This is a genomic window from Pseudomonas sp. PARCl1 (assembly GCF_947311875.1).
Taxonomy (GTDB): domain Bacteria; phylum Pseudomonadota; class Gammaproteobacteria; order Pseudomonadales; family Pseudomonadaceae; genus Aquipseudomonas; species Aquipseudomonas juntendi.
The window spans coordinates 1-113,344 of record NZ_CAMZMX010000001.1 but is presented as its reverse complement, the minus strand read 5'-3'; the positions used below and the strand labels follow the sequence as shown (position 1 = coordinate 113,344).

Annotated in this window: 109 protein-coding genes and 1 pseudogene (1 of these 110 cut by a window edge); 56 read left to right on the top strand and 54 right to left on the bottom strand. The window is 62.5% G+C overall.

Features of this window, described 5'->3' with window-relative positions; translation table 11 throughout:
• On the top strand, positions 1-1,021 hold the 3' portion of the coding sequence (locus QME24_RS00550; protein ID WP_192441283.1) for a NorM family multidrug efflux MATE transporter. 368 nt of this gene lie to the left of the window's left edge; the window shows 1,021 of its 1,389 coding nt (coding positions 369-1,389); its start codon lies off the left edge, out of view; its stop codon occupies positions 1,019-1,021.
• A gap of 84 nt (positions 1,022-1,105) precedes the next feature.
• Here QME24_RS00550 and QME24_RS00545 read toward each other — a convergent pair whose 3' ends face one another.
• Positions 1,106-2,773, bottom strand: a complete 1,668-nt coding sequence (locus QME24_RS00545) for a bifunctional diguanylate cyclase/phosphodiesterase (RefSeq protein ID WP_192441285.1) — start codon at positions 2,771-2,773, stop codon at positions 1,106-1,108.
• 297 nt (positions 2,774-3,070) lie between these two features.
• On the opposite strand from QME24_RS00545, the gene rep reads away from it, so the two are divergent.
• Together rep and QME24_RS00535 are read left to right on the top strand one after the other, a co-directional pair.
• Positions 3,071-5,080: a DNA helicase Rep gene (rep, locus tag QME24_RS00540; protein ID WP_029887601.1), complete on the top strand. Its 2,010-nt coding sequence runs from the start codon at positions 3,071-3,073 to the stop codon at positions 5,078-5,080.
• A gap of 64 nt (positions 5,081-5,144) precedes the next feature.
• Positions 5,145-5,717, top strand: a complete 573-nt coding sequence (locus tag QME24_RS00535) for a xanthine phosphoribosyltransferase (RefSeq protein ID WP_009683322.1) — start codon at positions 5,145-5,147, stop codon at positions 5,715-5,717.
• 112 nt (positions 5,718-5,829) lie between these two features.
• On the opposite strand, the gene QME24_RS00530 is transcribed toward QME24_RS00535, so the two are convergent.
• The 5 genes from QME24_RS00530 to dadA form a co-directional block, all read right to left on the bottom strand.
• Positions 5,830-7,689 carry an acetyl-CoA hydrolase/transferase C-terminal domain-containing protein gene (locus tag QME24_RS00530; protein WP_280091077.1) on the bottom strand — a complete coding sequence of 620 codons (1,860 nt, stop codon included), beginning with the start codon at positions 7,687-7,689 and terminating at the stop codon, positions 5,830-5,832.
• A gap of 164 nt (positions 7,690-7,853) precedes the next feature.
• Positions 7,854-8,258 (bottom strand): c-type cytochrome, encoded by a 405-nt coding sequence (locus QME24_RS00525; protein ID WP_033690433.1) that lies wholly within the window; start codon positions 8,256-8,258, stop codon positions 7,854-7,856.
• A 154-nt stretch (positions 8,259-8,412) separates the two neighbouring features.
• The gene (locus QME24_RS00520) at positions 8,413-8,961 is read right to left on the bottom strand and encodes a cupin domain-containing protein (protein ID WP_009682929.1); all 549 of its coding nucleotides are present in this window, start codon (positions 8,959-8,961) and stop codon (positions 8,413-8,415) included.
• 108 nt (positions 8,962-9,069) lie between these two features.
• Complete coding sequence (gene alr, locus QME24_RS00515; protein WP_047150105.1) at positions 9,070-10,143, bottom strand: alanine racemase; 1,074 nt, start codon at positions 10,141-10,143, stop codon at positions 9,070-9,072.
• A 144-nt stretch (positions 10,144-10,287) separates the two neighbouring features.
• A complete protein-coding gene (gene dadA / locus QME24_RS00510; protein WP_232892083.1) occupies positions 10,288-11,592 on the bottom strand; it encodes a D-amino acid dehydrogenase in 1,305 nt (434 codons plus the stop codon).
• Positions 11,593-11,748: 156 nt separating this feature from the next.
• Here dadA and dadR point away from each other — a divergent pair, with 156 nt between their 5' ends.
• Complete coding sequence (gene dadR / locus QME24_RS00505) at positions 11,749-12,237, top strand: transcriptional regulator DadR (protein WP_003258963.1); 489 nt, start codon at positions 11,749-11,751, stop codon at positions 12,235-12,237.
• Between the two features lie 2 nt (positions 12,238-12,239).
• Here the strand turns inward: dadR and QME24_RS00500 are convergent, their stop codons facing one another.
• Complete coding sequence (locus tag QME24_RS00500) at positions 12,240-12,593, bottom strand: YkgJ family cysteine cluster protein (RefSeq protein WP_054905192.1); 354 nt, start codon at positions 12,591-12,593, stop codon at positions 12,240-12,242.
• 196 nt (positions 12,594-12,789) lie between these two features.
• On the opposite strand from QME24_RS00500, the gene QME24_RS00495 reads away from it, so the two are divergent.
• Positions 12,790-14,082 carry an FAD-binding oxidoreductase gene (locus tag QME24_RS00495; protein ID WP_054905193.1) on the top strand — a complete coding sequence of 431 codons (1,293 nt, stop codon included), beginning with the start codon at positions 12,790-12,792 and terminating at the stop codon, positions 14,080-14,082.
• Between the two features lie 247 nt (positions 14,083-14,329).
• Here QME24_RS00495 and QME24_RS00490 read toward each other — a convergent pair whose 3' ends face one another.
• Positions 14,330-14,560 carry a DUF1127 domain-containing protein gene (locus QME24_RS00490; RefSeq protein ID WP_029885735.1) on the bottom strand — a complete coding sequence of 77 codons (231 nt, stop codon included), beginning with the start codon at positions 14,558-14,560 and terminating at the stop codon, positions 14,330-14,332.
• A gap of 179 nt (positions 14,561-14,739) precedes the next feature.
• Between QME24_RS00490 and QME24_RS00485 the strand changes: the two genes are divergently transcribed.
• A complete protein-coding gene (locus QME24_RS00485; RefSeq protein WP_161893043.1) occupies positions 14,740-16,170 on the top strand; it encodes a PLP-dependent aminotransferase family protein in 1,431 nt (476 codons plus the stop codon).
• Between the two features lie 60 nt (positions 16,171-16,230).
• Complete coding sequence (locus tag QME24_RS00480) at positions 16,231-17,784, top strand: phospholipase D family protein (protein ID WP_054905195.1); 1,554 nt, start codon at positions 16,231-16,233, stop codon at positions 17,782-17,784.
• A 37-nt stretch (positions 17,785-17,821) separates the two neighbouring features.
• On the opposite strand, the gene QME24_RS00475 is transcribed toward QME24_RS00480, so the two are convergent.
• The gene (locus QME24_RS00475) at positions 17,822-18,961 is read right to left on the bottom strand and encodes an MFS transporter (protein WP_280091078.1); all 1,140 of its coding nucleotides are present in this window, start codon (positions 18,959-18,961) and stop codon (positions 17,822-17,824) included.
• 144 nt (positions 18,962-19,105) lie between these two features.
• On the bottom strand, positions 19,106-20,599 hold the full coding sequence (locus QME24_RS00470; protein ID WP_144189520.1) for an aldehyde dehydrogenase: 1,494 nt from the start codon (positions 20,597-20,599) through the stop codon (positions 19,106-19,108).
• Positions 20,600-20,795: 196 nt separating this feature from the next.
• Here QME24_RS00470 and QME24_RS00465 point away from each other — a divergent pair, with 196 nt between their 5' ends.
• Together QME24_RS00465 and QME24_RS00460 are read left to right on the top strand one after the other, a co-directional pair.
• Positions 20,796-21,155 carry a cupin domain-containing protein gene (locus tag QME24_RS00465; RefSeq protein WP_009682916.1) on the top strand — a complete coding sequence of 120 codons (360 nt, stop codon included), beginning with the start codon at positions 20,796-20,798 and terminating at the stop codon, positions 21,153-21,155.
• Positions 21,156-21,237: 82 nt separating this feature from the next.
• Entirely contained in the window at positions 21,238-21,504 is a 267-nt protein-coding gene (locus tag QME24_RS00460) for a hypothetical protein (protein ID WP_280091079.1), read from the top strand.
• Here the strand turns inward: QME24_RS00460 and rpmG are convergent.
• Positions 21,497-21,652 carry a 50S ribosomal protein L33 gene (gene rpmG, locus QME24_RS00455; RefSeq protein ID WP_003253507.1) on the bottom strand — a complete coding sequence of 52 codons (156 nt, stop codon included), beginning with the start codon at positions 21,650-21,652 and terminating at the stop codon, positions 21,497-21,499. The genes QME24_RS00460 and rpmG overlap by 8 nt on opposite strands.
• An 11-nt stretch (positions 21,653-21,663) precedes the next feature.
• A complete protein-coding gene (gene rpmB, locus QME24_RS00450; protein WP_003253504.1) occupies positions 21,664-21,900 on the bottom strand; it encodes a 50S ribosomal protein L28 in 237 nt (78 codons plus the stop codon).
• A gap of 361 nt (positions 21,901-22,261) precedes the next feature.
• On the opposite strand from rpmB, the gene QME24_RS00445 reads away from it, so the two are divergent.
• Complete coding sequence (locus QME24_RS00445; RefSeq protein WP_054905198.1) at positions 22,262-23,866, top strand: ABC transporter substrate-binding protein; 1,605 nt, start codon at positions 22,262-22,264, stop codon at positions 23,864-23,866.
• A 121-nt stretch (positions 23,867-23,987) separates the two neighbouring features.
• Here QME24_RS00445 and radC read toward each other — a convergent pair whose 3' ends face one another.
• Positions 23,988-24,668, bottom strand: a complete 681-nt coding sequence (gene radC / locus QME24_RS00440) for a DNA repair protein RadC (RefSeq protein WP_029885730.1) — start codon at positions 24,666-24,668, stop codon at positions 23,988-23,990.
• A gap of 129 nt (positions 24,669-24,797) precedes the next feature.
• Between radC and coaBC the strand changes: the two genes are divergently transcribed.
• The 4 genes from coaBC (at position 24,798) to argB (ending at position 28,918) form a co-directional block, all read left to right on the top strand.
• Complete coding sequence (gene coaBC, locus QME24_RS00435) at positions 24,798-26,009, top strand: bifunctional phosphopantothenoylcysteine decarboxylase/phosphopantothenate--cysteine ligase CoaBC (protein WP_235768250.1); 1,212 nt, start codon at positions 24,798-24,800, stop codon at positions 26,007-26,009.
• Between the two features lie 5 nt (positions 26,010-26,014).
• Positions 26,015-26,470 carry a dUTP diphosphatase gene (dut, locus tag QME24_RS00430; RefSeq protein ID WP_029885729.1) on the top strand — a complete coding sequence of 152 codons (456 nt, stop codon included), beginning with the start codon at positions 26,015-26,017 and terminating at the stop codon, positions 26,468-26,470.
• A gap of 111 nt (positions 26,471-26,581) precedes the next feature.
• Positions 26,582-27,982, top strand: a complete 1,401-nt coding sequence (locus QME24_RS00425; protein WP_280091080.1) for a phosphomannomutase/phosphoglucomutase — start codon at positions 26,582-26,584, stop codon at positions 27,980-27,982.
• A gap of 30 nt (positions 27,983-28,012) precedes the next feature.
• The gene (gene argB / locus QME24_RS00420; RefSeq protein ID WP_009681993.1) at positions 28,013-28,918 is read left to right on the top strand and encodes an acetylglutamate kinase; all 906 of its coding nucleotides are present in this window, start codon (positions 28,013-28,015) and stop codon (positions 28,916-28,918) included.
• A 118-nt stretch (positions 28,919-29,036) separates the two neighbouring features.
• Here the strand turns inward: argB and pyrE are convergent, their stop codons facing one another.
• A complete protein-coding gene (gene pyrE, locus QME24_RS00415; protein WP_054905201.1) occupies positions 29,037-29,678 on the bottom strand; it encodes an orotate phosphoribosyltransferase in 642 nt (213 codons plus the stop codon).
• A gap of 80 nt (positions 29,679-29,758) precedes the next feature.
• Between pyrE and QME24_RS00410 the strand changes: the two genes are divergently transcribed.
• Positions 29,759-30,538, top strand: a complete 780-nt coding sequence (locus QME24_RS00410; protein ID WP_003253401.1) for an exodeoxyribonuclease III — start codon at positions 29,759-29,761, stop codon at positions 30,536-30,538.
• A gap of 202 nt (positions 30,539-30,740) precedes the next feature.
• Here the strand turns inward: QME24_RS00410 and rph are convergent, their stop codons facing one another.
• The gene (rph, locus tag QME24_RS00405; RefSeq protein WP_009681991.1) at positions 30,741-31,463 is read right to left on the bottom strand and encodes a ribonuclease PH; all 723 of its coding nucleotides are present in this window, start codon (positions 31,461-31,463) and stop codon (positions 30,741-30,743) included.
• 205 nt (positions 31,464-31,668) lie between these two features.
• Here rph and QME24_RS00400 point away from each other — a divergent pair, with 205 nt between their 5' ends.
• Together QME24_RS00400 and gmk are read left to right on the top strand one after the other, a co-directional pair.
• The gene (locus tag QME24_RS00400; protein WP_009681990.1) at positions 31,669-32,532 is read left to right on the top strand and encodes a YicC/YloC family endoribonuclease; all 864 of its coding nucleotides are present in this window, start codon (positions 31,669-31,671) and stop codon (positions 32,530-32,532) included.
• 13 nt (positions 32,533-32,545) lie between these two features.
• Positions 32,546-33,166, top strand: a complete 621-nt coding sequence (gene gmk, locus QME24_RS00395) for a guanylate kinase (protein ID WP_054905204.1) — start codon at positions 32,546-32,548, stop codon at positions 33,164-33,166.
• 123 nt (positions 33,167-33,289) lie between these two features.
• Here gmk and QME24_RS00390 read toward each other — a convergent pair whose 3' ends face one another.
• From QME24_RS00390 to QME24_RS00380, 3 genes are all read right to left on the bottom strand, one after another.
• Entirely contained in the window at positions 33,290-34,831 is a 1,542-nt protein-coding gene (locus tag QME24_RS00390; RefSeq protein WP_047149774.1) for an APC family permease, read from the bottom strand.
• Between the two features lie 79 nt (positions 34,832-34,910).
• The gene (locus tag QME24_RS00385) at positions 34,911-35,684 is read right to left on the bottom strand and encodes a gamma-glutamyl-gamma-aminobutyrate hydrolase family protein (RefSeq protein WP_054905205.1); all 774 of its coding nucleotides are present in this window, start codon (positions 35,682-35,684) and stop codon (positions 34,911-34,913) included.
• A gap of 4 nt (positions 35,685-35,688) precedes the next feature.
• Entirely contained in the window at positions 35,689-37,071 is a 1,383-nt protein-coding gene (locus QME24_RS00380) for a glutamine synthetase family protein (protein ID WP_009684534.1), read from the bottom strand.
• A 207-nt stretch (positions 37,072-37,278) separates the two neighbouring features.
• Here QME24_RS00380 and QME24_RS00375 point away from each other — a divergent pair, with 207 nt between their 5' ends.
• The 5 genes from QME24_RS00375 (at position 37,279) to QME24_RS00355 (ending at position 41,982) form a co-directional block, all read left to right on the top strand.
• Entirely contained in the window at positions 37,279-38,151 is an 873-nt protein-coding gene (locus QME24_RS00375; protein WP_009684533.1) for a LysR family transcriptional regulator, read from the top strand.
• A 205-nt stretch (positions 38,152-38,356) separates the two neighbouring features.
• Entirely contained in the window at positions 38,357-38,620 is a 264-nt protein-coding gene (gene rpoZ, locus QME24_RS00370; RefSeq protein ID WP_003253383.1) for a DNA-directed RNA polymerase subunit omega, read from the top strand.
• Positions 38,621-38,679: 59 nt separating this feature from the next.
• Positions 38,680-40,788 (top strand): bifunctional GTP diphosphokinase/guanosine-3',5'-bis pyrophosphate 3'-pyrophosphohydrolase, encoded by a 2,109-nt coding sequence (spoT, locus tag QME24_RS00365; protein ID WP_009684532.1) that lies wholly within the window; start codon positions 38,680-38,682, stop codon positions 40,786-40,788.
• A 23-nt stretch (positions 40,789-40,811) separates the two neighbouring features.
• Positions 40,812-41,192 (top strand): RidA family protein, encoded by a 381-nt coding sequence (locus QME24_RS00360; protein WP_009684531.1) that lies wholly within the window; start codon positions 40,812-40,814, stop codon positions 41,190-41,192.
• A gap of 58 nt (positions 41,193-41,250) precedes the next feature.
• Positions 41,251-41,982 (top strand): hypothetical protein, encoded by a 732-nt coding sequence (locus QME24_RS00355; protein WP_009684530.1) that lies wholly within the window; start codon positions 41,251-41,253, stop codon positions 41,980-41,982.
• 142 nt (positions 41,983-42,124) lie between these two features.
• Here QME24_RS00355 and QME24_RS00350 read toward each other — a convergent pair whose 3' ends face one another.
• A complete protein-coding gene (locus QME24_RS00350; RefSeq protein ID WP_054881210.1) occupies positions 42,125-42,982 on the bottom strand; it encodes an SDR family oxidoreductase in 858 nt (285 codons plus the stop codon).
• 191 nt (positions 42,983-43,173) lie between these two features.
• On the opposite strand from QME24_RS00350, the gene exbB reads away from it, so the two are divergent.
• The 6 genes from exbB to QME24_RS00320 all read left to right on the top strand — a co-directional run bounded on the left by exbB (position 43,174) and on the right by QME24_RS00320 (position 49,884).
• Positions 43,174-44,139, top strand: coding sequence for a tonB-system energizer ExbB (exbB, locus tag QME24_RS00345; protein ID WP_009684526.1), 966 nt, complete (start codon positions 43,174-43,176; stop codon positions 44,137-44,139).
• A 3-nt stretch (positions 44,140-44,142) separates the two neighbouring features.
• Complete coding sequence (exbD, locus tag QME24_RS00340) at positions 44,143-44,571, top strand: TonB system transport protein ExbD (protein WP_009684525.1); 429 nt, start codon at positions 44,143-44,145, stop codon at positions 44,569-44,571.
• Positions 44,568-45,299 carry an energy transducer TonB gene (locus QME24_RS00335; RefSeq protein ID WP_033690730.1) on the top strand — a complete coding sequence of 244 codons (732 nt, stop codon included), beginning with the start codon at positions 44,568-44,570 and terminating at the stop codon, positions 45,297-45,299. Before exbD ends, QME24_RS00335 begins: the two co-directional genes overlap by 4 nt.
• Positions 45,300-45,393: 94 nt before the next feature.
• Complete coding sequence (locus QME24_RS00330; protein WP_009684523.1) at positions 45,394-46,320, top strand: hydrogen peroxide-inducible genes activator; 927 nt, start codon at positions 45,394-45,396, stop codon at positions 46,318-46,320.
• A gap of 3 nt (positions 46,321-46,323) precedes the next feature.
• Complete coding sequence (gene recG, locus QME24_RS00325) at positions 46,324-48,402, top strand: ATP-dependent DNA helicase RecG (protein WP_009684522.1); 2,079 nt, start codon at positions 46,324-46,326, stop codon at positions 48,400-48,402.
• Between the two features lie 78 nt (positions 48,403-48,480).
• On the top strand, positions 48,481-49,884 hold the full coding sequence (locus tag QME24_RS00320; RefSeq protein ID WP_054912418.1) for an aminoacyl-tRNA deacylase and HDOD domain-containing protein: 1,404 nt from the start codon (positions 48,481-48,483) through the stop codon (positions 49,882-49,884).
• Positions 49,885-49,915: 31 nt separating this feature from the next.
• Here QME24_RS00320 and QME24_RS00315 read toward each other — a convergent pair whose 3' ends face one another.
• From QME24_RS00315 to QME24_RS00300, 4 genes are all read right to left on the bottom strand, one after another.
• Positions 49,916-50,293 (bottom strand): SCP2 sterol-binding domain-containing protein, encoded by a 378-nt coding sequence (locus tag QME24_RS00315; RefSeq protein ID WP_009684520.1) that lies wholly within the window; start codon positions 50,291-50,293, stop codon positions 49,916-49,918.
• A 146-nt stretch (positions 50,294-50,439) separates the two neighbouring features.
• Positions 50,440-50,745 (bottom strand): HU family DNA-binding protein, encoded by a 306-nt coding sequence (locus tag QME24_RS00310; RefSeq protein ID WP_009684519.1) that lies wholly within the window; start codon positions 50,743-50,745, stop codon positions 50,440-50,442.
• Between the two features lie 187 nt (positions 50,746-50,932).
• Positions 50,933-52,081 (bottom strand): FAD-dependent oxidoreductase, encoded by a 1,149-nt coding sequence (locus QME24_RS00305; protein ID WP_054905394.1) that lies wholly within the window; start codon positions 52,079-52,081, stop codon positions 50,933-50,935.
• A 16-nt stretch (positions 52,082-52,097) separates the two neighbouring features.
• Positions 52,098-52,265: a rubredoxin gene (locus QME24_RS00300; RefSeq protein WP_003253349.1), complete on the bottom strand. Its 168-nt coding sequence runs from the start codon at positions 52,263-52,265 to the stop codon at positions 52,098-52,100.
• 190 nt (positions 52,266-52,455) lie between these two features.
• Here QME24_RS00300 and QME24_RS00295 point away from each other — a divergent pair, with 190 nt between their 5' ends.
• Both QME24_RS00295 and ubiA read left to right on the top strand, forming a co-directional pair.
• Entirely contained in the window at positions 52,456-53,013 is a 558-nt protein-coding gene (locus tag QME24_RS00295) for a chorismate lyase (RefSeq protein WP_054905393.1), read from the top strand.
• On the top strand, positions 53,013-53,903 hold the full coding sequence (ubiA, locus tag QME24_RS00290) for a 4-hydroxybenzoate octaprenyltransferase (protein WP_054912421.1): 891 nt from the start codon (positions 53,013-53,015) through the stop codon (positions 53,901-53,903). The genes QME24_RS00295 and ubiA overlap by 1 nt, the downstream gene beginning before the upstream one ends.
• A gap of 64 nt (positions 53,904-53,967) precedes the next feature.
• Here the strand turns inward: ubiA and QME24_RS00285 are convergent, their stop codons facing one another.
• The gene (locus QME24_RS00285) at positions 53,968-54,336 is read right to left on the bottom strand and encodes a hypothetical protein (RefSeq protein ID WP_232892077.1); all 369 of its coding nucleotides are present in this window, start codon (positions 54,334-54,336) and stop codon (positions 53,968-53,970) included.
• 173 nt (positions 54,337-54,509) lie between these two features.
• Between QME24_RS00285 and phoB the strand changes: the two genes are divergently transcribed.
• The 3 genes from phoB to QME24_RS00270 all read left to right on the top strand — a co-directional run bounded on the left by phoB (position 54,510) and on the right by QME24_RS00270 (position 58,100).
• Complete coding sequence (phoB, locus tag QME24_RS00280; protein ID WP_003253341.1) at positions 54,510-55,199, top strand: phosphate regulon transcriptional regulator PhoB; 690 nt, start codon at positions 54,510-54,512, stop codon at positions 55,197-55,199.
• Positions 55,200-55,334: 135 nt separating this feature from the next.
• On the top strand, positions 55,335-56,642 hold the full coding sequence (gene phoR / locus QME24_RS00275) for a phosphate regulon sensor histidine kinase PhoR (protein ID WP_054905391.1): 1,308 nt from the start codon (positions 55,335-55,337) through the stop codon (positions 56,640-56,642).
• A 117-nt stretch (positions 56,643-56,759) separates the two neighbouring features.
• Positions 56,760-58,100, top strand: coding sequence for a hemolysin family protein (locus QME24_RS00270; RefSeq protein WP_009684513.1), 1,341 nt, complete (start codon positions 56,760-56,762; stop codon positions 58,098-58,100).
• 94 nt (positions 58,101-58,194) lie between these two features.
• Here the strand turns inward: QME24_RS00270 and QME24_RS00265 are convergent, their stop codons facing one another.
• The 8 genes from QME24_RS00265 to QME24_RS00230 all read right to left on the bottom strand — a co-directional run bounded on the left by QME24_RS00265 (position 58,195) and on the right by QME24_RS00230 (position 68,610).
• A complete protein-coding gene (locus QME24_RS00265) occupies positions 58,195-59,091 on the bottom strand; it encodes a M23 family metallopeptidase (protein ID WP_054905390.1) in 897 nt (298 codons plus the stop codon).
• A gap of 80 nt (positions 59,092-59,171) precedes the next feature.
• Positions 59,172-60,068, bottom strand: coding sequence for a response regulator (locus tag QME24_RS00260; protein ID WP_232892075.1), 897 nt, complete (start codon positions 60,066-60,068; stop codon positions 59,172-59,174).
• Positions 60,069-60,229: 161 nt separating this feature from the next.
• Positions 60,230-61,000: a phosphate signaling complex protein PhoU gene (phoU, locus tag QME24_RS00255; protein WP_009684510.1), complete on the bottom strand. Its 771-nt coding sequence runs from the start codon at positions 60,998-61,000 to the stop codon at positions 60,230-60,232.
• 130 nt (positions 61,001-61,130) lie between these two features.
• Positions 61,131-61,964, bottom strand: a complete 834-nt coding sequence (gene pstB, locus QME24_RS00250) for a phosphate ABC transporter ATP-binding protein PstB (protein ID WP_009684509.1) — start codon at positions 61,962-61,964, stop codon at positions 61,131-61,133.
• A gap of 101 nt (positions 61,965-62,065) precedes the next feature.
• Positions 62,066-63,682, bottom strand: coding sequence for a phosphate ABC transporter permease PstA (gene pstA, locus QME24_RS00245; RefSeq protein WP_154211365.1), 1,617 nt, complete (start codon positions 63,680-63,682; stop codon positions 62,066-62,068).
• 71 nt (positions 63,683-63,753) lie between these two features.
• Positions 63,754-66,042, bottom strand: a complete 2,289-nt coding sequence (locus QME24_RS00240) for an ABC transporter permease subunit (protein WP_235768262.1) — start codon at positions 66,040-66,042, stop codon at positions 63,754-63,756.
• 139 nt (positions 66,043-66,181) lie between these two features.
• Entirely contained in the window at positions 66,182-67,180 is a 999-nt protein-coding gene (locus QME24_RS00235; RefSeq protein ID WP_009684506.1) for a phosphate ABC transporter substrate-binding protein PstS, read from the bottom strand.
• A gap of 140 nt (positions 67,181-67,320) precedes the next feature.
• Positions 67,321-68,610 carry an MFS transporter gene (locus QME24_RS00230; RefSeq protein WP_009684505.1) on the bottom strand — a complete coding sequence of 430 codons (1,290 nt, stop codon included), beginning with the start codon at positions 68,608-68,610 and terminating at the stop codon, positions 67,321-67,323.
• A gap of 361 nt (positions 68,611-68,971) precedes the next feature.
• Between QME24_RS00230 and QME24_RS00225 the strand changes: the two genes are divergently transcribed.
• Together QME24_RS00225 and QME24_RS00220 are read left to right on the top strand one after the other, a co-directional pair.
• Positions 68,972-69,370, top strand: a complete 399-nt coding sequence (locus tag QME24_RS00225; protein WP_003253317.1) for an acyl-CoA thioesterase — start codon at positions 68,972-68,974, stop codon at positions 69,368-69,370.
• Positions 69,371-69,441: 71 nt separating this feature from the next.
• Complete coding sequence (locus tag QME24_RS00220) at positions 69,442-70,338, top strand: D-hexose-6-phosphate mutarotase (RefSeq protein ID WP_235768264.1); 897 nt, start codon at positions 69,442-69,444, stop codon at positions 70,336-70,338.
• 333 nt (positions 70,339-70,671) lie between these two features.
• Here the strand turns inward: QME24_RS00220 and QME24_RS00215 are convergent, their stop codons facing one another.
• From QME24_RS00215 to purE, 4 genes are all read right to left on the bottom strand, one after another.
• Complete coding sequence (locus QME24_RS00215; RefSeq protein WP_033690729.1) at positions 70,672-71,205, bottom strand: DUF3299 domain-containing protein; 534 nt, start codon at positions 71,203-71,205, stop codon at positions 70,672-70,674.
• Positions 71,206-71,253: 48 nt separating this feature from the next.
• Entirely contained in the window at positions 71,254-71,499 is a 246-nt protein-coding gene (locus QME24_RS00210; protein WP_009684502.1) for a GlsB/YeaQ/YmgE family stress response membrane protein, read from the bottom strand.
• Between the two features lie 96 nt (positions 71,500-71,595).
• Entirely contained in the window at positions 71,596-72,678 is a 1,083-nt protein-coding gene (locus tag QME24_RS00205; RefSeq protein WP_280091081.1) for a 5-(carboxyamino)imidazole ribonucleotide synthase, read from the bottom strand.
• A 10-nt stretch (positions 72,679-72,688) separates the two neighbouring features.
• Positions 72,689-73,180 (bottom strand): 5-(carboxyamino)imidazole ribonucleotide mutase, encoded by a 492-nt coding sequence (gene purE, locus QME24_RS00200; RefSeq protein WP_280091082.1) that lies wholly within the window; start codon positions 73,178-73,180, stop codon positions 72,689-72,691.
• Between the two features lie 269 nt (positions 73,181-73,449).
• Between purE and QME24_RS00195 the strand changes: the two genes are divergently transcribed.
• The gene (locus QME24_RS00195) at positions 73,450-74,067 is read left to right on the top strand and encodes a hypothetical protein (protein ID WP_009684499.1); all 618 of its coding nucleotides are present in this window, start codon (positions 73,450-73,452) and stop codon (positions 74,065-74,067) included.
• A gap of 6 nt (positions 74,068-74,073) precedes the next feature.
• Here the strand turns inward: QME24_RS00195 and QME24_RS00190 are convergent, their stop codons facing one another.
• A complete protein-coding gene (locus QME24_RS00190) occupies positions 74,074-74,979 on the bottom strand; it encodes a LysR substrate-binding domain-containing protein (protein WP_161891645.1) in 906 nt (301 codons plus the stop codon).
• A gap of 182 nt (positions 74,980-75,161) precedes the next feature.
• Here QME24_RS00190 and aspA point away from each other — a divergent pair, with 182 nt between their 5' ends.
• From aspA to QME24_RS00170, 4 genes are all read left to right on the top strand, one after another.
• Positions 75,162-76,586 (top strand): aspartate ammonia-lyase, encoded by a 1,425-nt coding sequence (gene aspA, locus QME24_RS00185; RefSeq protein WP_029886441.1) that lies wholly within the window; start codon positions 75,162-75,164, stop codon positions 76,584-76,586.
• A gap of 234 nt (positions 76,587-76,820) precedes the next feature.
• A complete protein-coding gene (locus QME24_RS00180) occupies positions 76,821-77,813 on the top strand; it encodes an AraC family transcriptional regulator (RefSeq protein ID WP_047149778.1) in 993 nt (330 codons plus the stop codon).
• 225 nt (positions 77,814-78,038) lie between these two features.
• Positions 78,039-79,082 carry a histone deacetylase family protein gene (locus tag QME24_RS00175; protein ID WP_029886443.1) on the top strand — a complete coding sequence of 348 codons (1,044 nt, stop codon included), beginning with the start codon at positions 78,039-78,041 and terminating at the stop codon, positions 79,080-79,082.
• On the top strand, positions 79,082-80,185 hold the full coding sequence (locus QME24_RS00170) for a polyamine ABC transporter substrate-binding protein (protein WP_125854439.1): 1,104 nt from the start codon (positions 79,082-79,084) through the stop codon (positions 80,183-80,185). The genes QME24_RS00175 and QME24_RS00170 overlap by 1 nt, the downstream gene beginning before the upstream one ends.
• A 122-nt stretch (positions 80,186-80,307) precedes the next feature.
• Here the strand turns inward: QME24_RS00170 and QME24_RS00165 are convergent, their stop codons facing one another.
• The gene (locus tag QME24_RS00165; RefSeq protein ID WP_280091083.1) at positions 80,308-81,840 is read right to left on the bottom strand and encodes a PLP-dependent aminotransferase family protein; all 1,533 of its coding nucleotides are present in this window, start codon (positions 81,838-81,840) and stop codon (positions 80,308-80,310) included.
• Between the two features lie 90 nt (positions 81,841-81,930).
• Between QME24_RS00165 and QME24_RS00160 the strand changes: the two genes are divergently transcribed.
• From QME24_RS00160 to QME24_RS00150, 3 genes are read left to right on the top strand one after another with little or no spacing between them, the layout of a single operon-like run.
• Positions 81,931-82,560, top strand: coding sequence for an FMN-binding negative transcriptional regulator (locus QME24_RS00160; RefSeq protein WP_280091084.1), 630 nt, complete (start codon positions 81,931-81,933; stop codon positions 82,558-82,560).
• Between the two features lie 12 nt (positions 82,561-82,572).
• Positions 82,573-83,019, top strand: a complete 447-nt coding sequence (locus QME24_RS00155) for a GNAT family N-acetyltransferase (protein ID WP_009684489.1) — start codon at positions 82,573-82,575, stop codon at positions 83,017-83,019.
• Between the two features lie 5 nt (positions 83,020-83,024).
• Positions 83,025-83,696: a GNAT family protein gene (locus QME24_RS00150; protein WP_280091085.1), complete on the top strand. Its 672-nt coding sequence runs from the start codon at positions 83,025-83,027 to the stop codon at positions 83,694-83,696.
• A 48-nt stretch (positions 83,697-83,744) separates the two neighbouring features.
• Here the strand turns inward: QME24_RS00150 and QME24_RS00145 are convergent, their stop codons facing one another.
• The 4 genes and pseudogenes from QME24_RS00145 to QME24_RS00130 form a co-directional block, all read right to left on the bottom strand.
• Entirely contained in the window at positions 83,745-84,023 is a 279-nt protein-coding gene (locus QME24_RS00145) for a helix-turn-helix transcriptional regulator (RefSeq protein ID WP_280091086.1), read from the bottom strand.
• Positions 84,020-85,345 (bottom strand): annotated as a pseudogene (locus tag QME24_RS00140) (HipA domain-containing protein). The gene QME24_RS00145 and the pseudogene QME24_RS00140 overlap by 4 nt, the downstream one beginning before the upstream one ends.
• Before the next feature lie 215 nt (positions 85,346-85,560).
• Positions 85,561-87,369 (bottom strand): sodium-extruding oxaloacetate decarboxylase subunit alpha, encoded by a 1,809-nt coding sequence (gene oadA / locus QME24_RS00135; protein ID WP_280091087.1) that lies wholly within the window; start codon positions 87,367-87,369, stop codon positions 85,561-85,563.
• Positions 87,370-87,467: 98 nt separating this feature from the next.
• Complete coding sequence (locus QME24_RS00130; protein ID WP_009684483.1) at positions 87,468-88,883, bottom strand: acetyl-CoA carboxylase biotin carboxylase subunit; 1,416 nt, start codon at positions 88,881-88,883, stop codon at positions 87,468-87,470.
• Between the two features lie 204 nt (positions 88,884-89,087).
• On the opposite strand from QME24_RS00130, the gene QME24_RS00125 reads away from it, so the two are divergent.
• The gene (locus tag QME24_RS00125) at positions 89,088-90,035 is read left to right on the top strand and encodes a LysR family transcriptional regulator (protein ID WP_161891643.1); all 948 of its coding nucleotides are present in this window, start codon (positions 89,088-89,090) and stop codon (positions 90,033-90,035) included.
• On the opposite strand, the gene QME24_RS00120 is transcribed toward QME24_RS00125, so the two are convergent.
• Together QME24_RS00120 and hexR are read right to left on the bottom strand one after the other, a co-directional pair.
• Positions 89,977-90,195, bottom strand: coding sequence for a hypothetical protein (locus tag QME24_RS00120; protein WP_080709225.1), 219 nt, complete (start codon positions 90,193-90,195; stop codon positions 89,977-89,979). The two genes, QME24_RS00125 and QME24_RS00120, sit on opposite strands and share 59 nt — an antisense overlap.
• Before the next feature lie 151 nt (positions 90,196-90,346).
• On the bottom strand, positions 90,347-91,213 hold the full coding sequence (hexR, locus tag QME24_RS00115; RefSeq protein ID WP_009683527.1) for a transcriptional regulator HexR: 867 nt from the start codon (positions 91,211-91,213) through the stop codon (positions 90,347-90,349).
• A gap of 103 nt (positions 91,214-91,316) precedes the next feature.
• Here hexR and zwf point away from each other — a divergent pair, with 103 nt between their 5' ends.
• From zwf to QME24_RS00090, 5 genes are all read left to right on the top strand, one after another.
• Complete coding sequence (gene zwf, locus QME24_RS00110) at positions 91,317-92,759, top strand: glucose-6-phosphate dehydrogenase (protein WP_192441309.1); 1,443 nt, start codon at positions 91,317-91,319, stop codon at positions 92,757-92,759.
• Positions 92,760-92,847: 88 nt separating this feature from the next.
• Complete coding sequence (locus QME24_RS00105) at positions 92,848-93,156, top strand: hypothetical protein (RefSeq protein ID WP_054904316.1); 309 nt, start codon at positions 92,848-92,850, stop codon at positions 93,154-93,156.
• Between the two features lie 133 nt (positions 93,157-93,289).
• The gene (uvrD, locus tag QME24_RS00100) at positions 93,290-95,476 is read left to right on the top strand and encodes a DNA helicase II (protein ID WP_054904315.1); all 2,187 of its coding nucleotides are present in this window, start codon (positions 93,290-93,292) and stop codon (positions 95,474-95,476) included.
• Positions 95,477-95,652: 176 nt separating this feature from the next.
• Positions 95,653-96,501 (top strand): TIM44-like domain-containing protein, encoded by an 849-nt coding sequence (locus QME24_RS00095; RefSeq protein ID WP_054904314.1) that lies wholly within the window; start codon positions 95,653-95,655, stop codon positions 96,499-96,501.
• 114 nt (positions 96,502-96,615) lie between these two features.
• Positions 96,616-97,023, top strand: coding sequence for an SMI1/KNR4 family protein (locus tag QME24_RS00090; RefSeq protein WP_009683533.1), 408 nt, complete (start codon positions 96,616-96,618; stop codon positions 97,021-97,023).
• Between the two features lie 101 nt (positions 97,024-97,124).
• Here the strand turns inward: QME24_RS00090 and QME24_RS00085 are convergent, their stop codons facing one another.
• A complete protein-coding gene (locus QME24_RS00085) occupies positions 97,125-98,885 on the bottom strand; it encodes a cation:proton antiporter (RefSeq protein WP_009683534.1) in 1,761 nt (586 codons plus the stop codon).
• On the opposite strand from QME24_RS00085, the gene QME24_RS00080 reads away from it, so the two are divergent.
• A complete protein-coding gene (locus QME24_RS00080) occupies positions 98,880-99,089 on the top strand; it encodes a hypothetical protein (protein ID WP_192441314.1) in 210 nt (69 codons plus the stop codon). The two genes, QME24_RS00085 and QME24_RS00080, sit on opposite strands and share 6 nt — an antisense overlap.
• 136 nt (positions 99,090-99,225) lie before the next feature.
• On the top strand, positions 99,226-99,711 hold the full coding sequence (locus QME24_RS00075; RefSeq protein ID WP_110638882.1) for an acyl-CoA thioesterase: 486 nt from the start codon (positions 99,226-99,228) through the stop codon (positions 99,709-99,711).
• Here QME24_RS00075 and pdxY read toward each other — a convergent pair.
• Complete coding sequence (gene pdxY / locus QME24_RS00070) at positions 99,708-100,580, bottom strand: pyridoxal kinase PdxY (RefSeq protein ID WP_280091088.1); 873 nt, start codon at positions 100,578-100,580, stop codon at positions 99,708-99,710. The genes QME24_RS00075 and pdxY overlap by 4 nt on opposite strands.
• A gap of 121 nt (positions 100,581-100,701) precedes the next feature.
• Between pdxY and QME24_RS00065 the strand changes: the two genes are divergently transcribed.
• On the top strand, positions 100,702-101,094 hold the full coding sequence (locus QME24_RS00065; protein ID WP_054904311.1) for a DUF3301 domain-containing protein: 393 nt from the start codon (positions 100,702-100,704) through the stop codon (positions 101,092-101,094).
• On the opposite strand, the gene QME24_RS00060 is transcribed toward QME24_RS00065, so the two are convergent.
• From QME24_RS00060 to zigA, 3 genes are read right to left on the bottom strand one after another with little or no spacing between them, the layout of a single operon-like run.
• Positions 101,095-102,066, bottom strand: a complete 972-nt coding sequence (locus tag QME24_RS00060) for a CobW family GTP-binding protein (protein WP_280091089.1) — start codon at positions 102,064-102,066, stop codon at positions 101,095-101,097. It abuts the gene before it with no gap.
• 39 nt (positions 102,067-102,105) lie between these two features.
• Positions 102,106-102,732, bottom strand: coding sequence for a DUF1826 domain-containing protein (locus tag QME24_RS00055; protein ID WP_192441319.1), 627 nt, complete (start codon positions 102,730-102,732; stop codon positions 102,106-102,108).
• Positions 102,729-103,937, bottom strand: coding sequence for a zinc metallochaperone GTPase ZigA (zigA, locus tag QME24_RS00050; protein ID WP_280091090.1), 1,209 nt, complete (start codon positions 103,935-103,937; stop codon positions 102,729-102,731). Before zigA ends, QME24_RS00055 begins: the two co-directional genes overlap by 4 nt.
• Before the next feature lie 115 nt (positions 103,938-104,052).
• On the opposite strand from zigA, the gene QME24_RS00045 reads away from it, so the two are divergent.
• Together QME24_RS00045 and folE2 are read left to right on the top strand one after the other, a co-directional pair.
• Complete coding sequence (locus QME24_RS00045) at positions 104,053-104,433, top strand: hypothetical protein (protein WP_009683542.1); 381 nt, start codon at positions 104,053-104,055, stop codon at positions 104,431-104,433.
• 23 nt (positions 104,434-104,456) lie between these two features.
• Positions 104,457-105,362, top strand: coding sequence for a GTP cyclohydrolase FolE2 (gene folE2 / locus QME24_RS00040; RefSeq protein ID WP_280091091.1), 906 nt, complete (start codon positions 104,457-104,459; stop codon positions 105,360-105,362).
• On the opposite strand, the gene QME24_RS00035 is transcribed toward folE2, so the two are convergent.
• Entirely contained in the window at positions 105,346-105,873 is a 528-nt protein-coding gene (locus tag QME24_RS00035) for a DUF3617 domain-containing protein (RefSeq protein WP_009683544.1), read from the bottom strand. The two genes, folE2 and QME24_RS00035, sit on opposite strands and share 17 nt — an antisense overlap.
• 131 nt (positions 105,874-106,004) lie before the next feature.
• Here QME24_RS00035 and cls point away from each other — a divergent pair, with 131 nt between their 5' ends.
• A complete protein-coding gene (gene cls, locus QME24_RS00030) occupies positions 106,005-107,444 on the top strand; it encodes a cardiolipin synthase (RefSeq protein ID WP_009683545.1) in 1,440 nt (479 codons plus the stop codon).
• Positions 107,445-107,470: 26 nt separating this feature from the next.
• Here the strand turns inward: cls and cfaB are convergent, their stop codons facing one another.
• Positions 107,471-108,655: a C17 cyclopropane fatty acid synthase CfaB gene (gene cfaB / locus QME24_RS00025; RefSeq protein WP_029886462.1), complete on the bottom strand. Its 1,185-nt coding sequence runs from the start codon at positions 108,653-108,655 to the stop codon at positions 107,471-107,473.
• A gap of 207 nt (positions 108,656-108,862) precedes the next feature.
• Between cfaB and lpdA the strand changes: the two genes are divergently transcribed.
• The gene (lpdA, locus tag QME24_RS00020) at positions 108,863-110,263 is read left to right on the top strand and encodes a dihydrolipoyl dehydrogenase (RefSeq protein ID WP_281690729.1); all 1,401 of its coding nucleotides are present in this window, start codon (positions 108,863-108,865) and stop codon (positions 110,261-110,263) included.
• Positions 110,264-110,439: 176 nt separating this feature from the next.
• Here the strand turns inward: lpdA and QME24_RS00015 are convergent, their stop codons facing one another.
• The 3 genes from QME24_RS00015 to QME24_RS00005 form a co-directional block, all read right to left on the bottom strand.
• A complete protein-coding gene (locus QME24_RS00015; RefSeq protein ID WP_280091093.1) occupies positions 110,440-111,630 on the bottom strand; it encodes a multidrug effflux MFS transporter in 1,191 nt (396 codons plus the stop codon).
• 520 nt (positions 111,631-112,150) lie between these two features.
• Positions 112,151-113,089, bottom strand: coding sequence for a LysR family transcriptional regulator (locus QME24_RS00010; RefSeq protein WP_280091094.1), 939 nt, complete (start codon positions 113,087-113,089; stop codon positions 112,151-112,153).
• A gap of 72 nt (positions 113,090-113,161) precedes the next feature.
• The coding region (locus QME24_RS00005; RefSeq protein ID WP_281690728.1) for a hypothetical protein at positions 113,162-113,344 on the bottom strand (183 nt) is incomplete at its 5' end.

The following is a 113,344-nucleotide window of genomic DNA, read 5'->3' as shown; positions in this document are numbered from 1 at the left end:
CGTGGCCTCGGCTGCCCAGTTTCTGACCCTGCTGCCGCTGGCGTTGCCCGGTTACCTGACCTTCATGGCCTTGCGCGGGTTCACCAGTGCCCTTGGCCGTTCGACCCCGGTGATGGTCATCAGCCTGGTTGGCACGGTGCTGAACTACCTGCTCAACGTGGCGCTGATCGAGGGCATGTTCGGCCTGCCCAGGCTCGGGCTGATGGGTATCGGCCTGGTCACTGCGGTGGTGTCGATGGGCATGGCCATTGCCCTGTCGTTGTACATCCGCTGGCACCCGGCCTATGCCGCCTACCCGCTGCGCAAGGGCCTGTCGCGCCCATCGCTGCACGCCCTGCGTGAGCTGTGGCGGCTGGGCCTGCCGATTGGCGGCACCTACATGGTGGAAGTGGGCCTGTTCGCCTTTGCCGCGTTGTGCATGGGGGTGCTGGGCAGCACCGAATTGGCGGCCCACCAGATCGCCCTGCAGATCGTGTCCACGGCATTCATGGTGCCGACAGGGCTCTCCTATGCGGTAACCATGCGCGTGGGCTTGTACTACGGCGCCGGCAACCTGCTGGCGGCGCGCAGTGCGGGGCGCGTGGGCATCGGCTTCGGGGCAACCGTGATGTTTGCCTTTGCGGCGCTGTTTTTGCTGTTGCCCGAGGCGCTGGTGAGCCTGTTCATAGACCGTAATGACCCGGGCTTTGCCGCCATCTACCAACTGGCGGTGCACTTGTTGATGGTGGCCGCCTGGTTCGAGTTGTTCGATGGCATGCAGACCATCGCCATGGGCTCCATACGCGGCCTGAAAGATGCCAAGACCACCTTCCTGATCGGGCTGTGCTGCTATTGGCTGGTAGGCGCGCCGAGCGCCTGGCTGTTCGCGTTCAACCTGGGCGGCGGGGCGGTCGGGATCTGGTGGGGATTGGCGCTGGGGCTGGCGTGTGCGGCGGTGGCGCTGACCTTTGGTTTTGAGTGGCGGATGAAGCGGTTGTTGCGCAAAGCTGGGATGGGTGGAGAGGCTACCGCCTCGGCCTGACTTCAGGGCCTATTCGCGGGCACGCCCGCTCCCACAGGTACAGGGCGCGGCCCCTGTGGGAGTGGGCGTGCCCGCGAAAGGGCCCTAAAGGACAACCCCCAACTGACGGTCAGGCGCCTGCAGCAAAAACTCCATCAACTCCCCCACCGGCAGTGGCTTGCTGACCAGAAAACCTTGCACCTGGTCACAACCAAACCCGCGCAGCAGCTCCAGTTGCTCCTCACTCTCCACCCCTTCAGCCACCACTTCAAGGTTGAGGTTGTGCGCCAGGTTGATCATGGCGTGCACCAGCTTGCGGTTTTCCTCGCGCATTTCCATTTCGGCCACGAAACTGCGGTCCACCTTGAGCAACGTGATCGGCAGGCTGTTCAGGTGTACGAACGACGAAAAACCGGTGCCGAAGTCATCCAGCGAGAAGCGCACGCCCAGCCGGCCCAGCGCATCCATGGTCTGGCGTACCAGCTCGTTGCGGCGCATGACCGCCGTTTCGGTCAGCTCGAATTCCAGCCAGCGAGCATCCACCCCGTGCTCGAGGATCAGCCGGCTCAAGGTGGCCAGCAGCTGGCTATCCTGGAACTGGCGGAAGCTCAGGTTGACCGCCATGTGCAGCGGCTCCAGGCCGCGTTCGCACAACGCCTGCATGTCGCGCAGCGCACGGGAAATCACCCAGTAGCCCAATGGCACGATCAGGCCGCTTTGCTCCGCCAGCGGCACGAACTCGCAGGGCGGTAGCAGCCCCCGGTCCGAGTGCCGCCAGCGCACCAGCGCCTCGAGCCCCACGATGCGCCCATCGGCCAGGTTCAGTCGGGGTTGATAGTGCAGTTCCAGTTCATTCCGGCGCAGGGCGCGGCGCAGTTCGCTTTCCAGGTCGGCCAGGCTGCGGGCATTACGGTTGATGCGCTCGTTGAACACATGGAAGGTGCAGCCCTGGCTACCCTTGGCCTGGCGCATGGCGATGTGCGCGTGCCACATCAGCGGGTCGGCGCCGCCCTGGGCACGGGCATGCGCCAGGCCCAGGCTGCAGCCCAACAGCAAGCTTTCGCCATCGATCCAATAGGGCTCGGCCAGGGCCTCGACGATGCGTTCGGCAATCCATTCGGCGCGGTTCGGGTCGCGGCGCGTGTCGATCAGCAGCGCGAATTCGTCGCTGCCCAGGCGCGCCAACTGGTCCCCCGCTTCCAGTTGGTGTTTCAACCGGGCCACAACCTGCAGGATCAGGCGGTCACCGCTCTGGTGGCCAAGGGCGTCGTTGACGTGGCGGAAGTTGTCCAGGTCGAGGTGGCCGAGGGCAACGCCCCGGCCTTCGTTTTCAGCCAGCCGTGCCGTGAGCAAGGCCTGGAAGCCCTGGCGGTTGGCAATACCGGTCAGTGGGTCTTGCTCGGCAAGGCGCTGCAAGGTGGCCACCAGCACACCGCGTTCGCGCACATGCCGCAGCGAGCGGCGCAGGCTATCGGTGCTGAGCTGTTGGCGCACCAGCCAGTCGCTGACGCCGCTGGGGGCCACCGCGGGCTCGTCGTCCAGCAGCAGGATGGTCGGCAGCTCACAGCGCCCCGGCGCTGGTTGCAGTGCCGCAGTCGCCAGGACCACGGCTTGCCGGTCATGGCTGAAAAGGCTGTCGACGGCCTCCCAGTCAGGCGCCGTCAACAGCACTGCAGTGCCGCCCAACCCCTGCACGCACTCGCGCAGCAGCACGGCCCATTCCGGCTCATCAGCCAACAGCAGCAAACGCAGAGGTTCGACAGGCGTGGACAAGCGGGCTCCTTAGGGCTTCACGGCACAACGAGAGAAGATGAATATGCTACTGCATTGATGAAAATGATTTTCAATTTTATACATACACCGGACTCTGCGGCGACCCGACGTATTTTGTCGTGCATCCTGCGCGAAATCAGGCCCGTTCGGCAAATACGATTTTTCCAGTGCCTGGCATTAGCCTGACTAATACAGGGCGCCAATAAAAGTCTGACTCAGACGTCAGACGGTCACGCCACAACGGCCCCATGCCTGTTAGAATGCGCGGCTATTTTCTGGCGACCCCCGGTTTCTAGCATGTCCCGACTCAATCCCCGGCAGCAGGAAGCCCGTGACTATGTCGGCGGCCCTCTTTTGGTGCTCGCCGGTGCAGGCTCGGGCAAGACCAGCGTGATCACGCGCAAGATTGCCCACCTGATCCAGAACTGCGGCATTCGTGCCCAGTACATCGTGGCGATGACCTTTACCAACAAGGCCGCGCGCGAGATGAAGGAGCGGGTTGGCACCTTGCTGCGCCCGGGGGAAGGTCGCGGCCTGACGGTGTGTACCTTCCACAACCTGGGCCTGAACATCATCCGCAAGGAACACGAGCGGCTGGGCTACAAGCCGGGCTTCTCGATCTTCGACGAGTCCGACATCAAGGCGTTGCTGTCGGACATCATGCAGAAGGAATACTCAGGCGACGACGGCATCGACGAGATCAAGAACATGATCGGTGCCTGGAAGAACGACCTGATCCTGCCGCCAGAAGCCCTGGAAAAGGCGCGCAATCCGCGCGAGCAGACCGCCGCCATCGTCTACACCCACTACCAACGCACGCTCAAGGCGTTCAACGCAGTGGACTTCGACGACCTGATCCTGCAGCCGGTGAAGCTGTTCCAGGAACACCCCGAGGTGCTGGAGCGCTGGCAGAACCGCGTGCGCTACCTGCTGGTGGACGAGTACCAAGACACCAATGCCAGCCAGTACCTGCTGGTGAAGATGCTGATCGGCATGCGCAACCAGTTCACCGTGGTGGGCGACGACGACCAGTCCATCTATGCCTGGCGCGGTGCCCGCCCCGAGAACCTGATGCTGCTCAAGGAGGACTACCCCTCCCTGAAGATCGTCATGCTCGAACAGAACTACCGCTCCACCAGCCGGATCCTGCGCTGTGCCAACGTGCTGATCGCCAACAACCCGCACGCGTTCGAAAAACAGCTGTGGAGCGAGATGGGTGTAGGCGACGAGATCCGCGTGATCCGCTGCAAGAACGAGGAAGCCGAGGCCGAACGGGTGGCCATGGAGATCCTCACCTTGCACCTGCGCACCAACCGCCCGTACAGCGACTTTGCCATCCTCTACCGCGGCAACTACCAGGCCAAGCTGATCGAGCTGAAACTGCAGCACCACCAGGTGCCGTATCGCCTGTCGGGCGGCAACAGCTTCTTCGGCCGCCAGGAGGTCAAGGACCTGATGGCCTACCTGCGCCTGCTGGTGAACCCGGACGACGACAACGCCTACCTGCGGGTGATCAACGTGCCGCGCCGCGAGATCGGCTCCACCACCCTGGAAAAGCTCGGCAACTATTCCACCGAGCGCGGCATTTCCATGTACGCCGCCAGCGACGAGCTGGGCCTGGGTGAACACCTGGACGCCCGCTATACCGAGCGTTTGCAGCGCTTCAAACACTGGCTGGACGGGGTACGCCAGAAGGTCGCCCTGGAAGACCCGATTGCCGCGCTGCACGAGATGATCCGCGACATCGACTACGAAAACTGGATCCGCCAGCAGACCGCCAGCGACAAGGCCGCCGATTTCCGCATCAGCAACGTCTGGTTCCTGGTGGACGCACTGAAAAACACCCTCGAAAAGGATGAAGAGGGTGACATGACCATCGAGGACGCCATCGGCAAGCTGGTGCTGCGCGACATGCTTGAGCGCCAGCAGGAAGAAGAAGAGAACGCCGAAGGGGTGCAGATGATGACCCTGCATGCCTCCAAAGGCCTGGAGTTCCCCTACGTGTTCATCATGGGCATGGAAGAGGAAATCCTCCCGCACCGCTCCAGCATCGAGGCCGACACCATCGAAGAAGAGCGCCGCCTGGCCTATGTGGGTATCACCCGCGCCCGCCAGACCCTGGCCTTTACCTTCGCCGCCAAGCGCAAACAATACGGTGAAATCATCGACTGTACGCCCAGCCGGTTCCTCGACGAATTGCCACCCGACGACCTGGCCTGGGAAGGCCTGGACGACGCCCCGGTCGAGGTGAAGGCGGCACGCGGCAACAACGCCCTGGCCGACATCCGGGCAATGCTCAAACGCTGATCAACCATTACTCTTTAATATTGCCGCCTCCAGCGGCCACCTTTGTTACATCGAGGAAATCACAGTGGAAGCACTGCATCAGAAGATTCGCGAAGAAGGCATCGTGCTTTCCGATCAGGTCCTCAAAGTGGACGCGTTTCTCAACCACCAGATCGACCCGGCGCTGATGCAGCTGATCGGTGACGAGTTCGCCCGCCTGTTCGCCGATGCTGGCGTGACCAAGATCGTCACCATCGAAGCCTCGGGTATTGCCCCGGCAGTGATGACTGGCCTGAAGCTGGGCGTACCGGTGATCTTCGCCCGCAAGCACCAGTCGCTGACCCTGACCGAAAACCTGCTGACCGCCTCGGTGTACTCCTTCACCAAGCAGACCGAGAACACCGTGGCCATCTCGCCGCGCCACCTCAACAGCAGCGACCGCGTGCTGGTGATCGACGACTTCCTGGCCAACGGCAAGGCGTCGCAGGCACTGATCTCGATCATCAAGCAGGCCGGCGCCACCGTGGCCGGCCTGGGTATCGTCATCGAGAAGTCGTTCCAGGGCGGCCGCGCCGAGCTGGACAGCCAGGGCTACCGCGTTGAATCGCTGGCCCGGGTGAAGTCGCTGGAAGGTGGTGTGGTCACTTTCATCGAGTGATGCCGCGCTGCGGTCCCTTGTAGGAGCGGGTTCACCCGCGAATGCGATAGTGAATGTACCACCGCATTCGCGGGTAAACCCGCTCCTACATCGGGCCAATGCGCCTTGGGGTTTATTGGGTCGCCGCCAACCCCGCCAGCAGCAACCTCTGGTAAAGCTCCTCCTTCAGCCCCTGCGGCTGGCCCAGTTGCATCCGCCCCAGATGCTGCTCATACCCCTCCGGCCCCGGCGCATCCAGCGCGGCCTTGCCCAGCTCCAGCACCTCGCTCAACTTGAACTTGCTCTTCAACCAGTTCAGCGCCCGCAACAGGTCCTGCTCTTCGGCAGTGAAGTCCGTACCCAGCGGATACTCGGGGAACAACCGTGCGTGCTGCGCCCTGACCGCCTCAAGGCGTTGCGGGGTGTTGTCGGCAAAGCGCGCGTCCAGCTCAAAGCCCTTGTGCAGCTTGCCGGCACTCTTGGCCTGCTCGATCAGCCCCTGCTGGAACCGTGAATCGCTTACCGCCAGCAACCGTGCAATCACTTCGCTGTCGGTCTGCCCACGCAGGTCGGCGATGCCGTATTCGGTCACCACGATATCGCGCAGGTGCCGGGGGATGGTGCAGTGGCCGTACGCCCAGAAAATGTTCGACGTCACCTCACCGCCCGACTCGCGCCAACTGCGCAACAGCAGGATCGAGCGCCCACCCTCCAGCGCATGGCCTTGGGCAACGAAGTTGTATTGCCCGCCCACGCCACTGAGCACTCGACCATCTTCCAGCTGGTCGGCCACCCCGGCACCCAGCAGGGTCATGCCGAATGCGGTGTTGATGAAGCGCGCATCGCGGCGCTGGCGGCGCTTGAGTTCCTCTTGCCCGTAGAGTTCGTTGATGAAGCTGATACGGGTCATGACGAACTGTGCACGCTGCTCCAGCGGCATCTCGCGCAAGCGCTGATAGAACGCCTGCGGGCCAAGGAAGAAGCCACCGTGCAACAACGCGCCCTGCTCATCCGCCGGGCGTCGCAATAAGCCTGCCTCGGCCAGCACCAGCAGGCCGTTGACGAACATCTCGCTGCAGCCGTAGAGGCCTTGAGCGAAGGTATCCAGCCCCCCTTCCCGTTCGATCAGCGCCTGCCAGGGGCCGACATCGAGTGCATCGAGCACCGCACGGTAGCCAGCGTTGTCGCCCTGGCGCGCCAGCAATGCCGCGGCGACCGCATCGCCCATGGCACCAATACCGATCTGCAGCGTGCCGCCGTCGCGCACCAGGCTGCTGGCATGCAGGCCAATGCAGTGGTCCTGAATGCCGACCGGCATGTTCGGTGTGGAAAACAGCCGGCGTTGTTCGGCCTCGTCGAGCAACAGGTCGAACGCGTCGATCGGCAGCTCGGCATCGCCAGGCATGTAAGGCAGCTCGGCGTGCACCTGCCCCAGCATGAGGATGGTTTCACCGGCAGCGCGGCGTTTGGCGACCATGGGCAGCAGGTCGAGGGTGATGTCGGGGTTGCAGGCCAGGCTCAGGTGCACGGGCTTTTCGGGCGTGGCAGCCACCAGTTGGGCGATCAGGTTCAGGCCCTTGGCGTTGATATCCCGCGCGGCGTGGCTGTAATTGCTGCTGACGTAGTCCTGCTGCGCCGATTCGCTGTGCAGCAAGCTGCCGGGCTGCATGAAGAACTGCTCGACGCGGATGTTGGCTGGCAATGTGTCGTTGCGCAGGTCGCTGAGGTAGGTGAGCTCTTCATAGTCGGCGAATACGCGCTCGACAAAAGGCTCCAGAAAGCGCCGCTGCAGCCCGTCGCCCAGTGCCGGCCGGCCCAGGGACAGGGCGGTGTAGATGGTCAGCCGCCGTTCGGGCAGTTCGCGCACGCGGGCGTAGAGGGCGTTGACGAAGGCGTTGGGCTTGCCCAGGCCCAGCGGCAGGCCCATGTGGATATGAGCTGGCAGGCGTGCCAGGACCTGCTCGACAGCCTGGTCGATGGAGCAGAGGTGCATGGGGCCTCCTGAGACATCCGTGGGTTCAGGGGTTGGACATGAACTCAAGCGAGTTGGTTGCCGGTGCGGGCCCTTTCGCGGCCAAAGCCGCAAAGAGGCCGGCACAGCCGCCACAAAAACAAAGCCCGCCATCAATGGCGGGCCTGGTGAAATTCAGCTGCAGCTCACAGCCCGGACATCTTCTTGATCGCCCCTTTCAGGTCGTCGTCCGAGCAGTCCGCGCAGGTACCTTTCGGTGGCATGGCGTTGATGCCGGTAATGGCCTTGGCCAGGATGCCATCCAGGCCGCCCTGGTGGTCGGCTCGCTCCTTCCAGGCCGCGGTATCACCCACCTTGGGCGCGCCGAGCAGGCCGCTGCCATGGCAGGCATTGCAGTGCTTGGCAATGATCTCGTCCGGGGTCTTGGCACCACCGCCACCCGCGGTCGCCGCCACTTCCATGCCTTTGCACTCCTGGCCCTGCACACAGACCTGGCCAACGGGCTCCAGGCGCTTGGCAATGTCGTCATTGGTCGCAGCGGTTGCGCTCATTGCCCAGAGGGCGAATACGGCTGCTGGTACGGCCAGCATCTTCTTGATTTGGTTCACGCGAACACCCTCATGGTGGCTAATCACGCCCGCGGCCACGAAACAGCGAGCGCTGGAAAGTATAGCGGCAACCTGAAGGCGGTGAAACGACCCTACACGGGAAAGGGGTATTGCCGAATCAATGCACTGCGCTGGATCAAAAGTTTGAGGGCGTAGCGGCACTGATCAGCCGTGCAGGCTGGTCGAACGGGTTGCGAAAGCGGTGCGGGCGGGTGCTTTCGAAGTAGTAGCTGTCGCCTTCCTCGAGGATGAAGATCTCGTTGCCGACCACCAGCTCAAGGCGGCCTTCGAGCAGGATGCCGGTTTCCTCCCCGTCATGGGTCAGCATTTCGGCACCGGTGTCGGCGCCCGGCGGATAGACCTCGGTCAGGAAGGCAATGGCGCGGTTGGGGTGCGACTTGCCGACCAGTTTCATGGTTACCGCGCCGTCCGAGATATCGATCAGCTCGTGGGCTTTGTAGACAATTTGCGCAGGGCTCTGCGCCTCCAGTTCGACCGAAAAGAATTCGACCATGGACATGGGAATGCCACTGAGCACCTTGCGCAACGAGCTGATGGAGGGGCTTACGCTGTTCTTCTCGATCATCGAGATGGTGCTGTTGGTCACCCCGGCGCGCTTGGCGAGTTCGCGCTGGGACAGGCCCTTGAGCTTGCGGATGGCTTGCAGTCGTTCGCCGACGTCCAAAGCTGGAGCCTCCTGAAACGGTAGAAAGGGGGGTGGATGTGAACGATATCATGGCAATGCCGTTCAGTATTTACAACACACCGCCCTCAACCTGTCCGCATCAGCGTGTCATTCGCCGACGTAGTCCAGGGGGACCCGTTTCAGGTTGCAGAAGATCTGGTAAGGAATAGTGCCAGCCTGTGCCGCCACTTCGCTGGCCAGTACCTGCTTGCCCCACAGTTCGACCGGGCTACCCACCGTGGCGTCGGGCACATCGGTGAGGTCGATGCTGAGCATGTCCATCGACACCCGGCCGATCAACGGGGCGCGCTTGCCCGCAACCAGCACCGGCGTGCCATTGGGCGCCTGGCGCGGGTAGCCATCGGCGTACCCCATGGCCACCACGCCAACACGGGTCGGCCGCGGGCTGACGAACTTGGCACCGTAGCCCACCGGTTGGCCGGCGGGCAGCTCACGCACGCTGATCACCCGCGATTGCAGGGTCATCACCGGCTGCAGGCGCGCAGCTTCGGCCTGGGCCACCTCGAAGGGCGTGGCGCCATACAGCATGAGGCCTGGGCGCACCCAGTCGCTGGGCGCTTGCGGCCAGCCCAGCACGCCGGGGGAGTTGCGCAGGCTGCACTCGGCGGCAAGGCCCTGGCGTGCGGCTTCGAACACGGCGATCTGCTGCGCGGTGGCGTCAGCATCCAGTTCGTCGGCACGGGCGAAGTGGCTCATCAGTACAATCCGCGCGACCTTGCCGCTGGCCAGCAGGCGCTGGTAGGCCTCGTGGTAATCCTTGGGGTGCAAGCCCACCCGGTGCATGCCGCTGTCCAGCTTCAGCCAGACACTTAGCGGCTTGCGCAGTTGCGCTTTCTCGATAGCCTCCAGCTGCCACAGCGAGTGCACCACACACCACAGATCGTGCTCGGCGATCAGTGCCAGCTCGCTGGCTTCGAAAAAGCCTTCCAGCAGCAGCACCGGGGCCTTGATACCGGCACCGCGCAGTTCCAGCGCCTCTTCGATACAGGCCACGGCAAAGCCATCGGCTTCGGCCTCCAGGGCCAGGGCACAGCGCACGGCACCATGGCCGTAGGCATCGGCCTTGATCACGGCCAGGGCTTTGGCACCGGTCAGTTCACGGGCCAGACGGTAGTTGTGGCGCAGGGCCTGGAGGTCGATCAGGGCGCGGGCGGGACGCATGGCGGCTGCCTTATGGTGGTTCAATTAGAAATCGGTGTTGGATTCATCGCCGGCAAGCCAGCTCCCACAGGACTCACAGGGCCTGAGAACTGCGGAGATCCTGTGGGAGCTGGCTTGCCGGCGATGAGGCCGGTACAGGCGACCTTACTGCTGGTGAGCCGGCGCAGCATGCCCGTGCTTGGCCGCTTCCCGGCTGTTGCCATACCGGGAAATGTCCAGGCCCTCGGCGCTGATCTGCGGCTTCTTGCGCGCGATCAGGTCTGCCAGCAGGCGCCCGGAGCCGCACGCCATGGTCCAGCCCAGGGTGCCGTGACCGGTATTGAGGAACAGGTTGCGGAACGCCGTGGCACCGACAATCGGTGTACCGTCCGGGGTGGCCGGACGCAGACCGGTCCAGAAACTGGCCTGGCTCAGATCACCGCCGCGAGGATAAAGGTCGTTGACGATCATCTCCAGTGTTTCACGCCGACGCGGGTTGAGCGACAGGTCAAAACCGGCGATCTCAGCCATGCCGCCAACGCGGATACGGTTGTCGAAACGGGTGATCGCAACCTTGTAGGTCTCGTCAAGAATGGTCGAGGTCGGCGCCATGTCGCCATTGGTGATCGGCACTGTCAGCGAGTAACCCTTCAGCGGATAGACCGGGGCTTTGATGCCCAGCGGCTTGAGCATGTGTGGCGAATAGCTGCCCAGCGCCAGCACATAGCGGTCGGCGGTTTCCAGCTTGCCGTCGATCCACACGCCATTGATGCGGTCGCCGGCGAAGTCCAGGCGCTGGATGTCCTGGCCGAAGCGGAACTCCACGCCCAGCTTCAGCGCCATGTCGGCCAGCTTGGTGGTGAACAGCTGGCAGTCGCCGGTCTGGTCGTTGGGCAGGCGCAGGGCGCCAGCGAGAATATCCTTCACCCCGGCCAGGGCCGGCTCGACGCGGGCAATGCCATCGCGGTCCAGCAATTCGTACGGTACGCCAGACTGCTCGAGCACGGCGATATCCTTGGCCGCAGCATCGACTTGGGCCTGGGTACGGAACAGCTGCGTGGTGCCCAGGCTGCGGTTTTCGTAATTGATGCCGGTTTCGGCGCGCAGCTCGTCGAGGCAGTCACGGCTGTACTCGGACAGGCGCACCATGCGTTCCTTGTTCACCGCATAACGGCTGGCGGTGCAGTTGCGCAGCATCTGGGCCATCCACAGGTACTGGTCAACGTCACCGGTGAGCTTGATTGCCAAGGGTGCATGGCGCTCCATAAGCCATTTGATGGCCTTCAGCGGCACACCCGGGGCGGCCCAGGGCGAGGCATAGCCGGGCGAGATCTGGCCGGCGTTGGCGAAGCTGGTTTCCATGGCCACCGCCGGCTGGCGGTCGACCACCGTCACTTCGAAACCTTGCCGGGCCAGGTAGTAGGCACTGGCGGTTCCAATCACACCGCTACCAAGTACCAGAACTCGCATCGTTGTATCCCTCACACGCGGCACGCCGCAGACTTTTATGGAAATGGCATTGATGGGCGCAGTATAGAAATTCGAGGGCAGTGCAATTCACTATATAAAAGCCTATTATTGGCGAGAATTCTCGGCATAATCGCCTTTTACGGAGGGGCATCCCCTATGAGAACCCAGCACCAGAGCAAGCGTGAACTGGACAAGATCGACCGCAACATTCTGCGTATTCTGCAGAATGACGGGCGTATTTCCTTCACCGAACTGGGCGAGAAAGTCGGGCTGTCCACCACCCCATGCACCGAGCGGGTTCGCCGCCTTGAGCGCGAGGGCATCATCATGGGCTACAACGCCCGCCTGAACCCGCAGCACCTCAAGGGTAGCCTGCTGGTGTTCGTGGAAATCAGCCTGGACTACAAGTCGGGTGACACCTTCGAAGAGTTCCGCCGCGCGGTGCTGAAGCTGCCGCACGTGCTGGAATGCCACCTGGTTTCCGGTGACTTCGACTACCTGGTGAAAGCGCGCATTTCCGAAATGGCCTCGTACCGCAAGCTGCTCGGCGACATCCTGCTGAAGCTGCCGCACGTGCGCGAGTCGAAGAGCTACATCGTGATGGAAGAGGTGAAGGAGAGCCTCTGCCTGCCGATTCCGGACTGACGCTAGACCAACACCTGGCGGGTGCTGGCGATGAACTGGTGAACGAGCTGCTCCGCGGCAGGGTCGATCATCGGCTCAGGGCCCCGACCACGGGGGCAGGCCATGCGCGGGGTGGTGCCGAACAAGCGGCAGATCATCGGCCGTTCTTCATACACCGTGCAGCCGTTGGGGCCCAGGTGCACACAGTCCAGGCGCGCCAGGGCGGCATCCTGCTCGGCCTGGGACTTGCGCGGCAGGCGGGCCATTTCTTCGGCCGAAGTGGTGACCGGGCCGCAGCAGTCGTGGCAGCCGGGTTCGCACTCGAAGGCAGGGATGAGTTCGCGCAGGAAGTGGATCTTGTGGCGGTTGCAGGACATGGCTAAGTACAAAATTGAAAAACAGGGGTTGGATTATAGGGCCAATCGCCGGCAAGCCAGCTTCCACAGGCACACCACTGGTCTCAGCCCTTGCGCAGACCCTGTGGGCGCTGGCTTGCCGGCGGTGGGGCCGGTTGCCCACCCCAGAGCCCCGGCTTATCCTCCCCCCTCGCCCACCAGCCCCAGGACCGACGCCATGATCCACAGCGCGCAGCACGCCGCCTCCTACTACGCCGCCAGCAGCGCGCCACACCCTGACCACGCTTTCCTGCAGGGCGAGCACAGTGCCGACGTGTGCATCGTCGGGGGTGGCTATTCAGGCCTGAACACGGCCATCGAGTTGGCCGAGCGCGGCTTCTCGGTCATCCTGCTGGAAGCGCGCAAACTCGGCTGGGGCGCCAGTGGGCGCAACGGCGGCCAGCTGATTCGCGGGGTCGGCCATGGTCTGGAGCAGTTTCTGCCGGTGATTGGCGAGGACGGCGTGCGCAGCATGAAACTGATGGGCCTGGAGGCCGTGCAGATCGTGCGCGAGCGGGTCGAGCGGCATGCCATTGCCTGCGACCTGACCTGGGGCTACTGCGACCTGGCCAACAAACCCGCCGAGCTGCTGGGCTTTGCCGAAGACGCCGAAGAGCTGCGTAGCCTCGGCTACCCACACGAGCTGCGCCTGGTCGGCAAGGACGATATCCACAGCGTGGTCGGCGCCGACTGCTATGTGGGTGGGCTGATCGACATGGGCTCCGGGCACCTGCACCCGCTCAACCTGGCCCTGGGCGAAGCGGCCGTGGCCGCGCGCCTGGGGGTGAAGCTGTTCGAGCAGTCCGAAGTTACCCGCATCGACTACGGCACATCAGTGCAAGTGCATACCGCCCAAGGCCGGGTGCGCGCCAAGACCCTGGTGCTGTGCTGCAACGCCTACCACAACAACCTCAACCGCGAACTGGGCGGCAAGGTGCTGCCAGCGGGCAGCTACATCATCGCCACCGAGCCGCTGGGCGAGGAACGCGCCCGCAGGCTGCTGCCGCAGAACATGGCAGTGTGCGACCAACGGGTAGCCCTGGATTACTATCGCCTCTCAGCCGACAACCGGCTGCTGTTCGGCGGTGCCTGCCACTACTCGGGCCGAGACCCGAAGGACATCGCCGCCTACATGCGGCCGAAGATGCTCAAGGTGTTCCCCGAATTGGCCAACGTACGCATCGATTACCAGTGGGGCGGCATGATCGGCATCGGCGCCAACCGCCTGCCGCAGGTCGGCCGGCTGGGCAGCCAGCCGAACGTGTATTACGCCCAGGCCTACTCGGGCCATGGGCTCAACGCCACCCACCTGGCCGCGCGCCTGCTGGGCGAAGCCATCAGCGGCCAGGAAAGCGGGCGCTTCGACCTTTTCAACAAGGTGCCGCACATCACCTTCCCTGGCGGCAAGCACCTGCGCTCGCCACTGCTGGCGCTGGGGATGCTGTGGCATCGCCTCAAAGAGCTGGCCTGAAAGGCCCCATCCTGGTGGCAGCAACTGTCTTGCTTAAAATCTAAAGCTGACTAGCCCCCCTGTGGGAGCGGGCGTGCCCGCGAAGCCAACCCCGTGGTGGATGGCACGGGCTTCGCCCGTGTTCGCGGGCAAGCCCGCTCCCACAGGGATCGCGCCAGCTTTTTGAAATTGAGCAGGACAGTTGCTCCCACAGGTTCGGTGCAAGTTTCAAGTCTGGGGCACAACAGGCCCTCCAGCGACCATCCTGTCAGTCCTTCCAGAAGGGCTTCCGCCCTTCGAGCCGCGCCTGCTCCCAGCTCAGCCCAACATCGCGCAGCTCGGCATCGGTCAACTGCAACAGCGCCCTGCGGGTACGCCAGCGGTGCAGCATCAGGCCCCAGCGCCCCAACCCCTGCGGCGCGTTGAACACCTTGGCCTGCTGCTCAGTTTCCAGTTCCTTGGCCAACAGCTGCAAGCGCACATCGCTCATGCCCCCCATCACCGCACCCTCCCCGTTCAGTCGATACCGTAGGCAAAGCATGCGCGAGGGCGATACCGGCAATACAGATCCAAAACAGCCTTATTATTCCCATACAGCATTGGCCGGCGGCCGACTGAATGCTGTATTTTCCAGGCAACTGTACCGGTCGCTGCCTGCAGGTAGCCCAGGAGTATGCCTTGACCCTTTACCTCAACCTCGCCGAACTGCTCGGTGCCCGCATCGAGCAGGGCCTGTATCGCCCAGGCCAGCGCCTGCCGTCGGTACGCGCCCTGAGCGTGGAGCACGGGGTCAGCCTGAGCACCGTGCAGCAGGCCTACCGCATGCTCGAAGACAGCGGCATGGTCTCGCCCAGGCCCAAGTCCGGCTATTTCGTCAGCGACCACCGCCAGCTGCCAGCGCTGCCTGCAGTCAGCCGCCCGGCCCAGCGCCCTGTGGACATCTCGCAATGGGAACAGGTACTCGAGCTGGTGCGCAGCACCCCGCACAAAGACGTGGTGCAACTCGGCCGCGGCATGCCCGATATCGACAGCCCCACCCTCAAGCCTTTGCTGCGCAGCCTCGCCCAGTTGAGCCGGCGCCAGGACATGCCGGGGCTGTATTACGACAATATCCATGGCAACCTGGCGCTGCGCGAGCAGGTAGCGCGGCTGATGCTCGATTCCGGCTGCCGCCTCGGCCCGGCCGACCTGGTGATCACCACCGGCTGCCATGAAGCGCTGTCATGCAGCATTCGCGCGGTTTGCGAGCCAGGCGACATCGTTGCGGTCGACTCGCCCAGCTTCCACGGCGCCATGCAAACCCTCAAGGGCCTGGGCATGAAAGCGCTGGAGATCCCCACCGACCCGGTCACCGGCATCAGCCTGGAAGCGCTGGAGCTGGCCCTGGAGCAGTGGCCGATCAAGCTCATTCAGATCACCCCCAGCTGTAACAACCCACTCGGCTACATCATGCCCGAGGCGCGCAAGAAGGCTTTGCTCAGCCTGGCCCAGCGCTACGATGTGGCGATCCTGGAAGACGATGTGTACGGCGACCTGGCCTACACCTACCCGCGCCCGCGCACCCTCAAGTCATTCGACGACGATGGCCGCGTGTTGCTCTGCAGTTCGTTCTCCAAAACCCTGGCCCCCGGCCTGCGGGTGGGCTGGGTGGCACCTGGGCGCTATCTGGAACGGGTGCTGCACATGAAATACATCAGTACCGGCAGCAGCGCCAGCCAGCCGCAACTGGCAATTGCCGATTTCATCGCCGGCGGGCACTACCAGCCCCACATGCGGCGCATGCGCAGCCAGTACCAGCGTGGCCGTGACCTGATGAGCGATTGGGTAACGCGCTACTTCCCGGCGGGTACCCGGGTCAGCCGGCCGCAGGGCGGCTTCATGCTGTGGGTGGAATTCCCCGAACATTTCGACACGCTGCGGCTGAACCGCGCTTTACTGGAGCAAGGTGTTCAGGTGGCGGTGGGCAGTATCTTCTCGGCCTCGGGCAAGTTCCGCCACTGCCTGCGCATGAACTTCGCCGCGCGGCCGACGCCACAGATCGAGGCTGCCGTACGCAAGGTAGGTGAAACCGCCCTTCGTCTACTGGATGAAGAAAGCGCCGACGCGTAACTTTGCGCCGCCCGCCACTGTCCAACCTCCACAGCCCTTGCCGCACAGGACGATCCACCCTTGAGACCTCAGCGCGCCTTGTCTTTGTTGCTGATGCTGTTGCTCGGCCTTGCCGGCTGTGCCAGCGTCAGTACCCCACGCGAAACCAGCCAGGCCCTGCCCGCCAACGACTCCGCGTTCGGCCGCTCGGTGCTGCGCCAGGCGGCACCGTATGGCGGGCAGTCCGGCTTTCGCCTGCTGCCCAACAGCAACGAAGCATTTCGCGCCCGCGCCGAATTGATCCGCAACGCCCAGGCCAGCATCGACCTGCAGTACTACATCGTGCACGACGGCCTCAGCACCCGCGCCCTGGTGCACGAACTGCTGCGTGCCGCCGACCGCGGCGTGCGCGTACGCATTCTGCTCGACGACACCACCAGCGACGGCCTGGACACCATCATGGGCACCCTCGCTGCTCACCCGAATATTCAGATCCGCGTGTTCAACCCACTGCACCTGGGCCGCAGCACCGGGGTGACGCGCGCCTTCGGCCGGCTGTTCAACCTGTCGCGCCAGCACCGCCGCATGCACAACAAGCTGTTCCTGGTGGACAACAGCATGGCTATCGTCGGCGGCCGCAACCTCGGCGACGAGTATTTCGATGCCGAGCCCAACCTCAACTTCACCGACATCGACCTGCTGAGCGTCGGCCCTATCGCCGAGCAACTGGGGCACAGTTTCGACCAGTACTGGAACAGCGCGCTCAGCCGACCTATCAGCGATTTTCTGTGGCATGCGCCGGATGCCGACGACCTGCGTGCCAGTCGTCATCGCCTGGAAGTCTCGCTGGCTGAAGCCAGGACCCAGCGCAAGGCCTTGTACGATCGGTTGATGGCCTACCAGTCGCAGCCGCGCCTGGATGTGTGGCGCAACGAGCTGATCTGGGCCCATGCCCAGGCGCTGTGGGATGCCCCAAGCAAGGTACTGGCCGATGACGAGCCGGACCCGCAGTTGCTGCTGAGCCACCAGTTGGCGCCTGACCTGGCCAACGTGCACAGCGAACTGATGCTGACATCGGCTTATTTCGTGCCGGGCGAGCCAGGGCTGCTGTACTTGACCGGCCGCGCCGACGCAGGTGTCTCGGTAAAGCTGCTGACCAACTCATTGGAAGCCACCGATGTGCCGGCCGTGCACGGTGGCTACGCCCCCTATCGCCGGGCCTTGCTCGAACATGGGGTACAGCTTTATGAGCTGCGCCGCCAGCCGGGCGACCCCAGCGCGGGGCGCTTGAGTTTCCGCGGTAGCTCGGACTCCAGCCTGCACACCAAGGCGATCGTGTTCGACCGGCGCAAGACTTTCATCGGTTCATTCAACTTCGACCCGCGTTCGGTCCTGTGGAATACCGAAGTGGGGGTGCTGGTGGACAGCCCGGAACTGGCCGAATACACCCGCGAGCTGAGCCAGCAGGGTATGGCGCCGGCGCTGAGCTATCAGGTGAAACTGCAGGGGGGCAAACTGGTGTGGGCGACTGAGGACAATGGACAGCAGCATGTGCTGACCTCCGAGCCGGGCGGGATGTGGCGCAGGTTCAATGCCTGGGTCAGCAAGGCGGTTGGCCTGGAGAAAATGTTGTAGCGACGATTTTGGGGCTGCTTTGCAGCCCCAAAAACGCTCAGGCAGACACAGCCTCAAACGCCCCGCGCCTCTGGGTCAACACCACCAGCCCCGCAGCCCCTGCAGCCATCAGCAACAGCAACGCATGCCCGCTGACCCACTGGCTGCCTGCCCCGGCCAACAATGGCCCCAGCAGGCAGCCAATGCCCCACAACTGCGCCACGTGAGCATTGGCCCGCACCAGTTCATCGTCGCGGTAGCGCTCACCGATCAGCACCAGCGACAAGGTGAAAAGGCCGCCGGCACTGGCCCCGAACAGTACCCACAGCGGCCATATCACCGGCGTGTGCAGCAACAGCGGGATAGCCAGGCTGGAGACCAGTAGCGTTACCGCACAGCCGGTGAACAACGCACGGCGCGACATATGATCGGCCAGCGCGCCGATGGGCAACTGCAGCACAGCATCGCCGACCACCACGGTACTGACCATGAACAAGGCGATTTCAGTGGTGAAACCTTGCTGCAGGCAGTACACCGGCAGCAACGTCAGGATCATTGCCTCGAACGAGGCAAACAGGGCGATGGCCCAGGCAATCACGGGCAAGCGACGGCAGAACCTGAACAGGTCGCCGAAGCCGACACTGCAGGCTTCGGTGGTCGGTGCACCGCCGCGCCCCAACAGCACCAGCGGCGCGAGCAGCAGCAGGCCGGTGGCGGCCCAGAAACCAAAATCGTCAGCCGAACCGAGTACGCCCAGCACCAGCGGCCCGGCCAGCTGGCTCAAGGCGTAGCTGCTACCGTACAGCGCCACCAGGCGGCCGCGCCATTGCTCGACCACCAGCTGGTTGATCCAGCTCTCACCCAGGATAAACACCACGGTCAGGGACATGCCGATCATCAGCCGCAACAGCAACCACAGCGGGTAGCTGGGCAATAGCGCGACCAGGCCGATGGACAACGCACCACCCCACAGGCAGATGCGCATGGCCGCAGGTAAGCCGACCCAGCCGGCCAGGCGGCTGGCCAGGCTGGCACCCGCCAGTACCCCCAGCGCAGGCATCGCGGCCATCACGCCGATGGCGAAACTGCCATAGCCCCAGGCTTCCAGACGCAGAGATACCAGGGGCATGCTCACGCCCAGCGCCAGGCCGACACTGAGCACTGATGCCAGTACGGCGAAGTAGGTCCCCCAACGCATTGCTGCCTCCCAGGCCAAGAATTTTCCATGGCCCATTCGCGGGTAAACCCGCTCCCACAGGTACACCACCACCCTTGAAAGCGGTGCAGTACCTGTAGGAGCGGGTTTACCCGCGAATGGGCCGCAAAGCGGCCCCTCCTGGAATTACAGCTTGATCCAGGTCGCCTTCAGCTCGGTGTATTTCTCCAGCGCATGCAGCGACTTGTCACGGCCGTTGCCCGATTGCTTGAAGCCACCGAACGGTGCGGTCATGTCGCCGCCGTCGTACTGGTTGACCCACACGCTGCCGGCGCGCACGGCCCGCGCAGTCTTGTGCGCCTTGGAAATGTCCGCCGTCCAGATACCGGCCGCCAGGCCATACGGGGTGTCGTTGGCGATAGCGATGGCTTCTTCGGCGGTGTCGAAGGCAATCACCGACAGCACCGGCCCGAAGATTTCTTCCTGGGCGATGCGCATGGCATTGGTCACGCCATCGAAGATGGTCGGCTCCACATAGGTGCCACCGGTTTCCTCCAGGGTGCGCTTGCCGCCGGTCAGCAGCTTGGCGCCATCCTTGTGGCCGGCCTCGATGTACGACAGCACGGTATTCATTTGCTGGGTATCGACCAACGCACCCACGGTGGTCTCTGGATCCAGCGGGTTACCGGGCTTCCAGCCTTTCAGGGCCTCGACCACCATGGGCAGGAACTTGTCCTTGATCGAGCGCTCGACCAGCAGGCGCGAACCGGCAGTGCACACTTCGCCCTGGTTGAAGGCGATGGCACTGGCGGCAGCCGCAGCGGCCGCTTGCAGGTCCGGTGCATCGGCGAAGACGATGTTCGGGCTTTTGCCGCCAGCCTCCAGCCAGATTCGTTTCATGTTCGATTCGCCCGCATAGACCATCAGTTGCTTGGCGATCTTGGTCGAGCCGGTGAACACCAGCGTGTCGACATCCATGTGCAGGGCCAACGCCTTGCCCACGGTGTGGCCGTAGCCTGGCAGCACGTTCAGTACACCCGCCGGGATGCCGGCCTCGATCGCCAGTTGCGCGATGCGAATGGCGGTCAGCGGCGATTTTTCCGAAGGCTTGAGCACTACCGAGTTACCGGTGGCCAGTGCCGGGCCGAGTTTCCAGCAGGCCATCAGCAGCGGGAAGTTCCACGGTACGATGGCACCGACCACGCCGACTGGCTCACGGGTAACCAGGCCAAGCTGGTCGTGTGGGGTGGGCGCGACCTCGTCGTAAACCTTGTCGATGGCTTCGGCGGTCCAGTGAATGGCCTGGGCTGCACCGGGGATGTCGATGCTGGAGGAGTCACCAATCGGCTTGCCCATGTCCAGGGTTTCCAGCAGCGCCAGCTCTTCGACGTTCTGGCGCAGCAGGTCAGCGAAACGGATCAGCGTGGCTTTGCGCTTGGCCGGGGCCAACTGCGACCAGACGCCAGCGTTGAAGGTGGCACGCGCGTTTTCCACGGCACGGTTGGCATCGGCCAGGTCGCAGCTGGCAACCTTGGCCAGGAAGCGTCCGTCGACCGGGCTCAGGCACTCGAAGGTTTCACCGGATACGGCATCGGTGTATTCGCCGTTGATGAAGGCACGGCCTTCGATCTTCAGTTGCTGGGCGCGTTGTTCCCAATCCGCACGGGTCAGGGTGGTCATACGAAACTCCTCCTCTTGTTTAGGTGCAACGCCGCACTGAGGACTCACAGGCGTTGTCAGAATTCTGGCCGGGCGACGAGCGCACACTGGCAAGCGATACCCTAAACCAGCCACTGTAAACTATCAATATATTTGACACGGGAGGCCCAAAAGCCTACTGATGTTAATTTTATTTAACAAGAACAGGAGCCGCACCATGAACATCGCCAGCATCATCGACTTCGCCCAAGTGCTCACTGAAGCCGAACGGTACCGCCCTGCGGCTGAAAAAATCCTAAAGGGTGAGCCAGACCAAGCGGTCTACAACCATTACTCCAGCCCATGCGGGCAGTTTGCCGCAGGCGTTTGGGAGGGTGAGGTCGGCCAGTGGAAAGTGAACTACACCGAGCATGAATACTGCGAGATCGTTCAGGGCGTTTCGGTACTGCGCGACGACAACGGCGGTGCCAAGACCCTGCGCGCCGGCGACCGGTTCGTAATCCCGGCCGGGTTCACAGGCACCTGGGAAGTGCTTGAGCCGTGCCGCAAGATCTACGTCATGTTCGAGCAGAAGTAATTATGTAGCGCAGCTGGCCAGGCGGCATGCGTGAGGATGGCCCTGCCCACAACGGGCCATTCACCTCAACAGGAAGATCACCATGACCAACGATGACGTCAAACAAGCCCTCGCCCACCTGGTCGGCGCCCCTTACGTGCCAGAGCTCAAAGACACCATCTGCGCCATTACCGGTCGCTCCCGCGTGGTCGGCCCCACCGACATGTGCACCCGCGAGTTCGACCCTACCCGCATCCAGATCAGGACCGACGCCAACCAGGTGATTCAGGGCTTCGAATTCAGCAGGCATAAAAAAACCCGCGTCCTTACGGATGCGGGTTTTTTTTCAGGTCGCCGATCAATTACTTGATCTTGGCTTCCTTGTACACCACGTGCTTGCGAACAACCGGATCATATTTCTTGATCTCGATTTTGTCCGGGGTGGTGCGCTTGTTCTTGTCGGTGGTGTAGAAGTGGCCGGTACCGGCACTCGAAACCAGACGGATCAATTCACGCATGATGCTCTCCCTTAAACCTTGGCGCCAGCTTTACGGATGTCAACCAGAACGGCGTCGATGCCGCGCTTGTCGATGATACGCATGCCTTTGGCGGAAACGCGCAGACGCACGAAGCGCTTCTCGGATTCAACCCAGAAACGGTGGTGCTGCAGGTTCGGCAGGAAACGACGACGGGTTTTGTTGTTTGCGTGGGAAATGTTGTTCCCGGTTACTGGACCCTTACCAGTAACTTGACAGACTCTCGACATGACTCAGCCCTCTAAAACCACATGCCCAACCCGGCATGGGTTGGCCGCTTAATCTCTCAGTCTTTGGCGCCTGGGCGCCGTGATTCTGGAGGCCTTATCGACCGGATCCGCTTATGCGACAGGCCGAGCCCCTAGAAAAGAGCGCTGCTTTATACCAGAAAGACCTGGCTGCAACAATAGTTGATGCACATTGGCGCAAGCCCGATTCAGCCGGGGCAGCATACCTTCAGGCCCCGCCAGCCGTCGACCGCTCGTCGCCACATTTGTAAAAAAGGATGTGGTCATTTCCCGACAGGCACACTAGGGTAGGCTTTTTCCAGACTGCACTGGCAGATGGGCCACTGACAGCCAAGGAGCCACCATGCGTGCCGCCGCCCTTTCCTTATTGTTCAACTCCCTGTTCACCGCCACCCTGTTCGCGGGTGGCATCGCCCAGGCCGCGCCCCTGAGCGTTTGCAGCGAGGCCAGCCCCGAAGGCTTCGACGTGGTGCAGTACAACTCGCTGACCACCACCAATGCCACCGCCGACGTGCTGATGAACCGCCTGGTGGAGTTCGATGCAGCACAGGGCAAAGTGGTGCCGAGCCTGGCGGCCAGCTGGACGGTTTCGGCCGACGGGCTGGTGTACGACTTCACCCTGCGCGACGGTGTGAAGTTCCATACCACCCCGTACTTCAAGCCCACCCGCGAATTGAATGCCGATGACGTGCTGTTCAGCTTCCAGCGCATGCTCTACCCGGCCCATGCCTGGCACAAGACTGCACCCGGCGGCTACCCGCACGCCCAGTCGCTGCAACTGGGTAGCCTGATCAAGGCGATCGACGCCCCGGCCCCGAACACCGTGCGCTTCACCCTCAGCCACCCAGACGCCACGTTCCTGGCCACCCTGAGCATGGGCTTCGCGTCCATCTACTCTGCCGAATATGCCGACAAGCTGCTCAAGGCCGGCACGCCAGAGAAGCTCAACAGCCAGCCGATCGGCACCGGGCCGTTCACTTTCCAGCGCTTCCAGAAGGACGCAGTGGTGCGCTACCGCGCCAACCCGGACTACTTCGGCGGCAAGCCGGCAGTCGACCCGTTGATCTTCGCCATCACCACCGATGCCAACGTGCGCCTGCAGAAGCTCAAGCGCGGCGAATGCCAGGTCGCCTTGTCGCCCAAACCGCTGGATATTGCCGAAGCGGCCAAGGACGACAAGCTCAAGGTGGCCAGTACGCCCGCGTTCATGACCGCCTTTGTCGCCATCAACAGCCAGCACCCGCCACTGGACAAGCCGGAAGTCCGCCAGGCGATCAACCTGGCCTTCGACAAGCAGGCTTACCTCAAGGCCGTGTTTGAAGACTCTGCGGTGGCGGCCAACGGCCCCTACCCGCCCAATACCTGGAGCTACGCCAAGGACTTGCCCGGCTACCCTCTGGACGTGAAAAAGGCCAAGGCCCTGCTGGCCAAGGCCGGCCTGGCGGAGGGCTTCAGCACCACTATCTGGACGCGGCCATCGGGCAGCCTGCTCAACCCCAACCCAAGCCTTGGCGCGCAAATGCTGCAGGCCGACCTGGCCAAGGTCGGCATCAAGGCCGAGATCCGCGTGATCGAATGGGGTGAGCTGATCCGCCGCGCCAAGGCCGGCGAGCATGACCTGCTGTTCATGGGCTGGGCCGGTGACAACGGCGACCCGGATAACTTCCTCAGCCCGCAGTTCTCCTGTGCGGCAGTGGAGTCGGGCACCAACTTCGCGCGGTTCTGCGACAGCCGCCTGGACCAGCTGATCAGTGCCGGGCGCACCACCAACGACCAGAGCGTGCGTAGCCGGCTTTACCAGCAGGCGCAAACCCTGATTCAGCAGCAGGCACTGTGGGTGCCGTTGGCGCACCCGACGGCGGCAACCTTGCTGCGCCAGGAAGTCGAGGGGTACCAGGTCAGCCCGTTCGGGCGGCTGGATTTCAGCAAGGTGTCGGTGGCCAGGTAGATCTGCACCGGGCTCTTCGCGGGCACGCCCGCTCCCACAGGGACATCACCGCCTTCAAGGCCGGCGAATATCCTGTGGGAGCGGGCTTGCCCGCGAAGAGGCCAGCACACAACTAAACGGCCTAAGCCACGATCCACCCCTGCTCAACCATCGACAACGGCTCCCCGTCGCCAATGATGATGTGATCCAGCACCCGCACGTCGATCAATGCCAGCCCGCGTTTGAGCGACAAGGTCAGGTGCACATCGTCCTGGCTAGGCTCACTGTTGCCTGAAGGGTGGTTATGGCACAGGATCAACGCGGCCGCGTTGTGCAGCAGTGCCCGCCGCACCACCTCCCGCGGGTAGACGCTGGCCCGGTCGATGGTGCCCCTGAACAGAATCTCGAACGCCAGCGGCCTGTGCTTGGTGTCCAGAAAGAGGCAACCGAACACCTCGCTGGGCTCATGGCGCAGCATGGCCTTCAGGTAACGCCGCACCGCCTCGGGCCCTTCCAGCACCGCTGCGCGCGCGATGTGCTCATCCAGGTAACGCCGGCCGATTTCCAGCAGCGCTTGCAACTGTGCGTATTTCACAGCGCCTATGCCCGGCTCGCGCAGCACCGCCGCGCGCTCGGCCTCAAGAAACTGCCGCAGCCCTCCAAAACGCACCAGCAGCCCGCGTGCAAGGTCCAGCACATTGCGCCCGGCCACGCCCGAACCGAGCAACACGGCCAGCAACTCGGCGTCCGACAGCACCGCCGCCCCCCGTTGCAACAGCTTCTCCCTTGGCCGATCTTCAGCCGGCCACTCTCTGATATTCATCCCTGCCCCTCTGCCCTTGCTGCGGCCCATTTCGGCCCTGTGTTAATCTATTTCGCCTCGTACATGCGACGTTCTGCCGCAGGCATTTGCAAACGTCGCCGCCCGCTCTCACTGGAAAAAGGCAAGCCTATGCAGCGGCTGTATCGCAAGCGCATCGTTCTCGGCGTGGGGGGCGGCATTGCCGCCTACAAAAGCGCCGAGCTGATTCGCCGTCTCCTGGAGCACGGCGCGCAGGTGCGCGTCGTCATGACCCGTGGGGGTGCCGAATTCATCACCCCGCTGACCCTGCAGGCGCTGTCGGGCCACCCGGTGCACATGGACCTGCTGGACCCGGCTGCCGAAGCGGCCATGGGCCACATCGAACTGGCCAAGTGGGCCGACCTGGTCTTGATCGCCCCGGCCACCGCCGACCTGATGGCGCGCATGGCCCAGGGCATGGCCGATGACCTGCTGACCACCCTGGTACTGGCCACCGACGCCACCGTGGCGGTGGCCCCGGCGATGAACCAGGCCATGTGGCGCGACCCGGCGACCCAGGCCAACCTCGACCTGCTCAAAAGCCGTGGCATCCAGGTATTCGGCCCGGCCTCCGGCAGCCAGGCCTGTGGTGACGTGGGCCTGGGGCGCATGCTCGAGGCCACCGAGCTGGCCTGGTGCGCGGCAGAAAGCTTCAAGCGCCAGGCCCTGACCGGCAAGCATGTGCTGATCACCGCCGGGCCGACCCAGGAAAACATCGACCCGGTGCGCTACATCACCAATCATAGCTCCGGCAAGATGGGTTTCGCCCTCGCCGAGGCGGCAGCTGAAGCAGGGGCTCGGGTGACCCTCGTGACCGGCCCGGTGCACCTGCCAACCCCGGACCGGGTAAGCCGTATCGACGTGGTCAGCGCGCGGGACATGCTCGCGGCCTGCGAGGCGGCCATGCCGTGCGACCTGTTCATTGCCTCGGCAGCCGTTGCGGACTACCGCCCGGAAGTCGTTGCCACACAAAAACTGAAGAAAGATCCTACGACCGGCGACGGCATGCTGCTGCAGATGGTGCGCAATCCCGATATCCTTGCCACCATCGCCGGCCGCGCCGACCGCCCGTTCAGCGTCGGCTTTGCCGCCGAGACCGAACACCTGCTCGATTACGCCACGCGCAAGCTCAAGGACAAGAACCTCGACCTGATCGTCGCCAATGATGTGGCCAACCCCAGCATTGGCTTCAACAGCGAAGAAAATGCCTTGACCGTGATCGACCGCCAACAGCACCAAACCCTCTTCGCGCAGACCAGCAAGGGCAAGATCGCCCGGCAACTGGTCGCCTTCATCGCCGAACGGCTCAACCAGGTTCGATAAGTTACATGCACGCTCTTCAAGCCAAGATCCTCGACCCACGCCTGGGCAGCGAATTTCCGCTGCCAACCTACGCCACCCCCGGCTCCGCTGGCCTCGACCTGCGCGCCCTGCTCCAGCAAGACACCGTCCTCGAACCAGGCCAGACCCTGCTGATTCCTACCGGCTTGTCGATCTACATCGGCGACCCGGGCCTTGCCGCCGTCATCCTGCCTCGCTCGGGCCTGGGCCATAAGCACGGCATCGTGCTGGGCAACCTGGTCGGGCTGATCGATTCGGACTACCAGGGCGAGCTGATGGTGTCGTGCTGGAACCGCGGCACCACCCCTTTCACCATCGCCGTGGGCGAGCGTATCGCCCAGCTGGTGCTGGTGCCGGTCGTGCAGGCGCATTTCGATATCGTCGAGGCCTTCGATGAAAGCCAGCGCGGCGCTGGCGGCTTCGGTCACTCCGGCAGCCACTGAGCCGAAACACGACCGTTCAGGCCAAGGATGGCGAACTCTCTGGTGAAACCACCGTCCAAGCGTTCAATTTGCGCCTGCCCAGAAAGCCTTTGATTAATGGAGCTTCCAGAGATGAACGACATGGCCCACCTGGTCCCCGCCACATTGCCAGACAGCATTTTCCGCGCGTATGACATTCGCGGCGTGGTCGGCAAGACCTTGCACGCCGAAACCGCCTACTGGATTGGCCGCGCCATTGGTGCGCAAAGCCTGGCCCAGGGCGAACCGCAAGTCTCGGTAGGCCGCGATGGCCGCCTGTCCGGGCCAATGCTGGTGGAGCAACTGATCAAGGGCCTGGTCGATGCCGGTTGCCAGGTCAGCGACGTCGGCCTGGTGCCAACCCCGGCCCTGTACTACGCGGCCAACGTATTGGCCGGCAAGTCGGGCGTGATGCTGACCGGTAGCCACAACCCGTCCGACTACAACGGCTTCAAGATCGTCATCGCCGGCGACACCCTGGCCAATGAACAGATCCAGGCCCTGCTGACCCGCCTGAAAACCAACGACTTTACCCTGGCTGCAGGGCGTGTGGAAAAAGTCGAGATCCTCGACCGCTACTTCCAGCAGATCGTCGGCGACGTGAAGCTGGCCAGGAAGCTCAAGGTCGTGGTGGACTGCGGCAATGGCGCCGCCGGTGTGATCGCCCCCCAGTTGATCGAAGCCCTGGGCTGTGAGGTGATCCCGCTGTTCTGCGAGGTGGACGGCAACTTCCCTAACCACCACCCGGACCCAGGCAAGCCGGAAAACCTCGAAGACCTGATCGCCAAGGTCAAGCAGACCGGCGCCGACATCGGCCTGGCCTTCGATGGTGACGGCGACCGCGTCGGCGTCGTGACCAACACCGGCAGCATCGTCTACCCCGACCGCCTGCTGATGCTGTTCGCCCAGGACGTACTGGGACGCAACCCGGGCGCCGAGATCATCTTCGACGTCAAGTGCACCCGGCGCCTGACCCCGCTGATCGAACAACACGGTGGCCGGGCGCTGATGTGGAAAACCGGCCATTCGTTGATCAAGAAGAAGATGAAACAGACCGGTTCGCTGCTGGCGGGCGAGATGAGTGGTCACATCTTCATCAAGGAACGCTGGTACGGTTTCGACGACGGTATCTACAGTGCCGCGCGCCTGCTGGAGATCCTCAGCAAGGCCGAACAGAGCGCCGAAAACCTGTTTGCCGCCTTCCCGAACGATATTTCCACGCCGGAAATCAATATTGATGTGACCGACGAGGATAAATTCAGCATCATTGATGCACTGCAACGCGACGCCGACTGGGGCGAAGCCAACCTGACCACCATCGACGGTGTGCGGGTCGACTATGCCCATGGCTGGGGCCTGGTTCGCGCCTCCAACACCACACCGGTGCTGGTACTGCGCTTCGAGGCCGACAGTGACGCCGAATTGCAACGTATCAAGGATGTTTTCCGTACCCAGTTGCTGCGGGTTGATCCTGAGCTGCAACTGCCGTTCTGACCGATTATCTGTTCCTCACAGGAGCCCTGCATGACCCTCGATCGCGATGCCGCTTCCCATGTAGCCGAGGTTTTGTCCGAAGCGCTGCCCTACATCCGCCGCTTTGTCGGCAAGACCCTGGTGATCAAGTACGGCGGCAACGCGATGGAGAGCGAGGAGCTCAAGACCGGCTTCGCCCGTGACATCGTGCTGATGAAAGCGGTCGGTATCAACCCGGTGGTCGTGCACGGGGGTGGCCCGCAAATCGGCGACCTGCTCAAGCGCCTGTCGATCGAAAGCCACTTCATCGACGGCATGCGCGTGACCGATTCGGCGACCATGGACGTGGTGGAAATGGTGCTGGGCGGCCAGGTCAACAAGGACATCGTCAACCTGATCAACCGCCATGGCGGCAGCGCCATCGGCCTGACCGGCAAGGACGCGGAGCTGATCCGCGCACGCAAGCTGACCGTCAGCCGCCAGACCCCCGAAATGACCACCCCGGAAATCATCGACATCGGTCACGTGGGCGAAGTGGTGAGCGTGAACACCGACCTGTTGAACATGCTGGTCAAGGGTGACTTCATCCCGGTCATCGCGCCAATCGGCGTGGGTGTCAACGGTGAGTCCTACAACATCAACGCCGACCTCGTGGCCGGCAAGGTGGCCGAAGCGCTGAAGGCCGAGAAGCTGATGCTGCTGACCAACATTGCGGGCCTGATGGACAAACAGGGCCAGGTCCTGACCGGCCTGACCACGGAGCAAGTCAACGAGCTGATCGCCGATGGCACTATCTACGGCGGCATGCTGCCGAAGATCAAGTGTGCGCTGGATGCAGTGCAGGGCGGCGTTAACAGCTCGCACATCATCGACGGCCGCGTGCCGAATGCGGTGCTGCTGGAGATCTTCACCGACAGCGGCGTGGGCACCCTGATCACCAACCGCAAGCCGCGCTGAGTGATCGGTTAGCCTGTACCGGCCCCTTCGCGGGCGTGCCCGCGAATAGGCCAAAACAGGCGGCACAAAAAAAGGCGACCTTCACAAGAAGGTCGCCTTTTTCATTTCCGGGCCAGGATCAGATCCCGTACTGCGCCCGGTAAGCTTCGACAGCGGGCAGGTGCTGCTTGAGCTGTGGGTCGTCAGCCAGGAACTCCAGCACCTGGGTCAGCGAAACGATGCTGACCACTGGAATGCCGAAGTCACGCTCCACTTCCTGGATAGCCGACAGCTCGCCATTGCCACGTTCTTCGCGGTTCAGCGCGATCAGCACGCCGGCGGCCTTGGCCTGCTGGGCGTTGATGATCTGCATGACCTCACGGATGGCAGTGCCGGCGGTGATCACATCGTCGATGATCAGCACATCACCGGCCAGCGGTGCGCCAACCAGGCTGCCGCCTTCGCCGTGGTCCTTGGCTTCCTTGCGGTTGAAGCACCATGGCACATCGCGCTGGTGCTGGTCAGCCAGCGCCACGGCAGTGGTCGCCGCCAGCGGAATGCCTTTGTAGGCGGGGCCGAACAGCACATCAAACGGGATCTTGCTGTCGACGATGGCGGCGGCATAGCAGCGGCCCAGTTCAGCCAGGGCAGAACCGGTGTTGAACAGGCCGGCATTGAAGAAATACGGGCTGGTACGCCCCGATTTCAGGGTGAATTCACCGAAACGCAGTACCCCGCGATCGATGGCAAAACGGATAAAGTCGCGCTGATACGGCTGCATGAATAGTCCCGGACACCACGGATTTAGCTAAATGGGTTGAGCTCGGGTATCATACACGCACGAGATTTATGGGGCCATTTATGCGGATCATCAGTGTGAACGTTAATGGCATTCAGGCTGCGGCCGAGCGTGGTTTGCTCAGCTGGCTTCAAGCCCAGAATGCCGACGTCATCTGCCTTCAGGATACCCGCGCCTCGGCCTTTGAACTCGATGACCCAGCTTTCCAGCTCGATGGCTATTTCCTTTATGCCTGCGACGCGGAGGTGCCAGCCCAAGGTGGTGTGGCCCTTTATTCGCGCATGCAGCCCAAGGCAGTCATCACCGGCCTGGGCTTCGAGACAGCCGACCGCTACGGGCGTTACCTGCAAGCAGATTTCGACAAAGTCAGTATTGCCAGCCTGCTACTGCCTTCGGGCATGAACGGCGACGAAGACTTGAACCAGAAGTTCAAGTTGATGGACGACTTCGCCAAGTACCTGGACAAGCAGCGCCGCAAGCGCCGCGAGTACATCTATTGCGGCTCGTTCTACGTGGCGCAGCAGAAGCTCGACATCAAGAACTGGCGCGACAGCCAGCAGTCGCCTGGCTTCCTGGCGCCGGAGCGTGCGTGGATGGATGCGATCACGGGCGAGATGGGTTACGTCGACGCCCTGCGCGAAGTCAGCCGTGAAGGCGACCAGTACAGCTGGTGGCCAGACAACGAGCAGGCCGAGATGCTCAACCTGGGCTACCGGTTCGACTACCAGATCCTCACCCCGGGCCTGCGCCGCTTCGTGCGCAACGCCCGCCTGCCGCGCCAGCCGCGCTTCTCGCAGCATGCGCCGCTGATTGTCGACTATGACTGGACGCTGACCATCTGAAGCCATTGGGGCTGCTTTGCAGCCCCGTTCGCGGGCACGCCCGCTCCCACAGGTACGGCGCTACCAGTGAAAGCGCCGCGATCCCTGTGGGAGCGGGCGTGCCCGCGAACGGGGCCACAGAAAATCTATGTGATCGGCCGCCAGATCAGCGGGCCCAGCAGCGCGGAGAGGTGGCAGAACATCTGCACCTCTCCGGCTGGTCTCAATCGGCCAGCGCCGCCTGCTGCAGCTCGAAGATTTCGGTCATGCCTTTCTGCGCCAGGGCGAGCATGGCGTTGAAATCTTCCGGCTGGAACGGCGCGCCTTCGGCAGTGCCCTGCACTTCGATGAAGCCGCCCGCGCTGGTCATGACCACGTTCAGGTCGGTTTCGGCAGCGGAATCTTCCAGGTAGTCCAGGTCGAGCACCGCTTCGCCCTGGTACATGCCGACCGAAACGGCAGCGATCATGTGCTTGAGCGGGTTACCGCCCTTGAGGCCACCGCGCTTCTTGATTACTGCCAGCGCGTCGCACAGGGCAACCATGGCACCGGTGATGGACGCGGTACGGGTACCGCCATCGGCCTGGATCACGTCGCAGTCGACGTACAGGGTGATGTCGCCCAGCTTGCTCATGTCCAGTGCGGCACGCAGAGAGCGCCCGATAAGGCGCTGGATTTCCAGGGTGCGGCCACCCTGTTTGCCGCGGCTGGCTTCACGCTGGTTACGCTCACCGGTGGAACGCGGCAACATGCCGTACTCGGCGGTCAGCCAACCCTGGCCCTGGCCTTTCAGGAAGCGCGGCACACCGTTTTCCACGCTGACCGTGCAGATGACCTTGGTGTCACCGAACTCGACCAGTACCGACCCTTCGGCGTGCTTGGTGTAGTTGCGGGTGATGCGGATCGAGCGGAGCTGATCGGCGGCGCGACCACTTGGACGTTTCATCTGGGATACCTGTACTGGGACTTTGAATCTGGCGAGCATTATAGAGCCGCAAGCCCGGTGAGGACATGCCTATTGTCGCGCGCAGACGGCCCGTCGCCTTTTCCTACCCCGACCACCACCTACCGGTAACATAGGCCGATTGGGCGCCACGCCCCCACTGCGCTACAATCCTGCGCCTTTCACTTATCCAAGCGAGGTACTCCCCATGGTGCATAGCATGACCGCTTTTGCGCGTGTCGAGCGCGCCGGCAGCCAAGGCACCCTGGTCTGGGAGCTGCGTTCTGTCAACCACCGTTACCTGGAGCCGCACCTGCGCCTGCCCGAGGCCCTGCGCGACCTCGAAGGCGGCGTGCGTGAAGGCCTGCGCCAAGGGCTGTCACGGGGCAAGGTGGAATGCACCTTGCGCCTGAATGAAGACAGCACCGGCAAGCCGCTGAAGGTCGACCGCGAGCGCGCCGCACAACTGGTCGCCGCCGCCGAAGAAGTGGCCGGGCTGATCAGGCAGCCAGCCCCGCTCAACCCGCTGGAAGTGCTGTCGTGGCCCGGCGTGCTGGTAGCCGATACCAGTGACCCGCAGGCACTCAACGCTGAAGCCATGGCGCTGTTCGACGAAGCCCTGGCCGAACTCAAGGCCGGGCGCCAGCGCGAAGGCCAGGAACTGGCGCGCCTGATCAACGAGCGCCTGGACAGCATGGCCGGTGAAGTCACGACGCTGCGCGCACTGGTGCCGCAGATGCTCGCGGCACAGCGGCAGAAAATCCTCGACCGCTTCGGCGACATGCAGGCAGAGCTCGACCCACAGCGCCTCGAGCAGGAAATGGTGCTGCTGGCCCAGAAAAGCGACGTGGCCGAGGAACTCGACCGCCTCAGCACCCACGTTACCGAAGTACGCCGCGTGCTCAAGGGGGGCGGCGCCGCCGGCCGGCGCCTGGACTTCCTGATGCAGGAGCTCAACCGCGAGGCCAACACCCTTGGCTCCAAGGCCTTCGACCCACGCAGCACGCAGGCGGCGGTCAACCTGAAGGTATTGATCGAACAGATGCGTGAACAAGTACAGAACATCGAGTAAGGCCACCCCAACCATGAACCACAACAGCGGCACCCTCTACATCGTCTCGGCCCCTTCCGGCGCCGGCAAGACCAGCCTGGTCAACGCCCTGATCAAGGAAGACCGGCAGATCCGCGTCTCGGTCTCGCACACCACCCGCGCCATGCGCCCGGGCGAGCAGCACGGGGTGAACTACCACTTCGTCGTGCACGAGGAATTCAAGGCGCTGATCGCACAGGGTGACTTCCTGGAGCATGCCGAAGTGTTCGGCAATTTCTACGGCACGTCGCGCAGCGCACTGCAGCAAACCCTGGACGAGGGCTATGACCTGATTCTGGAAATCGACTGGCAAGGCGCCCAGCAGGTTCGCCGGGTGATGCCCGATGCGTTGTCGGTATTCATCCTGCCACCGAGCCAGCAGGCGCTGCGCCAGCGCCTGGACGGGCGCGGGCAGGACAGCGAAGAGATCATCAATGGGCGCATGAAAGAAGCGGTCAGCGAGATGGTGCACTACGACGAGTACGACTACGTGATCATCAATGATGATTTCGACGAGGCGCTGGAGGATTTGAAGGCGGTGTTCCGCTCGAATCGGCTGGCGCTGAAGAAGCAGCAGCAGCGTCATGCAGTGTTGCTGAAGCAAATGATCGGCTGAAGATCGATGGGGCCTCTTCGAGGCCCTATCGCGACACAAGGCCGCTCCCACATTAGATGGCGTACGCCGTGCTTTTGTGGGAGCGGCCTTGTGTCGCGATAGGGGCGCAAAGCGCCCCCAGCTTCATTCCTGCAAAGGCAGGGTAGCCTGCTGGCGCAGGGTAGCCCCCAGGAAATACGCCGGCGCACGCAGGCGTGACAGCATCATCAGCCCGATGCCCAGCACCGAGATGATCGCGGCAATCACGAACACCAGCCCCACCCCGCCGACATGCGAGCCGCTGCCGAAGTCCGGCGACGCGCTGTCGATGGCGGTCCGCGCGAAGATCACCGACAGAATCACCCCACCCACCAGCGGGCACATGCCACGCATGAAGAAGTGGCGCACGCTGCTGAACAGGCTGCCGCGGAAATACCAGACGCAGGCAAACGCCGTCAGCGAATAGTAGAAACAGATCATCATGCCCAGCGCAGTGATGGTATCGGCCAACACGTTCTCGCTCAGCGTGCGCATGGTCACGTAGAACAGGCCCGCTGCCACACCTGCGCAAATGGTCGCGTAGCGTGGGGTCTGCGAGCGGGGGCAAACACTGGCGAACTTCGGCGGTACTGCGCCGTAATAACCCATGGCCAGCAGCGTGCGCGCCGGCGCCACGAAGGTCGATTGCAACGAGGCTGCGGTACTGGCCAGCACGGCAATGGACATCAGGATCGCCAGCGGCCCCATCACCGGGCCGGCCAGGTGGGCAAACACGTTCTCCTGGATGCGCGGGTTGTTGAGCCCCAGGCCGGTTTCGCTAATGCCGGCAAACTGCAGGGTGGCAATGGCAGTGAACAGGTACAGGCCGAGGATCAGCATGACGGTCAAGGTGGCAGCCTTGCCCGGCACCTCTTCACTGCCAACCGACTCTTCGCTGACGGTCAGGCAGGTATCCCAACCCCAGAAGATAAAGATCGACAGCGACAAGCCCGCGGCAAAGGCCGAGAACGACTCCACGCCGAATGGATTGAACCAGGCCAGGTCGAACGCCATCGGCGGTGGCGCAGTGGTGCCGCCGAACGCGGCGAAGGCGAAGCCGACCAATACCAGCAGTTGCAGGGCCACCAGGCCATACTGCACGGTCATGGTGGTGGCCATGCCCCGGCAGCAGATCCAAACCGCCAGGGCGATGAACACACAACAGGTGACGATGTTGATCAACAGGTTGTCGGCCAGTCCCGCCAGCGCGTGCCTGCCGGTGATCTGGCCGAGGAACAGGTAGAAGAAGTCGACCGCCACCCCCGCCAGGTTGGACAGCACGATGGTGGTGGCAACCACCAGCCCCCACCCCCCGATCCAGCCGATCATCGGCCCGAAGGCGCGCGCCGACCAGGTAAAGGAGGTGCCGCTGTCCGGCTCTGCCGAGTTCAGTTCACGGTAGCCCAAGGCTACCAGCAGCATTGGCAGGAAGCCGACGATGAACACGGCTGGCAGGTGTGCCCCTACCTCACGCACGGTAGGGCCCAGTGCGCCGGTGAGGGTATAGACCGGGGCGATGGTGGAGATGCCCAGTACCACGCTGGCCAGCAAGCCCAGGCGACCCTTGGCCAGGCCTTTGCTGCGCTGATTGTTGCCCGCTTCGGCCGCCACGTCGGGTGGGCGGGCGGCTTCGGTGTAATTGCTCATGAGTATTTGCCGTAAGTTTTGGAATTGTTCTTACAGGCCTTGCGCACAAGGCCCGCTTTCACTCATTGAAAGCTTGCTGTCAGGGGCGCGTCAGCCGTGCGCCCTTCCGTGCTGCATAGGCAGTGCAGGCCTCGCGAAACGCCTGAAACAGGCGCAGCGAGACCGGGTTTTCGCTGAACCGCCACTCTGGGTGCCACTGCACGCCAAGGACGAAGCCCGGCGCACCGGGCATGGACACCGCTTCGATGAGGCCGTCCGGGGCCCGCGCTTCGACCCGCAGGCACGAAGCCAGGCGCTCGATGCCCTGGCTGTGCAGCGAGTTGACCTCGAACTGCGCTGCCAGCCCCAGGCGCTCGAACAAGCCGCCAGGCTCGACGAACACCGGGTGCCGAAGGCCGTACTGCACCTCCAGGGGCGCGTCTTCGGGCTCGCGATGGTCCAGGTAGCCAGGCAGCGCCTGCACACGCTGGTGCAGGCTGCCCCCCAGGGCCACGTTCAGTTCCTGATAGCCACGGCAAATGCACAACACCGGCACACCGGCGGCGATCGCCGCCTGCAGCAGCGGCAGGGTCAGCCGGTCACGCGCCAGGTCATGAAGGGTGCCCGCGGCACTGGGGGCGCCATTGTAATGATGCGGTTCGATATTTGAAGGCGAGCCCGTAAAAACAATGCCGTGCAGGCAGGCCAGCAACGCTTGCGTGTCGCTACCACCGTCACGGGCCGGCAGAATCAGCGGCAGGCCGGCAAACGCGGCCGCCTCGACATACTTGTCGCCAACCGTGTGCGACGAGTTCTTCCCCACCTGCTGGCGGCAGGCGCTGACACCGATCAAGGGGACCGCAGTTGCGCTCATGGGCTTACACCGTGTGCAGGTACCAGTTGTACTCGAGGTCGGAAATCGACACTTCGAACTCGGCCAGTTCGCTTTCCTTGCAGGCCACGAAGATATCGATGTAGTCCGGGCTGATGTATTGGTTGAGCACCTCACTGTCGTCCAACGCACGCAAGGCATCGCGCAGGTTGTTCGGCAGGCTCTGTTCGAGTTGCTCGTAGGAGTTGCCTTCGATCGGCGCCTGGGGTTCGACCTGGTTGGTGAGGCCGTGATGCACGCCGGCCAGGATGGCCGCCAGCATCAGGTACGGGTTGGCGTCGGCGCCGGCCACGCGGTGCTCAAGGCGCACGTTGTCGCTGCTGTCGGTGGGCACGCGGACGGCTACCGTACGGTTGTCCAGGCCCCAGCTCGGCGCATTGGGCACGTAGAACTGGGCGCCGAAGCGGCGGTAGGAGTTGATGTTCGGGCACAGGAAAGCCATCGATGCCGGCATCGTCTCCAGCACCCCACCAATGGCGTGACGCAGGGTGTCGCTCTGCAGCGGGTCGTCACTGGCGAAGATGTTCTTGCCGGTTTTCTTGTCCAGCAGCGAGATGTGCACGTGCAGGCCGTTGCCTGCCTGGCCTGGGTAGGGCTTGGCCATGAAGGTGGTGTCCATTTCATGGTCGTAGGCCACGTTCTTGATCAGCCGTTTCAGCAGGATCGCGTAGTCGCAGGCTTTCAGCGGATCGGCAACGTGGTGCAGGTTGACCTCGAACTGCGCCGGGGCACTTTCCTTGACGATGGCGTCCGCCGGCAGCCCCTGCTCCTTGGCGGCTTCGAGCATGTCCTGCAGGCAATCTGCATATTCGTCGAGGTCGTCGATCAGGTACACCTGGGTCGATTGCGGGCGCTTGCCGGAAATCGGCGAGCGCGGCGGTTGCGGGCGGCCGTTGAGGTTGTCCTGGTCGATCAGGTAGAACTCAAGCTCGAAGGCGGCGCAGATAGCCAGGCCCAGGTCGTCGAACTTGCTGACCACCTGGCGCAGCACTTCCCGCGGGTCGGCGAAAAACGGCTGGCCATCCAGCTCGTGCATGGTCATCAGCAACTGGGCTGTGGGGCGCTTCTGCCACGGCTCATCCGATAACGTGCCAGGGATCGGGAAGCAGATACGGTCGGCATCGCCGATGTCCAGGCCAAGGCCGGTGCTTTCCACGGTGGAGCCGTTGATGTCCAGGGCGAACAGCGACGCCGGCAGGTTGATGCCCTTTTCGTACACCTTGTGCAGGCTGGCTCGCTCGATGCGCTTGCCGCGTACCACGCCGTTCATGTCGGAGATCAGCAGGTCGACGTACTGCGTATCCGGATGGGCCTGGAGGAAGTCTTTCATCTCGCTGGAAGAACTGGCGCACGGGGTGACCGACGTCATGGCTGTACATCCTTTGATTTGCTGCGGCGATGTGGGGGGGTACGGCTGGCGCCTCATGGGCGACGATGGTTGCAGCTGTTGTTCTTTTCACTTCCCATCGTGGGGATTGTTGACCCGACCGGGCGCATTGATTCCGGGGGGCGGTTTCACTATAAAATGGCCCTGATGCAACAGACATTGGCAATTCGGCAAGCAGAGCGTGCACCAATGCAATATCAGATTACCCACGCCGACCTCACTCTGGTCCTGGCACTGGAGCGTGGCCGCTCGCTGGCGAAGGCCGCCGAGTTGCTCAAAGTTGACGTATCGACGGTCTTTCGCTCGATACGCCGGCTGGAATCGGCCCTCGGTACTGCGCTGTTCGTGAAAAGCCGCAAAGGCTACCTGCCAACCGATACTGCCCAGGCCCTGGCCGAGCAGGCCGAGCGTGCCGAGCAGGCGCTGGAGGCCGCGCGCATTGCCATGACCAGTGGCGAGCAGGTGGTCAGCGGCACGGTGCGCCTGACCTGTACCGAGGCGGTCATGCACAGCCTGCTGCTGCCGGCGCTGGCCGAGTTCATGCCCAACTACCCGGCGCTGTCGCTGGAAATGGGCACCTCCAACACCTTCGCCAACCTCAGCCGGCGCGACGCCGACATTGCCCTGCGCCTGACCAATACACCGCCGGAACACCTGGTGGGCCGCAACCTGGGCTCGACGTCCTATGTCATCTGCGGCCAGCCGCAGTGGCGCGAGCGGCTGGCCGAATCGCCTGCCAGCACCCCGTGGATCGCCCCTGACGACTCCATGCAGGACCACCCCACGGTGGTCTGGCGCAACCAGCAGCACCCCGGGTTGAGCCCGCGCTACCAGTGCAGCAGCATGTCGACCATCGCCCAGTTGGTGACCGCCGGGTTGGGCGTGGCGGCGCTGCCGGACTACATGGTGCATGCGCTGCCCGGCGTCGATGCGCTCAGCGGGCCGCTGGCCGGCTGCGACACCCAGCTGTGGCTGCTGACCCGCCCGGACTGCCGGGCACTGCGCTCGGTGCAGACCTTGTTCGAAGAGCTGACCCCGAGGTTGCGCGGCGCGATGCTCTGAGGTTATCGTCAGGCTCATGCGTCGAGGGTGTCTGTTTCGGCCCTTTCGCGGCTGAAACCGCGCCTGCACGGTGCGGTGGCAGGCTTGGGGATGACGCTGCTCGGCAAAACAGCGCTTCCCTATTGGCTGGTGAATTTTTATACTATCGAGTCCGCCTGCCCACTATTGGGCTGCACGCCCACCGCATTTGCTACTGAGGAAGACCATGGCCCGCGTAACTGTTGAAGACTGCCTGGAACACGTGGATAACCGCTTTGAGCTGGTCATGCTCTCGACCAAGCGCGCTCGCCAGCTGGCGACCGGCGGCAAGGAACCACGCGTAGCGTGGGAAAACGACAAGCCTACCGTCGTTGCCCTGCGTGAAATCGCCGAAGGCATCGTCACCAACGAATTCATCGCCGCTGAAGAGATCGTCACCGAGGATCCGGTGTTCGCCGCGTTCGAGGACGAGAACAACGAGGCTGTCTGATTGATGCCAGGTCGACGTCGCACGGCGCAAGGCCCTCTTCCTCGGCAGGAGGTAAACCCATGCCGGGTATAGAAGCCTTGGCCGAACGGCTGTCGACCTATCTTGGCCCTGAACAGGTCAACCTGGTCCGGCGCGCCTATTTCTACGCCGAACAGGCCCACGACGGGCAGCGCCGCCGCAGCGGCGAGCCCTATGTGACCCACCCGCTGGCCGTGGCCAGCATCCTCGCCGACATGCACATGGACCATCAAAGCCTGATGGCGGCCATGCTGCACGATGTGATCGAAGACACCGGTATCGCCAAGGAAGCCCTCAGCCAGCAATTTGGCGAGACCGTGGCCGAGCTGGTTGACGGGGTCAGCAAGCTGACCCAGATGAACTTCGAAACCAAGGCCGAGGCGCAGGCTGAAAACTTTCAGAAAATGGCCATGGCCATGGCGCGCGATATCCGCGTGATCCTGGTCAAGCTGGCTGACCGCCTGCACAACATGCGCACCCTTGAAGTGCTGTCCGGTGAAAAGCGCCGGCGCATCGCCAAGGAAACCCTCGAAATCTACGCCCCCATCGCCAATCGCCTGGGCATGCATACGGTGCGCGTGGAGTTCGAAGACCTCGGCTTCAAGGCCATGCACCCCATGCGCTCGTCGCTGATTCACCGTGCGGTGAAAAGCGCTCGTGGCAACCGCAAGGAAATCGTCGCCAAGATCGAGCACTCGCTGGCCAACTGCCTGGCTGCCGATGGCATCGAAGGCGAAATCAGCGGCCGGCAGAAGCACCTCTATGGCATCTACAAGAAGATGCGCGGCAAGCGCCGCGCCTTCAACGAGATCATGGACGTGTACGCCTTCCGCGTCATCGTTGACAAAGTCGATACCTGCTACCGTGTGCTCGGCGCCGTGCATAACCTGTACAAGCCGCTGCCCGGCCGCTTCAAGGACTACATCGCGATCCCCAAGGCCAACGGTTACCAGTCGTTGCACACCACGCTGTTCGGTATGCATGGCGTGCCCATCGAAATCCAGATCCGCACCCGCGAGATGGAAGAGATGGCCAACAACGGCATCGCGGCGCATTGGCTGTACAAGTCCAACGACGACGAGCAACCCAAGGGCAGCCACGCCCGTGCCCGCCAGTGGGTCAAAGGCATCCTGGAGCTGCAGCAGCGTGCTGGCAACTCGCTGGAGTTCATCGAAAGCGTGAAGATCGACCTGTTCCCGGACGAGGTCTACGTGTTCACGCCCAAGGGCCGCATCATGGAGCTGCCCAAAGGCTCGACGGCCGTCGACTTCGCTTACGCGGTACACACCGACGTCGGCAACAGTTGCATCGCCTGCCGTATCAATCGCCGCCTGGCGCCGTTGTCCGAACCGCTGCAGAGCGGGTCCACGGTGGAAATCGTCAGCGCCCCGGGCGCCCGGCCAAACCCGGCCTGGCTCAACTTCGTGGTTACCGGCAAGGCGCGCACGCACATCCGCCACGCGCTCAAGCAGCAGCGCCGGTCCGAATCCATCAGCCTGGGCGAACGCCTGCTGAACAAGGTGCTGACCGGCTTCGACAGCAGCCTGGAGAAGATCCCTCAGGAACGTATCCAGGCGATCCTGGCGGAGTACCGCCTGGAACTGATCGAAGACCTGCTCGAAGATATCGGCCTGGGCAACCGCATGGCATATGTGGTTGCGCGCCGCCTGCTGTCAGCCGAAGGCGAACAGTTGCCCGCACCGGAAGGGCCGCTGGCGATCCGCGGTACCGAGGGGCTGGTACTGAGTTATGCCAAGTGCTGTACACCCATCCCGGGCGACCCGATCGTCGGCCACCTGTCGGCAGGCAAGGGCATGGTCGTGCACCTGGAGAACTGCCGCAACATCAGTGAAATCCGCCACAACCCGGAAAAATGCGTGCAGCTTTCCTGGGCCAAGGACATCACCGGCGAGTTCAATGTCGAACTGCGGGTCGAACTGGAGCACCAGCGCGGCCTGATTGCCCTGCTTGCCAGCAGCGTCAACGCGGCCGACGGCAATATCGAGAAAATCAGCATGGACGAGCGCGACGGCCGTATCAGTGTGGTCCAACTGGTGGTCAGCGTACACGATCGCGTGCACCTGGCCCGTGTGATCAAGAAGCTGCGTACCTTGACCGGTGTGGTCCGCATCACCCGCATGCGTACGTAGTCCGCCAACCGCAAGGAGTCATCATGAGCAAGACCGTCATCAACAGCGACAAGGCCCCCGCCGCTATCGGTACCTACTCGCAGGCGATCAAGGCCGGCAATACCGTGTACATGTCCGGCCAGATCCCGCTGGACCCGAAGACCATGGAGCTGGTCGAAGGCTTCGAAGCCCAGACCGTGCAGGTATTCGAGAACCTCAAGGCCGTGGCTGAGGCTGCCGGCGGTTCGTTCAAGGACATCGTCAAGCTGAACATCTTCCTGACTGACCTGAGCCACTTCGCCAAGGTCAACGAGGTGATGGGCCGCTACTTCGAACAGCCTTACCCAGCCCGCGCCGCGATTGGCGTTGCCGCGCTGCCAAAAGGCGCCCAGGTCGAAATGGACGCCATCCTGGTCATCGAATGATGCCTTGGGCGACGGGCACCCTGCCCGTCGCCCCCTCTCCTGCGCAAGGTTTCCCGACATGCGTCACGCACTGCCCCTCGCGCTGGCAGCCCTGCTCCTGAGCGGCTGCGCCAGCCACAAACCCGAAGATTTCAACGGCACCTGGATCAACCAGGCTGCGATCAAGGCCGCGGTAAAGGGCGACAGCCTGCGCCAGGCCCTCAATGAAAATGGTCCGGTATTCGAGTGGAAGCTCGACGTCGCCAACCAGCAGGCCAGCTACAGCAATGGCTTCGAAGCGGCGGACGGCCAGCTGGTCACGCTCGACAAGCAATTGCAGGCCAACTTTGACGGTGGCCAGACCGAGCAGCTTGCGCTGGACGGTGACGAACTGCTGACCACAGACCAGAGCGGCGCAAAGCAGGCTTTTGTCCGCGTACAACCCTCTGCCACCGCCAACGCCTCGCTGGGCAGCAGCTTTGAAAAAGCCCTGTACCAAGCGTATCTGGGCGGTGAATGGACCATTCTCGAAGGCCAGGGCCAAGGCGGAAAAGTACGCTTCAGCGATACCGGCAACGTCACTGGCTTGCCTGGGCCAGACCGTTTCGCCCTGTGCCTGGCCGGCGACTGCGCCACCATGGGCGGCAGCAACGACAGCCTGTGGCTGGAGCGCAACCAACGGGGTGCGCCTTTCATCATCAAGCGTGACGGCGACAAGCTGGAGATCTTCCAGGCGGTGAACCGTGCCCAGGCTGATGACATGCCCCAACTGGCAGCGGGCAAGCGCCAGTGGTTGCTGGAAAAAAACTGAAGCCTGCAGCAGCGGCCTTGTTTCGCGACAGGGCCGCAACACGGCACCAGGGCATCAGCGTCGGCGCGTGGATTGCCAGGGCTGCGTTGCAGCCCAATCGCAACGCCAGGCCGCGCCTACAGAAGTCGCGTCAAGGGTGTGGTCAGGCTTTCGCCGCCAGGATGGCTGCGTAGCCTTCCTTGTAACTCGGATACACCGGTGCCCAGCCCAACGCCTTCACCCGTGCGTTGCTGCAGCGCTTGCTACCGGTACGCCGCACGCGCTGTTCATCTGACCACTCGGTAACCCCCAGGTAGGCCCGCAACCAGGCCACCACATCGGCCAGCGGTGCCGGATCATCGTCAACCCCGATGTAACAGTCGTCCAACGCCTTGCCATCAGCATCTTCCTGCAGCAGAAACGCCAGCAAGCTGGCAGCATCTTCGGCATGAATACGGTTGCCGTACAGCGGCGGCTGCTCAGCCACCCGATAGCCTTGGCGTACCTGGCTCAGCAGCCACTCGCGGCCGGGGCCGTAGATGCCAGTGAGGCGCACCACACTCGCCGGTATGCCGCTGCCAAGGGCCAAGCGCTCCGCTTCCAGCATCACCCGCCCCGAATACCCCTCGGGCTCGGTCGCCGACCCTTCCTCAACCCACTCGCCGTCCTTCTGCGCATACACGCTACTGCTTGACACGAACAGCAAGCGGCGCGGCCGTTGGCCACGCTCGGCCAGCCAGGCCAGCACATGGCGTAAACCGTCGACATAGGCCGCCCGGTAACCCGCCTCGTCATGCTGGCTGGCCGCCACGCAGTACACCAGGTAGTCCAGCGTACCCCGTGGCCATGCGGCTGGCAGCGAAGGCTCGGCCAAGTCCGCAGCCACCGGGTGAACCCCCGCAGGCAATTGCCCCACCGAACGGCGCAGACCGCTGACCTGCCAACCACGTGCCAGCATCTGCCGGGCCAAGCGCCCGCCTACATCACCACAACCCACCACCATCACGGAAAGGTCTGACATCACAAAACTCCCTGGACCAACTGATCAGCCCAACCACGCTACACGATGGATGGCTAGACCATAGGCGAAAAAAGCTACAATATTACTTTTGTTAACAAGAATTACTTGCAATAATGGCGACCAAGTTGTTCTCGGCCCGCCTCGAGGCCTTGGAGAACGTTCGTCTTTTCTCTTCATCAGGTCCGGCCAGCATGACACGTACTAAACCCTCCGCTTCGCCAACCCAGTCGCGCGCCTGGCGCGCCATCGCCGCGCTGACGCTCAGCCTGGTGCTGGCCCCGGCAGCCATGGCCGATGAGCCAACCGCCAATACCACCACGCCGGCCGCCGCCACTGCCGCTGCTGCCCCGAGCACCGCCCCGGCTGGCGAAGCACCCGCCACCAGCGCCACTGCCGGTGCACCAGCTGCAGCAGACCCAAGCGTCGAAGCCCTGGTTGAAGATACCTCGCTGGGCATGGCCCACGACCTGTCCCCATGGGGCATGTACAAGAACGCCGACATCGTGGTGAAGATCGTCATGATCGGCCTGGCTATCGCCTCCATCATCACTTGGACCATCTGGATCGCCAAAGGCTTCGAGCTGATGGGCGCCAAACGCCGCCTGCGTGGCGAAATCGCCCAGCTGAAGAAGGCCACCACGCTGAAAGATGCCAGCGAAGTCTCCAGCAAGGAAGGCACGCTGGCCCATACCCTGGTGCACGACGCCCTTGAAGAGATGCGCCTGTCGGCCAATGCCCGCGAGAAAGAGGGTATCAAGGAACGCGTCAGCTTCCGCCTGGAGCGCCTGGTGCATGCCAGCGGCCGTAACATGAGCAGCGGCACCGGCGTACTCGCCACCATTGGTTCCACCGCCCCGTTCGTCGGCCTGTTCGGCACCGTCTGGGGCATCATGAACAGCTTCATCGGTATCGCCAAGACCCAGACCACCAACCTGGCCGTGGTCGCCCCGGGTATCGCCGAAGCCCTGCTGGCCACCGCCCTGGGCCTGGTCGCGGCAATCCCGGCCGTGGTCATCTACAACGTCTTCGCCCGTTCCATTGCCGGCTACAAGGCTCAGGTGTCCGATGCTTCCGCCCAGGTACTGCTGCTGGTCAGCCGCGATCTGGACCACCAAGGCAGCGAGCGCGCCGCCCCGCACATGGTGAAAGTGGGGTAAGCCATGGGCCTGCATCTCAACGAAGGTGGCGACGACCTCGCCGAAAACCACGAAATCAACGTTACGCCGTTCATCGACGTAATGCTGGTACTGCTGATCATCTTCATGGTTGCCGCCCCCCTGGCCACAGTCGATATCAAGGTCGACCTGCCGGCCTCGACCGCCAAACCGGCGCCGAGGCCCGAGAAGCCGGTGTTCGTCAGCGTCAAGGCAGACCAGAAGCTGTACGTCGGCGACGATCAGGTCCCGGCACCCGACCAGCTTGGCCCGATGCTTGACGCCAAGACCAAGGGTGACAAGGAAACCACCATCTTCTTCCAGGCCGACAAAGGCGTGGATTACGGTGACCTGATGGAAGTGATGAACAACATGCGCTCGGCCGGCTACCTGAAAGTCGGCCTGGTAGGTCTCGAGACGGCAGCCAAGAAATGACAAAACCGCGCTCAAACATGGCGCGCTACGCTGGCAGCCTGGCGATCGTGCTGGGCGTGCACGTGGTCGCCGTGCTGCTGACGCTCAACTGGTCTGTGCCCCAGGCCATCGAGTTGCCGCCAGCAGCCATGATGGTCGAACTGGCACCGCTGCCGGAACCCGCGCCACCGCCGCCCCCGAAAGCGGCGCCGCAGCCACCTGCACCGGTAGAGGAACCACCTTTGCCGAAGCTGGTGGAGGCACCCAAGCCGAAGATCGCCATCCCCAAGCCGCCCAAGCCGAAGGCCAAGCCCCAGCCGCCCAAGCCTGAGAAGAAGCCTGAGCCGCCGAAGGAAGCACCGCCGACCGAGCAGACCGTCGACGCGCCGCCGAGCAATACGCCACCGCAGAAGTCCGCGGCACCGGCCCCGAGCATCGCGTCCAACAGCAACGCCCTGCCGACCTGGCAGAGTGACCTGCTGCGCCACCTGGCCAAGTACAAACGGTACCCGGAAGACGCGCGCCGCCGTGGCCTGCAAGGCATCAACCGCCTGCGCTTCGTGGTCGACGCCGAGGGCAAGGTGGTGTCGTATTCGATGGCCGGTGGGTCGGGCAGTGCCGCGCTGGACCGCGCAACCATGGAAATGATCCGCCGCGCCGGCAAAGTGCCAAAGCCGCCACCCGAGTTGTTGAACAATGGCACCATCGAAGTCGTGGCGCCCTTCGTCTACTCGCTGGACCGCCGCTAAGACTTTTGTTTCTGTCACAAATCGGCAAGTCTGATAACGTGCGTCTATCGATTGCAGCCGCTATGCTGGGGCCGCAACTTCATGGACGCACGTTATGACCCTCACAGAACTACGCTACATCGTCACACTCGCCCAGGAACAGCACTTCGGCCATGCCGCCGAGCGCTGCCACGTGAGCCAGCCGACCCTGTCGGTCGGTGTGAAGAAGCTTGAGGATGAGCTTGGCGTTCTGATCTTCGAACGCAGCAAAAGCGCGGTCCGCCTGACCCCTGTCGGCGAGAGCATCGTTGCCCAGGCACAAAAGGTACTGGAGCAGGCCCAGGGCATTCGCGAACTGGCCCAGGCTGGCAAGAACCAGCTGACTGCGCCGCTCAAGGTCGGTGCCATCTACACCGTGGGCCCCTACCTGTTCCCGCACCTGATCCCGCAACTGCACCGCGTGGCACCGCAGATGCCGCTGTACATCGAAGAAAACTTCACCCATGTGCTGCGCGAGAAGCTGCGCAATGGCGAGCTGGACGCGGTGATCATCGCCCTGCCGTTCAATGAAGCCGATGTGCTCACCCTTCCCCTCTACGACGAACCGTTCTGCGCGCTGATGCCTGCCGACCACCCATGGACGGCCAAAAAGACCATCGACACCGCCATGCTCAACGACAAGAGCCTGTTGCTGCTGGGTGAAGGTCACTGCTTCCGTGACCAGGTGCTGGAAGCCTGCCCTACCCTGAACAAGGGGGGTGAAGGGTCGCGGCACACCACGGTCGAATCCAGCTCGCTGGAAACCATCCGCCACATGGTAGCGTCCGGCCTTGGCGTGTCTATCCTGCCGCTGTCGGCGGTGCACAGCCACCACTACGCGCCTGGGGTCATCGAAGTCCGCCCGCTGACCGCCCCGGCACCGTTCCGCACCGTGGCCATCGCCTGGCGCGCCAGCTTCCCACGGCCAAAGGCCATCGAGATCCTCGCCGACTCGATCCGCCTGTGCTCGGTAGCCAAGGCCCCTGCAGAACAAACGGCCTGAGTCATGACGGAGCTGTCGAACGTCCCGGTCACCGTGCTCAAGGGTGTTGGCGAGGCCATGGCCGAAAAGCTCGCCAAGGTCGGCCTGGAAAACTTGCAGGACGTGCTGTTCCACCTGCCCCTGCGCTATCAGGACCGCACCCGCGTGGTTCCGATCGGCCAGCTGCGCCCAGGCCAGGACGCGGTGATCGAGGGGGTGGTCAGCGGTGCCGACGTGACCATGGGCAAGCGTCGCAGCCTGGTGGTACGCCTGGGTGACGGCAGTGGCGTGTTGAGCTTGCGCTTCTACCATTTCAGCAACGCGCAAAAGGAAGGGCTCAAGCGCGGCACCCACCTGCGCTGCTACGGCGAAGCTCGCCCGGGCGCTTCCGGGCTGGAGATCTACCACCCGGAGTACCGCGCACTGAACGGTGACGAACCGCCACCGCCGGTCGACCAAACCCTCACCCCGATATACCCGTCTACCGAGGGCCTTACCCAGCAACGCCTGCGCCAACTGTGCCAACAGAGCCTGAGCCTGCTCGGCCCGCGCAGCCTGCCCGACTGGCTGCCCGACGAACTGGCCCGCGACTACCAGCTGGCGCCGCTGGATGACGCCATCCGCTACCTGCACAACCCGCCCGCCGACGCCGACGTCGAGGAGTTGGCCCTGGGCCACCACTGGGCTCAGCACCGCCTGGCATTCGAAGAGCTGCTCACCCACCAGCTGTCGCAACAGCGCCTGCGCGAGAGCCTGCGCAGCCTGCGTGCGCCAGTGCTGCCCAAGGCCACCCGGCTGCCGGCGCAATACCTGGCCAATTTGGGCTTCCAGCCGACCGGCGCGCAGCAGCGCGTCGCCAACGAAATTGCCTACGACCTCAGCCAGCACGAGCCGATGATGCGCCTGGTGCAAGGCGACGTGGGTGCCGGCAAGACCGTGGTCGCCGCGCTGGCCGCGTTGCAGGCCCTGGAGGCTGGTTATCAGGTGGCATTGATGGCCCCCACCGAGATCCTTGCCGAACAGCACTACATCACCTTCAAGCGCTGGCTGGAGCCTTTGGGTCTGGAGGTGGCCTGGCTGGCCGGCAAACTCAAGGGCAAGGCGCGGGCGGCGTCGCTCGAGCAGATCGCCAATGGCGCCCCGATGGTGGTCGGCACCCACGCCCTGTTCCAGGACGAGGTGAAGTTCAAGCACCTGGCCTTGGCCATCATCGACGAACAGCACCGTTTCGGCGTGCAGCAACGCCTGGCGCTGCGCAAGAAAGGCGTGGCCGGCGAGCTGTGCCCACACCAGCTGATCATGACCGCGACCCCCATTCCGCGCACCTTGGCCATGAGTGCCTACGCCGACCTGGACACCTCGGTGCTCGACGAGCTGCCGCCTGGGCGCACGCCGGTGAACACCGTGCTGGTGGCCGACAGCCGGCGTTTCGAAGTGGTCGAACGGGTACGCGCCGCCTGCGCTGAAGGGCGCCAGGCGTACTGGGTGTGCACGCTGATCGAAGAGTCCGAGGAACTGACCTGCCAAGCAGCCGAAAGCACTTACGAGGAGCTGGGCAGCGCCTTGGGTGAACTGCGGGTCGGGTTGATCCACGGCCGCATGAAACCGGCGGAAAAGGCCGAGATCATGGCCGAGTTCAAGGCCGGCAACCTGCAGTTGCTGGTCGCCACCACCGTCATCGAGGTGGGCGTGGACGTGCCCAATGCCAGCCTGATGATCATCGAAAACCCCGAGCGCCTCGGCCTGGCCCAGCTGCACCAGTTGCGTGGCCGGGTGGGCCGCGGCAGCGCCGTCAGCCATTGCGTGCTGCTGTACCACCCGCCGCTGTCGCAGATCGGCCGCGAGCGCCTGGGCATCATGCGCGAAACCAACGACGGCTTCATCATCGCCGAAAAAGACCTTGCGCTACGCGGCCCGGGCGAAATGCTGGGTACCCGCCAGACCGGCCTGCTGCAATTCAAGGTCGCCGACCTGATGCGCGACGCCGACCTGTTGCCAGCGGTACGCGATGCCGCCCAGGCCCTGATCGCACGCTGGCCGGAGCACGTCAGCCCGCTGCTGGACCGTTGGCTGCGTCATGGCCAGCAATATGGTCAGGTGTGACGCCTGTCCCATAATGGATCCAGATTTGCGCCCAGGGTGGTTATACTTCGCGTTTAAAAGAATCAGTGGATACGGACCATGACTGAAGTTGCCCTGGACACCGCAACCCCACACACGCCTTCCGTCATCAGGCTGCTGCTCGAGAAACTCGGCGTAGCCTACCGCGAGGTGGTCGAACATCCGCACCTGCCCGCAGCCTCGCGGGTACAGGCCGTGCTGCTGGACGACGAGGTGGGCGCCATGATGGTGCTGTTCCCGCAGAGCCAGCTGCTGGACCTGAACCGCCTGGCCGAACTGACCGGGCGCAAGCTCACCGCCGTGTCGGTGCCACGCCTCAAGCAGATGCTCGACAAACACCAGCTCAAGGCGCTGCCGGGCATCCCGGCGCTCACCAGCTCACCGTGCCAGTACGAAAAAAGCCTGCTGGACGTCGACCTGGTGTACATCAATTCGGGTGAAGCCGGCCTGTTGCTGGAAATAGAGCGCGCGCACTTCAAGCGCATGTTGCTCAAGGCCAGCGCCAGCAGCTTTGGCCAGGAAGTCGGGGCGATCAGCCCCAACCTCGACCGCCCTAACGACGATACCCGCGAAATCACCAATGCCGTGCAAGCCTTCACTGCCCGGCGCATCCAGAAGCGCCTGGAAGAAACCATCGAAATCCCGCCGCTGGCCGATACTGCGCAGAAAATCATCAAACTGCGGGTAGACCCCAACGCCAGCATCGACGATATCACTGGGGTGGTAGAAACCGACCCGGCCCTGGCCGCCCAGGTGGTCAGCTGGGCGGCATCACCCTACTACGCCTCGCCGGGCAAGATCCGCTCGGTGGAAGACGCCATCGTGCGCGTGCTGGGCTTCGACCTGGTGATCAACCTCGCCCTCGGCCTGGCCCTGGGCAAGACCCTGAGCCTGCCCAAGGACAACCCTCAGCAGGCCACCCCGTACTGGCAGCAGTCGATCTACACCGCCGCCATCATCGAAGGCCTTACCCGAGCCATGCCGCGGGCAGAGCGCCCTGAAGCAGGCCTGACCTACCTGGCCGGGCTGTTGCACAACTTCGGTTACCTGCTGCTGGCACACGTTTTCCCGCCGCACTTCTCGCTGATTTGTCGCCACCTGGAGGTCAACCCTCATCTGAACCACACCTATGTGGAACAACACCTGCTGGGCATCAGCCGCGAGCAGATTGGTGCCTGGTTGATGAAACTGTGGGACATGCCGGTAGAGCTCTCGGCCGCGCTGCGTTTCCAGCACGACCCGGCCTACGATGGTGAGTTTTCGGCATTCCCCAACCTGGTATGCCTGGCCACACGCCTGCTGCGCTCGCGAGGGATTGGCTCGGGGCCGCTGGAGGAGATTCCTGACGAACTGCTGGAGCGTTTGGGCATTGCCCGGGAAAAGGCCGAGGATGTGGTGAACAAAGTGCTGGAGGCCGAGAGCTTGCTGCGGGAGCTGGCTTCGCAGTTCAACGCACCGCATTGAAGCCCGGGGCCGCTTGGTGGCCCCAAACATTTCAGCCCTGCTTCTTCTTCGGCTTCAGGTACTTCATCAACCCCTGAAACCACATTACCAACGCCGGATTGCCCTTGATCTGGATGTTCTTGTCCTGAATGCCCTGCATGAACGCCAACTGCTTGTTGCTTGCCTGCAAGGTGGCAAAGCCATAGGCGGCATCCTTGAAGGCAATGGCAAAGGCCGGCTGTGAGTACGACCCGCTTTTGCTGCTGACCCGCTCGTTGCTGACGATAAAGTGCCGGGCGACCTTGCCGTCCAGGGTCTGCATCTGGAACACCAGGTCCTTGCCTTTGAGCTGCTGCTGGAATGCCGGATTATTGCGGCTGGCCCGGGCCATCAGCAGCCCCATGGCCCAGAGAAGAAAGCGGAACTTCATCGACACGCCTCGATGGAAAAGTGACTAAGTTGCGCAGTTTATCCTCCTAATGACCTTTTTATGCAAGTTCGCAGCAATTACCGGGTGTAAAGCACAACGGGCGCCATCTGGCGCCCGTTCGGGATCAACGCATCCTCAGTGCACAGTTACTTTTTCTTGCTGGCCTTGCTCGGCGCGGCCGGCGTATTGACGCTGTCCCTGAGGTTCTTGCCGGGCTTGAAAGCTACGGTATTGCTGGCTTTGATCTTGACCGGCTGGCCGGTTTGCGGGTTTTTGCCGGTACGCGCGCCGCGGTGGCGTTTTTCGAAAGTGCCGAAACCAACCAGGGTCACGGTGTCCTTGTCCAGGGCGCCCGTGATGCTGTCGAGAATCGCGTTCAGCACTTGATTAGCCTTTTCTTTGGTCAGGTCAGCTTTTTCAGCGATGACGGCGGCGAGTTCTGGTTTGCGCATAGTAAAGCCTCTTTGACGGAATTCTTGTTGTTATGCCGTGCTGCCTTCAGGAGCAGCGCTCAAGGCACCGCAGGCTCTAACCTGCGGCAGACGGGAGTGAGAATGGCACGTGGTTCGGGGCCGCGCCAGTATCTGAGCGGCCATTGTGCAGGCAACAACAGGACAAACCAGACAGAACGCCGGGCAATTACGCCATAACTGCAGGTAGCTGGCGGTTCAGCGCCAGCTTTTCCGTGACCGCAGCCCCGGTCAGGGCGTAACCCAGCAGCCCGCCACCCGCATCGATGCACAGCACCTTCAGGTCATTGCCCTGCCCTTCGACCTGCCAAGTGCCTTCTCGCCCCTGTGGCGGTGGCGAAACCACCAGCGGGCAGGCCGGGGTTTTCACCGTGATCGGCATTGGCCCGTAGGCAACTGCCGTGGGCTTGCCGGCCAGGGTTTGGGCCAGTGCCCGTGCACAACTCATCAGTGGCATCACGTACAACAGGTTGATGCCGTCTACCTCGGCACAATCCCCGAGGGCGAAGATATTGGCGTGGGAGGTTCGCAGCACACGGTCCACGCTGACGCCACGGTTGACCTGCAACCCGGCCGCGGCAGCCAGGTCGGTACGCGGGCGCAGGCCAATGGCCGAAACGACCAGGTCACAGCCAACCACGCTGCCATCCGACAGGTGCGCCTCCAGGCCGTGGGGCGCCTGCTGCAAGCGGGTCAGAACAGGCCCAAGGTGAAAGCGTACGCCCAGGTCTTGCAACCCACGTTGTACCGCGCCGGCAGCGGCCGGATGCAACAGGGTCGGCATGACCTGTTCGCATGGCGCTACCACGTCTACCTGAAAGCCCCCCAGGCTCATGTCGTTGGCAAACTCGCAGCCGATCAGGCCAGCGCCGAGAATCAGCACGCGTTGCTTGCCGGCGGCGGCAGCACGAAAGCGTGCGTAGTCCTCCAGGTCGTTGATGGGGAACACCAGGTGGCTGGCATCGCCTTCAACCGGCACCTGCACGGTCTGCGCACCCCACGCCAGCACCAGGTCGCGGTATGCCACGGCCTCTTCGCCGATCCACAGGCGTTTGTGCCCAGGGTCGATGCCGCTGATGCGGGTATGGGTGCGGATTTCGGCGTTCAGCTGCTCGGCCATGGCACCGGCTTCGGCCATGCACAGGTCAGCGGCGCCCTTGTGCTTGGCATAGCCCATGGAAAGCATGGGCTTGGAGTAGGAACGACCGTCATCGGCGGTGATCAGCAGCAACGGCGTATGCGCATCGAGCTTGCGAAATTCGCGGGCCAGGTTGTAGCCCGCCAGGCCGGTGCCGATGATTACCACAGGGGACGTCATGTCGTGCTTGCCTCGCTTAGCCGATGGAGATCATTTCAAAGTCGCTTTTGCCAACACCGCAGTCAGGGCATAGCCAGTCTTCCGGCACGTCCTCCCAACGGGTGCCAGGGGCGATGCCGTCGTCGGGCCAGCCTTCGGCTTCGTCGTAGATCAGGCCACAGACGATACATTGCCACTTTTTCATCAGGTTGTTTTCCTCGGGTCAGACTGGGGCTTTGTGTTGCTGCCGACGGCCCTATGGCGGGTGAACCCGCTGCAACAGGGACCAACGCGCAATGCTTGGGGGCTTTGTAGCGGCCCTGCCCGCAGTATGCAAGCAGTCGGGGCAATCATGCTAAGCTCGCCGCCTCTCAGGTTGTAACAAGCAGACCGACGTGTCGTACGAATCCCCGCAAGCAGCCGCTGTCGCGTGGCTGCCGTATTCACGGCTGGCGACCGACATCGACCAGCCCACCCTTGACTGGCTGTTCGACGAAGGCTCACTGACCCGCCGCCTGACGCGCCTGGCCCACGATGACTTCTGCGTCACCCCTTTGTTCGAGGGCTGGCAGCCACTGCGCGCCGACGAATGCCAGGCACTGGGCATCGCTGTTGGCGCTGAAGGCTGGGTGCGCGAGGTATACCTGCGCGGCCATGGCCAGCCGTGGGTGTTCGCCCGCAGCGTGGCCAGCCGCAGTGCCCTGGCGCGCGGCGGGTTGGACCTGGAACGCCTCGGCAGCCGCTCGTTGGGCGAGTTGCTGTTCTGCGACCAGGCGTTCATCCGCCACCCAATCGAAGTGTGCAGTTACCCACAGGCGTGGTTGCCGGCAGATGCCGCCCGGCCAGCGCTATGGGCCCGCCGCTCGCGGTTTGAACGTGACGGGCTGGACCTGCTGGTAGCCGAGGTGTTTCTGCCGGCGCTGTGGCAAGCGGCCCAGGAGGAAAACAGCTGATGTACCTGCAACTGCTCAAGTCGCTGAACCGCCTGCACCCGCGTGCCTGGGACTTTGTCCAGCTCAGCCGCATGGACCGCCCGATCGGTATCTACTTGCTGCTGTGGCCCACGCTGTCGGCGGTATGGATTGCCGGCAACGGCTCGCCAACCCTGGCCAACGTGCTGATCTTCGGCCTTGGCGTGGTACTGATGCGCGCCGCCGGCTGCTGCATCAACGATTTTGCCGACCGCAAGGTGGATGGCCACGTCAAGCGTACCGCCGACCGGCCCCTGGCCAGTGGGCGCGTGCGCCCGCGCGAGGCGCTGGCCCTGTTCGCCATGCTTGTCGGGGTCAGTTTCCTGCTGGTGCTGTGCACCAATAGCCGCACCGTGTGGCTGTCGTTCGGCGCGGTGGCGTTGGCGTTCTGCTACCCGTTCATGAAGCGCTACACCTACTACCCGCAAGTGGTGCTGGGGGCAGCGTACTCGTGGGGCATTCCGATGGCGTTCACGGCCGCTGGCGGCGAACTGCCGGCCAGTGCCTGGCTGCTGTACATCGCCAACCTGCTGTGGACGGTGGGCTACGACACCTATTACGCCATGGTCGACCGGGACGACGACCTGAAGATCGGCGTGAAATCCACGGCCATCCTGTTCGGTGAGGCCGACCGCAGCATCATCCTGACCTTGCAGTTGTTGTCGCTGGGCTGCCTGTTGCTGGCCGGTAGCCGCTTTGACCTCGGCGGCTGGTTCCACCTGGGGCTGCTGGGGGCGCTGGCGTGCTTTGCCTGGGAGTACTGGTCTACACGCAAGCTGGACCGCGAGTCGTGCTTCAAGGCGTTCCTGCACAATCACTGGGCGGGGTTGCTGGTGTTCGTGGGGGTGGTTCTGGACTACGCGCTGCGCTGACAGTGTGAGCACCCCACCTTGTGGGAACGGGCTTACCCCGCCCCCACAGGCCTACTGAAAGCCCTTACGGCTTGGCGACGTGCCAAACGTCTTTCATGCCGTCACCGGTCATGTCGCCAGCCTTCTTGTCCTTGACGAAGGTATACAGCGGCTTGCCGTCGTAGGCCCACTGCATCTTGCCGTCGTCCCGCTTGATCTGCGTCCACTTGCCTTCGGCTTTTTCGCCGTCACTGGTCATCAAAGGCGGCCAGTTCTTGGCGCATTCGCCATTGCACATCGACTTGCCGCCGGTATCTTTGTCAAAGGTGTACAGGGTCATGCCGGCATGATCGACCCACATGCCATCCTTTTCCATTGCAGGTTGTGCCGAGGCCACCCCCGGAAGTGCCAGCGCAGTGAAAAGGGCCATCCAGCTCAGCGTATGTCGTGTCATTGGATTCACCATCGTTTCGGGGGGTAATGGGTTCGGGTTGCCAGAACCGCGGCCCTCTGTAGCCTAGTTCAGTCACGCAATGTCGCCAGAACGGCCAACGCCCTGTCACACAGCTGCAATAATTCCGTTATCTAATGCGGGCCAAGACACTGAATCCAGGAGAGGTTTTGAGCATGGTAGGCAGGAACATTCTGATCGTCGACGACGAAGCGCCGATTCGCGAGATGATCGCCGTTGCCCTGGAAATGGCCGGCTATGACTGCCTGGAAGCGGAAAACTCCCAACAGGCCCACGCGATCATCGTCGACCGCAAGCCGGACCTGATCCTGCTCGACTGGATGCTGCCGGGTACCTCCGGCATCGAGTTGGCCCGCCGCCTGAAGCGCGATGAACTGACCGGCGACATTCCGATCATCATGCTCACTGCCAAAGGTGAAGAGGACAATAAGATCCAGGGCCTGGAAGTGGGTGCCGACGACTACATCACCAAACCGTTCTCACCGCGCGAGCTGGTTGCGCGGCTCAAAGCCGTGCTGCGCCGCACCGGCCCAAGCGACAGCGAGGCACCGATCGAGGTCGGCGGCCTGCTGCTCGATCCGATCAGCCACCGCGTGACCATCGACGGCAAGCCGGCTGAAATGGGCCCCACCGAGTACCGCCTGCTGCAGTTCTTCATGACCCACCAGGAACGCGCCTACACCCGTGGCCAACTGCTGGACCAGGTGTGGGGCGGCAACGTCTATGTCGAAGAACGCACGGTCGACGTGCACATCCGCCGCCTGCGCAAAGCGCTGGGTGAGGCCTACGAGAATCTGGTACAAACCGTGCGCGGCACCGGCTACCGCTTCTCGACCAAGAGCTAGCTGCAAGCTGCAAGCTGCAAGAAAGAGCATGTAGCATCAGGCTCAAAAAGGACTATCAGCACCACTGATCCGCTTCATCTTGCAGCTTGCAACTTGCAACTTGCAACTTGCAGCCGGATCCGAAGGACCCATCAATTGAACCAGAACTGGCACGCGACACTGATTCGCCACCTGCTGTTGCTGATCAGCATCTGCCTGATCGGCGGGCTGATCAGCGGCTACTATGGCTGGAGCCTGGCCATTGGCCTGGCACTGTACCTGGCTTGGACCCTCAAGCAACTGCTGCGCCTGCATGACTGGCTCCGCAACCATCAGCCCGACGAGGCGCCGCCCGACGGCTATGGCCTGTGGGGCGAGGTGTTCGACAGCATCTACCACCTGCAGCGCCGGGACCAACGTGTGCGGGGCCGCCTGCAAGCGGTGATCGACCGCGTTCAGGAGTCCACCGCTGCGCTGCGGGATGCGGTGATCATGCTCGACAGCGACGGCAACCTGGAGTGGTGGAACCGCGCCGCCGAGACCCTGCTGGGCTTCAAAACTCCACAGGACGGCGGCCAGCAAGTCACCAACCTGGTTCGCCACCCGCGCTTCAAGGAGTACTTCGAGGCAGAAAACTACCTCGAACCGCTGGAAATCCCCTCACCGATCAACGACCGCATGCGGCTGCAGTTGCACATCACCCGCTACGGCAACAACGAGCACTTGATGCTGGTGCGCGACGTCACCCGCATTCACCAGCTGGAACAGATGCGCAAAGACTTCGTCGCCAACGTGTCGCACGAATTGCGCACACCGCTGACCGTCATCACCGGCTACCTGGAAACCCTGCTGGACAACGTCGAGGACGTGAACCCGCGCTGGCGCCGGGCCTTGCAGCAGATGAGCCAGCAAGGCTCGCGCATGCAGACGCTGCTCAACGACCTGTTGCTGCTGGCCAAGCTGGAGGCCACCGATTATCCGTCGGACAACCAGCCAGTGCCGGTCGATGCCCTGCTGGCCGCCATCAAGAACGACGCCCAGGCGTTGTCTGGGCCGCGCAACCAGCGCATTACGCTGGAAGCAACCCCCGGCGTGCAGCTCAAGGGGAGCGAGTCGGAGCTGCGCAGCGCCTTTTCCAACCTGGTGTTCAACGCCGTCAAATACACCCAGGATGAAGGCGATATCCGCATCCGCTGGTGGGCCGATGCCCAGGGCGCGCATTTGTCGGTGCAGGACTCTGGCGTGGGCATCGATGCCAAACACCTGCCACGCCTCACCGAGCGCTTCTACCGTGTGGATTCCAGCCGGGCCTCGAATACAGGCGGCACCGGGCTGGGGCTGGCCATCGTCAAGCATGTGCTGATGCGCCACCGCGGCAAGCTGGAAATCAGCAGCGTCCCGGGGCATGGCAGTACCTTCATCTGTCATTTTGCCCCGGCACAATTGGTCAACAGCAAGGTCTGAGCAACTCAGGGCCCTTTGCTTTTGCAGCCCCAGCCGCTACATTGGATCCCCTGTGCCAGCAAGAGCTGGCACTTTTTTTCTCTCCATTTCTAAGACGGACCCCGTAAAAACTCCATCATGGACCCTTCCCCTGGTATCAGCCTCAGTTCGTTATTCGCCGATTTCGGCATGATCATCTTTGCCTTCCTGCTGGTGCTGCTCAACGGCTTCTTCGTTGCTGCAGAGTTCGCCATGGTCAAGCTGCGCGCCACCCGCGTGGAGGCCATTGCCGAAGAGCATGGCTGGCGCGGCAACATTCTGCGTAAAGTGCACAACCAGCTGGACGCTTACCTGTCAGCCTGCCAACTGGGTATCACCCTGGCCTCGCTGGGCCTGGGCTGGGTCGGTGAGCCGGCGTTTGCCCACCTGCTGGAACCACTGCTGGCGTATTTCGGCGTCGACTCACCGGAACTGATCAAAGGCGTGTCGTTCTTCGTCGCCTTCTTCGTCATTTCGTACCTGCACATCGTTGTCGGTGAGCTGGCACCCAAATCCTGGGCCATCCGCAAACCGGAGCTGCTGTCGCTGTGGACTGCCGTACCGCTGTACCTGTTCTACTGGGCCATGTACCCGGCCATCTACCTGCTCAACGCCAGCGCCAACACCATCCTGCGCATCGCCGGCCAGGGCGAGCCGGGGCCGCACCACGAGCACCACTACAGCCGTGAAGAACTGAAACTGATCCTGCACTCCAGCCGTGGCCAGGACCCAAGCGACCAGGGCATGCGCGTGCTGGCTTCGGCCGTGGAAATGGGCGAGCTGGAAGTGGTCGACTGGGCCAACTCGCGCGAAGACATGGTCACCATCGACGCCCATGCGCCGCTGAAGCAGATCCTGGCCCTGGTGCGCCGCCACAAGTTCAGCCGCTACCCGGTGTACGACGCCGAGCGCGAGGAATTCACCGGCCTGCTGCACATCAAGGACCTGCTGCTGGAGCTGGCGGAGCTGGAGCACTTGCCCGAAGCCATCGACCTGGACGACCTCGCCCGGCCGCTTGAGCGCGTATCGCGCCACATGCCACTGGCCCAGTTGCTGGAGCAGTTCCGCAAGGGTGGTGCGCACTTTGTGCTGGTCGAAGAAGCCGATGGCAAGGTGATCGGCTACCTCACCATGGAAGACGTGCTGGAAGTGCTGGTCGGCGATATCCAGGACGAGCACCGCAAGACCGAACGCGGCATCCTCGCCTACCAGCCGGGCAAGTTGCTGGTCCGTGGCGACACGCCGCTGTTCAAGGTGGAGCGCCTGCTTGGGGTCGACCTTGACCACATCGAGGCGGAAACCCTGGCTGGCCTGGTCTACGAGACGCTAAAGCGCGTGCCTGAAGAAGAAGAGGTGCTGGAAGTCGAAGGGCTGCGGATCATCATCAAGAAGATGAAAGGGCCGAAGATCGTGCTGGCCAAAGTGCTCAAGCTGGATTGATGGCCATGGGGCTGCCGCGCAGCCCCTCTGGATTTGCGTATACCTGTAGGCGCGGCCTTGTGTAGCGATGGCCTGCCAAGCAGGCCCGACGCTCTCAAGGGTTACCCGCAGTAAAGTCCGGCAAGCCGCTGAGCGGCCTGTCGAACCGGTAAGGGATCGACTCCAGCGCCAAGCCTACGTTGCGCTGTACCACGAAATGCAGGTGTGGCCCGGTGCTGTTGCCGGTATTGCCCGACTTGGCCAGCATCTGCCCCTGGCGCACCCGCTGCCCCTCCTTCACCACCACCGAGTCGCGCATCAGGTGCAGGTAGACGCCCATGGTGCCGTCCGAGTGCAGCACCCTGACAAAGTTGCCCGACGGGTTGGGCTCGCGCCCGCTCTGGCTATTCTGCGTTTTCACCACCACCCCTTCGCGCGCCGCGATAATGGTGGTGCCTTCGGGCATGGCGATATCCATGGCATAGCGCCCCTTAGGCCCGAAATGGCTGACACGGCCATTGGGGCCCTGGGTCACGCGGAATGGCCCGCCAAGCCACGCGAACCCGTAGCGGAAGCCCTGCGGCCGCTTGCCCGGGTCACCCATGGCCTGCAGCAGGGTCGAGCGGTAATTCAGCAACAAACCGGGCCGCCCCCTCAGCACGCTGAGCATTTGCGTGGTGCCCGGTGGCAGCAGCCGGCGCACGATACGCGGGGCATCACCGCCCTGGGCGTTCACCAGGTTGTCCAGGCGCAGCTCGACCTCGACCGGAACATGCAGTTGGTTGCGTGCCGAAAAGCTCACACCGCCGTTGAACACTTTCGCGTTCAGGAACACTTGGCCTTCGAGCGTTTCGACCATGGGCTCAAGCAAATTCAACGGCCTGGCGCCAGGGCCGGGGCGGTCGGAATAGGAAATGACACCGGACTCGTCGGTGCTCTTGTAAAGGGTCACACCCAGGCTCGACGCCGAGGCCATGAAAAGTGCACAGAACAGCAGCAGGCGCCCGGGCATGATAGTGGCTTTTTGACAGTTGAGGTCTGTCGAAGACTAGCAGCAGGTTTAACGGCAAGTGTTGCAGTTGGTCGGATGGCTCAGGCCCCTGGGGTGAAATGCTTCTGCGCGGTGCCACGGGCAATCAGCCGCGACAGGTAATCGAGCTTCTGCGCATCCTGGTCGACGAACTTGAAGGTCAGTTGCAGCCAGTCGCTGTCCGGCTTGGGCTCCAGCGCCGCGACGGCGTGCAGATAGCCGTTCAGGCGGGCGACTTCGGCACTTTCGCCTTGCTCCAGGTCCAACACTGCACCTTCCAGCACCTGTGGCAGCACATCGCCGCGGCGTACCACCAGCAGAGCCTCTTTCAGGCTTAACGCCTTGATCACGCACGGCTGCATGCCATCGGCCAGGCGCAGTTGCCCTTGCCCCCGACCGGTCGGGGTGGCCGCGGCCGGCGTGGGCGCCTTGGCCGCTGGCCTGGCAGCAGCCGGTGCCAGTGCCGGCGCTGCAACCTTTACCGCCTCCGGCTTGCCGACGGTCAGCGCACTCAAGGAATCGTTGGCGAACGCCGGGTTGGCGCGCGCCGGGGCGATGGCCGTCAGGCTGTCGAGCTTGCCGATCTTGGTCAGGGCCTTTTTCACCTTGGTCAGCAACTGCTCGTTGGTGAATGGCTTGCCGACAAAATCGGAAACACCGGCCTGGATCGCCTGGATGACGTTTTCCTTGTCGCCACGGCTGGTCACCATGATGAACTGCAGGTGCTTCAACGCAGGCTGCTGGCGGCACCAGGTGAGCAATTCCAGGCCCGACATCTCGGGCATTTCCCAGTCGCACAGCACCAGGTCGAACGCCTCCTTGCCCAGCATGGCCATGGCCTTGCGACCATTGACGGCATCGTCGATCGTCATGCCCGGGAAGGCACTGCGCAGGCACTTGCGGACCAGGTCGCGGATAAACGGGGCGTCATCCACGACCAGCACATTCACTTTACTCATCGAAACTCCTTCTGAACCCGACTAGCCTACTGCCAAATACTGGCTACTTGCTACCACCTGGTAACGCCGGGCGTTCATCCGATCGTTCGCGGGTGCCTGCCGGCTCTCGGCCGTAAACGAAAACGCCCGGCCAAGGCCGGGCGTCGCTGCTCGGGGCAACCTTACTTATCGTCAGATTCACCAGGAACATTAGCCTTTTCGCCATCGGCGGGCGCGGTGCCCTGCACTTCTGCAGTCATTCGCTTGAGGCCCATGTGACGCACATCGGTACCGCGGACCAGGTAGATCACCAACTCGGAGATATTGCGTGCATGGTCGCCAATACGTTCCAGCGAGCGCAGCACCCAGATCACGCTCAGTACCCGCGAAATCGAGCGCGGGTCTTCCATCATGTAGGTCACCAGTTCACGCAGGGCGGTCTTGTACTCCCGGTCGATGGTCTTGTCGTACTGAGCCACGGACAGTGCCAGGTCGGCGTCGAAGCGGGCAAAAGCGTCCAGCGCATCGCGGACCATGTTGCGCACCTGGTCACCGATGTGGCGCACTTCCACATAGCCCCGTGGCGACTCGCCTTCTTCACACAGCTGGATGGCCCGGCGGGCGATCTTGGTCGATTCGTCACCAATGCGCTCCAGGTCGATCACCGACTTGGAGATACTGATGATCAGGCGCAAGTCGGAGGCCGCCGGCTGCCGACGGGCGAGGATACGCAGGCATTCCTCGTCGATATTGCGCTCCATCTGGTTGATCTGCTCGTCAACCTCGCGCACTTGCTGGGCCAAGCCCGAATCGGCTTCGATCAGCGCGGTGACCGCGTCGTTGACCTGTTTTTCAACCAGCCCGCCCATGGCCAGCAGGTGGCTGCGCACCTCTTCCAGCTCGGCATTGAACTGCTGGGAAATGTGGTGGGTAAGGCTTTCTTTGTTGATCATGCTGTCGCTCCGCGAAGTTGCTAGCCGCTAGCTGCAAGCTTCAAGTGGTTCGTGTCGTTCCCTGGCTCCGCGCTAACCGCTTCATCTTGCAGCTTGCAGCTCGAAGCTTGCAGCTGCGCCAAAGGCGCTCTTAGCCGTAGCGACCAGTGATGTAGTCTTCGGTCTGCTTCTTCGCCGGGTTGGTGAACAGGGTATCGGTGTCGCCAAACTCGACCAGCTTGCCCATGTACATGAACGCGGTGTAGTCCGAAACACGGGCAGCCTGCTGCATGTTGTGGGTCACGATGACGATGGTGTACTTGGCTTTGAGTTCGTAGATCAGTTCCTCGACCTTGAGGGTCGAGATCGGGTCCAGCGCCGAGCACGGCTCATCCAGCAGCAGCACCTCAGGCTCCACGGCGATGGTGCGGGCGATGACCAGCCGTTGTTGCTGGCCACCAGACAGGCCCAGGGCCGACTCGTGCAGGCGGTCCTTGACCTCGTCCCACAGCGCCGCGGCCTTCAACGCCCACTCGACGGCCTCGTCGAGCACGCGCTTTTTGTTGATGCCCTGAATGCGCAGGCCATAGACCACGTTTTCGTAAATGGTCTTGGGAAAGGGGTTGGGCTTCTGGAACACCATGCCCACACGGCGGCGCAGCTCGGCGACATCTTCGCCCTTGCGGTAGATGTTGTTGCCATACAAGTTCACGGCACCCTGTACGCGGCAACCGTCAACCAGGTCGTTCATGCGGTTGAACGTGCGCAACAAGGTCGACTTGCCGCAGCCGGAGGGGCCGATGAACGCGGTCACGCGCTGCTTGGGGATGTTCATGCTGACATCGAACAAGGCCTGCTTGTCGCCGTAGAACAGGCTTAGCCCCGGTACCTCGATGGCCACGGTTTCTTCGGCCAGGCGCAGGCCCTGCTTGCTGCGGCCCAGGGCAGACATGTCGATGCCGTGGGTGTGGGATTCGTTCTGCATGGTTGACTCCGTTTGTAGCTGCAAGCTTCGAGCTGCAAGCTGCCAGTTTGGGCAAAGCGGCAATCTGCTTGGAGCTTGCCGCTTGTGGCTTAAAGCTTCAATCAGCTGTCCAGCGCCTTGTACTTTTCGCGCAGGTGGTTGCGGATCCATACCGCCGACAGGTTCAGGGCCGCGATCACCAGCACCAGCAACAGCGCCGTGGCGTAGACCAGCGGCCGCGCGGCTTCTACGTTGGGGCTCTGGAAGCCGACGTCATAGATGTGGAAGCCCAGGTGCATGATCTTCTGGTCCAGGTGCAGGTACGGGTAGTTACCGTCAACCGGCAACGACGGCGCCAGCTTCACCACACCCACCAGCATCAGCGGCGCCACCTCGCCCGCAGCGCGGGCCACGGCGAGGATCATGCCGGTCATCATCGCCGGGCTGGCCATGGGCAACACAATCCGCCACAGCGTTTCGGCCTTGGTCGCACCCAGCGCCAGCGAGCCTTCACGCACCGTACGCGGAATGCGCGCCAGGCCTTCTTCGGTGGCCACGATCACCACAGGCACTGCCAGCAGCGCCAGGGTCAGCGACGCCCACAGCAAGCCTGGTGTACCCAGGGTTGGCGCGGGCAGCGCTTCGGGGAAGAACAGGCGGTCGATCGAGCCACCCAGCACATACACGAAGAAACCCAAACCAAATACGCCGTAGACGATCGCCGGCACCCCCGCCAGGTTGTTCACGGCAATGCGGATCAGCCGGGTTACCGGCCCCTGCCTTGCGTATTCACGCAAGTAGACTGCCGCAAGCACGCCGAACGGGGTGACGATCACGGCCATGATCAGGGTCATCATCACGGTACCGAAGATGGCCGGGAAGATGCCGCCCTCGGTGTTGGCTTCACGCGGGTCGTCGCTCAGGAATTCCCATACCTTGGCAAAGTAGGTGCGCAGCTTGGTAAAAGCAGACATGCCGTTTGGCTGGAGGGCGTGCACCACCTTGTTCAGGCTGATTTCCACTTCACGGCCGTTGCCATCGCGGGCCACCAGGCTGTCACGCGCGAGAGCCTGGTGCAGGCCGCCGAGGCGCGCTTCGATAGCCTGGTAGCGGCTGTTCAGTTCGGCGCGCTCGGCGTCCATGTCCGCCTGGGCGGTAGCGTCCAGCTTGCCGTCCAGCTCCAGCTTGCGGGCATGCAGCCGCAGGCGCTCCAGGCCATGGTTGATGGCCCCGATGTCTTTCTTCTCCAGTTGCTGCAATTCACCGTTGAGCTGGCTGGCACGCTTGAGCCGCGCTTGCAACTCGCTCCAGGCAGCCGGGCCTTCGGCAACCACCCGGCCCTGTTCCTTGACGCTGACCAGGTAGCCATAGAAGTTGCCCCACTCGCGGCGCTCCAGGGCCATCAGGTCGGCCGGGCGCTGCTCGTCGACCAGCCAATCGCCGACCACCCAGGTGAAATCGCTGCCATAGAGGTCGCGGTTACCGACCTTGATCAGTTCACGGCTCATGAACTCCGGGCCCTGGTCCGGTACCGGCAGGCCGGCACCTTTGAGGCGGGCACGCGGTACGTCCTCCTGCTGCACCACTTCGCCAATCACCACTTGGCCAGCCTGGCCCGGCACCTGGTAGGTGGCCTGCACCAGGTCGGCCGGCCAGAAGTGGCCCAGGCCGCGCACGGCGATGACCGCCAGCAGGCCAACGGTCATGATCACCGCCATGGCCACTGCGCCGCCGCTCATCCACACACCGGGGGCGCCGCTCTTGAACCAGCCTTTGAGGGAATCCTTTTTCACGGATCGCTACCTTTCTATCAAAGCGACGAGTATTTCTTGCGCAGACGCTGGCGAATCAGCTCGGCCAAGGTGTTCATGACGAAGGTGAACATCAGCAGTACCAGCGCGGCCAGGAACAGCACGCGGTAGTGGCTGCCGCCGACTTCCGATTCGGGCATTTCCACGGCCACGTTGGCGGCCAGGGTGCGCATGCCCTCGAACAGGTTCATTTCCATCACCGGCGTATTGCCGGTGGCCATCAGCACGATCATGGTTTCGCCCACTGCGCGGCCCATGCCGATCATCAGCGCCGAGAAGATGCCCGGGCTGGCGGTGAGGATGACCACACGGGTCAGGGTCTGCCAGGGGGTGGCGCCCAGCGCCAGCGAGCCCAGGGTGAGGCTACGCGGCACGCTGAACACGGCGTCTTCGGCGATGGAGTAGATATTGGGGATGACCGCGAAGCCCATGGCGATGCCGACCACCAGGGCATTGCGCTGGTCGTAGGTGATGCCCAGATCGTTGGTGATCCACAGGCGCATGTCGCCAGCAAAGAACCAGTTTTCCAGGTACGGGCTCATGGCCAGGGCGAACCAGCCGATCAGCAGGATCACCGGAATCAGAATCGCCGCTTCCCAGCCGTCAGGTACCCGCAGGCGTATCGCCTCTGGCAGGCGGGTCCAGGCGAAGCCCACCAGCAGAATGCCGAACGGCATCAGCAGGAACAGGCTGAAGACCCCCGGCAGGTGACCTTCCAGGTAGGGGGCAAGGAACAGGCCGGCGAAGAAACCGAGGATCACCGTCGGCATCGCCTCCATCAGTTCGATCACCGGCTTGACCTTGCGCCGCATGCCCGGGGCCATGAAGTAAGCGGTATAGATGGCGGCGGCGACCGCCAGCGGGGCTGCCAGGATCATGGCGTAGAACGCGGCCTTGAGGGTACCGAAGGTCAGCGGCGACAGGCTGAGCTTGGGCTCGAAGTCGGCGTTGGAAGCGGTCGACTGCCAGACGTACTTAGGCTCGTCGTAGTTCTCGTACCAGACCTTGCCCCACAACGCGCTGAAGGAAATTTCCGGGTGCGGGTTGCGCAGGCTCAGCGGCAGCAGCTTGCCGCCTTGTTCGATGATGATACGGTTGGCACGCGGCGACAGGGCCAGGATGCCCGGGCCTTCGGCGACGTGTTCGACCAGCAGCGTACGGTGCGCCGTACTGTGGAACACTCCAAGCTGGCCGTTCGCGTCCAGCGCGATGAAGCCCTTGCGGCGCTCTTCGGCGTCGATCTGCACGATCGGTGCCTTGCCCAGCTGGAAGGTACGGATCTGCTTGAGGCGCGATTCGCCATCCGGGTCGCGGGCCATGAACCACTGGGCCAGGCCGCCCCTGGAGTCACCGACGATCAGCGAAATACCACCCACCAGTTGCCCCGTGGCGGTCACTTCGGTGTCGGCACTGTCGGCCAGTTTATAGCGGCCGTTGAGGCTCCTGTCGCGCAGGCTGAACACGTCGGCCGTGGCCCGGCCGTTGATCACGTACAGCCAGTGCTGGCGCGGATCGATGAAAATGTTCTTCACCACCTCGGTCATCTGCGGCAGGACGATGCGGTTCTGCTCCGTGGTGACTTCTTCGGTCAGCATGTTCTCGCTACGGGTCAACTCCAGCACCTGCAGTTGCGCACCGGTGGAGCCGGCCAGCACCAGGGTGTCACCGTTGGCATTGACGCTCACGTGCTCCAACGCACGGCCCTGCTCGTCGAGCACGAATGGCTGCTCGCCGTAGGGGTAGTCGATGCTGGCGGTAATCGCCTTTTTGTTGTCCGGGTAGGTGATCTTGTAGGCGTGGTGGAACACCAGCGCCTGACCGTTGGACAGGCCCAGCACCACCAGCGGGCTGCCCGGCTGGTCGGCCCCGATCGAAGTGACCTGGGTACCGGCGGGTACCGGCAGGTCGATGCGCTTGAGCGCTTGGCCGGTCTTGGCATCGAAGAACAACGCCTGGCCTTTGTCCGAAACCCGCATGCCCACCAGGTTCTGCTCTTCCAGCGCGATCATCAGCGGCTTGCCGGCATCCTGCTGCAGCCAGGTTGGCTGCAGGGCTTGCTTGCGCGTCAGCTCGGCGCCCTGGAACAGCGGCAGCACTACATAAGCCAGGTAGAAGAAGATCAACGTAATGGCGGCCAAAACGGCAAGGCCGCCCACCAGCACATACCAGCGGGTCAGGCGGTCCTTGAGCGCGCGCAAGCGGCGCTTGCGTTGCAACTCGGGCGTATTGAAATCAATGCGCACGGGCTGGGGTTTTTGGGTCATGTTGGAGTTGGCCAGATCATTCATGCGCACACCCTAGCGGTCCCGTGTGACAAAAACATTACAAAATGGTGACGCGCGAAAGCCCGCCGCACAGGTTACCTGGCTTCGGGCCGGGAATTCGGGGGAGAGGCCGGGCGGTGGCACCGGCCTCCCCTGCAATCACTTACTGCTTGGCAACGCTACCGGCATGGGACAGGCCCAAATCTGCCAGGGTCTTGTCGACGACCTTGGCCGGCAGCGGGATGTAGCCGTCCTTGACCACCACCTGCTGCCCAGCCTGCGACAGCACCAGCTTGACGAACTCGGCTTCCAGCGGCGCCAGTGGCTTGTTCGGCGCCTTGTTCACGTACACGTACAGGAAGCGCGACAGTGGGTAGGTGCCGTTCAGGGCGTTGGCTTCGTTGTCTTCAACGAACGCGCTGCCTTCTTTCTTGGCCAGGGCTACGGTCTTGACGCTGGCTGTCTTGTAGCCGATGCCCGAGTAACCGATGCCGTTGAGCGAAGAGCTGATCGACTGCACGACCGAAGCCGAACCGGGTTGTTCGTTGACGTTAGGCTTGAAGTCGCCTTTGCACAGGGCCTCTTCTTTGAAGTAGCCATAGGTGCCGGAAACCGAGTTGCGGCCGAACAGCTGGATCGGCTTGTTGGCCAGGTCGCCGGTCACACCTACATCACCCCAGGTCTTGACCTCGGCCTTGCCCCCACACAAGCGGGTCGAGGAGAAGATGGCATCGACCTGCGCCATGGTCAGGCCCTTGATCGGGTTGTCCTTGTGCACGAACACGGCCAGGGCGTCGACGGCAACGGGAATAGCGGTCGGTTTGTAGCCGTACTTCTGCTCGAAGGCTTGCAGCTCGACGTCCTTCATCTTGCGGCTCATCGGGCCGAGGTTGGCAGTGCCTTCGGTCAACGCAGGTGGCGCGGTGGAGGAACCCGCCGCCTGGATCTGGATGTTTACGTTCGGATATTCCTTCTTGTAGGCCTCGGCCCACAGCGTCATCAGGTTGGCCAAGGTGTCGGAGCCGACGCTGGAGAGGTTGCCCGAAACACCGGTGGTCTTGGTGTACGTCGGGATCGCAGGATCGACAGCGGCCACCGCGTTGGCGGTTGCAACGCCAGCGGCGGCGAACGTGAGGGCCGCCATCAAACGCTTCAGTTTCATGCCTTGCTCCTAGCAGGAATATTGGGGTGCTGGATGGAACGGGCCCCAGTATCGGCAGGCCGCATGAACACGATATGACCTAATTGTGACAAATGGATTAAAGGCCATCATTTGAGGGCCGCGCCAACCGCCAGCGCAGCTCAGCGTTTGTTGGCGAGCAGATAAACCCCTACGCCCAGCCCGACGGCACACAACCCCGCCACATAGTAGGCCGGCGCCATGGGGCTGATCTTGAGCAGCGCCGTCACCACCATCGGCGTCAGCCCGCCAAAGATCGCGTAGGCCACGTTGTACGAGAACGACAACCCACTGAAGCGCACCACCGCCGGGAACGCCTTGACCATCACATAAGGCACCGCGCCGATCACTCCCACGCACAGGCCGGTTACCGCATACAGCGGGAACAGCAACTCGGGCCGGGTTGGCAAGCTATGGTAGAAGCTCCAGGAGGTTATCAGCAGCAACAGGCTGCCAATCACGAACACTCGGCCCGCGCCAAATCGGTCCGCCAGGCTGCCAGCGCTGATGCAGCCGAAGCTGAGCAGTACGATGGCCAGGCTGTTGGCCTTGAGCGAGTCGGTGGGGCTGATGTGGTAGATGCTCTGCAACAGCGCCGGGGTCATCAGGATGAGCACGACGATGGCCGCCGACAGCATCCAGGTCAGCAGCATCGACAAGATGATCGCGCCACGATGGTCGCGCAGCACCGCACGCAGCGGTAGCTCTTCTGCCAGGGCCTTGCGCTGCTGCATCTCGGCGAATACCGGCGTTTCGTGCAGCCAGCGGCGCAGGTAGACCGAGAACAGGCCGAACACGCCACCCAGCAGGAAGGGGATGCGCCAGGCGTAATCCGCGACTTCTGCAGGGCTGTAGACCGTGTTGATCAGCGTGGCGACCAGCGACCCCAGCAGAATGCCCGAGGTCAGGCCGGCCGTGAGGGTGCCGCAGGCGTAACCGGTGTTACGCGCCGGTACGTGCTCGGAAACGAACACCCAGGCGCCCGGCACTTCCCCTCCGATCGCAGCGCCCTGGATAACCCGCATCAGCAGCAGCAGGATCGGTGCCCACATGCCGATCTGGGCATACGTTGGCAGCAGACCCATGATCAGCGTCGGCAGGGCCATCATGAAAATGCTCAGGGTGAACATCTTCTTGCGCCCGAGCAGGTCGCCAAAGTGGGCCATGATGATGCCGCCCAGCGGCCGCGCCAGGTATCCGGCCGCGAAGATGCCGAAGGTTTGCATCAGGCGCAGCCACTCGGGCATGTCGGCCGGGAAGAACAGCTTGCCGACCACCGTGGCGAAGAACACGAAGATGATGAAGTCGTAGAACTCCAGCGCCCCGCCCAGTGCGGACAGTGAGAGGGTCTTGTAGTCACTGCGGGTCAGCGGCCGCGAGGGCTGCTCGATACTGCTCGGCACGGAAGTCATCGCTGGTTGTTCTCTTTATAGGGCATGCAGGCCGCTGGGCGCGCGGCTTCTGGATTGGGAGACCAGCGAAGATAGCAAATTGCCGAGGCGTGCTGATAGCGCTACAAAAACCCTACAGATATTCACGAATGTGCGGTCGTCGCTGGCCGTTATGCTCTATATACTGGCAACTCGTAGGAAAAGGTTGCGCCTAACGTGGGATGTTGTGCGAAAACGCCGGTCTTTATTGTCAGGCGGTTTCGCAGAGTTTCCCTACGGCCGCCCAGTGAAACGAAATCGGCGTAGTATGTTTCAAGCTGAATCGTTTACCCGGCCCTCGCGCCACACCAACGAAAGCGTCACGGGTCAGAGGCCCCATCGCATGATTGAGCTCGAACAAGAAGATCCTATCCCGCAGGGCGACCTGGCCTTGCAGATCACTGCACTCCCGCGCGAGACCAATGGGTTTGGCGACATCTTCGGCGGCTGGCTGGTCGCCCAGATGGACCTGGCCGGCACTGCCATGGCCAGCCGTGTCGCCGGTGGCCGGGTAGCCACCGTGGCCATCGACCGCATGGCGTTCCTCGTGCCGGTCGCCGTGGGCGCGCAGCTGTCGTTCTATACCCAGACCCTGGAAATCGGCCGTAGCTCGATCCAGATGATGGTCGAAGTGTGGAGCGACGACCCGCTGTCCAGCGAATGGCGCAAGGTCACCGAGGCGGTATTCGTCTTCGTCGCCATCGACGGCAGCGGCCGCACGCGCTCGGTGCCTCGTCGCTGAGCCTTGCCGGCGGTAAACTCATTGCAGGTGCCCGGGTCCAAGGCCCACTGGCAATCAATGAGACAAGTGCAATGGCAACCTTCCAGGTCGTAACCGAGCAACATGGCGAACTGAACTGCTGGCGTATCAGCAGCAACCACGCCGAACTCCTGATCGCCCAGCAGGGCGCACAGATCCTCAGCTACCAGCGGGTGGGCGAGCCGCCACTGCTGTGGCTGAGCGACCAGGCCATCTTCGGCAAGGGCAAGTCGGTGCGCGCCGGGGTACCCGTGTGCTGGCCGTGGTTCGGCAACCTGCAGCGTAACCCCCAGGCTGTGCAGGCCATGTACAACGGAGCGCAGGCGCCTGCCCACGGCCTTGCGCGCGCTCGAGACTGGCAATTGCTGGGTATCGAGGAAGTCGGCCAGCAACTGCAGATCGAATTCGCGCTGCCAGAAGCGCAGGGTCAACTGCCCGACTGGCCGCATTCAGTCGAACTGAAACTGATGGTAGCGCTTGGCGCGGACCTGAAACTGAACCTCACCAGTCGCAACGTGGGCACTGCACCCGTCACCATCAGCCAAGCCCTGCACAGCTACTTTGCGGTCAGTGACGTGCGCCAGGCCCAGGTCGAAGGGGTGGAGGGGCTGAGTTACATCGAAACCTTGGCTGACTGGCAACAGCGCCAGCAGCAGGGGCCGCTCACGTTCACCGGGGAGACTGACCGGATCTACCTCGGCGCCCCGCAAACGCTGAGCATTGTCGACCCGCACTGGAACCGGCGGATAACCCTGACCAGCAGTGGCTCGCGTTCGGCGGTTATCTGGAACCCCTGGACCGAACGGGCCAGGGAGCTGCCGGACATGGCCGATGAGGGTTGGCAACGGATGCTATGCATCGAGACGGCGAATGTGTGGGATGACCTGGTGGAGTTGAAGCCTGGGGCCAGTCATTCGCTGGGCGTGGTGCTGGCTAGCGAAGCGCTTTGAGTACCCGGGACCGCTGCGCGGTCCTTTCGCGACACAAGGCCGCTTGTGTCTTGAGAGGGGATTAGAATCTGCAGTGAGAGCGGTGAATGACAAGCTGAATGCCGCAGGTGCCTAGAGCACGAGCAGGAGCAGAAGCTGTCATTCACCGTTCCACTTGTGGGAGCGGGCGTGCCCGCGAACACCGGCGCAGCCGGTGCCAGACACCGCGTCGCCTGCTTCGCGGGCAAGCCCGCTCCCACAATGAATCGCGCAGGCTCTTCAAATTTTGGGCAAGACAGTTGCTGTTACTGGCGATCGCGAGCCGTTGCAGGTGCGGCCTTGTGTGGGGAGGTCTCAGAGGTCGGCGTCTTCCACCACCCTCACCTTTGCGGCATCCAGCGCATAGGCGGCATCGGCCAGATCATTGCTGACCTTCTCCACCTTCAATTTGCCGGTGACCCACAGTGGGGTGTAGATGTCATCGATCTTCAGGCCTTTCGGGTAGCGCACCAGCACCAGCTGATTGGGCGGCGGAGGCGGTACGTGGATGCACGCGCCCGGGTAGGGCACCAGGAAGAACAACGTGCTGTTACCCTTGGCATCGCTTTCCAGCGGTACCGGGTAACCGCCCAGGCGGATGTCCTTGCCATTCATGGCTGGCACGGTCTTGGTGGAATACATCACCGCCGGCAGACCCTTGCTCTGCTTGAGGCCGCCCTTGTCGGTGAAGGTACCCATGGCTTCCGGCGAGTTATGGTCGATTTCGGGCATCTGCTCGAGCGCCTTCTGGTCCGACTTGGGCATCAGTTCAAGCCAGTCGGTTTCAGGCAGTTCGGCATGGGCCAGGGTGCTGGCCAACAGCAGGGGCAGGAGAAAAAAGGCACGCATGACAATGCTCGGCAACTCGATGGAATTGCCGAGCATTCTAACCGGTATTCAGCGTTTCTTGATGAACCCGTAGATCACCAGAAGGACAATGGCACCGACCAGCGCGCCGAAGAAGCCCGCCGCCTGCCCAGCCTGGTAAATGCCCAGCGCCTGGCCGCCATAGGTGGCCAACAGCGAACCGGCAATACCCAGCAGGATGGTCATGATCCAGCCCATGCTGTCGTCGCCTGGTTTGATGAAGCGGGCCAGTAGGCCGACGATGAGGCCGATGAAGATGGTTCCGATGATGCCCATGGCAATCCCTCTGCAGTGAAAATGGAACAAGCCAAAGCCTAGACAGCGCTTCGGCTTGTTGCCATTTCAGAGGGCAAGCCGCTGGTAGAAGTTCGATCAGTTGCTGATCAGGGCCTCTACCTCGGCAATTTTGTGCTCGAGGGTAGCCATGTCGTGGCAGCGCAGGGTGGCGTGGCCTACCTTGCGGCCGGCCTTGAAAGCCTTGCCGTAGTGGTGCAGGTGGCAGCCATCGATGGTGATCACCTTGTCCACGGCAGGCACTTCACCGATGAAGTTGAGCATCGCACTCTCGCCCACCTTGGCGGTGGAGCCCAGCGGCAGGCCGGCCACCGCGCGCAGGTGGTTCTCGAACTGGCTGCATTCGGCACCTTCGATGGTCCAGTGCCCGGAGTTGTGCACGCGCGGGGCGATTTCGTTGGCCTTCAGGCCACCGTCGACTTCGAAGAACTCGAACGCCATCACGCCCACGTACTCCAGCTTTTGCAGTACACGGCCTACATAGTCTTCAGCCAAAGCCTGCAGCGGGTGTGCCTGGCTGGCCACCGACAGGCGCAGGATGCCGCTCTCGTGGGTGTTGTGCACCAGCGGGTAGAAACGGGTTTCGCCATCACGGGCCCGTACGGCCACCAGCGAGACTTCGCCGGTAAAGGGTACAAAGCCTTCCAGCAGGCAGGGCACGCTGCCCAGTTCGGCGAAGGTATCAACCACGTCTTCAGGCGTGCGCAGCACCTTCTGGCCCTTGCCGTCGTAACCCAGGGTACGGGTTTTCAGCACGGCTGGCAGGCCGATGCTGGCGACTGCGGCGTCCAGGTCGGCTTGCGAGAGGATGTCGGCGAAAGCCGGGGTAGGAATACCCAGGTCGCGGAACATGCTCTTCTCGAACAAGCGGTCACGGGCGATGCGCAGCGCTTCGGCGCTGGGGTAGACCGGTACGAACTGCGAGAGGAAGGCCACGGTTTCGGCCGGGACACTCTCGAACTCGAAGGTCACCAGGTCAACTTCGTCAGCCAACTGGCGCAGGTGCTCCTGATCGCCGTAATCGGCCCGCAGGTGCTCGCCCAGAGGCGCAGCGCAAGCATCCGGCGCCGGGTCGAGGAAAGCGAAATTCATGCCCAGCGGGGTACCCGCCAGGGCCAGCATGCGGCCCAGCTGGCCGCCACCGATTACACCGATCTTCATGGGTTGAGCCTCAAGCCTGGCGCGGGTCTGGGTTGTCCAGCACGGTGTCGGTCTGTTCCGTGCGGAATCGCTTCAGCGCAGCGTGGAATTGCGGGTATTTGGCACCCAGGATGCTGGCCGACAACAGCGCCGCATTCACTGCACCGGCACGGCCGATGGCCAGGGTGGCAACCGGTACGCCGGCTGGCATCTGCACGATCGACAGCAGCGAGTCGACGCCCGAGAGCATCGACGACTGCACCGGCACGCCCAGCACCGGCAGGTGGGTCTTGGCGGCGCACATGCCCGGCAGGTGGGCAGCGCCACCAGCACCCGCGATGATCACCTCGATGCCACGGCCCTCGGCCTCTTCGGCGTACTGGAACAGCAGATCCGGGGTGCGGTGGGCGGACACCACCTTCACTTCGTAGGGAATGCCGAGTTTTTCCAGCATATCGGCGGTGTGGCTAAGGGTGGACCAATCGGACTTGGAGCCCATGATCACGCCAACCAGTGCACTCATCGTCGAGCCTCTCCTGCAAGCGCCTTCTGGCGCGCTATAAAGCAACAAGCCACGCGGGTAGGCCGGCGTGGCTTGTCATACGGATTCTAATCGGCCCGGTGGCCGAAGGCGCGGGATTGTAGCGTACTTGCAGGCGGGCCGCCCACCCCTGCAAGCACATGACAGATAAAAGGGCAAGCTGTCTCGCGGGACAACTTTTTCCGGCTGCGACGCGTAACGGCAGTTGCAAGAGGATTGAACACCCCTGTTCAAACTTCTTGGAGAAAAAGATGGCCAGACCATTTTTCACCTCACTGCTGTTTTGCATGACGATGGCCCTTCAGGCCTCCCCCACATGGGCTGCGAGAACCTTGGTGGTTACTATCTATCCGCACGATGAACTAGCCGATGTGAGCGACAAACAGATCGATAAAGACTACGTGCAGCCGTGGCTGGAAGAAATGCGCAGAATCAGCAATCACTCAATTGAGGTCATCTTCAAGCGTGATGTTGCAGGCATTACCGATATTCCTTATCGCCAGATGCCTCCAGAAGATACCCACAGGGTCTTCAGCGCTGCAGCGCATCCACAGTTCAGGTGGCAGAAATCGATTTTGCTGACGCGCGATAGTTTCGGCCTCAACAGCGAAGGCGCAGAACACCTTGGCCTGGCCAAATTGGGCTATGCCCACGCGATCGCCTCAATGACCAGCTATGGCACCCTGGGGCATGAACTGGGTCACTTGATGAACGCCACTCACGAGGCAGCAGAGTTACGCTACAACCCATGGCCATGCGAGACCTTTGTCTATCCGGCCCGCTTCTCGCTTCGGGCCAATTGCTATCGCTACAGCGACCAGAACAGAGCGGCCATCGCCAATCACCTTGATCACGCGCTTCGTAACTGAAGAGGCTCACTCTGGCGCAGGCGTATTTTCCAGCTTGCGCCAGAGTAACCGCACGTTGGCCTTACGCACCAAGGCGCAGCGGTACAGGCGGATTTCCAGTGGTACATGCCACTGGCTGCCTCCGCAGATCGCCAACTCACCGCGTTCCAGCTCGCCCCGCATCGAAAGCCGGGGCACCCAGGCGATGCCCATGCCTTCCAGCGCCATGCTTTTGAGGCTGTCCGCCATGGCGGTTTCATAAACGGTGGTATAACGCACATTGCGCTGGCGCAGCAGCAGGTTGACCGACCGCCCGAGGAAGGCCCCGGCAGTATAAGCCAGCAGTGGCACGCTACTTTCACCTTCCAGGTCGAACATGGGCCTGCCATCGGCGCCCACCGCGCATACCGGCACCATTTCGGTATTGCCCATGTGCAGGGACGGGAAAATCTCGGCATCCATCTGCAAGGCGGCGTCAGGGTCGTAGAACGCCAGCATCAGGTCGCAGCCGCCCTCGCGCAGTGCATGCACGGCATCCCCTACGTTAGTCGCAACCAGGCGGGTGGCGATATTCAGGCCGTCATTACGCAGCTGTGCCACCCAACGCGGGAAAAAGCCCGACGCCAACGAGTGCGCTGCAGCCACCTGAATGACCTCCCCCTGGCCACCCTCAAGGTGATGCAAATGGCGGAGAATTTCGCCCAACTGGTCGACAACCGTGCGCGCCGTAACCAGAAACAGCTGCCCGGCCTCGGTCAGCTCTATCGGCGTGCGGGAACGGTTGACCAGTTGCAGGCCCAACGCTGCCTCAAGGCTGCGGATACGCCGGCTGAAGGCCGGTTGGGTGACGAAGCGCCGCTCTGCCGCCTGGGAAAAACTGCGGGTGGCGGCCAGCGCACTGAAATCTTCCAGCCATTTGCTTTCAAGGTTCACGAAGCACATCTCCCGTCGTGCACCAAAATGGAACACGCTCGAATTTCGATTGGCGTCACATGAATCACTATGCCGTTTGTGCATAGGTTAGCGTGCAACAGCATTGGCCGCAAAATCCCCTTAAGGCCTAGGATTGGCGCCATTCCGGCATGTGCCGGGTCAACATCGAGATGATATACATCATGTCCGCTGCTGCATCGTTCCGCGTCGAAAAAGATCTGTTGGGCACCCTGGAAGTACCTGCCGATGCTTACTACGGCATCCAGACCCTGCGCGCTGCCAACAACTTCCACCTCTCCGGTGTTCCGCTGTCGCACTACCCGAAACTGGTAGTGGGCCTGGCGATGGTCAAGCAGGCTGCTGCCGACGCCAACCGTGAGCTGGGGCACCTGAGCGATGCCAAGCATGCTGCCATCAGCGCCGCCTGCGGCCGCCTGATCAAGGGCGACTACCACGAGCAGTTCGTGGTCGACATGATCCAGGGTGGCGCCGGTACGTCCACCAACATGAACGCGAACGAAGTCATCGCCAACATCGCGCTGGAGGCTATGGGCCACCAGAAGGGTGAGTACCAGTACCTGCACCCGAACAACGATGTGAACATGGCGCAGTCGACCAACGACGCCTACCCGACGGCCATTCGCCTGGGCCTGCTGCTGGGTCACGATGCCCTGCTGGCCAGCCTCGAAAGCCTGATCCAGGCATTCGCCGCCAAAGGCAAGGAATTCGACCACGTACTGAAGATGGGCCGCACCCAGCTGCAGGACGCCGTGCCGATGACCCTGGGCCAGGAATTCCGTGCCTTCGCCACCACCATGACCGAAGACCTGCAGCGCCTGCGCTCGCTGGCGCCGGAGCTGCTGACCGAAATCAACCTGGGCGGTACCGCCATCGGCACCGGCATCAACGCCGACCCTGGCTACCAGGCCCTGGCCGTACAACGCCTGGCAATCATCAGCGGCCAGCCGCTGGTACCGGCTGCCGACCTGATCGAAGCCACCTCCGACATGGGTGCCTTCGTGCTGTTCTCCGGCATGCTCAAGCGCACCGCGGTCAAGCTGTCGAAGATCTGCAACGACCTGCGCCTGCTGTCCAGCGGCCCACGCACCGGCATCAACGAAATCAACCTGCCAGCGCGTCAGCCAGGCAGTTCGATCATGCCAGGCAAGGTCAACCCGGTTATCCCGGAAGCCGTCAACCAAGTCGCCTTCGCCATCATGGGCAACGACCTGGCCCTGACCGTTGCTGCCGAAGGTGGCCAGCTGCAGCTGAACGTCATGGAGCCGCTGATCGCCTACAAGATCTTCGACTCGATCCGCCTGCTGCAACGCGCCATGGACATGCTGCGCGAGCACTGCATCGTCGGCATCACCGCCAACGAGCAGCGCTGCCGTGAGCTGGTCGAACACTCGATCGGCCTGGTCACCGCCCTGAACCCATACATCGGCTACGAAAACGCCACCCGTATCGCCCGCGTTGCCCTGGAAACCGGCCGCGGCGTGCTGGAACTGGTGCGTGAAGAGAAGCTGCTGGACGAAGCGATGCTCAACGACATCCTGCGTCCGGAAAACATGATCGCGCCACGCCTGGTTCCGCTGAAGGCGTAACCGGCTGCTGCACACTGTCTCACCAGGTTAAGGGACTAGACACCTCTCAACCTTTCCAAGCCCGGGCTTATGCACCGGGCTTTTTTTTGCCTGCTGGCTTGCGCAGGCGCGTGCCCTGCCTACACCGGTAGACGTGGGAGCGGCCTGGCGCCGCAAAGGGGCTGCACAGCCGCCTTTGAATATCGGCACACAACTTGCTCCGTAATGTGTTCCAGGCCCACGGGATTACCCAGCATGCTGCACAGCCACCTGACCACCCTCAACGCGGTTTCGCTGATACTCAACGTCTTCCAAGCAGACGGTGCTGAGGCTTCGGCGCTGCTCGCCGGTAGCGGCATTGGCCCGGCAGACCTGGGGCACGCGGACGCGCGCATCACCACACAGCAGGAACTGCAAGTGTGTGCCAACGCCGTGGCCCGGCGCGAAGACATCGGCCTGGAGCTGGGCCAGCGCATGCATGTGTCGTGCTATGGCATGCTCGGTTACGCCCTGCTCTCCAGTGCCACTTTGGGTGACGCCCTGCGCCTGGCGCTTCAGTATCCGGCACTGCTGGGAACAGTCTTCTCGCTGCGCTTGCGCGACGATGGCCAACGCGTCTGGTTCAGCGCCAGCGAGTACCACGACAACCCGGCATTGAGCGCTTTCAATGCCGAGTTCTGCCTGGTTTCGCTGAAAGTCATCTGTGACGACCTGCTTGGCCGCCCATTGCCGCTGCTGGAGGCACGCTTCGAGCACCCTCGGCCTGACTACCATGCACGCTATGCCGGTGCGTTCCAGTGCCCAGTGGTGTTTGCGGCGCAAGACAATGCCTTTGCCTTCGAGCGGCGCTGGCTGGATACGCCGCTGCCGTTGGCTGACCCGATCACCCACAAAGCCATGAGTGAACGCTGCCGGCGCCTGAACCTGGAATTCACGGGTCGCCAGGCCTGGCTGGGGCGGATTCGCCAGTTGCTTACGCAACAACTGGACGCCGCGCCAGGGCTGGACGGGCTGGCACGGCAGATGAACTGCTCGTCGCGCACGTTGCGCCGGCATTTGCAGGCGCTGGGTAGCAGTTACCAGCAGTTGCTGGACGAACTGCGGTTCGAGCGGGCCAAGCAGTTGCTGGCCGATGAGCAGATGCCAATCTACCGCATTGCCGAAACCCTGGGGTTCAGCGAAACGGCCAGTTTCCGGCATGCCTTTCAGCGTTGGAGTGGTGTAGCGCCCAGCCATTTCCGCGGTTGACCTGTGCTGGCTGCTTCGCGGGCTCGCCCGCTCCCACAGGAACTGCACAAGTTCCGAGTACTGTGGGATACCTGTGGGAGCGGGCGAGCCCGCGAAGCAGCCAGCACAGGAAAACCCGGCCATAGAGCTTGGCCACATCGATCCCCTTTTGGCCAGTTGCGTCGTTCTCCGCCACTGGCCCACCGCTGAAAATGGCCCCACGCCAGTCCCTACCGGAGAACAACAATGCTGACGATCTATTCCGATGATCACCGCCTGCACCATGGCCGCTGCGAGCTGATCGACGGCAAGCTGATGCCGTGTTTCGAAATGCCCTCGCGCGCTGACCATGTGCTCGACCAGGTCAAAAAACGCAACCTCGGTGACATCCAGGGCCCTACCGACTTCGGCCGCGCGCCCTTGCTGCGCATCCACAGCGCCGACTACCTAGACTTTTTCGAAGGCGCCTGGGCGCGCTGGGCGGCGCTGGGCCAGGAAGGCGACCTGCTGCCGTTCACCTGGCCTGCACGCACCTTGCGCCAGGTAAAACCCACCGGCCTGCACGGCGAGTTGGGCTATTACAGCTTCGATGCCGGTGCGCCGATCACCGCCGGCACCTGGCAGGCGGCCTACAGTGCCGCCCAGGTTGCCCTCACCGCTCAGGCAGCGATCCAGCAAGGCGCGCACAGCGCCTTTGCCCTGTGCCGCCCACCAGGGCACCACGCCGCCGGCGAAGTGATGGGTGGCTACTGCTACCTGAACAACGCCGCCATCGCCGCCCAGGCATTCCTCGACCAGGGTCGGCGCAAGGTTGCCATCCTCGATGTCGACTACCACCACGGCAATGGCACCCAGGACATCTTCTACCGCCGCAACGATGTGTTCTTCGCTTCGATCCACGGCGACCCGCAAGACGAATTCCCGTTCTTTCTCGGCTATGCCGACGAAACCGGCGAAGGCGCCGGCGAGGGCTGCAACATCAACTATCCGCTGCCCGCCGGCAGCGACTGGTCTGCCTGGAGCGCTGCCCTGGAAGAGGCTTGCCAGCGCATCGCCAGCTATGATGCCGACGTACTGGTGGTCTCCCTGGGTGTGGACACCTTCAAGGATGACCCGATCTCGCAATTCAAGCTGGACAGCCCCGACTACCTGGAAATGGGCAAGCGTATCGGCCAGCTTGGCAAGCCGACCCTGTTCGTGATGGAAGGCGGCTACGCTGTGGAAGAAATTGGTATCAACGCAGTCAATGTGCTGGAAGGTTTCCAGCGCGCCCAGCCAGGAGCCCGGTAATGGCCCGACTCAAGCGTCTGCTCGCCCCGTTCATCGCTGCCACCCTGTTCACCGGTGCCCTGCAGGCGCACGCCGAGCAGCGCACCCTGCGTGTGTATAACTGGTTCGACTACATCACCCCGCAGACCTTGACCGATTTCCAGAAGGACAGCGGCGTCAAGCTGATCTACGACATCTTCGACACCAACGAAGCGCTGGAGGCCAAGTTGCTCACCGGCAACTCCGGCTATGACGTGGTGGTGCCATCCAACGTATTCCTCGCCAAGCAGATCGAGGCCGGGGTGTTCCAGCCGCTGGATCGCAGCAAGCTGCCGAACTGGCAACACCTGGACCCTGCGCTGATGAAGCTGATCGAGGCCAACGACCCAGGCAACAAGTTTGCCGTGCCCTATATGTATGGCACCGTGCTGATCGGCTTCAACCCGGCCAAGGTCAAGGCCGCGCTCGGCGATAACGCGCCGGTGGACAGCTGGGACCTGATCTTCAAGGAGGAGAACATCGCCAAGCTCAAGCAGTGCGGGGTAGCGCTGCTCGACTCGCCGTCGGAGATCCTGCCGCTGGCCCTGCAGTACCTCGGCCTGCCACCGAACAGCGACAAGCCGGCCGACTACAAGAAGGCCGAAGCGCTGATGCTGAAGATTCGCCCGTACATCACCTACTTCCATTCCTCGAAGTACATGGCTGACATGGCCAATGGGGATATCTGCGTGGCAGTGGGTTACAGCGGCAGCTTCTCGCAGGCTGCCAACCGCGCCCGCGAAGCGAAAAATGGTGTGACGGTCGACATGCGCCTGCCCAAGGAAGGCGCGCCGATCTGGTTCGACATGCTGGCGATTCCGAAGAATGCCGCCAACCCGGCAGACGCCCATGCATTCATCAACTACCTGCTGCGGCCGGAGGTGATTGCGCCGATCAGCGATTTTGTCGGCTACCCGAACCCCAACAAGGATGCCACCGACAAGGTGAGCCCTGCGATTCGCAACAACCCCAACCTGTACCCGACGGCGGAGGCGATGGCCAAGCTTTACACGCTCAAGCCGTTGCAGCGCGATGCGGAGCGGGCGCGAACCCGGGCCTGGACGCGGATCAAGTCGGGGACCTGACGCAGTTGGGGCTGCCTTGCAGCCCTTCGCGGGTGAACCCGCTCCTACAGGATATGCGCCGCACCTGAGACCACCCGGCCATACCTGTGGGGGCGGGTTTACCCGCGAAGAGGCAGGCAGCCTCAACCCTTGCGCCACGCCTTGCGCAATTTCATCAATGCCGCGGCAATCTCACCCTCTGGGACCGCGGCAAACCCCAGCACCAGACCTGCACGCTTATCCACAGGCACTTCGCTGTCGGCCAGCCAGAAATTGCTCAATGCTGCCACTTCAACGCCGACCGCCTCTGCCTTGGCCACCAGCGCCTGCTCACGCGCAAAGTTATCCACAGACACCTTCACGTGCAGCCCAGCAGCCACTTCGGGCATGCTGCCCAGCCCGGCAATATCCACAGGCCAGCCGGCCTTGAGCACATTGCGCCGGCTCAACGCCGCTTTGCGCATGCGGCGGATATGCCGCTGGAAATGCCCACGGGCCATGAACTCGGCCATCACACACTGGCTGCTGACCTCCGAATGCCGTACTGCCAACGCCTTACCCTGGCTGAAGGCCTGTGCCAACTGCGCCGGCAACACCAGGTAACCCAAGCGCAGCGCCGGGAAGGCGATCTTGCCGAAGGTGCCCACGTACAGCACACGGCCGGCCCGGTCGAGTGCAGCCAGCGGGGCCAGGGGCGCGCCACTGTAACGGTACTCGCCATCGTAGTCGTCCTCGATGATCCAGCCATCGTTGCGTTCTGCCCAGCCCAGCAACGCCAGGCGCCGGGCCAGGCTCATGGTTACCCCGGTCGGGTACTGATGGGCGGGCGTGACATAGGCCAACCGGCAACCCGGCAACCGGCCCAACCGTGCGCACTCCATACCCTCTTCATCCACCGGCACGCCGGCGACCTGAGCACCCGCCACTGAAAAGGCGTGCGCCGCCGCCCGGTAGCCCGGGTTTTCCACAGCCACCCGGTCGCCGGGCTGCAACAGCAACTGTGCACAAAGGCTTATGGCCTGCTGCGCGCCACTGGTGATCACTATTTGCTCAGCGGTACAGGTCAGCCCCCGCGAGCGGCGCAAGTAGGCAGCGATCAACTCGCGCAGTGCCGGTTCACCCGCCGGGTCGCCATAACCCAGCTGTGCAGGCGCAGGGTTACGCCAGAAACCCGCTTGCAGCTTGGCCCAAACGTCGAAGGGGAACAGATCGAAGGCAGGTATCCCCAAACGAAAAGCCCGCGGCGCGCCCTGTTTGGGTGGCGGCAGATGGTGATTTTTCAGGCGCTGCAAAGGCTCGCTCCAGCTGCGCGGGCTGGATAAATCCTCAGTATTTTCCTGGCCAAATGTGGATAAACCTGTTGATAACCCCCGGTATAACCCTGTGGACAGTTGTGTGGATAGTTTCGGCAGCCGGGTTACGTAGGTGCCGTCACCGACTCGGCTTTCGATATAGCCCTCCGCGTACAACTGGTCATACGCGCGCACCACGCTGTTGCGCGACAGCCCCAGCACGGCTGCCAGGTCGCGGGTGGCAGGCAGCCGTGTGCCGCTGCACAGCCGCCCGTCGAGCACCCGCTCGCGTAGCGCCTGGTAAAGCTGCTGGCTCAACCCGCGGCGGCGATCCAGCGAAATCCCGGCCGGGTCGAAAGGCAGGATGAGGGGCTTTTCGTGCATGGCATTGGACCTATGAAAACAGGCAGTAATGGCTCTTACCCAGAACCATTAGCCTGCCTAGGATGGGGCCATTCGACAAGGACTCAGGCCATGTACAACAGTAAGCCTCACCAGGAACACGACCTCGCCCGGCTGCAGCGGCACATGCTCGACACGCGTCTGGCCGTGCTGGTCAGCCATGGCGAGCAGGGCCTGCTGGCAACCCACTTGCCGGTGCTGCTCGACCCCGCAGAAGGCGAGTTCGGCACCGTATACGCCCACTTGGCCAGGGCCAACCGGCAGTGGCAGGACTTGGCGCAGGGGGCCGAAGCGCTGCTGGTGTTTCCCGGGGCCGATGCCTATGTCAGCCCCGGTTACTACCCAAGCAAGGCTGATAACCCCAAGGTGGTGCCAACCTGGAATTACCTGGCCGTGCACGCCTATGGGGTAGCCGACGTGATCCACGACGCCGAGCCATTGCTGGCGATTGTCAGCCGGCTCACCGACCGCCATGAGCACGGCCGCAGTGAGCCATGGCAGGTGAGCGATGCGCCCGCCGACTACATCGACGGCATGCTCCGCGCCATTGTTGGCATTCGCCTGTCGATCCAGCGGTTGCAAGGCGCGCGCAAGCTGAGCCAGAACCGCGCTGAGCAGGACATTGCCGGCGTGCGCGAAAGCCTGAGCGCCAGCCCCGATCACCTGGACAACCAACTTGCCGCGCACATGCGCCTTCTGTGAAGGAGTAGCCCAATGCCCAGCGTTACCCTATGCCCTGTCACCGCTCAAGATCACGCCGCCTGGCATGCCTTGTGGCAGGCCTACCTGCACTTCTACGAAACCGAACTGGCCGATGACGTCAGCCTCAGTACCTGGCAGCGCCTGCTCGACCCCAACGAGCCAACCCATTCGGCCCTGGCCTGGGTAGATGGCATGGCCGTGGGCATGGTCAACTTCATCTACCACCGCTCCAACTGGAGCATCGAAAATGCCTGCTACCTGCAGGACCTTTACGTGCACAGCGCACAGCGGGGCCTGGGCATCGGTCGCCAGCTGATCGAACATGTCTATGCTGCAGCCAAGGCCGACAACTGCAACAAGGTGCACTGGCTGACCCACGAAACCAACGCCACCGCCATCAGCCTGTACGAGCAGGTTGCCGAGCGCCCGGGCTTCATCCAATTCCGCAAAGGGTTGTAGGCCACATGACTGACGCACTGCACTGGAAACCCGCCACATCCCCCAAGGCCGAGCCCATCGACGGGCGCTTCATCCGCCTGGAAAAACTCGACCCGGTGCGCCACGGCGACGACCTTTGGGCTGCCCTGCAAGGCCCGGGCGCCGACCCGGTACTGTGGGACTACCTGCCCTACGGCCCGTTTACCGAACGCGCTGCCTTCGACCGCTGGCTGCAAGGTAACGCCGCCGGCCACGACCCGCTGTATTTCACCGTGATCGACCGCGCCAGCGGCAAGGCTCAGGGCATCCTCAGCCTGATGTCGATCGTGCCTGACCATGGCCGCATCGAGATCGGCCACATCGCCTTCGGCGCGCCCATGCAGCGCACACCCAGGAGTACCGAGGCCGTCTACCTGCTGGCCAAGCTGAGCTTCGATCTCGGGAACCGCCGCCTGGAATGGAAGTGCAATAACGCCAATGCCCGCTCCAAGCGTGCAGCGCAGCGGTTCGGGTTCGTCTTTGAAGGGGTGTTCCGCAAGCACCTGGTGGTGAAGGACCACAACCGTGATACGGCGTGGTACTCGATTACCGATGATGAGTGGCCGCAGGTGGCGGCTGGCTTCGAGCGGTGGTTGAGTACCGAGAACCAGCGCCCGCAAGGGCAGGCACGAACGCTTGAAGCCTGCCGCAGGAACTGACCTGCACCACCGGTCACGGGCTCACGGGCCTATGATCGGTGCAGTGGCTTACCTGATCAGACTCGCGCGCCTGACAACCCCCATCTGCAAGCCAAATAGCTTGAACACGGCGTTCAACGAGTTCAGCGTGGGGTTACCACCGCCCTGCTCGATCTGGATCAGCGTACGCACGGAAATCTTGCACATGCGTGCAAACTGAGTCTGCTGCATCTTCGCCACCTCCACACGCAGCCGCCGCACGGCAGCACCCAGCTCAAGACTGCCGTTGGCGATACCTTCGCGTACTCCGTCGATCAGCAGCCCACGGGCATCGATGGAAACCGTCATGCCAACCCCCATTCAACCATCCGGCGCTCAAGCCTGCCCAGCGCAATTGCCGGGTGATTCATCACCGCATCAGGCAGCCCCAGGGCGGACAAGATATCCGGCAATGCCAACAGGTGCCGGGCATCCAGCCGCAGACGCTCAAAAGCTTCGCCCGGGTCGACAAATTCGGCCAGTGCAGCACAGGCAGCCTGCCAGTCGATATCGCCAGCCCGCTCTATCGAGGCTGGCCACTTCGTCGTTCGCGTTATCCCTTCCTGATCCATCACCATCGGTGCAAGGTCGTAGATCGGTGCGAGGCGCACGGTGTCACGGGTACGGATGATCGCAGTGTTATGCCCGTGGTTATCGGCATTACCCAGGATCTTGTTGATCAGGTCGCGCCGCAGATAATCGGCAACCAGGTCAGGCAGCTGCCTCCCCTGCCCGGCCAGTTTCCACACCGCGGCAAGCGCCTCGATCGCCTCCAGGTGCCCCAATCGGCTGCCAGGCTCGGTCACGCCACACAGGGAGTACATCGACTCCACGGCAAAGCGTTGCACACCCTGCGCGCAAACCTGCCGGTCGAAGCGTTCCAGCCACAGGCTGGGCTTGGAGCCTTCTTCCAGCGCCATGTATTCAGCGGCCACCGTTTCGATGCCAAGCTGCTGCAACGCCTTGTAGTAGAGCTACTCGGCCCGCAGTATCTGCTGATCATCAGCCAGTGCCTGGTTCCTGGCGAACTTGATGAACCAGTGACGCCGGGCACGTTCATCCGCCAGCACCGCGTCGGGATACAACAGGCCATTTTCTGCCTCGGTCATCAACAGCTTTGGCGCCTCCCCACCGGCGCCTGTCGCGCCAACAATGGCCGCACCTCGCTCATAGGCGTATTCGAGAAACCGTTGATCGCGGGTGATCACATCCTGATGGGCAAACCCGATGGGGTCGGCATAATCCAGTAGCTCAGCCGACTCCTTGATGCGCAGGTTGCCGATTGGCGCCGGAGTGGACCGCCCCAGGAGAAACAGGTCATCCCCCATGCCTTCTGGTTTCTCACAGCCGATATGCCGGAGCAGGAAGCGGTTGGCGGCACCAGCGGGTGCGATGTCGTAAAGGAACGCGGGAGCATGCTGCAGACGATGAGAACCAAAATCCACCGGCAGCCTCGCGCTTGCCGCCTGGCAGAACAGGCTGTCGTATGCCTCCAGATGGGTTTTGACGTACTCGGAGGTATAGCCGAACTCGCAGGGGCTGGAGAGGCCCTTTTCAGGCTCGACAAAGGCGATGGCAACAGCATCATGCCACTGCGCCTGATCATGGAGTTGAAGCGTGAGTCTGTACATTGTTCACCTGCAATTTACCGCATGCGGACAACCGACTCGGTTGATGAATCTGCATCATAGTGCAGATTCCCTGATGTTTCAGTGTAAATTCTGCAATTTAATGCAGATATGGACCAAGATTCACGCTATTCCTGCATTAAGATGCATATTCAAGCTCAAAAAAAAGGGGAGCATCCGCTCCCCAGAGGTAAACCGCTTGTAGATGAGGGCCTGTATCAGCCCTCGATCTCGATCAGGATCTCGCCCGGTGTAACGCGATCGCCCTTGGCCACGTGGATGGCCACGACCTTGCCGGCGATGGCCGCCTGCACTTCGGTCTCCATCTTCATGGCTTCGGTGATCAGCACCGCCTGGCCTGCCTTGACCATGTCACCTTCCTTGACCAGCACATCGACGATGTTGCCGGGCATGGTGGTGCTGACGTGGCCTGGGGCGCTGGCCTGCTTGCGCTTGCTGCTGCCGCCGCCGACAAACTCGTTGAGCGGCTCGAACACCACCTCTTCCGGCATGCCATCGATCGACAGGTAGAAGTGGCGTTTGCCTTCGGCCTTCACACCCACACCGGTGATGTCGACGCGGTAGGTTTCACCGTGCACATCGATGACGAACTCGGTCGGTACGCCTTCACCGCCTGGGGCGGCAGCCACACCGGCTTCCGGAATCGGCAGCAGGGCTTCCGGGGTCAGGGTGCCGGCTTCGCGCTCTTCGAGGAATTTGCGCCCGATATCCGGGAACATGGCGAAGGTCAGCACGTCTTCTTCGCACCGGGCCAAGGCACCGATATCGCCACGCAGCTTGGTCATCTCCGGCTTGAGCAGATCGGCCGGGCGCACGTCGATCACCTCTTCGCTGCCGATGGCCTGGCGGCGCAACTGCTCGTTGACTACGCCCGGGGCCTTGCCGTAGCCGCCCTGCAGGTAAAGCTTCACCTCGTTGGTGATGGTCTTGTAACGCTCGCCGGCCAGCACGTTGAAGAACGCCTGGGTACCGACAATCTGCGAGGTCGGGGTGACCAGCGGCGGGAAGCCAAGGTCTTCGCGGACCCGCGGAATCTCGGCCAGCACCTCGTTCATGCGGTTGAGGGCGCCCTGCTCCTTGAGCTGGTTGGCCAGGTTGGAAATCATCCCGCCGGGAACCTGGTTGACCTGCACGCGAGTATCCACCGCGGTGAATTCGCTTTCGAACTGGTGGTATTTCTTGCGCACCGCGTAGAAGTACAGGCCGATTTCCTGCAACAGCTCCAAGTCCAGGCAGGTGTCGAACTCACTGCCCTTGAGCGCAGCGACCATCGATTCGGTACCTGGGTGGCTGGTGCCCCAGGCGAAGCTGGAAATGGCGGTGTCGATGTGATCGGCGCCGTTTTCCACTGCCTTGAGCTGGCACATGGCAGCCAGGCCAGCCGTGTCGTGGGAGTGGATGAACACCGGCAGCGACTGCTCGGCCTTCAGGGCCTTGACCAGTTCACCGGTGGCGAACGGCGTCAGCAAGCCGGCCATGTCCTTGATCGCGATCGAGTCGCAACCCATGGCCTCCATCTGCTTGGCCTGGTTCACGAAGGCTTCGATGGTGTGCACCGGGCTGACGGTGTAGGCAATGGTGCCCTGGGCGTGCTTGCCAGCGGCCTTGACCGCCTCGATGGCCACGCGCAGGTTACGCACATCGTTCATGGCGTCGAAAATACGGAATACATCGATGCCGTTGACTGCCGCCTTGGCCACGAAGGCCCTGACCACGTCGTCGCTGTAGTGGCGGTAGCCCAGCAGGTTCTGGCCGCGCAGGAGCATTTGCAGGCGGGTGTTGGGCAGCGCGGCGCGCAGCTTGCGCAGGCGCTCCCACGGGTCTTCCTTGAGGAAGCGCACGCAGGCGTCGAACGTGGCACCGCCCCACACTTCCAGCGACCAGTAGCCGACCTTGTCGAGCTTTTCGCAGATCGGCAGCATGTCTTCGGTACGCATGCGGGTGGCCAGCAAGGACTGGTGGGCGTCGCGCAGGATCGTGTCGGTTACGTGAATTTTCTTGGACATTGTTATCTCCTCGTAGCGGCAAGCTTGAAGCTACAAGCTGCTAGAAAAAGCTGATCTGCTTCTACTTGCAGCTTGCCGCTTACAGCTTGCTGCTGCATTCATAGGCCTGCGTGGGCGGCGATGGCAGCGGCGATGGCCAGGGCCAGCTCTTCGGGTTTGCGCTTGATCGAGTAGTTGGTCAGTTCAGGGTGGCTTTCGACGAAGCTGGTGTTGAACTGGCCGCTACGGAATTCCGGGTTACGCAAAATTTCCTGGTAGTACGCAGCGGTGGTCTTCACCCCTTGTACACGCATGTCATCCAGGGCCCGCAGGCCGCGGTCCATGGCTTCTTCCCAGGTCAGCGCCCAGACCACCAGTTTCAGGCACATGGAGTCGTAGAACGGTGGAATGGTGTAGCCGGTATAAATCGCCGTGTCGGTGCGCACGCCCGGGCCGCCAGGGGCGTAGTACCGGGTGATCTTGCCGAAGCTGGGCAGGAAGTTGTTCTTCGGGTCTTCGGCGTTGATACGGAACTGCAACGCGTAGCCGCGGTGGTGGATGTCTTCCTGCTTCACCGACAACGGCAAGCCTGAAGCAATACGGATCTGTTCACGGACGATGTCGATGCCGGTGATTTCCTCGGTGATGGTGTGCTCCACCTGCACCCGGGTGTTCATTTCCATGAAGTACACCTCGCCATCGGCGAGCAGGAACTCCACGGTGCCGGCGTTTTCGTAGTCCACTGCCTTGGCAGCGCGCACCGCCAGGTCGCCGATATAGGCGCGCTGCTCAGGGGTGAGCTGTGGGCTTGGGGCGATTTCGATGAGCTTCTGGTTGCGGCGCTGGATCGAGCAGTCGCGCTCGAACAGGTGCACTACATTGCCGAAGCTGTCACCGAGAATCTGCGCCTCGATGTGCTTGGGGTTGACGATGCACTTTTCCAGGAAGACTTCGGCCGAGCCAAATGCCTTGGTTGCTTCGGAAATGACCCGCGGGAAGTTCTGCTCCAGTTCTTCACGGCTGTTGCAACGGCGGATACCACGGCCACCGCCACCCGAAGTGGCCTTGAGCATGACCGGGTAACCGATGCGGTCACCTTCGCTCAGGGCTTCGTGGATATCGGCAACGTTACCTTCGGTGCCCGGGGTTACCGGCACACCGGCGGCGATCATGGTACGGCGTGCTTCGGTCTTGTCGCCCATGCGGCGAATCACGTCGGCGGCCGGGCCAATGAACTTGATCCCGCGTTCGGCGCAAATCTCTGCCAGCTCGGCATTTTCCGACAGGAAGCCATAGCCCGGGTGCAGGGCATCGCAACCGGTTTCCACCGCCAGGTTCACCAGTTTGCGCGGGTTCAGGTACCCGGCCAGCGGCTCGGCACCAATGCTGTGCGCCTCGTCAGCACGCTTGACGTGCAGGGCGTGGCGGTCGGCGTCGGAATAGATCGCAACCGAGCGAATGCCCATCTCGGCGCATGCACGCACGATCCGAACTGCGATTTCACCTCGGTTGGCGATCAGGATTTTTTTTATCACTGGAGTCTTCCCAAAGCCGTAGGAACAGTCGAGCCGGTTCTACCGGTCGGCGCGTGACCAGACGTTGCTGGCCAGTCGCGTATTCACCCTAGCGCCATGGGTTGATAAACAAAAATCAATATTTGTTAGGGGCTGTATTAGCAAAAGCTTATAGTTGGGTAACAAGGTATTGCCGATGAGCCGACAACTATGCGTAAGTCCTTGATGCGTATGACTTTACGACAATTGCAGATCTTCAACGAAGTGTGTGATTTGCGTTCGTACAGCCGCGCTGCGGAAGAAATGGCGCTCACACAACCCGCCGTTAGTCTACAGATCCGGCAGCTCGAAGAGCTGATAGGCCAGCCACTGTTCGAGTACGTTGGCAAGAAACTCTACCTGACCGAAGCAGCCGAGGCCCTGCAGCGTGCCAGCCGAGATATCTTCGGCCGGCTGGAGAGCCTGGACATGCAGCTGTCGGACATGCAGGGCTCATTGCAAGGTCAGTTGAAGCTGGCGGTCGAGTCCAGTGCCAAGTACTTCGTTCCGCACTTGTTCGCGGCCTTCAAGCAACGTCACCCGGAGGTCAACCTGACCTTGACGGTGGTCAACCGTGCCCAGGCCATTCGGCGGCTTTCCGACAACCGCGATGACCTGATCATCATGTCCATGGTGCCCCAGGACATGGGCCTGGAGTTTCTGCCTTTCCTCAACAACCCGATCGTGGCCGTGGCGCCGCCACAGCATCCGCTGTGCAAGCTGGAGCAGCTGCGCCTGCAGGATCTGGAACCGCATACCCTGCTGGTCCGCGAGCAAGGCTCAGGGACGCGCAAGGCGTGCGAGGAGTACTTCAAGGACAAGCGTGTGCATTTCACCCAGACCCTGGAAGTGGCGTCGGCCGATGCCCAACGCGAATGCGTGATCGCAGGTCTCGGGGTGGCGTTGCTGACCCGCCACGCGGTGAACCTGGAACTGGCCACCGGCGTGCTGACCGAACTGCCGGTGGAAGAGCTGCCCCTGTACCGCAGCTGGTGCGTGGTGCAGGCCAAGGCCAAGCGCCAGTCGCCGGTGGCCTTGGCGTTTCTGGCGTTCATCCGCGGCGAACGTGCGCTGATCAGCGGGCTTGTTGAACGTTTTTCGGGGAGGCTGCCGCAGACGCCTGCCACACCGTGAGCGCTTGCAGGTCTGGGTAGTCCGCCAGCTCGCGGAGCAATTGACGCTGGTCGCAATAGCTTTCGATCGCCCGCCGGTATTCCATGCGGCGCTGATCCTTTTCCTGCTGCTTGCGAGCCTTGGCGCTGGGTTGATACGTACCGTCGAAGTCACGAGCCATTGCCTGTCTCCCAGATAGGATGCGGGAGCTTCAGACTGGCCTGGCAGGTTTACGGTTTAGCGGTGAAATGGTGACAAAACAGTGAAATCTGCTTTGCCGGTGCCGGCCCCTTTCGCGGGCAAGCCCGCGAAGGGGCCGGCACAGACTGAATTCAGTCGTCTGTAGCCTTGATCGACTTGGGCGACAAACGCAGGCTGCGCAAACTGCGTTTCACGCTTTTCAGGTGGTTGACCAGGCTCGGCCCACGCGCCATGGCCACACCCATGGCCAGTACGTCGATCACCACCAGGTGGGCAATGCGCGAGGTCAACGGGGTATAGATTTCGGTGTCTTCATGCACGTCGATCGCCAGGTTGACCGTCGACAACTCGGCCAGCGGTGTCTGGCTAGGGCACAGGGTAATCAGGTTGGCCCCGCTCTCGCGTACCAGGTTGGCGGTGATCAACAGGTCCTTGGAGCGGCCGGACTGGGAGATACACACGGCCACATCGCCCGGCTTCAAGGTCACCGCCGACATGGCCTGCATGTGCGGGTCGGAATACGCCGCCGCGCTCAGCAGCAGGCGAAAGAACTTGTGCTGGGCATCTGCCGCTACAGCCCCCGAGGCACCAAAGCCGTAGAACTCCACACGCTGGGCCTGCGCCATGGCGCTCACCGCCTGCTGCAGCGCCAGCGGGTCGAGGTGCTCGCGCACCTCCATCAGGGTGTGCAGGGTGGTGTCGAAGATTTTCAGGCTGTAGTCGGCGACCGAGTCGTCTTCGTGGATGGCGAACTGGCCGAAGCTGGCCCCGGCGGCCAGGCTCTGCGCCAGCTTCAGCTTGAGGTCCTGAAAGCCCGTGCAACCGATGGCCCTGCAGAAACGCACGATGGTGGGTTCGCTGATACCTACGCTGTGCGCCAGGTCGGCCATGGAGCTGTGCATGACGGCAGCCGGGTCGAGCAGCACGTGGTCGGCCACTTTCAGTTCCGATTTGCGCAGCAGGTGGCGCGATTGGGCGATATGTTGCAACAGATTCACGGGCTGGACTCGGTTATGATCGGCTGGCCGGGTTGTAGCTTTCTTGTAGTTATACTACATGGACGCCAACCCGCCCAGTTAAACGAACGTGGAGAGTGGTGGTTTGACTATTCCTTGCGACATTCTGGTATTCGGCGGCACCGGCGATCTGGCCCTGCACAAACTGCTTCCGGCGCTCTACCACCTGTTCCGCGAGGCCCGCCTCAACCCTGCAGTACGCGTCATCGCACTGGCCCGCCGCAACCTGCCACGCAATGACTACCTGAAGCTCGCCGAGCGCCACTGCCGGGCACAGGTTGCCCTTACCGACTTTGACGAAGAAGTGTGGCAGCGTTTTTCCGCACGCCTCGACTACTTCCCCATGGACGCGTCACAGAGCGCCGACTTCGGCCGCCTGGCGCGCTACCTGGGTGAACCCGGCGGGCTCACGCGCATCTTCTACCTGGCCACCGCACCCAAGCTGTTCGTCCCCATTGCCAACCACCTGCACACCGCCGGCCTGGCCGACGGCGAAGCACGCATCGTGCTGGAGAAGCCGATCGGCCACTCGCTGGAGTCGGCCACCGCCATCAACGAAGCGATTGGCGCGGTGTTCGAAGAAACCCAGGTATTCCGTATCGACCACTACCTGGGCAAGGAAACCGTGCAAAACCTGATGGCGCTGCGCTTTGCCAACGCCCTGCTGGAGCCGGTGTGGCGCAACAACCAGGTCGATCACGTGCAGATCAGCGTGTGCGAAACCCTGGGTGTAGAGAACCGGGGCGGCTATTACGACAAGGCTGGCGCGATCCGCGACATGCTGCAAAATCACTTACTGCAGTTGCTGTGCCTGGTGGCGATGGAGCCGCCCGCGCAGTTCGAGGCCGAAGCGGTACGCGATGAAAAAGTGAAAATACTGCGCGCGCTCAAGCCGATCACTGGCCAGGACGTGCAGGACAAGACGGTCCGTGGCCAATACGGCCCGGGCCGCATCGGCGGCCAGGAAGTGCCGGCCTATTACTTCGAAAAAGACGTCGACAATGACAGCGACACCGAAACGTTCATCGCCATCGAGGCACACATCGACAACTGGCGCTGGGCTGGCGTGCCGTTTTACCTGCGCACGGGCAAGCGCATGGCACGGCGCTCGTCGCAAATCGTCATTCAGTTCAAACCGGTGCCCCATGAGCTGTTCAACGGTGGCCAGGTGAACCAGCTGCTGATCCAGTTGCAACCAGAGGAACGCATCAGCCTGCGCATGATGACCAAAAGCCCAGGCAAGGGCATGCGCCTTGAGCCGGTCGACCTCGACCTGAACCTGGCCCAGGTTTTCAGCCAGACCCGCCGCTGGGAGGCTTACGAGCGCCTGTTACTGGATGTGCTGGAGGGCGACTCCACGCTGTTCATGCGCCGTGATGAAGTAGAAGCCGCCTGGGCCTGGATCGACCCCGTGATCAAGGGCTGTGAAGAACACTTCCAGGCCCCACGCCCGTATGCGGCTGGCAGCAACGGGCCAGAGCAGGCTACCAGCCTGCTGGCACGCCATGGCAGGGTCTGGCATAGCTGAAAAGTTTCATGCTGTGGCTGGGCTGGGGCTTGTTGCACGCTCTGGTCGGAAGGCGCATTTCGCCCTTCGTACTAATGGAGCTGCAGACATGATCAACAGCAAGAACTGGAAAGCCCAACATGACAGGATGCCCCCAGGGGCGCGGGTGCGGGTTGCAGGTACCGTCACCGTCGCCAACCCTGGCGTCGACCCCGTGCTGGTCAAGCGCGACGGGCAACCGGGTACCCTGGCCCTGGACCTGGAATTGAAATCGGAAGGCGGCAGCTTCATCCAGGTGTTGTGTGACAAGGAGGTGCATTTCGAGATGCCAACCGGCACTGAAGCCATCGCCAGCGTGGAAATTTTCCACGAAGGCACGCTGCTTGCCGAGATCGACGAAATCCTGATCACTGCTTGATTTCGCTGACAACCGCCACGTCGGCTTGCACGCCCGGCGCGGCGGCCTTGCGCATGCACCGTTCGGCGCTTGGGCAGGTGAGTATTTATACAGTACCATTTACCCCTTCTCTGCCGCGCCCTAGAATGGCCGGATGCACACAGACGACCTCTCCCTCCTGCTGAACTCCCTCAACGATGCCCAACGCCAGGCCGTAGCGGCCGCGCTTGGGCGTCAACTGGTGCTTGCCGGCGCCGGTTCCGGTAAAACCCGCGTGCTGGTGCACCGTATCGCCTGGCTGATCCAGGTAGAGCAGGCCTCGCCGCACTCGATCCTGTCGGTGACGTTCACCAACAAGGCCGCCGCGGAAATGCGCCAGCGGATCGAGCAATTGCTGGGCATCAACCCAGCTGGCATGTGGGTCGGCACCTTCCACGGCCTGGCCCATCGCCTGCTGCGGGCACACTGGCAGGAAGCGCGGCTGGTGCAGAACTTCCAGATCCTCGACAGCGACGACCAACAGCGCCTCATCAAGCGGGTGATGCGCGAGCTGGGCCTGGATGAACAGAAGTGGCCGGCCCGCCAGGCCCAGTGGTTCATCAACGGCCAGAAGGACGAGGGGCTGCGCCCGCAACATATCCAGGCCGGTGGCGATCTGTTCCTGGCCACCATGCGCGAGGTGTATACCGCCTACGAGCAGGCCTGCGAACGCGCCGGGGTGATCGACTTTTCCGAGCTGCTGTTGCGCGCACTGGACCTGTGGCGTGACCACCCCAGCCTGCTGGAGCATTACCAGCGGCGCTTCCAGCACGTGCTGGTCGACGAGTTCCAGGACACCAACGCCGTGCAGTACGCCTGGCTGCGCCTGTTGGCGCGCGGTGGCGCCAGCCTGATGGCGGTGGGCGATGACGACCAGTCGATCTACGGCTGGCGCGGTGCCAAGATCGAGAACATCCACCAGTACACCGCCGACTTCCCCGACGCCGAAATGATCCGCCTGGAGCAGAACTACCGCTCCACCGGCGGCATCCTCAAGGCTGCCAACGCGCTGATTGCCAACAACAGCGGGCGCTTGGGCAAAGAGCTGTGGACCGACCTGGGTGAAGGCGAACCCCTGACCCTGTACGCGGCCTACAACGAGCACGACGAAGCGCGCTACGTGGTGGAAACCATCGAAGGCCTGATCAAGCAGGGTAACGCGCGCAACGACATCGCCATCCTGTACCGCTCCAACGCCCAGTCACGGGTGCTGGAAGAAGCCTTGCTGCGCGAACGCGTGCCGTACCGCATCTATGGCGGCCAACGCTTCTTCGAGCGCGCCGAAATCAAGAACGCCATGGCCTACCTGCGCTTGATCGAAGGGCGTGGCAACGATGCCGCACTGGAGCGGGTAATCAACGTACCCCCACGCGGCATTGGCGAAAAAACCGTCGAAGCCATCCGCGAGCACGCCCGCCACAGCCAGCTTTCCATGTGGGGGGCCATGTGCCAGCTGATCGCCGCCAAGGCGTTGAAAGGCCGCGCCGCCAGTGCTCTGGGGGCCTTCATCGAACTGATCGAAGGGCTGGCTGCCAAGGTTGCGGACATGCCGCTGCATACCATGACCCAGACCACCATCGAGCAGTCCGGGCTGATTAGCTATCACCAGGAAGAAAAGGGTGAAAAGGGCCAGGCACGGGTAGAAAACCTTGAGGAACTGGTCAGCGCAGCGCGCAACTTCGAATCCACCGAAGAAGATGCCGACCTCTCTCCGCTCTCGGCTTTCCTCGGCCATGCTTCGCTGGAAGCCGGCGACAGCCAGGCGGACGAACATGAGGACAGCATCCAGCTGATGACCTTGCACAGCGCCAAGGGCCTGGAGTTCCCCTACGTATTCCTGGTCGGCATGGAAGAAGGGCTGTTCCCGCACAAGATGAGCCTCGAGGAACCTGGCCGCCTGGAAGAGGAACGTCGCCTGGCCTATGTCGGCATCACCCGTGCGATGCGCCAACTGGTCATGACATATGCCGAGACACGCCGCCTGTATGGCAGCGAAACCTACAACAAGGTGTCGCGCTTCGTTCGCGAAATTCCACCGGGGCTGGTTCAGGAAGTACGCCTTTCCAACAGCGTCAGCCGCCCGTTCGGCGCCCCCAAGACAGCCACCAACAGCCACCTGTTCGACAATGCCAACATCCCGCAAACCGCCTTCAACCTCGGCCAGCGGGTGCAGCACGCGGTGTTTGGCGAAGGTGTGATCCTCAACTTCGAGGGCTCCGGCGCCCAGGCACGGGTGCAGGTGAATTTTGCCGAAGGCAGCAAATGGCTGATGCTGGGGTATGCCAAACTCGAGGCGATCTGACGCCTGTGCCAGTACCGTTCCTTGCAGTGGCTGCCTTTTTGGGGGCGCGCTCAAGGGCGGTGGTGCCGGCGTTGTAACATTCAGGCAAAAGCTGGAAACATTATGTCGCTGGTCATGTGCCCGGGAACCTGTGCACCATGACGCGCGTGCAATCCACAACAGGGGATATCCCAATTATGCAACGTTTTCTTAGCATCGCACTGGCGCTTTGCGTCGGCCTGACGCTGAGCCTGGACGCCAACGCCAAGCGTTTCGGCGGCGGCAAGAGCTCGGGCTCCGCGCCTATTCACCAGACCCGCCAGGCCACACCAACCGCGCCAGCCGCCGCGCCGACCGCACCTGGTCGTGCCGCCCCGGCCGCCAGCGGTGCTTCGCGCTGGTTGGGCCCACTCGCTGGCCTGGCCGCCGGCGGCCTGCTGGCGTCCATGTTCATGGGCGACGGTTTCGAGGGCTTCCAGATCATGGACTTCCTGATCGTGGCGCTCATCGCCTTCCTGGTGTTCCGCTTCATTGCCGCGCGTCGTCGCCAGCAACAACCGCAAATGGCCATGCCAGGCCACGCGCCGATGCAGCGTGAAGCCCACGGCCAGCCTGCACAGCCGTCGGTGTTCGGTGGTTCGGCCGCGCCTGCCGCCGCCCCGGTGATCAACGCACCTGCCTGGTTCAACGAACAGAGCTTCCTGGCTGCCGCTCGCAACCACTTCCAGTCGCTGCAGCAGCACTGGGATGCCAACGAGATGGACAAGATCGCCGAGTTCGTCACGCCGCAGATGCTTGAGTTCCTCAAGCGTGAGCGCGCCGAGTTGGGTGATGGCTTCCAGTCCACCTACATCGATAACCTCGAAGTGCAACTGGACGGCGTCGATGACCGCCCAGACCGCACCGACGCCACCCTGACCTTCCGCGGCGTGTCGAAAAACTCGCGCTTCGACCAGGGCGAACTGTTCAGCGAAAGCTGGCACATGGTGCGTGCCCCAGGTGAGAACCAGCCTTGGCTGGTAGCCGGTATCCGTCAAAACAGCTAACCGCTGCGCGCCGTACCAAGAACCCCGGGCTTGCCCCGGGGTTTTTGCTTTTGTCAGAGTGGCCTACTAGGGTATAACGCGCAAAGTTGTCATCTAGGTCAGAGGAAGTGAACCGTGGAAGAAGTGATCGAACAACTCCGTGAAGCCAACGAGCCGGTGCCGGTACCTTTGGAGCTTCCCGATGAGGACCAGCTGGTAGAGATAGAAGAGCAGCTGTTCATCAACATTCCATACGTGTTCAAAGAGTTTTTGCTGACTGTGAGCGATGTGGTGTACGGCTCACTGGAGCCTGTAACTTGTACCGATCCACAGTCGCACACCTACCTGCCCGAGGTGGCAGCCAACGCCTGGGATGCGGGCGTACCGCGTGAGCTGATCCCGTTGTGCCAGGACGGCGCCAACTACTACTGCGTAGAGGAAGATGGCACCGTGGTGCTGTGGGATGCCGAGGAAGAGCTGGTCGGTGAGGACAGCTGGGAATCGGTATGGCACTGGGCACGGGATGTGTGGCTGGAAAGCTGATCTTCCCCACCAATTCCGGTGCAGCGGCGCCTACAGGTACCCACAACGGCCAAGCGTGTGGTGAACCGGTAGGCGCCGCTGTCGCTGCGGCCGGGTGGCACTCAGTGCGAGTTCTCGCGGCTGTTCTCCAGCGTTTCCAGCAAGGCGATCTGCATGCGCGTGTGCACGCGAATGAGCCAGCGCCACAGCAAGGCCACCACCACCGCAGCGACCACGGCAATCACCAACAGCAATTCGTTGGTCGGCAAGATGCTCGCTGACAATGCCGACAGCAGCAGGAAAATCACCAGTAACGACAACAGCGGAATCACTTCGGCAATCACCCGCCGCACCCGCTGGGTATGCCGCCCGGCCATTTCCGGCTTCACGCCCATCTCGGCCAGCAGCATCGACAGCGCCTTGAGCTTGCGGTAGGCCGCGATCAGGAACGGCAGCGACAGCAATAACGCCGCGCCCCAGATCATCGCCTTCTGCTGGCTGATGTCGCTGACCCATTCGCTGAGCCAGTTACCGATGCGCCCGGCAAAATAGCCGCCGCTGAAGAAGATCGCGATCACCAGCGCCAGGTTCACCCCAACCTGCAGGAGGATGCGCCGGATCATTGCCGCGAGCATGGCACCCTCGCCCTGCGGTTGAATGTTGCGCAACCACTCGCCATACAACGACAGCACCCGCGCCAGGCGCCCGGGCACGACATTGCCCAGTTTTTGCGAAAGCGGGTCGGCTGCGCGGATCAGGTAGGGCGTAAGCAGGGTCGTGATAGCCGATACGGCGACCGCCACGGGGTACAGGAAGTCGCTGGTTACCTGCAGGGTCATGCCCAGTGCGGCAATGATGAAGGAGAATTCGCCAATCTGCGAAAGCCCCATGCCCACGCGCAGCGAGGTACGCCCATCGTTACCGGCAATGAACGCGCCCATGCCGCAGGACACCATCTTGCCCAATACCACCGCCAGGGTAATGACCACAATCGGCCAAGCGTATTCGACCAGCACCTGCGGGTCGATCATCAAGCCGATGGCGACGAAGAAAATGGCGCTGAACAGGTCGCGTACGGGTTCGATCAGGCGCTCGATCTTCAGCAACTGGCGTGACTCGGCCATGATCGCGCCAATCAGGAAGGCGCCCAGGACCATGCTGTATTCGAGCTTGACGACCAGCAGGCAGAAGCCGAAGCACAGCCCCAGCACGGTAATCAGCAACATCTCGTTGCTCTCGAACCGGGCCACGTAGGCCAGCAGCCTCGGCACCAACAGGATACCGATGACCAAGGCAACGATCATGAACAACGACAGCTTGCCGACAGTGGAGAATACCTCCCCCGAGCTGACCGTGCCGCTGACGGCGATACCTGAGAGCAGGGCAATGATGCCAATGCCAAGAATGTCCTCGACGATGAGCACGCCAAAGATCAGCTGGGCAAAGCGCTCGTTCTTCATCTTCAGGTCGTTGAGCGCCTTGACGATGATGGTGGTCGAGGAAATGGCCAGGATGGCACCCAGGAACAGCGAGTCCATGGTGTTCCAGCCAAACCAGCGGCCGATCTCGAAGCCGATCCAGATCATCAGCACAATTTCGAGGAACGCCGCGATGAATGCCGTGGCGCCCACCTTGAACAACTTGCGCAGGCTGAACTCAAGCCCCAGGCAGAACATCAGGAAGATAACCCCCAGCTCGGCGAGGGTCTTGATGGTGTCTTCGTCGTGGATAAGGCCGAATGGCGGGGTGTGCGGGCCGATGATGAAGCCGGCGACAATATAACCAAGCACGACCGGCTGTTTGAGGCGGTGAAACAGGATGGTGACCACGCCAGCGACCAGCATGATGACTGCCAGGTCCTGGATGAAGCTGATGGCATGCATGGCGTGATACTCCTTTTCTCGTCTTTTATGAATGCCTGGGCAAACCGCTCCTCTGCCGGGGCAAACCTGAGCGAGCAGCAAGTACATACTGTATTGAATGCAGGAACGCCCATGGTGCATGGGCTTACTCAGGTTAACATCGCGATCGGCTGCAAAAGGCCGGCGCAATATGCAGAAACAGATCGGCTGGAAAAGCGCCGCTGATGGCATGATCAGCGTGACCCCTACGCCCCCGGCAACGTCCCGTAGCAACGAGGCAAATTCACAAGAGGGAAAACCCGTGTCAGCAGATCACCCCCTCCATTCGCCCGATTCAGCGCAACCTAACCGTGAGCACCTTATGGAACCTGGAAACGCCGAGCTGAGCATGACCGTCCTGATGACCCCGGACATGGCCAACTTTTCTGGCAACGTACATGGCGGCACCCTGCTCAAATACCTCGACGAAGTGGCCTATGCATGCGCCAGCCGTTATGCAGGCAGCTATGTGGTGACATTGTCGGTGGACCAGGTGATCTTCCGCGAGCCGGTACACGTGGGCGAGCTGGTGACGTTCCTGGCGTCCGTCAACTACACCGGCAATACCTCGATGGAAGTGGGCATCAAAGTGGTGACCGAGAACATTCGCGAGCGCTCGGTGCGCCACTCCAACAGCTGCTTCTTCACCATGGTAGCGGTGGACGACAATCGCCGCCCTGTGCCGGTACCGCCGCGTCAGCCGCAAAGCAGTGAAGAAAAGCGCCGCTTCCTGCAGGGGCAGCAGCGCCGCCAGATCCGCCAGGAACTGGAAAAGCGCTACCAGGACCTGAAAACCGACGCTATTTAAAACGCCAGCAACTGCGCTTCGAAGCGCACACGCGGGTGGGCGATGCGATCCTGGGCCCGTACCAGCTGCAGCTCGTAGCTGGCACAGGCCTGGGTTTCCAACAGCACTTCATGCACCGCGGCGGCAGTGAACTCGAATGCCTGCACCCAGCTGTCGCCCAGCAATACCCTGGCCAGGAACAGCCCGGAAGTCAGGTCGCCGACCCCCACTGGCTGACGCGGAAACGCCAGCAGCGGGCGCCGCAGGTGCCAGCAGTCCTGGGCCGTCACCAGCAGCATTTCGAACTGGTCCTCGCACCGCCCGGGGTAGGCAAGGTGCTTGACCACGACCACCTGCGGCCCGCGCTGCAGCAAGCTGCGCGCCATGTGCACGCAATCCTCCAGCGACTGCGCGCGGCGCCCACAGAAGCTGTCCAGCTCCAGCTGGTTGGGGCACAGGATGTCGGCCTTGGCCACCGCTTCGTCGAGCAGGAACTGGCTGACCTCTGGCGGTACGATACAACCTTTCTCAGCGTGTCCCATGACCGGGTCACAGAGGTACAACGCCTTGGGGTTCACCGCTTTGATCCGCTGTACCCCGGCCAGAATCGCCCGCCCTTGTTCGGCACTCCCCAGGTAACCGGAAAGCACCGCATCGCAGTGCCCCAGTTCACCGATGTTGGAAATACCTTCGACCAACGCAGGAATTTGCGCTGGAGCAAGCACATCGCCCGCCCACTGGCCATACTGTGTGTGGTTGGAGAACTGCACGGTATTGAGCGGCCACACGTTGACCCCGATCCGCTGCATGGGGAACACCGCGGCGCTGTTGCCGGCGTGGCCGAACACCACATGGGACTGAATGGCGAGCAGGTGCGGAGTACGTTTCATGCGGGTGTTTTCCAAAGCTGTTTCAAAGAATGGTGCGCGACGCAGTATGAACTCGATTGTCACCTGTACGACAGGCCAGGGACGCAGTTAAGCTGGATCTACCTGTTTGGAGCATAAGCAAATGTTGACCCTGGAGAACCTCTTCGTCCTGATGCTGGTAGCCACGGCAGGCGCCTGGTTGTGGCACAACCATGGGTTGCGCGAGAAAGCCCTGGAACGGGTCAAACAGCATTGCGCCAAAATGGACCTCGAGTTGCTTGACGACGCCGTGGCGCTCAAGCGCATCGGCTTTGTGCGCGATGCCAATGGCCGCAAGCGCCTGGCCCGCATCTATGCCTTCGAGTTCACCGTCACTGGCGAGCAGCGCCACCCCGGTAGCGTGACACAGTTCGGTGCGCACAGCGTGCAGATAGAACTGGCACCCTACCCGTTCGAGATCAAGACCCCGCCGCGCACCGACAACGTTATCGAGATGCAGCAGTGGCGCCAGGAACACAACCGCTGGCGAAACTGATCAGCTGATGCGGCACTCGCGCAAGCCGGCCTGCAGCGCCGGTTGCGACTGTGGCTGATCGAAAATCAGCTCGATGCGGCTGTCCCTGCGCCACTCGCTGGGCTGCCAGGCGGGCAGACTCCCATTCAGCCCATTGAAAGCCTGCCACCCCTCCGGGCTGTGGATAACCCCCTTGGCGCGCCGCCAGGGTAAATTCTGCAAGAACGTGCTTAGCCGCTGTGGATAAAACTGCTGGCTGGGGTGCCAGCGCCAGCCAATACTCCAACCACCCTCACCTTGCTGGGCCAGGCAGACCGGCTGGGTGGGGTCGGCCCAGACCGTACCTGGGGTTATTTCCAGATTGTCGACAATCCTGACGGCGGAAAGCGGGCTGTCAACAATCTGTGAAGGTGCCTGGGGTAGGCCACGAAACGCTACTTCACCCTGCACCGCCCACAGCACCATCCTGTCGCTAAATTTATTACTTATCAACAACTTAGATGATTCATCCACAGCCTCTGACTTATTCAGAATCACACATTCGCAGGCGTTCAACGCCTGCTGTTGCGCATCGGTAAGCCGCTGGTTGCGAACCACCGCTTGAGCATCCAAAACCATGACAAGTGGCTGAATTGTCAGCACTCCAGCCCATGGCGCTGCCTGCAGCTGTGCCTGCAATTGCAACGGGTGACCCAAACCTGAAGGCTCGATGAACAAACGGTCAGGGCGTGATTTGCGCAATAGACGCCCTAGCCCGATCTGAAACGGCATACCGTTCACGCAGCACAGACAACCACCGGCCACTTCACCAATGGCAACACCGTCTTCATCCCGGCTGAGCAACGCCGCATCCAGGCCAACCAAGCCGAATTCATTGATCAGCACCGCCCAGCGCTCATTGGGCGGCCGCTGCGCCAGCAAATGGCGGATCAGGGTGGTTTTACCGGCGCCGAGCGGGCCGGCAATCACGTGGGTAGGTATGTTCTGCAGCATGGCCTGGTTCAAACAGTGGCAAAGCCTAACTATGCGCCGTCAGGCCAACCAGTCAAGGCTCAGCAGCAGACGCCCCTGCTGGCCCGAAGGCGAGCGGTGAACCAGACCTGCGCCTTCGTTGCCTTGCCATTTCTCGCCCTTGAGCAGCGCGACATCACCGGCTTGAAGGGTTTGAATTTTATCCACAGGGGGCTGTGCTGTGTGTAACTCTCGCCGGGGGCTGATTGCCTCAGGCAACCATTCACTGCCCGGCCCCACGTAGGTTGTGAGCAAGCGCAATGGCACGTTATCCACATGGAAGCGCGGACACATGGGGCCATCCAGCACGCGCAGGCGTAAACCCACACGGCGCGCACCCACCAGGCAGGTGTAGGCCGCGACCAGCCAGGTCACATCGGCTACAAATGACTCATAGCCATGCAGGTCAGCGGCTTCGCGCAGCAGGTCCGGCAGGACCGGCGCGTGCTGCTCGTGCACCTCGATTACCCGTTGGTCGGTCAGAGGCTGGCCAAGGCTGAGTACCAGTTCGGCAAAGTCCTGCAACTGCGCCGGCAGCCGCCGCCGCCACACGGCCAGGTTGACACCATCCTGCAGGACCTCAGCCAATGTTTGCGGCGTTTCGCCAAACACCTGAAAGATATCCACAGGCCTGAATGCCAGGCTCATGCTGCGGACTCCGCATGCCACGGTCCGAACGGATCGGGCAGCCGCAACCAGCCCATATGCCCAAGCTGCATTTCCTGGTCGGTCAACAGGCACGCGTCAAGGGATGTGGATAACTTGGCAAAGTCGATGTTCTGCCCAATGAACACCAATTCCTGCCGGCAATCGCCGGTTTCAGCGGTCCAGTGTTTAAGGATTGCACTGGTGTTATCCACATCCTCAGGCCACTGGTTGCGCGGTACGAAGCGCCACCAGCGCCCCGCCAGCCCATGGCGCATCATCCCGCCCGCTTGCGACCAGCTACCGGCTTCCTGGTACTTGCTGGCCAACCAGAAAAAACCTTTGGAACGGAGCAAGCGGCCGTTGGTCCAGTGCGTGTGGATAAAGTCGTAGAACCGTTGGGGATGCAGCGGGCGCCGCGCTTGCCAGGTCATGGCTGCAATCCCGTACTCTTCGGTTTCCGGTACGTGCTCGCCGCGTAGCTCCTGCAACCAGCCTGGCGCCTGAGCCGCCTGGTCGAAGTCGAACAGGCCCGTATCGAGAATGCGCTCCAGTGGCACCTGGCCCATGACCATCGGCACGATCTCTGCCCGCGCATTGAGGCTGCGCAAAATGGCCACGAGCTCTTCGCGCTCATGCTGGCTGATCAGGTCGATCTTGCTCAGCAGCAGTACATCGGCAAATTCCACCTGTTCGATCAGCAGGTCGCTGATCGAGCGCTCATCGTCCTCGCCCAATGTTTCGCCACGGCTGGCCAGGCTATCTGCAGCCTGGTAATCGCGCAGGAAGTTCAGGCCATCGACCACCGTGACCATGGTGTCCAGCCGGGCCATGTCGGACAAGCTGCGGCCTTGTTCGTCGCGAAAGGTGAAAGTCTCTGCTACCGGCAGTGGCTCTGAAATGCCCGTGGACTCGATCAGCAGGTAGTCAAAGCGCCCTTCTGCGGCTAACCGCGCTACCTCTTCCAGCAGGTCCTCACGCAGGGTGCAGCAGATGCAGCCGTTGCTCATCTCGACGAGCTTTTCTTCAGCGCGGTTGAGGCTGACGTTGCGCTGCACCTCGCTGGCATCGATGTTGATTTCGCTCATGTCGTTGACGATGACGGCAACCCGCAGGTTGTCACGGTTACGCAATACATGGTTGAGCAACGTGCTTTTGCCGGCACCCAGAAAGCCGGACAGCACAGTAACGGGAAGACGATTGGACATGGCGAAACCCCTTCAGGCGAGCGCATTCGAAACGATGCATTGCACAATGTTATAAAGTAACAATACAATTTCGCCAAGTCGTTCTCGACGGACGAATGCTCACCAGGGACAAAACATGAAACTGTCACGCGCCATGGCATTGGTGTTGTTCGCCATGCCCACCTCACTGGTTGCCATGCCGCAGAGCACTGCACTGGCGTTGTGTACCCGCAGCGCCACGCTGCTCTCCTGCCAGGACGGCAAAGGGAGTTACTACAGCGTACGCACGCACGGCAATGAACTTTACCTGCGCGGTTTCGACTCGGTCACGCGGCGGCTATGGGCTCAAACCAACAGCCGTTACGGTTCGTTGACCTTCTTCACCGGCCTGGCCAGTGATGGCGAAGCCTGGGTGGGTTACAGCCGCCGCGTAGGCTGGACCACGTTGAACCGGGTGTCCAGTTCCAGCGGGCAACGTTTCAATTTGCATTGCAGCATGATCGGCGGCTGCCGCTGACACCTTTTTCTGTGGAAACCCCAATGAACCAGCACACGCTCCCCGATATCGCCTCACAGACTCATGCGTTCGCCTTGCCACTGAACTGGGTGGGCATGTGTGGCATAGCCTTGCCCGTGCAGTTCGAAGGGCGCCCCGCTGCTGCCACCGTCGACGCAGGCGTCAGTCTGATAGACGGCCATTCACGTGGCATCCACATGTCGCGGCTCTACCTTGCATTGGAGGCCCTGGAAAACCAGCCCCTTACGCCGCTGGCAATTCGGCAGCTTTTGGCGGATTTTTTGACCAGCCACGAAAGGCTGTCTTCCGCTGCTTATCTGCGCCTGGGCTTTGATCACCTGCTTAAAAGACCAGCCTTGATCAGCCCATTGGCAGGCTGGAAGAGCTATCCCGTGACCATCGATGCACGCATCGAGAATGAAATGTTCCACGTGGAACTATCCGTTTGCGTGCCCTATTCGTCCACCTGTCCATGTTCGGCGGCGCTTGCCAGGCAACTGATACAACAGCAGTTCCAACAGCAATTCCCCGGGTCGCAGGTCGACACCGCGGCGGTAATGAACTGGCTGGGCACTGCCGAAGGCATCGTCGCTACCCCACATAGCCAACGCAGTAGCGCGAAAATTCAGGTACGGCTGCGCAGCAGCCAGCGTGATCTGCCGATTACCGAGCTGATTGATTGCATCGAAATGAGCTTGGGCACAGCGGTACAGACTGCGGTCAAGCGTGCAGACGAACAGGCCTTCGCTTTAGCCAACGGGCAAAACCTGATGTTCTGTGAAGATGCTGCCCGGCGCCTGCACCAGGCGCTGCGACAATTGGAGTGGAGTGCTGCTTTCAGGCTGCGGGTGGAACATGCAGAAAGCCTGCATGCCCACGACGCTGTTGCCACCAGCCAGTGGCAGTGGGACCTCAACTGCGCGGTTTGACCGTGCCGCAATCACTGCCCAGCCACACCGCACGGGTGTTCATGCTGCCTTGCTGCTGAACACCCGACGCGTTGAAGGTGCCGCTGACCTGGGTGGTGAACTCCCGATCACTGAGGAACGTCGCCTGGCCACTGCCCTGTGCCTTCGGGCAACTGAACTCGAACTTCCACACGTTGCCGGTACGGTCAGTGATTTTCTGCGTGCAACCGGATTTGGGATCCTGCAGCGGGATGTCGTTGGTCGCCACCTGTTCGGCGGTCAGGCAGGAACGCACGCCATTACCAGCCACCGTCACCCCTTGTTTGGCCAGCACGCCTTCCATCATCGCGCGCTGCTCCGGCGGCAGGTTCTTGAGCTGCCCCAGCATGAACCCCATGTCAGGTAACGGCTTGCCATCGACCTGCATGTTGCTGGTGGTCAGCTCCCACAAACCCGGTTGAAGCATCTGGGCATGCACCAGCGGGCTGCTCATACCGAGGACAAGGGCCAACAGTGGCAGACGAATCTTCATGGGTGAACACTCCTGAAAAAAGCCGGCCAAGCGGGCCGGGCTGAGCCTTAGACGCCAAAACCATCCGCAGGTTGCAAGGTGCACCGGGAACGTGTTCTGTTAGCCAACAGTACTCGGTGAGCAGGATGCATATGGATTACCACAGCCCCTATTTCTTTGGTTATGTAATTGGCCTGATTCATCTACTGGGTATCGTAGCCGCACTGCATGCGTTGTTCACGGTGCGCACGGCCCAAGGCGCAATTGCCTGGGCGATGCCGTTGTTCTTCATTCCTTATTTCACCCTTATACCGTACCTGGTGTTCGGCGCCCGTTCGTTCAATGCGTATATCAAGGCGCGGCGCCAAGCCAACCAGGAAATGCACGTTGCAATGGCCAACCTCAACTGGCGACCATGGGTTGAAGAAGCCCTGACCGCCCGCGAGTCGGAAAGCTACGCCGCGCTACGCGCCATGCCAAAACTGGGGCGCATGCCTTGCCTGGCGAACAACCAGGTGAAGCTGCTGATCAATGGCAAGGCCACCTTCGATGCCATTTTCGCGGCCATCGAAAAAGCCCGCGATGTGGTGCTGGTGCAGTTCTTCATCATCCATGACGACAAACTCGGCAAGGCATTACAGCACCTGCTGCTGCGCAAGGCGGCTGAAGGGGTTCAGGTGTTTGTACTGTACGACCGTGTCGGTAGCCATGCCTTGCCAGCCAGCTATAGCCAGGCGCTGCGTGATGGCGGCGTACAGGTTCACGCTTTCGCCACCCGGCGTGGTTGGTTCAACCGCTTTCAGGTTAACTTCCGCAACCATCGCAAGATCGTGGTGGTGGATGGCTTGGTCGGTTTCATCGGCGGGCATAACGTAGGTGACGAGTACCTGGGTGAAGACCCGCAGCTTTCACCGTGGCGCGATACTCATGTGCAGATCGGCGGGCCAGTGCTGGCCTGCCTGCAAGAGTCGTTCGCCGAAGACTGGTACTGGGCCTCGCGCCAGCTGCCGCCGCTGATTCTGCCAGATGCCTACCCCGACGACGGCGTGCTCTGCCAGGCCTTGGCCAGTGGGCCGGCGGACCCACAGGAAACCTGCGCACTGTTCTTCCTTGAAGCCATCCACTCCGCCACGCGCAGGGTGTGGATAACCACCCCCTACTTCATCCCTGACGAAGCGGTGTTCGCGGCATTGCGCCTGGCAGCACTGCGTGGGGTGGATGTGCGCGTATTGATCCCGGCACGCCCCGACCACCGGGTTGTCTATGCCGCCTCCAGCCTGTTTGCCTTCGAAGCGGTACGCGCAGGCGTACGCATGTTCCGCTACCAGCCGGGTTTTCTGCACCAGAAGGTGGTACTGGTAGATGACGAGGTCAGCGCAATCGGCAGTGCCAACCTGGACAACCGTTCATTCCGCCTGAACTTCGAGATCACCCTGCTGACGGTCGACCGTGGCTTTGCCGACCAGGTGGAACGTATGTTGAATGAAGACTTCGAGCAGGCGCGCGAGATAACCGTTGAGGACAGCCGCGACACCCACCGGCTACAGCAATTGGGGATGCGCATTGCACGCCTGATATCCCCAATCCTGTAACCGGTACCGCCGGCCAGAGGTAGGTGTCAGCGGTACAGATCCTCGCGTGTCCAGGGCAGGTCGTGATGCCCGTCGGCATAGGGCTTCACTGCCAGAATCTGGTGCAGGTTGATCCAGCCCTTCTGGAACGCATAGGCACACCCGGCCAGGTACAAACGCCAGATGCGCAGGGTTTTCTCGGGTACCAGTGCCGCCGCCTTGTGCAACTGGTTCTCCAGATTCTCGCTCCAGTGGTGCAGGGTCTTGGCGTAGTGCAGGCGCAAGCTCTCCACGTCCACCACCTCCAGCCCTGCTTCGCAGATGCTGGCACTGATCATCGACAGGTGGGGCAGCTCACCATGTGGGAACACGTAGCGATCGATGAACTCGCCTGCACCTCGCCCCACCGGCCGACCATCCACATGCTTGGCGGTGATGCCGTGGTTCATCACCAGCCCCCCTTCCCTCACCGCACCGAACAGCTTCTGGCAATACAACGCCAGGTTGGCATGGCCGACATGCTCGAACATGCCCACGCTGACAACCTTGTCGAAGCGGCCGTCTTGCGGCAGGTCGCGGTAATCGAGTATCTGTAAATCGACCTTGTCGCTCAGACCCTCTGCCTTGACCCGCTGCCGGCCGAGCTTCAACTGTTCTTTGCTGAGGGTGATGCCGAATACCTTGGCGCCATACTCACGGGCAGCGAAACGCGCCAGCCCTCCCCAGCCACAGCCCACATCGAGCAGATAGTCGCCCGCATCGAGCCGCAGCTTGCGGCACAGGTGCTCGAACTTATCCTGCTGCGCCTGATCGAGGGTATTGTCCGGCTCGCGAAAATAAGCGCACGAGTACACCATGTCCTGGTCCAGCCACAGCTGGTAGAACTCATTGGAAACGTCGTAGTGATAGGAAATGGCCTGGGCGTCGGTGGTCTTGTCATGCGCCAGGCGCTGGGGCGGCGTGTCGTCTTCGTCGGTAAGCAGTGCCTCACTCAGCTCATCGCAAACGCGTATGGCCTCACCGATATCGCCTTCCAGCTCCAACTTGCCTTCGACGAATGCCGTGCCCAACTGGTCCATGCTCGGGTGGGTCAGCTGGCTGATCAACTGGGGTTCCCTGACCAGTATGGTGACCTGCGGGCTGGGCCCGAGATCGAAGTGGTTGCCGTCCCAGAGTTTCAGCCGCAGCGGTAGATGCAAGCTCTGCAGTGCCGGTGGAAGTTGCGCAAGCATGAACGACCCTCCTATCCGTAATTGGCCACGACGCCCGAAATTTCGAACGTCGTCGAATCAGAGTAGTTCATCCATGGGATGTTTCCTCCCGATCAGACCATGGTCTAGACCCTGCCGCGCTGGTTTGCGCAGCGAATTGTATACAATTCCACGGGCTCAGCCTAACCTAATGCCCCTGTCGCGTTTCTACATCCCTGGAGTTGAACCATGAAGACCTATGACGTGGTGATCATCGGCGGCGGCCCTGGCGGCTACAACGCAGCCATTCGCGCTGGCCAACTTGGGCTCAGTGTCGCCTGCGTGGAGGGCCGCTCGACCTTGGGCGGCACTTGCCTGAACGTCGGCTGCATGCCGTCCAAGGCACTGCTGCATGCTTCCGAACTCTACGAAGCCGCCAGCGGTGAGGCGTTCGCCCACCTCGGCATCGAAGTCAAACCTACGCTGAACCTCGCCCAGATGATGAAGCAGAAGGACGAGAGCGTGGCCGGCCTGACCAAAGGCATCGAGTACCTGTTCCGCAAGAACAAGGTCGACTGGGTCAAGGGCTGGGGCCGCCTGGATGGCGTCGGCAAAGTGGTCGTGAAGGCGCAGGACGGCAGCGAAACCACGCTGCAGGCCAAAGACATCGTCATCGCCACCGGTTCCGAGCCGACGCCGCTGCCAGGCGTGACCATCGACAACCAGCGCATCATCGACTCGACCGGCGCGCTGTCGTTGCCGCAGGTGCCCAAGCACCTGGTCGTCATCGGTGCCGGGGTGATCGGCCTCGAATTGGGGTCGGTGTGGCGCCGGCTGGGTAGCCAGGTCACGGTCATCGAATACCTCGATCGCATCTGCCCTGGCACCGACAGCGAAACCGCCAAGACCCTGCAGAAGGCATTGGCCAAGCAAGGTATGGCGTTCAAGCTGGGCAGCAAAGTGACCCAGGCGACCGCCAGCGCCGACGGCGTGGCCTTGACCTTGGAGCCCGCAGCGGGTGGCGCGGCAGAATCACTGCAAGCCGATTATGTACTGGTCGCCATCGGTCGCCGCCCCTATACCAAAGGCCTGAACCTGGAAAGCGCAGGCCTGGAAACCGACAAGCGCGGCATGCTCGGCAACGAACACCACCGCACTTCAGTGCCCGGGCTGTGGGTAATCGGCGACGTCACTTCCGGGCCGATGCTGGCGCACAAGGCAGAAGACGAAGCAGTGGCCTGCATCGAGCGCATCGCCGGCAAACCGCATGAGGTCAACTACAACCTCATCCCTGGCGTGATCTATACCCGGCCGGAGCTGGCCAGCGTGGGCAAGACCGAAGAGCAGCTCCAGGCCGAAGGGCGTGACTACAAAGTGGGCAAATTCCCCTTCACGGCCAACAGCCGCGCCAAGATCAACCACGAGACCGAAGGCTTCGCCAAGGTGCTTGCCGATGCCAAAACCGACGAAGTGCTGGGTGTGCACCTGGTGGGCCCGAGCGTCAGCGAAATGATCGGTGAATTCTGCGTGGCCATGGAGTTCTCGGCCTCGGCCGAAGATATCGCCCTCACCTGCCACCCCCACCCCACCCGCTCCGAGGCATTGCGCCAGGCAGCGATGAATGTGGATGGCATGGCCATGCAGATTTGAGTCGACTACGCCGAGGGTAATAGCGAGCGGGAGCTTGCGTCCGCTGCTTCCCCCTTCGGCGCAGGCAAGCGTTTGGTGCGTTGCAGTTACTCGATCCTGCTGGTTGATGAATACTGCTCAGCGCTGCCTTGCAGACCCCGGCAACAGATACGCTGCACCGCCGGGGTCGGCAGGCTTCAGGCCACCGAGGCTTGACGCGGCACGCGCACGCTCAGCATGCCCGACAACGAGGTCAACCAAAGCACCAGAAACACGCAGGCAATTGCCAGGTTCGAGGTCAGCGGCAAAGCGCTGACCAGCGCCGAGGCCAGTGACCCGAATACCAGCATCAGGCAGCCTTGCAGGCTGGCGGCAACACCGGCGCGGTCGGGGAACAGCGACATCGAGTTGGCCATGGCGTTGGAGAAGATGAAGCCCTGACCGAACGCGACCAGCATGATGCCGCCCAGGATCGAGACCAGGTGAATGTCCTCGGCCTGCGTGGCGATGGTCACCACGCCGAGCAGAAACACCGCCATTCCTGCCCTCATCAGCAGCCGCGGCTTGACCTGCCGGATAAGCGCACGGTTGACCAGGGTGCCGACCAGGTAGCAGCTACCCACAGCCAGCGCGGTGGTGCCGAAGTATTGCGCGCTGTGCCCCAGGCGTTCCTGGACGATGAGTGGGCCGAACACGTTCCATAGCAGAAACGCCGAGAAGCTCGAGCCGAGCACAACCACCGAGGCCCGAAAGCGGCTGTCCGCCAGGATCGGGCGGTAGCCGGCACAGGTGTGCAAGGCGCTGCGTCTGTTCATGGCGGGCAACGACTCCTTGAGCCCTGCCAGCACGAAGGCCAACACGATGACGGCGTATACGGCGTACAGGACGAAGTTATAGCGCCAGCCAAGGTGCACTTCGATCACCCCGCCAATGTACGGCGCGATCACCGGCCCCAGGCCGAAGGCCAGGCTCAGGTAGATGATCGCTACGTAGAAACGCGGCCCTTTGACGATGTCCACCAGCAGCGCACGGGCAACTACCTGACAGGCGCCGATGGCGAAGCCTTGCAGGGCGCGGGCGAGCAGGAGCATCTCGATGGACGTGGCCACGGTTGCCAGCACGCTGCCCGCGAGGAACACCAGCAGCCCCAATTGCACCGCCGGCCGCCGCCCACGGGCATCGGCCATGATGCCGAAGAGCAGCTGCCCCAGTGCATAGAACAGCAGGGTGATGGTGATGGTGTTCTGCATCAGCGCCGGGCTGGCTGACAGTTCACGGCCAATGGAGGGGATACTCGGCGCGTACAGGTCGATGGCGATACCGCCCACGCTGTTGATCAGCGGCGCCAGGAAGACAATGAAATTCTCGTAACGCTTGGTCGCGTTCATGCTTACCTCCGGCGCACCGGGCAGCGGATGCCCGGCGCGCGTCGTGGTCAGGCCTAGGCCTGGCGGTTGAAAGTGGGCAGGGCCTTGTTTGTGGTAGGAACCCCGATTGACCTGCGGATCCTTGACCAGGGATTGATCGGCGCTGCTGGCGCTACGAAACGAAGCGAAGGCTCGGGGGGTGGCGTCGTAGTGGCTGAGGTAGTGGGTACGCGCCGCTTCCTGCAGACAACGAGCCGTGCCGGCCTTTGTAGAAATTGCGCACGATGTGCATGGGGCTGATCGAATCGCTTACACGCATGTAGCGATCGACCGCAATGGCACACTCGAAGCCGTAGCACGGCGTCGGTTGTCGGAAAAAGGGAATTACCACAGGTGGGCGTGCGCCAGCATGACTCATTCCTCCGTGAAAGCGTGGAACTCAGGTACGTCTTGCGCTACCCGATGACCACACGATAAGAGAAATGAGTGGCTGGCTGGTTTTAAAAAATCTAAAAGCGTGGTGAAAATTTAAAAGCCTGTTTCATTGTGCCGTCAACAACACTTCGGCCACCTGTTCGATCAACTTGCGCAGGCTGGCTATATCTTTGCTGTCCCGACGGTCGCGCGCCCAAATTATGTCCAAGGTAAACGTTGGGAAACCCAGCGGCGGCTGACAGACTTTCACTGATGACGGTATGCGCAGATGCGGCAACAGGCGCGCCGGTAGTGCGAGCGTGGCCGGTACCGCGGCAACGATGTTCACGCAGGCTTGGTAACCATTGGCGCGCACCAGCACATTGCGCGAACGGCCGACTTTATCCAGCCAGCTGTCGACCATGTTCTTTTCCGAAATCCACGGTGTGGGGAATACGTGGGGCGAGGCGCAGAATTCATCCAGGCTCATGGCCGCGTCGTTGGCCAACCCGTTTTGACTAGTCAGGCAGACAAAGTCGTCGTTGACCACCGCTTGCCATTGCAACTCCGGGTGCATCTGGTGATAGCCCGGACCGAAGCCGATCGCGATGTCGATTTCCCCTGACATCAGCTGATCCACAGGCAGGTCGCGGCTCAGGCGGTCGAGGTGCAGCGACGTATTGGCATGCGTGTGCGACAGCATCGCCAGGGTTTGCGGCAGGAACGACAACTCGAAATACTCCGGCGCGCAGAGCCGCCAGATCTTACGCACTGCTTGCGCAGATGCTTGGTTTTCATCTTCAGCGCAGCGGTTGACCGACTCGACCACCACGCGCAAATAAGGCGCGATCTTCTCGGCCTTGCTGGTCGGTTGCAGTACCCCTTGGGATGAAGAGAACAACGTGTCGTCAAAGCAGCCGCGCAGCCGCTTCAAACAATAACTGATCGTCGGCTGGCTCACGCTCATCAGCTCGGCGGTGCGTTTGGCACTGCGCAACTCCAGCAAGTTGAGAAACACCACGATGTCCTGCAGATCCAACTGTTTGAGGTAGTTGCTGTGGAGCATGGAAATTCCTTTTAGCCGGCCCAGGCCGCACAGCTGCCCACAAGCATGGTCTGGCAGCTACGATGGCAGCCATTAAAATGTTAATACAGCTGTGATTCTTCGGTGTGTATCAATCAGACGAGGTACCACCCCTGGATCGGAAAGCGTCGAGATGTCTCCGAGCGCATCGTAGTCACCCGTGGCAATCTTGCGCAGGATGCGGCGCATGATCTTGCCGGAGCGGGTCTTGGGCAACCCAGGCGCCCACTGGATCAC

Excerpts from the sequence above, each read along its gene's own strand:
- pstA (WP_154211365.1), bottom strand. The coding sequence starts at position 63,682 with ATGAGCGGCGGCGCAGTGGCCATGGCGGTGATCATGACCGTTGGCCTG.
- QME24_RS00525 (WP_033690433.1), bottom strand. The coding sequence starts at position 8,258 with ATGCTGGCCGTACCAGCAGCCGTATTCGCCCTCTGGGCAATGAGCGCA.
- argB (WP_009681993.1), top strand. The coding sequence starts at position 28,013 with ATGACCCTCGATCGCGATGCCGCTTCCCATGTAGCCGAGGTTTTGTCC.
- exbD (WP_009684525.1), top strand. The coding sequence starts at position 44,143 with ATGGGCCTGCATCTCAACGAAGGTGGCGACGACCTCGCCGAAAACCAC.
- QME24_RS00015 (WP_280091093.1), bottom strand. The coding sequence starts at position 111,630 with ATGAACGCGACCAAGCGTTACGAGAATTTCATTGTCTTCCTGGCGCCG.
- QME24_RS00530 (WP_280091077.1), bottom strand. The coding sequence starts at position 7,689 with ATGCACCTCTGCTCCATCGACCAGGCTGTCGAGCAGGTCCTGGCACGC.
- QME24_RS00460 (WP_280091079.1), top strand. The coding sequence starts at position 21,238 with ATGACCAACGATGACGTCAAACAAGCCCTCGCCCACCTGGTCGGCGCC.
- QME24_RS00330 (WP_009684523.1), top strand. The coding sequence starts at position 45,394 with ATGACCCTCACAGAACTACGCTACATCGTCACACTCGCCCAGGAACAG.
- QME24_RS00160 (WP_280091084.1), top strand. The coding sequence starts at position 81,931 with ATGTACAACAGTAAGCCTCACCAGGAACACGACCTCGCCCGGCTGCAG.
- QME24_RS00380 (WP_009684534.1), bottom strand. The coding sequence starts at position 37,071 with ATGACGTCGGTCACCCCGTGCGCCAGTTCTTCCAGCGAGATGAAAGAC.
- QME24_RS00105 (WP_054904316.1), top strand. The coding sequence starts at position 92,848 with ATGATCAACAGCAAGAACTGGAAAGCCCAACATGACAGGATGCCCCCA.
- QME24_RS00240 (WP_235768262.1), bottom strand. The coding sequence starts at position 66,042 with ATGAATGATCTGGCCAACTCCAACATGACCCAAAAACCCCAGCCCGTG.
- ubiA (WP_054912421.1), top strand. The coding sequence starts at position 53,013 with ATGTACCTGCAACTGCTCAAGTCGCTGAACCGCCTGCACCCGCGTGCC.
- QME24_RS00360 (WP_009684531.1), top strand. The coding sequence starts at position 40,812 with ATGAGCAAGACCGTCATCAACAGCGACAAGGCCCCCGCCGCTATCGGT.
- spoT (WP_009684532.1), top strand. The coding sequence starts at position 38,680 with ATGCCGGGTATAGAAGCCTTGGCCGAACGGCTGTCGACCTATCTTGGC.
- QME24_RS00305 (WP_054905394.1), bottom strand. The coding sequence starts at position 52,081 with ATGACGTCCCCTGTGGTAATCATCGGCACCGGCCTGGCGGGCTACAAC.
- QME24_RS00425 (WP_280091080.1), top strand. The coding sequence starts at position 26,582 with ATGAACGACATGGCCCACCTGGTCCCCGCCACATTGCCAGACAGCATT.
- QME24_RS00095 (WP_054904314.1), top strand. The coding sequence starts at position 95,653 with ATGCAACGTTTTCTTAGCATCGCACTGGCGCTTTGCGTCGGCCTGACG.
- QME24_RS00320 (WP_054912418.1), top strand. The coding sequence starts at position 48,481 with ATGACTGAAGTTGCCCTGGACACCGCAACCCCACACACGCCTTCCGTC.
- exbB (WP_009684526.1), top strand. The coding sequence starts at position 43,174 with ATGACACGTACTAAACCCTCCGCTTCGCCAACCCAGTCGCGCGCCTGG.
- QME24_RS00055 (WP_192441319.1), bottom strand. The coding sequence starts at position 102,732 with ATGAGCCTGGCATTCAGGCCTGTGGATATCTTTCAGGTGTTTGGCGAA.
- QME24_RS00410 (WP_003253401.1), top strand. The coding sequence starts at position 29,759 with ATGCGGATCATCAGTGTGAACGTTAATGGCATTCAGGCTGCGGCCGAG.
- QME24_RS00270 (WP_009684513.1), top strand. The coding sequence starts at position 56,760 with ATGGACCCTTCCCCTGGTATCAGCCTCAGTTCGTTATTCGCCGATTTC.
- rpmG (WP_003253507.1), bottom strand. The coding sequence starts at position 21,652 with ATGCGTGAATTGATCCGTCTGGTTTCGAGTGCCGGTACCGGCCACTTC.
- QME24_RS00205 (WP_280091081.1), bottom strand. The coding sequence starts at position 72,678 with ATGAAGATCGGTGTAATCGGTGGCGGCCAGCTGGGCCGCATGCTGGCC.
- pstB (WP_009684509.1), bottom strand. The coding sequence starts at position 61,964 with ATGCAGAACGAATCCCACACCCACGGCATCGACATGTCTGCCCTGGGC.
- QME24_RS00125 (WP_161891643.1), top strand. The coding sequence starts at position 89,088 with ATGCGTATGACTTTACGACAATTGCAGATCTTCAACGAAGTGTGTGAT.
- QME24_RS00065 (WP_054904311.1), top strand. The coding sequence starts at position 100,702 with ATGTTGACCCTGGAGAACCTCTTCGTCCTGATGCTGGTAGCCACGGCA.
- QME24_RS00045 (WP_009683542.1), top strand. The coding sequence starts at position 104,053 with ATGAAACTGTCACGCGCCATGGCATTGGTGTTGTTCGCCATGCCCACC.
- QME24_RS00375 (WP_009684533.1), top strand. The coding sequence starts at position 37,279 with ATGCAATATCAGATTACCCACGCCGACCTCACTCTGGTCCTGGCACTG.
- QME24_RS00225 (WP_003253317.1), top strand. The coding sequence starts at position 68,972 with ATGATTGAGCTCGAACAAGAAGATCCTATCCCGCAGGGCGACCTGGCC.
- pyrE (WP_054905201.1), bottom strand. The coding sequence starts at position 29,678 with ATGCAGCCGTATCAGCGCGACTTTATCCGTTTTGCCATCGATCGCGGG.
- QME24_RS00310 (WP_009684519.1), bottom strand. The coding sequence starts at position 50,745 with ATGCGCAAACCAGAACTCGCCGCCGTCATCGCTGAAAAAGCTGACCTG.
- QME24_RS00300 (WP_003253349.1), bottom strand. The coding sequence starts at position 52,265 with ATGAAAAAGTGGCAATGTATCGTCTGTGGCCTGATCTACGACGAAGCC.
- phoU (WP_009684510.1), bottom strand. The coding sequence starts at position 61,000 with ATGATCAACAAAGAAAGCCTTACCCACCACATTTCCCAGCAGTTCAAT.
- QME24_RS00230 (WP_009684505.1), bottom strand. The coding sequence starts at position 68,610 with ATGACTTCCGTGCCGAGCAGTATCGAGCAGCCCTCGCGGCCGCTGACC.
- QME24_RS00145 (WP_280091086.1), bottom strand. The coding sequence starts at position 84,023 with ATGACGGTTTCCATCGATGCCCGTGGGCTGCTGATCGACGGAGTACGC.
- QME24_RS00220 (WP_235768264.1), top strand. The coding sequence starts at position 69,442 with ATGGCAACCTTCCAGGTCGTAACCGAGCAACATGGCGAACTGAACTGC.
- QME24_RS00010 (WP_280091094.1), bottom strand. The coding sequence starts at position 113,089 with ATGCTCCACAGCAACTACCTCAAACAGTTGGATCTGCAGGACATCGTG.
- QME24_RS00165 (WP_280091083.1), bottom strand. The coding sequence starts at position 81,840 with ATGCACGAAAAGCCCCTCATCCTGCCTTTCGACCCGGCCGGGATTTCG.
- dadA (WP_232892083.1), bottom strand. The coding sequence starts at position 11,592 with ATGCGAGTTCTGGTACTTGGTAGCGGTGTGATTGGAACCGCCAGTGCC.
- QME24_RS00085 (WP_009683534.1), bottom strand. The coding sequence starts at position 98,885 with ATGCATGCCATCAGCTTCATCCAGGACCTGGCAGTCATCATGCTGGTC.
- QME24_RS00490 (WP_029885735.1), bottom strand. The coding sequence starts at position 14,560 with ATGGGGGGCATGAGCGATGTGCGCTTGCAGCTGTTGGCCAAGGAACTG.
- QME24_RS00400 (WP_009681990.1), top strand. The coding sequence starts at position 31,669 with ATGGTGCATAGCATGACCGCTTTTGCGCGTGTCGAGCGCGCCGGCAGC.
- QME24_RS00150 (WP_280091085.1), top strand. The coding sequence starts at position 83,025 with ATGACTGACGCACTGCACTGGAAACCCGCCACATCCCCCAAGGCCGAG.
- QME24_RS00210 (WP_009684502.1), bottom strand. The coding sequence starts at position 71,499 with ATGGGCATCATCGGAACCATCTTCATCGGCCTCATCGTCGGCCTACTG.
- QME24_RS00315 (WP_009684520.1), bottom strand. The coding sequence starts at position 50,293 with ATGAAGTTCCGCTTTCTTCTCTGGGCCATGGGGCTGCTGATGGCCCGG.
- QME24_RS00445 (WP_054905198.1), top strand. The coding sequence starts at position 22,262 with ATGCGTGCCGCCGCCCTTTCCTTATTGTTCAACTCCCTGTTCACCGCC.
- QME24_RS00155 (WP_009684489.1), top strand. The coding sequence starts at position 82,573 with ATGCCCAGCGTTACCCTATGCCCTGTCACCGCTCAAGATCACGCCGCC.
- zigA (WP_280091090.1), bottom strand. The coding sequence starts at position 103,937 with ATGTCCAATCGTCTTCCCGTTACTGTGCTGTCCGGCTTTCTGGGTGCC.
- QME24_RS00235 (WP_009684506.1), bottom strand. The coding sequence starts at position 67,180 with ATGAAACTGAAGCGTTTGATGGCGGCCCTCACGTTCGCCGCCGCTGGC.
- QME24_RS00500 (WP_054905192.1), bottom strand. The coding sequence starts at position 12,593 with ATGTCCTGCAACCGCCACAAGATCCACTTCCTGCGCGAACTCATCCCT.
- gmk (WP_054905204.1), top strand. The coding sequence starts at position 32,546 with ATGAACCACAACAGCGGCACCCTCTACATCGTCTCGGCCCCTTCCGGC.
- QME24_RS00335 (WP_033690730.1), top strand. The coding sequence starts at position 44,568 with ATGACAAAACCGCGCTCAAACATGGCGCGCTACGCTGGCAGCCTGGCG.
- QME24_RS00390 (WP_047149774.1), bottom strand. The coding sequence starts at position 34,831 with ATGAGCAATTACACCGAAGCCGCCCGCCCACCCGACGTGGCGGCCGAA.
- cls (WP_009683545.1), top strand. The coding sequence starts at position 106,005 with ATGGATTACCACAGCCCCTATTTCTTTGGTTATGTAATTGGCCTGATT.
- dadR (WP_003258963.1), top strand. The coding sequence starts at position 11,749 with ATGAGAACCCAGCACCAGAGCAAGCGTGAACTGGACAAGATCGACCGC.
- rpmB (WP_003253504.1), bottom strand. The coding sequence starts at position 21,900 with ATGTCGAGAGTCTGTCAAGTTACTGGTAAGGGTCCAGTAACCGGGAAC.
- QME24_RS00465 (WP_009682916.1), top strand. The coding sequence starts at position 20,796 with ATGAACATCGCCAGCATCATCGACTTCGCCCAAGTGCTCACTGAAGCC.
- QME24_RS00215 (WP_033690729.1), bottom strand. The coding sequence starts at position 71,205 with ATGCGTGCCTTTTTTCTCCTGCCCCTGCTGTTGGCCAGCACCCTGGCC.
- QME24_RS00470 (WP_144189520.1), bottom strand. The coding sequence starts at position 20,599 with ATGACCACCCTGACCCGTGCGGATTGGGAACAACGCGCCCAGCAACTG.
- QME24_RS00180 (WP_047149778.1), top strand. The coding sequence starts at position 76,821 with ATGCTGCACAGCCACCTGACCACCCTCAACGCGGTTTCGCTGATACTC.
- QME24_RS00195 (WP_009684499.1), top strand. The coding sequence starts at position 73,450 with ATGGCCAGACCATTTTTCACCTCACTGCTGTTTTGCATGACGATGGCC.
- pdxY (WP_280091088.1), bottom strand. The coding sequence starts at position 100,580 with ATGAAACGTACTCCGCACCTGCTCGCCATTCAGTCCCATGTGGTGTTC.
- phoB (WP_003253341.1), top strand. The coding sequence starts at position 54,510 with ATGGTAGGCAGGAACATTCTGATCGTCGACGACGAAGCGCCGATTCGC.
- uvrD (WP_054904315.1), top strand. The coding sequence starts at position 93,290 with ATGCACACAGACGACCTCTCCCTCCTGCTGAACTCCCTCAACGATGCC.
- rph (WP_009681991.1), bottom strand. The coding sequence starts at position 31,463 with ATGAAACGTCCAAGTGGTCGCGCCGCCGATCAGCTCCGCTCGATCCGC.
- QME24_RS00175 (WP_029886443.1), top strand. The coding sequence starts at position 78,039 with ATGCTGACGATCTATTCCGATGATCACCGCCTGCACCATGGCCGCTGC.
- rpoZ (WP_003253383.1), top strand. The coding sequence starts at position 38,357 with ATGGCCCGCGTAACTGTTGAAGACTGCCTGGAACACGTGGATAACCGC.
- QME24_RS00265 (WP_054905390.1), bottom strand. The coding sequence starts at position 59,091 with ATGCCCGGGCGCCTGCTGCTGTTCTGTGCACTTTTCATGGCCTCGGCG.
- QME24_RS00385 (WP_054905205.1), bottom strand. The coding sequence starts at position 35,684 with ATGAGCGCAACTGCGGTCCCCTTGATCGGTGTCAGCGCCTGCCGCCAG.
- coaBC (WP_235768250.1), top strand. The coding sequence starts at position 24,798 with ATGCAGCGGCTGTATCGCAAGCGCATCGTTCTCGGCGTGGGGGGCGGC.
- alr (WP_047150105.1), bottom strand. The coding sequence starts at position 10,143 with ATGCGTCCCGCCCGCGCCCTGATCGACCTCCAGGCCCTGCGCCACAAC.
- lpdA (WP_281690729.1), top strand. The coding sequence starts at position 108,863 with ATGAAGACCTATGACGTGGTGATCATCGGCGGCGGCCCTGGCGGCTAC.
- QME24_RS00260 (WP_232892075.1), bottom strand. The coding sequence starts at position 60,068 with ATGAGTAAAGTGAATGTGCTGGTCGTGGATGACGCCCCGTTTATCCGC.
- rep (WP_029887601.1), top strand. The coding sequence starts at position 3,071 with ATGTCCCGACTCAATCCCCGGCAGCAGGAAGCCCGTGACTATGTCGGC.
- purE (WP_280091082.1), bottom strand. The coding sequence starts at position 73,180 with ATGAGTGCACTGGTTGGCGTGATCATGGGCTCCAAGTCCGATTGGTCC.
- QME24_RS00075 (WP_110638882.1), top strand. The coding sequence starts at position 99,226 with ATGGAACCTGGAAACGCCGAGCTGAGCATGACCGTCCTGATGACCCCG.
- QME24_RS00355 (WP_009684530.1), top strand. The coding sequence starts at position 41,251 with ATGCGTCACGCACTGCCCCTCGCGCTGGCAGCCCTGCTCCTGAGCGGC.
- QME24_RS00035 (WP_009683544.1), bottom strand. The coding sequence starts at position 105,873 with ATGAAGATTCGTCTGCCACTGTTGGCCCTTGTCCTCGGTATGAGCAGC.
- radC (WP_029885730.1), bottom strand. The coding sequence starts at position 24,668 with ATGAATATCAGAGAGTGGCCGGCTGAAGATCGGCCAAGGGAGAAGCTG.
- QME24_RS00475 (WP_280091078.1), bottom strand. The coding sequence starts at position 18,961 with ATGCGTTGGGGGACCTACTTCGCCGTACTGGCATCAGTGCTCAGTGTC.
- QME24_RS00080 (WP_192441314.1), top strand. The coding sequence starts at position 98,880 with ATGCATGGCGTGATACTCCTTTTCTCGTCTTTTATGAATGCCTGGGCA.
- QME24_RS00120 (WP_080709225.1), bottom strand. The coding sequence starts at position 90,195 with ATGGCTCGTGACTTCGACGGTACGTATCAACCCAGCGCCAAGGCTCGC.
- cfaB (WP_029886462.1), bottom strand. The coding sequence starts at position 108,655 with ATGCTTGCGCAACTTCCACCGGCACTGCAGAGCTTGCATCTACCGCTG.
- folE2 (WP_280091091.1), top strand. The coding sequence starts at position 104,457 with ATGAACCAGCACACGCTCCCCGATATCGCCTCACAGACTCATGCGTTC.
- QME24_RS00060 (WP_280091089.1), bottom strand. The coding sequence starts at position 102,066 with ATGCTGCAGAACATACCTACCCACGTGATTGCCGGCCCGCTCGGCGCC.
- recG (WP_009684522.1), top strand. The coding sequence starts at position 46,324 with ATGACGGAGCTGTCGAACGTCCCGGTCACCGTGCTCAAGGGTGTTGGC.
- oadA (WP_280091087.1), bottom strand. The coding sequence starts at position 87,369 with ATGTCCAAGAAAATTCACGTAACCGACACGATCCTGCGCGACGCCCAC.
- QME24_RS00350 (WP_054881210.1), bottom strand. The coding sequence starts at position 42,982 with ATGTCAGACCTTTCCGTGATGGTGGTGGGTTGTGGTGATGTAGGCGGG.
- QME24_RS00170 (WP_125854439.1), top strand. The coding sequence starts at position 79,082 with ATGGCCCGACTCAAGCGTCTGCTCGCCCCGTTCATCGCTGCCACCCTG.
- aspA (WP_029886441.1), top strand. The coding sequence starts at position 75,162 with ATGTCCGCTGCTGCATCGTTCCGCGTCGAAAAAGATCTGTTGGGCACC.
- QME24_RS00495 (WP_054905193.1), top strand. The coding sequence starts at position 12,790 with ATGATCCACAGCGCGCAGCACGCCGCCTCCTACTACGCCGCCAGCAGC.
- dut (WP_029885729.1), top strand. The coding sequence starts at position 26,015 with ATGCACGCTCTTCAAGCCAAGATCCTCGACCCACGCCTGGGCAGCGAA.
- QME24_RS00285 (WP_232892077.1), bottom strand. The coding sequence starts at position 54,336 with ATGACACGACATACGCTGAGCTGGATGGCCCTTTTCACTGCGCTGGCA.